Genomic DNA, 112,988 nt, shown 5'->3' with positions numbered 1-112,988 from the left:
GGCCGTGTTGTTGGTGGCCACGTCGGCCTCGTTGTTCGCCACGGCCAGCGCCGTGGCCTGGTGCGTGCCCACGATCTCGCTCAGGAAGCGCGTCTCCATCGCGATGTGGTTGGGCTGGAAGAACTGCAGCTGCGGCACGATGAAGCCCGACACCGACTGCCGCTCGCCGCGCGCGAGGCGCCAGCGCTCAGGCTCGGCGAGCAGGCTCTTCAAGCTGTTGAAGGGCGGGTTCCTGCGCGCCAGCAGCAGCGCCCGGTAGCCGGGCAGGCCGTCGTGGCGCACCACCTGCGCCACCACCTTCATGCGCCGCTGCGTCACCGCGTCGAGCGCCATCTTGCCGGACAGGAAGGCCATGTCGACCTGGTCGCTCTGGATCGCCTTCTCGAGCGCTTCGTACGAATGGACCGAGAGCACGCTCACCGGCCGCGCGATGGCGCGGCTCAGTTCGGCCAGGAGCGGATCCCAGTCGCTGCGCGATTCGAAGGCACCGCCGAGCGGCAGGATGCCGAAGCGCACCGGCGCGTCGGGCGACTGCGGTGGTTCGGCCCGGGCCTGCGACGGCAGCCCGGCGCAAAGAAGCGCAAGCCACAGCAGGAGCCACAGCGCCGCGGCGCGCCCGCGATGCGGCCAAAGGCGGCACGGAACGCCGGCAGCGCGCGGGCGGCGATGGGGGAAAGCCTGCATTTTGGAGCAGCAAGACATGGAGCCAGCGCGGGTCAGCGGGTCTAACATGGGCGAACGCGGACGCAATTAGATATCAAATACACAAAATACGACGCATTTTCGTGATGTTTTTCCTCATTTCCGCCCCGTCGCCGCGCTGTTCAAGTTGCGCTTTGAGCTGCCTCGCGCCATGAACTGGAACTTTCGCGTCCTGCGCGGCCTGGCGCGCCTCACCTTCGCGCAGCAGCTGATCCTGCTGGCGCTGGTGCCGGCGACCGCCGCCACCCTCGCGGCCATCGCGGTGCTGACGCGGCAGCACCTCGACAACCTCACCGAACTGATGCGTGCCAATGCGCAGACGGTGGCGCTGCAGGTCGCCACCGCGGCGCAGGCGCCGCTCGCGCGCATGGACCGCCGCATGCTGCAGCGCACGGCGCAGTCGGGCACCTACCAGCCGCATGTGCAGCAGGTGCAGATCTGGTCGGAGGACGGGGAGATCGTCGCCAACTCCGAGACCGTGGACCGCGCGCGCGACGAGGGACTGCAGGTGGTGGTGCCGATCGTGAGCGACAACGGGCAGCCCCACGGCAAGGTGATGGTCGAGATGAGCCTCGACGCGGTGCAGCAGGCGCGCCGGTCGGTGTGGCTCAACGTGGTGCTGGTGCTGGCCACCAGCCTTGTGGGCGTGGGCCTGGCAGGCTGGTGGGCCGCGCGCCGCATCAGCGAGCCGATCCGCGCACTCGGCAAGGCGGTCGACCGGCTGGGTGCGGGCGAGGCGGCGAGCGTGGCGATCGAAGGCACCTCGGAAGTGCGGCATCTGCAGCATGGCTTCAACCAGGCGGCGCGCGCGCTGGCCGAGAGCCACCGGCTGCTGCAGAGCCGCATCAGCGAGGCCACGGCCGAGCTCGCGCGCAAGAACCAGCAGCTGGAGGTCGCGAGCCAGGCCAAGACCCGCCTGCTGGCCGCTGCCAGCCACGACCTGCGCCAGCCGCTGCATGCGCTCACGCTGTTCTCCGACGGCCTCGCCAACGGCGAGACCGACCCCGTGCGGCTGCAGCGCATCGGCCACATCCGCGAATGCGTGGATTCGCTCGACCGGCTGTTCTCCGAGCTGCTCAACCTCTCGCAGCTCGATGCCGGCGTGCTGCAGCCGCAGTGGGCCGACTTCGCGCTCGACCAGCTGTTCGACGAGATCAGCCGCAACTTCCGCCCCGTGGCCGAACAGCAGGGCCTGCGCCTGGTGGTGCGCAAGACCGACCTCTGGGTGCGCTGCGACTACGTGATGCTCTCGCGCATCCTCAACAACCTGGTGTCGAACTCGCTGCGCCACACCCTCGAGGGCGGCGTGCTGGTCGGCGCCCGCGCGCGCGGCAAGGGCGTGCGCATCGACGTGGTCGATACCGGCGTCGGCATCGCGCAGCAGCACCAGGCGCGCGTCTTCGAGGAGTTCTACCAGGTGGAGTCGAACGGCCGCAACGCGCCGCGCGGCCAGCGCGGCATGGGCCTGGGCCTCGCCACCGTGCAGCGCCTGGCCGAGCTGCTCAACACGCGCGTCGAGCTCAGCTCGACGCCGCACAAGGGCACCTGCGTGCGCGTGCTCGTGCGCGCGGCCCCCGCCGCCCTGCCCGCGCCCGCCGCGGCCGCGCCGGCCCCGAGCGCCGCCGAGGACGAGGCCGGGCTCGACGGCCTGCGCATCCTCGTGATCGACGACGAGCGCACCATCCTCGAGGGCCTGTCGGTGGTGCTGACCCACTGGGGCGCCGAGGTCATGGCGGCCCAGACCCGCGCCGAGGCGCTGGCCCTCGCCGACCGGTGGGCCCAGCCGCCCGACGTGGTCGTGAGCGACCTGCTGCTGCAGGGCGGCGACAACGGCCTGGACGTGATCGCCGCGCTCGAACGCCACCCCCGCGGCATCGGCGCCGCCACCGCGCGCCTGCTGGTGACCGGCGAGACCAAGCCCGACCGCCTGCGCGAAGTGGCGAATGCGGGCATCGCGGTGCTCTACAAGCCGGTGTCGCCGCGGGTGCTCCGGCAGGCGATCCTGGCGCAGCGGGTGGTGGTGATGCGGGACGGGGGGGCGTAGCTACGCCATGGGACATAGGCCGATGCAGCACCGCTCGGTCCTCGGTGCTCAGTGCTTCGGCATGTAGGGGATGGCATCGCGCAAGGCGAAGATGCGCTTTTGCGCGAGTCCGGCGACCTCGGGCCGCCGGCCCTCGCCCCTCTGGAACAGGAGCCGCGTCGGAACACCGGCCGCCGCCGCCGCCGCCATATCGCTGACACGGTCTCCGACCATGACGGAGCGTTCCAGATCCAGCCCGAGCTCCCGCGCCGCCAGCAGGAACATCCCCGGCCGCGGCTTTCGCGATCCGCAGTCGCAGCGGTAGCGCCCGAGACCGAACTCGGGATGGTGCGGGCAGTGGTAGACGGCATCGATCCGCCCATAGTGTGCAGCGAACTGCGCCCGCATCCATGTCGACAGTTCGAGGAACTGCGCTTCGGTATAGAGGCCTCGCCCGATGCCGGCCTGGTTCGTGACCACCACCACCGCATACCCCGAGGAATTCGCGTGTCGCACGAGGTCGAAGACGCCGTCGATGAAGTGGAAGTCATCCGCCTTGTGAACGTACCCGTGGTCCTCGTTGATGACGCCGTCGCGATCCAGGAAGAGGGCCGGCAAGCGCTTCATGGGGACGCGAGTTCCTTCTGCGCTCTGCGGTAGTCCTCGGGAACGCCGATGTCGATGAACTGGCCGTTGCAGACGAACACCCGCATCGGGGGGCATCTGTCCGGGTCGGCAAGCACATCCCGCTCCAGGGAGAAGGGCCGATCGAGCTCGAAGGCATCGAACTGGCCGGCGTTGAAGACATAGCATCCCGCGTTGATGATGCCGGCGCCGGCGGCACTCTTTTCCGCGAACCCGGTCAATCGGCCGTCTGCCGCGAGCAGGCAGCCATACCGGCTCGCGTCGGCCACGGGCCGCGCGACGATCACCGGCTCTCGATGCATCTGCCAGAGCGTTTCGACGGCGGCGAGATCCAGGTCGAGGTAGGTATCGCCGTTGAAGACATGGACATGGTCGTCCTTGACCCGCGTCATGGCCCGTCGAATGGCACCGCCCGTCCCGAGCGGCCTGCTTTCGACGACGTGCTCCAGCGTCATGCCCGCGAAGCTGCTGCCGAAGTGATCGATGATCTGCTGCGCCTTGTAGCCCAGCGACAGCACCACCCTCGAAACACGCTGCTGCGCCAGGCGATGCAGCAACAAGCCCAGGAAAGGCTGGCCGCCCACGGGTGCCATGGGCTTGGGCAGATCCGGCACCTCGGCGCGCAGGCGCGTTCCCAGGCCGCCTGCGAGGACGATCGCCTCCATCAGCGTACGGCAGCGAACATGGCGTTCTCGACCAGCCCGCACAGGATGTGGCCCAGCACGAGGTGCCCTTCCTGGATCTTCGGCGTCTCCCCCGCGGGAACTTCGAGCAGGTGATCGCACAACAGCCTCATCGGCCCTCCCCGGCTGCCCGTCATGCCAATGCAGACCAGGCCGCGGCTGCGCGCCTCTTCGAAGGCCCTCAGCACATTGGGCGAAGCACCGGAGGTGGAGTACCCGATGAAGACGTCGCCGTTTTGACCCAGCGCCTGCACCTGCCGGGCAAACAGCTTCTCGTAGCCGTAGTCGTTGCCGATCGCCGTCAGGATGGAGGTGTCGGTCGTCAGCGCGATGGCTGACAAGCCCGGTCGATCGAAGGCGAAACGGCTCACGAACTCGCCTGCGATGTGTTGCGCGTCGGCGGCGCTGCCGCCGTTCCCCGCGATCAGGAGCTTGCGGCCGTTTCTGAGTGCCAAGGTGCATGCGGCGGCGGCCTCGGCGAGCGTGCGCTGCAGCTGCACGTCATTTCCCATTGCAGCCATGACGCGGCGGGCCTGATCGATCTGCGCAGTGATGTACTCGGTGGTCAGATCCTCCATGTTTGAGCTCCATTCTTCGTGAAATGACAGTTGCTGACCTGGCCATCGAAATTGTTCAAGGCGCGAATGACATCGAGGCGCCGCTCGTTGGGCGCGAAGAACAGCATGAAGCCGCCGCCGCCCGCACCGGACACCTTTCCGGCCAATGCGCCGGCACTCGTGGCCGTGGCGTAGATGCGGTCGATCTCGGGATTGCTCACGGTTCTGGCAGAGCGCTTCTTGTTCTCCCATCCGCTGCGCATGGACTCGACCAAACCTTCGAAGTCGCCACGCAGAAGGCAGTCCTTCATCGTCAGCGCCTCGCGCTTCAGGCCGTGCATCGCTTCGATCGCGTCGAGCTTTCCGGCACCGACGTTCGCGCTCTGGTCGGCGATGATCCGCGCCGACTCCCGGGAAACGCCGGTGAAGAACAACACCAGGGAAGCCTCCAGTTCGCAGATCACTGAACTGCGAATCCTCAACGGGTTGACGAGGGTTCTTTCGGCGGCGAAGAACTCCATGAAGTTGAAGCCTCCGAAGGTTGCGGAATACTGGTCCTGGCGCCCACCCTGCAGACCGCAGTCGACGCGTTCGATCTGGTAGGCCAGCTGCGCGATCATGTAGTCGTCGAAGGGCAGGTTCAGAAGCTCGACGAAGGCGCGGATCATGGCGACGACCAGCGTCGACGAGGAACCCAGCCCCGAGCCGATCGGCGCATCGCAGAACGTGCTCAGCTCAATTGCCAACGAAGCGCCGCCCAGATGGTTCTGCACGAAGTGGTTGTAGACGGCCTTGTGCAGATCGAGCCCCCCGTCCAGGGCGATGCGGGATGTCGGCCGCCATTTCTCCACCGCCTGCTTGTCGGTGGCCTCGAACTTGATCTGGCCATCGCGCGATTCGCGGATCACTGCATAGGCATAGCGGTCGATGGTGGCATTGAGCACGCAGCCACCATGCACGTCGCAATAGCTTGAAATATCGGTGCCTCCGCCGGCCAGTCCCAGCCGCAGTGGCGCCCTCGCGCGTATTGTCTTCAATGGTTCTCCCTGTCTTCTTGATCTTCATGGGCGGCATGGCTGCGCCCCTTTGCCGAAGCCGTGGCCGGCGTTGCGGCGATCTCGAGAGCGATGTCCTGCGGCAGCCCGCGCGCAGGACGCTCGCGTTCATCGCCGCGCGGTACCCGATCGAGGACGTCCCGCAGCACGGCCTGACTCGCGTCGAAGAAGCGTTGATAGGCTTCGCGGCTGCAAGTCTTCAGTCGCTCGAGCTCGCCGGGCGATGCGGCCAGCTTAAAAAGTGCCTCCACAAGTTCGTCGACGCTCGCAAGGCCGTGCAGCGGCTCGCTGGTCTCGATGCCCTTGCTTCCCCAGGCCGTGGTCAACAGCGGCATGCCGTACGCCATGGCCTGTACCGTCTTGACATTGATGCCCGTGCCCATGGTCACGGGCGACACCACGAGATCAGCCTTGGCATAGAACCCGCCGATGTCCTCGATGAATCCAGTCATTCGAATCCAGGATCTCTTGAACAGCTTTTGTTCTTGCAGCGGGAGCAGGGCAACGAGGTCCTTGACCTGGCCCGCAATCACCACCACGAACGGGCAAGACTTCCCCGCCAGCCGGCGATCCAGCGTCTGCAGGAAGTCACGCACGATGGCCAGATTGACCTGATTGGCACTGGCCACGATCACGACGCGCTCGAGTTTCTCGAAGCGTTTGTCGACAAAGTGCGGCGCCTCGAAATGAGGGACGACGACCGATGAGTTCCTCCCGGACACCGAATCGAAATAGTCCGCCTCTTCCCGACGTCGAGCCAGCACCACGTCGGCCCTTCGCAGATATGCACCTTCTTCTTCGGGCGTGCAGGAGAAGAACTCCAGCGGGAGGCCCTTCTGCCGCAGCATGTCGTACCGGTGACCCATCTTGTCGTGGGTATCGATGATTCTGAGAATGTAGGAAGGGATGTAGTCCAGCATCTTCGACTGGAAGACATAAGAGCAAAGCAGCACGTCGATGCCATAGCGTGCGCACAGCACGCGGATACGTTCGCCCAAGCCCTGCGCGTACCACCCATCGAACGGAATGGGCGCCCCGTTGGCGCCCAGGGCATGGGAGTTCGGCAGGACGTCGAGGGTGTCCCAGGCCTCCCGCATGGCGCGCTCCGCGTCGGCATCGAAGAGGCCGCTCCTCAGGACGACGAAATGCACCTTGTGGCCCATGGCCTGGAACTGCCGGGCGAATTGCTGGATCGTCGCTTGGTTGCCGTGATTGCTCGGGTGCGAAGGAAACGGGCTGAAGTAGAGAATGCGCAGGACCTTCGACTTTTTTCTGCGCTCGAGGATCACAGGCGGAATGGCCCGCTCGCCGTGGGCTGCGACCCGCTCCCATTCACTCCCCGGGGGAAGATGGTCACGGGCAAGCACGTGCTTCCATTTCTCTGCCATCAGGGCCTTGTTGTGGCGCTGCAGTTCTCCGCGCCCTTTGGCGTCGGCACCCTCATCGACATCTGCATAGCTCTGATGCTCCAGGTGCACGGCCTCCGACCTGGGCTGATAAACGACCTTGTGGCCCAGTGCGCGCGCCCGCATGGCCAGATCGGAGTCTTCGCAGTAGGCGATTTCGAAGCTTTCGTCGAACCCGCCCACTGCCCGCCAGAAAGAGGTGCGAACGATCAGGGATGCGCCGGTGACGTAGTCGGTTTCGCGTTGAAAATTGAACACGGCCTCGTCTCGCGCACCCCGTCGCCACCCATCTGCGGTGCGGAGCCATCGACCGATGCTCACGCCGCTCGCGTCCGACAACAGTCCACCCCCCGCTTCCTGCAGGCTGCCATCCTGGTTGAGCAGCTTGGAACCCGCGATGGCGATCGATGCATCGCTCTCCAAGGTGTCGTGAAGGCCATCCAACCACCCCGGAAGGACGACGGCATCGTTGTTGAGCAAGAGGATGTACTTGCCGCGCGCATGCGTTGCCGCATGGTTGCAGTTCTTGAGAAATCCGAGGTTGCGCGGCGTCCTGACGACCCGCAGGCCTGGAATGCGCGTCTCTGCGCTCCGGGTCTCGTCCGTCGAGCCGTCGTCGGCCACGATGACTTCGTAGCGGACACCGGTTCCTGCGCCGGCGCAGACGATCGAGGCGATGCAGGCCCGCGTCATCGCCCACTGGTTGAATGCGGGAACGATGATCGTGACGTCGACCGGCACATCCGCCGGCGGGGCGGGGACCACGACGGACTGCAGGTTCTCGCAATGCGCCTGCCACAGCGGAATCGGGAGCACCCTCGCATCGTTCAGCACACGCAGCAGCGCGCCCCGATTCGCGGCCTCTCCGAACCTCGCGCGCACGAGCTCCTGCCCGTGCACGGAAAGGCGGCGCCAGAGCGAACCGTCCTGATAGAGCGCGATGACTGCCTTCGCGAAGCCGGTCGCGTCCGAGGTCACCATGGCGTGCACGCCGTCTTCGATGCCCATGCCCTCGGCGGCGATCCTGGTGCAGACACAAGGAATGCCCGCGCCCAGCGTCATTGCCACCTTCCCCTTGATGCCGGCACCGTAGAGCAGCGGCGCCACGCCGACGCGGTAGCCGGACAAGACAGGCGCGAGGTCCGGCACAAAACCGATGACCTTCACGCCGGGAACCCGCTCGAGCGCGCTGATGCCGGGCGGCACATCGGCGCCGATGACGTGGAAGCAGGCCCCAGGCAGCGAAGCCCGAACGGCTGGCCAGACCTCGCGCACGAACCACTCCACCGCGGAAACGTTCGGCTTGTGACCGAAACCGCCAAGGAAGAAGACGTCTTTGCGCGCCTCATAGGGCGCTACCCGGGCCTCCACCGGCGCGTACAGCACCGGAAAAATCGAGATGGGTGTCTCATCGGAGAGCGCTTCGCGCAGGACCGGGACCTCGGCCGGGCTCACAACCACGACGTGGTCGCAGGCGTGCATGACCGCCAGTTCACGCCGCCGCGTCTCCTCGGCACGCGCCATCGCCCGCCGGTCCCCGAGCAGTTTCGCTTCACGCCGCTCGCGCAGGAAGTGGAGATCCGGCGCATGGAACAGCACGCGCGCTGTCGGCGCGGCGGTGCGAATCGCGCTCAACGCGCTTTCCGCCACATCGAACCGCGCGACGTAGAAGACGCCAAACTCGGCGCCATGGCGTTCGATGAAATGCCTCGTGCCTGAAAACCCGGATTCGCGGGTGACGACCTCCACACCGAGATCCCGCAGCACCGACTCATGCCGGGGAGCCGGCGCCATGTCGTTCGGCATGAAGACCACGCCGTACCCCAAGGCGACAAGGTCGCGGAGAACCCCCAGCATCGCCAACTCGCCCGCCGAGTTGTCTGCGCGAGGGATGCGGTAGTCCAGCACGAGTACGCGTCTCGCGCGCACACGGAAGGCGGGCGTGTCGACATCGACCGCAGCGTCGATTTGCTGTTTCCGCGGTGGCAGCTCGATCCCGATACCCCCCGGCACGGTGAGACGGACTGCGCCCGGAAGCTTTTTCAACCCGTCTTCACGAAGAAGGTGCCACGTGTCGCGGAAGGCGCGTTGGATGGTCCCCTTCGAGTGAAGCCGGAAGCCAAGCGAGAACGCAGCAAATACCGGCCATCTCACCCATTTCGATCGCGCCTGCAGCCGGGCGTGGATCTCGTGATGCGCCATCAGTATCGTGCTGACGAAGTTGGGCGTGCGCCGCCAGGACCGAAACACTGCGGCACCACCGCCACAGTGGATTGCCGCCGGGAGAAACAACAACGCGCCGAGTACGACACGAAACACAATTCCGGGCGGTGACCCGGCGGTGGCCTCAGTGGGCGTATCGCGAGACGGCGTTGGGCGCTCCGGGACGACGGGTTCGTCCTTCAGCCCCGACATATCACTTCCCGCCCGCCGACCGCATTGCTCGTCGCGGGGAGGAATGGCCTCTTTGCGCGGAAGTCCTGTTCGACCTCTCCACGACGGCGATATGTCAGCTCATCTTTCATTAAGAAAACCACCGCATGGCGGATGCAATTACTTTTGAAATTTCATAGCCAATTCAAAAGACAGAAAGAATTGGCCGAAAAGAGCGGAGTCTAAGCAAAAATCGGCCGCGCGACTTTTAATGTTTCAAATTAGATGCCGAATAAATTAATTTAACTTTTGTTGAATTCAAGCATTGGACGCAAACATCTTTGCATATTCGAATAGTGCGATGCCTTGATGGCGACTCGCAAATAAGAACCACAGTGAAAAGACCGGTAAAGACCGGGGACGGCGGCGTCCAACTCCGCTGACGCGCCAATGCCGGGCCTGGGGCGACAGTAGACCGTCGGACATAGGCCGCCTGGCCGCCGCGCAGCGGCATTCCGTCACACCCGCGCGCACCCGCGGCGCGCGACATAGCCCCTCCGCCTTATCGCGCGAAGCGGGGCCCTTCCGTACATTGGGACCACTGCCCTTGCTGCGGAAGCAGTCCCCATGTTTGTCGCCGTTCATCGCTTCATCTCGCTCCTTCGGAAACGGCTGCCGCGCCGCCGCTTCCGCCTCGCGCTCGCGCTCGCCGCGGCGCAGTTCGCCACGGGCGCCTTGGCCTCCGGGCTCACGGTGCTGATGGGCGACGAGCTCGCGGCGCACGCCGAATTCGTGCAGCACCTGCGCGCGGCGCAGGAACCCGGCGGACGCTTCGAGCTGGTGCGGCTGGCGCCGGGCGCGGCCGACGCGGCGCAGGCCGCTCCCGTCGCCGAGGCCGCCGGCGCCGAGCCCGAGCGGGCGGCGAACGCGGGCGTGCGCACGCGCAGCCTGCGCACCGCCGCCACCGCCGCGACGCCCGCCGACGGCATCTTCGTGACGATGGCGGTGGGCGAGCGCGCCGCGCGCGCCGCGCTCGAACGCCCGGGCCAGCAGCCGCTGGTGCTCGCGATGCTGAGCCGGCTCGACTACGAGAACCTGCGCGCGAGCAGCCCGGCGCTGCAGCGCGGCCAGCGGCGCGTGGGCGTGCTGCTGCGCGACCCGGCGATGGCCGACCAGCTCGCGCTCGTGGGTGCGGTGTTGCCGCAGAAGCAGCGCATCGGCGTGGTCGCCACGCCTGAATCGGAGCCGCTGGTGCGCGAGCTGCAGCGGGCGGCGCAGGGCACGCAGCCGCCGTGGGATCTGCAGGTGGAATACGCGCCCGACGCGCGCTCGCTCGCCGCTGCGCTGCGCGCGGTGGTGCCGCGCAGCGATGCGCTGATGGTGCTGCCGGACCTGATCGGCGACAGCCAGGCGGCCACGCTCTCGGTGCTGCGCGCCGGCGCGGGCGCGGGGCTGCCGGTGTTCGGCGCGAGCGAAGGCCTGGTGCGCTCGGGCGGGCTGGCGGCGGCGGTGTCGACGCCGGCCCAGCTGGCCCGCCAGGCGCAGTTGCTCGGCCAGAAGCTCGCCAGCAGCGGCAACGGCAGCAGCAGCAGCGGCACCGGCCCGCTCGTGGAGTCGGCCGCGCCGGCCACGGTGCGCGTCAACACCACCGTCGCGCGCGGGCTCGGGCTGCGCCTGCCGGAGGAGCGGGAACTGACCGAGCGGCTCACCGTCACGCGATGAGCCTTTCGTCCGGCCGTTCCGAAGAGGGCTCGCCGCCGCCCGCGCCGCCCTCTTCCGCGCCCGCGCTGCTGGTGCGCGGCAACCTGCAGCGCGACCTGTTCCGGCTCGGCGTGGTGCCGTGCGCCGCGGTCGCGCTGGCGCTCACCGGATGGTTCACCCACCACCGGCTGCAGACGCTCGAGGCTGCCTTCGACGCCGAGGGCCAGGCGGTGGCGCGCCAGGTGGCGGCGATGTCGGACCTGAGCCTCTACGCGGGCGACCTGCCGGCGCTGCAGAACGTCGCGAACGCGGCGCTGCGTGGCGGGCAGGTGATGCGGGTGGAGATCAGCAACAGCGCCGGCGTGTACGTGACGGCCGGTCCCAAGGCGACCCCGCTCGCGCAGCTGCGCATGTTCACCTCGCCGGTCACGCTGCGCGAGGCCTCGCGCGCCAGCGCCTTCGCGCCCGCGGGCTCCACGGCCGCGGGCGAGAAGCCGATCGGGCTGGTGCAGACCTTTCGCGACACCACGGCCTATGCGCGCGAGCGCAGCCGCTCGCTGCTGGCGGGCATCGGCATCGCGCTGGTGGCGCTGCTCGCGGCCTGGGCCTCGGTGCGCCACATGGCGCGCACGGTGGCGCGGCCGCTGCGCCGCGTGTCGCGCACGGTGGCCGCGCTCGAGGCCGGCCACTTCGAGGCGCGCTGCGGCGTGGTCGAGGGCGGCGCGCCGGAAAAGGCGCAGGCCGCGGCCGGCCCCGGCGGCACGCACGAGCTCGCGGTGCTCGCGCGCGACATCGACCGCCTGGCCGAGCGGCTGCAGCACAACCGGCAGGTGAGCGAAGAGCGGGTGCGCGAAGCCACCGCGGTGGCGCTGCAGCGCATGGCCGAAGCCGAGCAGGCGGCCCTGTCGCGCGCCCGCTTCCTGGCCGCCGCCAGCCACGACCTGCGCCAGCCGCTGCACGCCATGGGCCTCTTCATCGACGGCCTGCTGCCCGGCGCCAGCGCCGCGCAGCGGCCGGCGATGCTGCGGCTGCAGGAGAGCACCGAGTTCATGGGCGTGCTGCTCGACGACCTGCTCGAGATCTCGCGCCTCGATGCGCAGGTGCTGACGCCGGCGATCACCAAGGTGTCGCTCGCCGCGCTGTTCGACCAGCTCGATGCGCAGCATGCCGCGGTCGCGGCCGAGACCCGCGTGCGCCTGTGCTGGCGCGACCGCGGCCTGGCGGTGCGCAGCGATGCGGCGCTGCTGCAGCGCATCGTCGGCAACCTGGTGTCGAATGCGCTGCGCCATGCGCCGCCCGGCGGCACGGTGCTGGTGGTCGCGCGCCGCCGTCGGCGTGCTGAAGGCGACCAGGTGAGCATCGAGGTGCGCGACAACGGCGTCGGCATCGCGCCGATCCACCAGGGCCGCATCTTCGAGGAGTTCTACCAGGTCGCGAACACCGAGCGCGACCGCCGCCGCGGCTTCGGGCTCGGGCTCGCGATCTGCGCGCGCATCGCCGCGCTGCTCGGCACCCGCATCACCGTGCGGTCGGCGCTGCAGGCGGGCAGCACCTTCGCGCTCGCGCTGCCTGCGGCGCAGGCCACCGCTGCCCCCGCCGCGCCCGAGGAACCCGCGCCCGCGGCCGTGGCGCCGCTCGCGGGCCTGAACTGCATGGTGGTGGACGACGATCCCGCCATCCTCGACGGCAGCCGCGCGCTGCTGGAGCAATGGGGCTGCCGCGTCGAATGCCTCGCCACCGGCGCCGAGGCGATCGCACGGCTCGGCACCGGCGACCTGCGCTTCGACGCGGTGCTGTGCGACCTGCAGCTCGCGGGCGAGGGCGACGGCATGGACGTGATCGCCGCCGCGCGCCGGCTGCAGCCCGAGGCGCTCGCGGTGCTGGTCTCGGGCGCGACCGGCCCCGAGGTGCTGCAGCGGCTGCGCCGCGGCGGCGTGATGCTGTTGACCAAGCCGGTCGCGCCGGCCAAGCTGCGCGCGCTCCTGTCCACCCGCCGAGGAACGACGCCCCCCGAAGCGCCTTCGGCGCCTCCCCCCACTGGGGGGCGCACCCGGTGGCCCGGCGAAGCCGGTTCCACGGGTGCCCCGGGCTGAGGCCGTTGTGGCCGCGGCGCTGCGCAGATATCGTCTTTCCTCCCTTTACCGGCCTACGCATGCCCGACACCGACATCCTGAAGACCGTCCGCCCCTTCATCGCCACGCCGAGCCACAGCGGCACGATGACCAGCGACTACGTGCGCAGCCTGCTCGGCCTCGTCAATGCGGCATGGCAGCACGGCTTCGCGATGCAGGCGCGCTTCCTCGACGGCGACAGCCTGATCCCGCGCGCACGCAACCGGCTGGTGGCGGAGTTCATGGCCGACGCGCGCTGGACCCATCTGTTCTGGATCGACGCCGACATCGGCTTCGCGCCCGAGGACGCGCTGCGCCTGCTGCGCGCGGGCCGGCCGGTGGTGGCCGGCATCTATCCGCACAAGGACGACGGCTGGCCGCGCGCGGGCCTGGCCGCGCCGCTGCCCGCGGGCAGCACGCGCGAGGACTTCGAGGCGCGGCATGCGGTGTTCCCGGTCAACCTCGCCGAGCCCGGCCTGGCCGGGCGCGTGGAGCCCGACGGCTTTCTCGAAGTGCTCGATGCGCCCACGGGCTTCATGCTGATCGAGCGCGCGGTGTTCGAGCGGCTCGCCGCGGCCATGCCCGAACTGCGCTACACGCCCGACCGCATGGACGACCCGGTCGCGGCCGCATGGCCGCACCACCGCTTCTTCGACGTCTGGGCCGAGCCCGGCAACGGCCGCTATCTCAGCGAGGACTTCGCCTTCTGCCGCCGCTGGCAGTCGATCGGCGGCAAGGTGCACGTGGACACGCGCTCGCGCCTCACGCACACCGGCAGCCGCACCTACCGCGGCGACTTCGCACGCACGCTGGCCACGGGCGTGCCGCTGCCTTGAGCGCCGTCCCCGCGCACGAGCACGGCCGGCAGCGTGGCCATGTCGTAGCCGCGCGCCGGCGCCACGGGCGAGAGCCGCACTGCCGGCCCCTCGTCCGCGAGGTGGTCATAGCCTGCGGCCTGCAGCCGCGCCCCGGGATCGAGCGCACGGTAGCGCGCGCGGCGCGCGAGGCGGTCGGCGCGCCGCACCATGCGCAGGTGGTAGAGCCGGTAGTAGCTGCGGTACATCGCGCCATGGCGCGCCACCGCATCGGGAAACCACGGCCCGTGCAGCGCCGGCGCCTCGTCGAAGGCGATCTGCTGCGGCAGCCGGAACAGCGCCGCGCGCGTCCTGCGGCCCCAATCGCCGTCGTCGCGAAAGCGGTCGGGCGCATCCCAGAGCTCGCGGTACGAGAGCGAGAGGCAGGCCAGCCGGTCCTCCGGCAGGGTGTCGACGATCGCATGCAGATTCCGCAGGAACAGCGTCTCGAAGCGCTCGTCCGCATCGCAGGCCAGCACCCAGCCCGCGCCGTGGCGGCGCGCGCATTCGAGCAGCCGGAGGCGGTTGCCGGGCTCGTCCCAGCGGTGCGGCTCGGCCGGCGGGTTCGACAGCAGCTCGAGCAGCCCGGGCTCGCGCCGCAGGATCCCGGCCGTGCCGTCGGTGGAGCCGTCGTCGAGCGCGATGAAACCGTCCACGTGGTCGCGCAGGTGCGCGAGGCAGCCCTCGAGCCAGCCCGCCTCGTTGCGCACCTGCATCACGCAGACGATGCGCGGCCGCGCGGTGAGCCGCTGCGGCGCCTCGCGGCTGCAGAAGGGACAGAAGTACGGCGGCGCGGGCTCGTGGTGCAGCATGCGCGCGCAGACCTCGCACTGGCGCCGCGAGCCGACCGGGAACACCGGCGCGGCCACCAGCCAGTCAGGCACCGCGGCGTCGCCCCCGGGATCGACGGCGGCCGGCGCGTCGTCGCGCGCGAGACGGCCGAAGTCGCGGCCCCAGGCATCGGGGCCGCCCGCCGCATCGCGGTTCGCACGCGCGCTCGCGGGCGTGCAGCGGCGCCAGTCGTTGTCGGGATCGAAGCGCTCGCCGCCGTCGCGCGGCTCGAACGAGAGATGCAGCATCTGCAGCGCCGTGCAGGCCTGCAACTGCCAGCCCGCCATTTCCAGGCGCACGCGGAAGTCGTCGTCGTCGCCGCCCCAGAGGTCGAGGCTCTCGTCGTAGCCGCCCACGGCCTCGAAGGCCTCGCGCGCGCAGCACACCGAGCCGTAGAAGGTGCGCAGGTAGAGCGTCTCGGGCACCGCCGCCACGAAGGCCGCCGCCAGGCTGCCGCCCGCGGCATCGAGCGCTTCGAAGCGTGCGAAGCCCACGCGGCCGAGCGCGACGTGGCGCTCGCCCGCCATCGCCGCATGCAGCGCGACCGCGGGCGCGTCGCCCACGTAGGCCGACTCGGGCGAGTGCACGAAGACGAAGCGGCCCGCGGCATGGCGCACGCCGGCGTTGATCGCGCGGCAGGGCGGGCGCCAGTCGTGCGCGCGGTCGTTGACCAGCACCTTCCAGCGCACCCCGGCGAAGCGGTCGAGCAGGCGCTGCAGCGCCGCTTCCTCCGACGGCTCGTCGAGCGCGATCACCACCTCGATGCCGGGCCGCGCCCAGTACGGCGCATTGCGCGCGACCACGCGCTCGAACTCCGCAAGCTTGCGGTAGAACGGCATCACCACGCTGAGCCAGGGCCGCGTCATGCGCGCTGCCTCCGCGCAGGCGCCATGGCCGTGGCGCACGCGCGGCACCCGCATCTTCCTTCGATCGGCCCGAAAGGCATGGCGTCCTCATGAACGGTTGCTTCATCAATCTGCCGGCCAGCAGCGCGCGGCGCGAGGCCATGGCAGCGCAGTTGCAGGCACTGGGCCTCGGCGGCATCGCGCGCTTCGAAGCCATCGGCATCGAGGGCCTGCCGCACGGCGCGGCCCGCGTGAGCCCGCGCGAGCATGCCTGCTTCCTCTCGCACGCGGCGGCGATCGAATCGGCGCCCGGGGACGGCTTCTTCCTGGTGCTCGAGGACGACGCGCAGCTGAGCCGCGCCGCGCCCGCGCTGCTCGGTGACGAGGCCGCGCTCGCGCGCCTGGCGGGCTACGAGCTCGTGTTCCTCGAATGCCTGCCCTATGCCTCGGCGCCGGCGTTGCTCGCGCTGTGGCAGAGCCGCAAGAAGCACATGCCGCAGGGCGTGCTCGGCGGCATCGAGATCCTCGATGCGCGCGGCCTCTACAACTGGGGCGCGGCCGCCTACCTCGTCACGCCGCGCGGCCGGCGCACCCTGCCCGCGCTGCTGCGCGAGGCGCTGGCCGAAGGGCCGGCCTTCGCCTTCGACATGACGCTCAACCGGCTGATCGCCGCGGGGCGCCTGCAGGCCGCGGTGCTCGCGCCCTTTCTGGCCACGCCCGCAGCGGGCAGCGAGGCGACGAGCACGATCGACGACCGCGAGCGCGTGCCGGCCTACGACGCGCTCGGCGGCGCACTGCGGCGCATGTTCTTCGCGGGGCCGTTGGAGGGCCTCGAAGCCGGCGTGGCGGACTACCGCCATGCGCCGCTCACCGATGACGCACAGCTGCGGCTGCTCGCCGACCTGATGGCGCAGCTCTTCGTCATCACGGCACAGGCGCCGCGCTGAGCGCCTGTCCGCACCGCACGACACAGGCCACGCAAGCCGGCGAGCGCAGCGAAGTCTCCAGGGCACCCGAGGAACTGGCTTTGCCAGGCCTCTGGGTGCGCCCCCCTCCCGCCGAAGGCGAGAGAGGGGGGAGCCGCGAAGCGGCTTGGGGGGTGCTTCATCACTTCAGAAGTCTGAGCAGCCGTTTCGCCGCTCGGTGTTGACGCAGCTCAGCAGGTTGGGCCGCGAGCGCACGCGCGTCCACTCGCGCGCGAGCAGGTCGCCGTCCTGCGCCGCGCGGTCGCCCTCGAGCGCGCCGGTCGCGAGGCAGATCGGCGCCTGGCCGATGTTGCGGTCGTAGAGCCAGGTCGAGGGCTGCTCGCGCACCACGTCCACCGAGGGCCGCTCGAGCATGCCGAAGTCCACCCGCAGCGTGCCCGGCACCACCTCGATCGCATAGCCCGCGGCCGAGGCGAAGCTGCCGTTGATCGGATAGCTGCCCGGCGGGCTGCCCGGCAGCGCGGTGGTGGAGAGCATGCCGCTAAAGCCCCCGGGGCCGTCGCCGAGGATCAGCCCGTTGATGCTGTAGAGGAACAGCGGATTGGGCATCCACTGCCGGCGCGAGGCGTCGGCGATCACGATCCGCGCCACCGGCTGCTGCGCATAGATGAAGTGGTTGCCGTCCGCCGGCACCGTCACCGTGCACAGGCCGAAGTAGGCGCAGTGGTAGAGGTTGGGCAGCGTGCCCGTGCCCGCGAGGCCGCCGCGCGTCTCGCCGAGCCAGGTGTCGGCCCAGATGCGCCAGTTGCCGCCGCCGATCGCGAAAGTGCCGGCGTTCTGGAAGCGCGAGGCGGCCACGAGCTCGGTGCTTGCGGCGTTGATGTTGGTGGCCAGCGTGAGGTCGCCCGCGAGCGTGCGCACGAACACCGCGTTCGCGGCCATCGAGCCCACGCTGGCCACGGCCGGCTGGTTGCCCGCGGCATCGAAGCCGACGGCGGCCGGCGTGCCGATGGTGACCGCGTTCGCGTCGACGTAGCGGAAGCTGCCCGCCGCACCGCCGCCGACGACGGCGACGTCGTTGACCGCGTTGCCCAGGTCCACCGAGCCGCCCGTCGAGCGCGCGAGCAGGGTGCTCGCGCTGATCGCCCCCGCGGCCGATTGCGCGATGTTGCCCGCCGAGAGCAGCCCCAGCGCCGAGGCCGAGACCGCGCCGTTGAGCGCGATGTTGCCGCCCGCGTCGTTCTGCAGCGTGAGCGCGCCGGGCGTGGCGAGCGGCCCGGCCACCGTGATGTCGCCCGCATGCGTGCTGCTGCCGGCCACGATGGCCGGCGCCGACAGCCGCGCGAACTCGGCCGCCGAGACCGAGAAGCCGCCGCCGCCCGCGCCGCCGAGCACGATCGGCGCGGTCGTCGCATCGAAGGCCGCGAAGTTCGCGTCCATGCCGCCCGGCCGCAGGTCGAGGGTGTTGGCGGCGCTCACGGGCGCACCGATCACGATGGCGTCGGTGCTGCCATTGTTCACCGCCCGCAGCACCACGTTGCCGCTGCCTTGCACGCTCGGCAGCGCACCCGGCGCGCTGACCCCGCCGCCGGCCTGCATCGAGACGCCCGCGCCGCCGTTCTGCGAGGCGCCGGTGATCTCGATGTCGCCGCCGCCGGTGGTGGCGATGCGCGCGCCGTTCTCGAGCCGCACGCCGGTGTCGGCCGGGTTCGAATCGGTGTTGAAGTTGTAGCCGCGCAGCACGATGTCGCCGCTGCCGCTGGTGATCGTGCTGCCGCCGTTCACCAGCACGCCGTGCGCGCCGGCGAAGGTGGCCGAGGCCTGGCGCCGCGCCACGCCCTGCACCGTGATGTTGCCGCTGGTGGTCGAGAGCGCCGAGGTCGTGCGGCCGTCGGTCACGACCACGCCGCTGGTCCAGTCGGCCGAGCTGCCGCGGATGTCGATGCTGCCGGTGGACGCCGAGAGCTGCACGCCCGCGAGCCGCACGTTGCCGGCCGCGATCTGCAGGTTGCCGCCGGCGCCGGCGTCGCTCTGGCCCACGCGCGTGTCGATGCGGGTGTCCACCAGGGTGACGTAGCCGGTGGGCGCGCCCGGCTGGCCGGCGGACAGCGTCACCGCGCCGCCGTCGGTCTGCACCTGCGCGCCGTTCATGTTGATGCTGCCGCTGGTGGGGCTGCCGGTGCCGCGCGCCGTCATGGTGACGCTGCCGCCGTGCGTGTCGATGCTGCCGTTGTAGGTGATGAAGCCGCTGTTGCCCGAGGGCGTGCCGTCGGGGTTCACGCCGGCATCGAACACCACGTTGAGCGCGCCCGCGCCCGAGGAGCGGATCACCGTGTCGCTGCCGCCGCCGAAGATGCCGCCGCCCGAGGCCAGCTCGAAGGTGCGCGCGCCGGAGGCGCCGTCGTAGTCCACCAGCACGTCGTTGGCCAGCGAGATGCTGCCGTTGCCGGGTCCGCCGGTGCCGGTGGTGATCTTCACGTTGGCGCCGCCGTTGAGCGCGGCGTTGATGTCGCCGTCCTGGATCACCGAGTCGGCGAGCGGCACGAAGGGATTGGCCGGCAGCGAGCCCGAGGCCGTGCCGCTGACGATCGAGATGTTGAAGGGATCGATCAGCCAGCTGCCGGCCTGGCCCGCGCTGGCAGAGGTGTCGACGCGGATGCCGCGCAGATCGAGCGCCGAACCCGAGGTCTCGACGAAGCCGCCGTTGCCGCCGCCGGCGCCGGCGCGCGCCGAGAGGTTGCCGTGCGCGCGCAGGCTGTTGCCCGCGAGCAGCACGATGCTGCCGCCGTTGCCCGCGGCCGAGCTGTTGTCGGCGCGGATCGACAGGCTGTTCTCCATCGCGAGCATGCCGCCCGTGCCGTCGGCGGTGCGCACCGTGGCCTCGAGCCGCACACTGCCGCCGCCCGCGCTGCCGCTCGCGTCGGCCAGCGTGCCCGAATCGTCGGAGAAGCTGCCGCTGTAGATGTTGCGGCCGGTGACGCGCACCGACCCGCCCGCGCCGCTTCCGTTGGCCGCGTTCAGCAGCGCGTTCGACTGGCTGCCGCGCTGCAGCAGCACGTCGCCGTCGGCGCCGTCGACGATCACCTGCCCGCCCGCGGCACGCAGGCCTTCGCCCTCGCCGCTCGCGCGCACCCAGACCGCCGCGGGCGTGAGCCGCGCGTCGATGCCGGCCGGCGGCGGCTCCGGCACGCCGAGGCTGTCGAGCACCATGCCCGCGCTGCCCATGGTGCCGCGCACCGCCAGGCTGCGGCCCGTGCCGGCCGAGACCGCCGCGCCGTCGATCAGCACGCCGTGCGAGGCATTGATGGTGGCCGAGGCCGCCAGCGTGCGGAAGCTGGCGTCGTTCAGCAGCGCGTCGAGGTTGGCGCCGCGGCCCTCGATGGCCACGTTGCCGCCGGTGGCGATGTCGCTGTCGCGCACCGCCACGCCGCCGCCCGCCTGGTTGTAGTCGAAGGTGCCGACCGGATCGGTGCCCGCGGTCCAGCCGCGCGAGCTGCCGCGCAGCGTGATGTCGCCGCCGGTCGATGCGATGCGGCTGCGCGGGCCGGGCGTGCCGTCGTTGTCGCTCAGGCCCACCTCGACGCCGCGTGCCATCAGCCCGCCCACGCCGTCGATGCCGATGGCGCCGCTGCCGGTGACGAGCTCCGCGCTTCCGAGCAGCACGCCGGCGCTGGCCGAGAAGAAGGCGCTCGCCACCTGGGTCTGGCCCTGGCCGCGCAGGCTGATGCTGCCGCCACCGGCGCAGCTCGCGGCGCCGGGCGCGCAGGTGGAGATGCGGCTGTTGACGATCTCGACGCCCGCCACCGGCGTGCCGAAGCGCGGCGCATAGCCGATCGCGCGGCCGTTGGCGGCATCGCTCTGGCCGTAGAAGCGCACGTTGCCGCCATTGGTCTCGATGGTGGCGCCGTCGAGCCGGATCGGCGCGCCGATGCTGCTGCCGTCGGCCAGCGGCGCATCGCCCCCGCCGGGCACGGTGCCGTAGGCGTCGGCATTGAAATCGACGTGCAGCGCGCCCGCCTTCGACTGGATCGCCGAGCCCGGGCCCATGCCGATGCCGGTGGCCGAATCGACGCGCAGCGCGGCATCGCCGCCCTGGTCCTTCACGACCTGGCTACCGGCGGCGAAGAACACGCCATAGCGCTCGCGGCCGCCCTCGGCGTTGTCGCCGTTGCTCTGCAGCCGCACGTCGGTGTTGCGGCCCAGCGCGGCGCCGACCGCGCCCGCGTTGACCGGGCTCGCGGCGGTGCCCGCGGCATTGATGTAGCTGCCCGGGTCGTAGGCGGGTGCGTCGTTCGAGACCACCATCTGCTTGTCGGAACGCAGCTCCCAGCGCCCGTTGGCGCCGCCGCCTGCGCCGCCCGCGGCCGACACCGAGAGGTCGCTGCCGACCGCCACCGCGCTCGCGCCGGTGGCCACCAGCCCGCCCGCGCCGCTGCCCGAGCCGTTGGCCGAGAGCGTGCCCGAGAGGTGCAGGCCGAGCGAGGCCGTACCGGGCGCGCCGCCGGGCAGGCTCGCGGGGTCCGCGGCCTCGATGCGAATGGTGCCGCCTGCGGCGTTGCCCGCGCGGCCGTCGGCGCGCAGCGTGGCGTCGGGCGCGACGGCGAGGCCGGTGAGCGCCTTCACCTGCACGGTGCCGCCGCCCGTGTCGCCGCTGGCGTCGAGCGTGGCGCCCTCCACGCGCACGCGGCCCGCGGCGACATCGATGCGCCCGCCCGCGGCCGCGCTGCCGGTGGCATCGAGCGTGCCGCCCACGCGCACCTCGTTGCCCACCCCTGCGCCGAGCACGATCTCGCCGTTGCGCAGGCCGATGCTGCGCGCGCGCACGATGCCGCTCTGGTTCACCACCAGCTCGCCGACGGTGGTGGACTGGCCCACCATCACCACCCGGCCGCCGTCGGCCTGCAGCACGCCGCTGTTCGAGACGGCGGCGTTGGTGGCCATCGAGTCGGTGTTGATCGCGATGCTGGTGAGGCCGTCGCCCGCGAGGTCGAGCGTGATCCTGCGGCCCGAGGCGAGCGCGATCGCCTGGCCGTCGGCCGTGATGCTGCCCGCGTTGCCGACGTCCGCGCCCATCAGCACCACCGGTCCGCCGCTGGCCTGGATGGTGCCGAGGTTGCGCACGGTGGCGCCGTTGGCGTTGTCGCGCTCGAACACCAGGTTCGTGGCGCCTTCCATGAAGCTCTTGTCGCTGGTCGCGAGCGCGAGCGTGGAGGCCACGAGCCCGCCGACGTTGACCTGCGCCGTGCCGTTGAACATCACGCCGTTCGGGTTGATCAGGAACACGCGGCCGTTGGCATTGAGCTGGCCCGCGATGGTCGAGGTCTCGTTGCCGGTCACCCGGTTGAGCAGGATGCTCGCGGCGTTCGGCTGCTGGATGTTGACGGCGCCGCCCGCGCCGATCGAGAAGGTCGTCCAGTTGACGATGCCGCGCTGCGTGCTCTGCGTGAGGTTCATCACGCCGCCGTTCTGGCTCATCGCGACGCTGCCGCCGACCAGCGAGAAGCCGGTGGGCAGCACCTGCGCCATCGCGGGCGCGGCGCCGGCGCAGATCAGCGACAGCGCCACCGGCCGCAGCCGCAGGCGGCGCGCGGCCGCGCGAAGAAGAGGGGGAGAGGTGCGTGGCTTCATGATCAGAAGGCTTTCTGGACCTGGACGTAGAGCCGCGGATTGCGCCCGCCGCCGTCGGTCTGCGCGCGCGGCGTGCCGTCGCGCCAGGCCAGCGTCGCGTTGACCGAGAAATTGCCCGGGCGCGACCAGCTCAGGCCGAGGCCGAAGCCGCGCAGGCTGCGGGTGTTGTCGCCGTCGAAGGGCGTCGGGCGGCGCGCGATGCGGCCGCGCGCGGCGTCGTAGAAGACGAAGGGCGTGAACGCCTCGTCGAGCGACCAGCGCCATTCGACCGTACCGATCACGCCCTGGTCCACCAGCGCCTCGCCCGAGGGATAGGCGCGCACCGCGCGCGCGCCGCCGAGCGCGAGCTTCTCGGAGGCGTCGAGGTTCTTGCTGGCCCACTGGCCGCCGACCGAGAGGTACAGCGAATGGCGCGGCACGATGGCCTGCAGCCGCGAGACCTGGAAGCTCAGCTTGGTGAAGCCGCCCTCGGTGCCGCGCCCGCCGAAGCTCTGGTCGGCCTGCCGGCTCTCGGCATCGCGGATCGAAAGATCGCCGTGGTAGAGCGTGCCCGAGCTGGCCCAGTAGCCGCCGCCGAGCAGCTCGTCGCGCCGCTCCCAGGTCCAGCCGAGGCCGAAGCCCTGCACACGCTTGCGGGCCGTGAAGCCGACGCCGCGCAGCTCGTCGGTGAGATCCTTCACGTCGGCATTGAGGCGCAGGAACAGGTTCTGCTGGCGCTGGCGGATCAGCGGATAGTTGAGCGCGAAGTCGAGCACGTCGGCGCGGCCCTGCGCCTCGAGGTCGACGAACTGGCCGCCGAGCTCGTAGCTGACGCGTGCCAGCCCCACGCCGGCGCGCAGGCCGCTGGTGCCGATCGGCGCCTCGTAGGCGATGCGGCCGAACTGCAGCGCGTTGCTGTCGGACACCATGAGCCGCATGTCGAGGTTGTCGCCGATGCCGAAGGGGCTGAGCCAGCGCGCGGTGCCGCCGACGCGGAAGCGCCCCGACTCCTTGGTGCCGTGGTTGTCGGCCTCGGCCGAGAAGGCCCAGCGCGAGGCCGCCGCGACCTCGACCGAGAGATCGGTGGTGCCGGGTTGCGTGCCCTCCTGCAGCGCCGACGAGACCTTGAGGCCGGGCTGGTCCGACAGCAGCAGCATCGCGCGCTCGTAGGCCGGCGCATTGACCGCCTCGCCGGGCGCGAGCGGCGCGAGGAAGCCGCGCACGCGCGACTCGGCGATCGGCGCATCGGGCGCGACCACCACGTCCACGCGGCCGAGCCGGCCTTCGACGACGCTGATCTCGACGATGCCGCCCTGCACCGTCTGCACCGGCACCACCGCCTGCGCGAGGAAGTAGCCGCGCGCCTTGTAGCGCGCGGTGATGGCTTGCGCCAGGCCTTCGAGATCGCCGAGCGTGACGCTGCGGCCGATGTAGGGGCCGGTGATGGCCTGCAGCTCCTCGTTGCTCAGCGCCTTGACGCCGTTGAGCCGCAGGTCGTTGAGCACGAACGAGGCCTCGCCTGGCGCCGGGCGCGCCGGCAGGCTCTGCGGCGCGACGGCGCCGGTGGGCGCCTGGGCGAGCGGGCGGTCGCAACTGCCGCAGGGGTCGGCGGTGGGCAACAGCGTGGTGGCGCCCTCCTGCTGCGCATGCGCGCGACCGGGGGCGGCGAGCAGGGTGGCGCCGAACAGGGCCGCGGTGGCGAGGGCGATGGGGGTCGAGCGTGGGCAGGCGCGCATGTCAGGGCTCCACCGCGGGGTGTTGCTGTTGCTGTTGCTGTTGTTGCGTTGAGTGCTGCTGTTCGGGGCGTGTGCGCAGGGCACCGGGTGCGCCCCTCCGCGAATGTCCCCCGCCTTCGGCTCCTCCTTTATTTCGCTGCGGGGCGCACCCGGTACCCTGCGCACGATGGGCGCGGTGCGGGGGCGGGCGGTTCTTGCGCTGCGCTTCTCGATCGCGCCCTGACAGCAAGCAGAGGCAGCGACCGCACGGAGGCCGCCGTGCTCCCACCCCTGCCCTTCCCCGGGAGGGGAGGGAGAAATGCGCGCGAGGAGAACGAACGTGGTTCATGCCGGGCTCCCCACGGTGAGGCGCCAGTTGCCGATCAGGTTGAACGGCGCCCAGAAGAAGGGATGGGCCATCTTCGGGTCGCGCAGCACCGCGAGCTGGCCGGCCTGCACCGCCTTCTGCAGGTCGCGGCCCTTGGCGAGCTCGCCGTAGAGCGTGCCCATGAGCACCGCGGTGGCGTCGTCCGACACCGGCCAGAGCGAGGCGATCAGGCTCGAGCTGCCGGCCGAGAGGAAGGAGCGCGTGAAGCCCAGCACCTCGTCGCCCTGCGCGATGCGCCCCAGCCCCGACTCGCAGGCCGAGAGCGTGACCAGCGCCGTGCCGTCCATCGGCAGGCCGAGGATCTCGTGCGCCTCCAGGAAGTTCTGCCTGCCGCCCTCGTTCGCGAGCAGGATGCGCGAGTACAGCGGGTCGACCGCGTCGGCCTCGGCATGCGCGGCCACGTGCATCAGCGGCGAGCGCGCGGCCACCTCGCGGAACTGGGTCTTGGTGGCCGCCGGGCCCATGTACAGCGTGTTGCGCGGAAAGAGCTGCGCGAGCTGCTTCACCTCGGCCTCGGCGCCCGGCAGGTCGTACTTGTCCTCGATGCGCGGGTTGCCGAAGGCGGTGAGCGCCGCATTCACGCGCGGCGTGCGCTGCGCGAGCTGCACCGCGATGCTGATCGACGGCGCCACCGCCACCGGATGGGTCTCGATCACGTAGCGCCCGTCGAGGCGCAGCGCCTGGAACGGCAGGTAATGCAGCGGCCCGTGCGGCACCACCACCAGCCGCTGCCCGGGCGCGAGGCCGAGCGGACCGAGCAGCGCCGCGCCGAGCCGGTCGGCATTGGTGACGGCCGCGCGCCGGCCGCGCACGATGGAATTGCGGAACACCTCGACCAGTTCGGTCAGTTCCTCGCGGCGCACGGCCACGGTGCTGGCCTTGATCTCGGCCGGCCCCACCACCCACACCAGCAGCCGGTCGGGCAGGGAATGGAACTGCACCACGCGCTCGTCGGGCGCGAGCGCGCCCTGCAGCGTGGCGAGATCGACGGTGGTCGCCGCGCGCTCGCTGATCTTCGCGCGGCCGCGCACCGCGTCGAGCAGCGCGCGCGAGCGGCTGCGCTCGCTCACCTCGAAGGCCTGGCGCGCATCGCCCGCGTCGTTGTAGATGCCGACCGCGCGCTCGAACACCGTCTGCAGGTCGGAGAACAGGCCCATCTTGAATTCTTCGCTGCGGAACTTCGCGCGCACCTGGTCCACGCTGCCGAGCGCATGCGCCACCGCCTCGGCCGCGGCCTGCTCGCGGCCGAGCGCGAGCTCGCTGCGCGCCACGCCGTCCCAGGCCCAGAGGCGGTAGTACTCGGCGTCGGTGCCGGCCTGCCGTGCGGTGAGCGCGCGGTACAGGTCGCGCGCCTCGGCGGGCCGGTTCTCGGCCAGCAGCAGCCGGGCGCGCGTGCGGTCCAGCTGCGCGGCCAGCGGTGCGTCCTTCGGCGGCGGCATGGCGGCGAGCACCTGGCGTGCGCGCGCGGCGTCGCCCGCCTCGATCAGCGCGTTGACGAGCGAGGCCTGCACCAGCGGCGCATAGCGCGCCGAGCTGTTGGCCAGCGCCTCGTCGTAGCTGAGCACCGCGCCCGCATGGTCGCCGCGGCGCGTGCGCACGTCGCCGATCACCTTGTGCGCCGGGCCGACCACCAGCTTCGGATCGCGTGCCGGATGACGCAGCGCCTCGCGCGCGAACTGCTCGGCCTTGTCGAGCTGGCCCGAATAGCTGTAGACGATCGCGAGGTCGCGGTGCGCCATCGCGAGCAGGTTCGGATCGCGCGTGGCATTGGCGAGGTGCAGCGCCTTGCTCGCGGCGCGCACGCTCTGGCGGAATTCGCCGGCCTCGGCCAGCGCCACGGCCTGGCTGCAGTACTGGTAGCCCGAGAGCTTGACCGCGTCCTGGCCGTAGAGCACCGCGCCTTCGCTGGTCAGCGCGAGCAGGGTGTCGGTGTCCGCCAGCCGGGCCTGTTCCGCGCGGCTCGCGGCGGCCTCGGCGCTGGGCACGGCCTGCGCGAAGGCCGCGGCCCCGTGGCCGAGCAGCGCGAGCGCCAGGCCCGCGGCGCCGAGCGCGTGCACGAGCAGCCTTTCACCACGACGGGCCGAGCGACCCGATCCCGATCTCGAAAACCACGTCATTGGACCCCCGCGTGCGGCCCCTGCGCCCGCGGTCGCGGGATGCCGGCGCCGCCGAAGTGGGCACCGTTCAGGCCTTGTGGGGAAAGTCTAGGAGCGCCCTCGCGCGCCGCCTATTCGCAAGACGGTCTAGCGCGAAAGAACTAGCGCCCGCTCAGGCGGGCACGGCGTCGATGTTGGCGCGGTCCCAGTGGCGGTGCTTCGCGATCGCCGCGATGAAGGCCTGCGCGATCTGCGTCGCCTCGGTGGTGTCGCCGAGGTTGGTGACCGGCGTGGCCGCGATCACCACGCCCGCGGGCGCGCCGGCCTGCTGCGCGTTGGCCCCGATGCCGAGCGTGGACAGCAGCTGCACGCCCTCGCCCACGGTGCAGATCGCCTTGCAGTGCTTGTAGGCCTCGAGCACGAAGTGCACCGCATCGCCCGAGCCCGCGAGCGTGGAGACGCCCAGGCTGCCGCCGGGCACGAGCACCGCGTCGAACACCACCGAGGGCGCGTTGGCGAAGGTCATGTCCACGTCGATCTGCCGCTTCGAGGCGCTCGCGATGGTGCCCAGCCGCATGCCGACCACCTTGCACTGCGCGCCCGCCAGTTCCAGCGCATCGCGGATCGGCTTCAGCGAGGCCGAGTCGATGCCGTCGGCCGCGAGGATCGCGATGCGGCGCGTGCGCACCGTGCCGTCGCCGGTGTCGACCATGCGCAGCGCGGGCGATTCCTCGATCGGCAGCGTCATGCGGTGCTCGCGGAAGCCGGCACGGCCCGCGGCGGCCTTGGCGTCGGGCGCGCCGATGCCCAGCGGCTCGGCCACGCGGCGCGCGAGCTTCTCGTCGACGTGCGCGAGGTTGTCGACCATGCGCTGCCGGATCGCGGGCACGTCCACCTTCGAAAGCTCGAAGCGGAACGCCGCGACGATGTGCTCCTTCTCGGCCGCGCTCTGGCTGTTGAAGAACAGCCGCGCCTGCGTGAAGTGGTCGTCGAAGGTGGGGCTGCGCCGGCGCACCTTGGGCGACTCGATCTCCTCGGGATAGGACTGGAAGCCCACGCTGCCGCCGTCGACGCGGAACTCCTTGCCGTCGCCGAGCGAATTGGGTTCGTAGGCCACCTGGCCGCGCGCGATGGTCTGGCGGTGCATGCCGTCGCGCTGGAAGTTGTGGAACGGGCACACCGCCTTGTTGATCGGCAGCTCGTGGAAGTTTGCGCCGCCCAGGCGCGAGATCTGCGTGTCGGTGTACGAGAACAGCCGCCCCTGCAGCAGCGGGTCGTTGCTGAAGTCGATGCCCGGCACCACGTGGCCGGGGTGGAAGGCCACCTGCTCGGTCTCGGCGAAGAAGTTGTCGGGGTTGCGGTTGAGCACCAGCCGGCCGATGCGCTGCACCGGCACCATCTCCTCGGGAATCAGCTTGGTCGGATCGAGCAGGTCGAAGCCGAGCGTCTGCGCGCGGTCGGCCGGCACCAGCTGCACGCCGAGCTCCCACTCGGGGAAGTCGCCGTGCTCGATGGCTTCCCACAGGTCGCGGCGGTGGAAGTCGGGGTCCTTGCCGGCGATCTTCTGCGCCTCGTCCCAGGCCAGGCCGTGGATGCCGAGCTTCGGCTTCCAGTGGAACTTGACGAAATGGCTCTCGCCGCGCGCGTTGACGAAGCGGAAGGTGTGGACGCCGAAGCCTTCCATCATCCGGTAGCTGCGCGGGATCGCGCGGTCGCTCATGGCCCACATGAGCATGTGGGTGCTCTCGGGCATCAGCGAGACGAAGTCCCAGAAGGTGTCGTGCGCGCTCGCGGCCTGCGGCATCTCGTGGTGCGGCTCGGGCTTGAGCGCGTGGACCAGGTCGGGGAACTTCATCGCGTCCTGGATGAAGAACACCGGGATGTTGTTGCCCACGAGGTCGTAGTTGCCCTCGCGGGTGTAGAACTTGACGGCGAAGCCGCGCACGTCGCGCACGGTGTCGGCCGAGCCGCGCGAGCCGGCCACGGTGGAGAAGCGCACGAACACCGGCGTCTTCGCGTCCGGGTCCTGCAGGAAGTCGGCCGAGGTGAACTGCGACATCGACTTGTAGACCTGGAAGTAGCCGTGCGCCGCCGCGCCGCGCGCATGCACCGCGCGCTCGGGGATGCGCTCGTGGTCGAAGTGCGTGATCTTCTCGCGCAGGATGAAGTCTTCGAGCAGCGTGGGCCCGCGCAGTCCCGCCTTGAGCGAGTTGTGGTTGTCGGGGATCTGAAGACCCTGGTTGGTCGTCAGGTTGAGCGCGTGATCGGTCGCGAAGCCATCGAGTTGCTGCTGCTTGGCATTGCTGCCGTCCGTGGCCTTCGAGCGGCGTCCGGCGGCGGCCTTGTTCTGTGGCGTCATCGAGGATCTTTCATGGGAGGGTCAACTTCGTTGTCGAGAAACATGTCCAGCACGTTCACCACCGCGATCAGGCAGATGAACCCCGCCACGGCGGCGACCACCCAGAACAGGATTTCATCACCCCAAGCACCGGTGAGTGAATCGAACAGCGACGCTAAATCCATGATTCGCTCCAGCAGATCCAATGAGAAAAAACACGATGCTTGTGCCGCAGCCCGGGCAGACCGCGGGTGCGGCCGCAGGGCGATTGCGTGCGGTCACAAAGGTTAAGTTTTTCTCATCCTGTTACCCGTAGTGGCGGCGCGCCCGGCGATGTGGGAGAGCGCGCGAGCCCCGGGTAGGAGCGCACCGACAGCGTCCGGACTACGACGCTTCGGGCCGCGCGCTCCCCCGCCGCGGCAGATGCGCCCCGTAGCATCGGCCTGAACAATCCAACGAGGGACCCCAGATGCAGATCAGGATCGGCTTCGACATCGAGCTTGCCGTGACGGCCCCGACCGCGCTGGTCTACATGCTGCAGGTGCACCCCTCGCGGGCGGCCGACCTGCAGGCTGGCGAGCACATCACCATCAGCCCGCCGCTGCCCACCGACCACTACATGGACGGCTACGACAACCACTGCGCGCGGGTGCGCATTCCGGCCGGCGTGCCGAGCGTGCGCCTGCGCAACCATGCGGTGATCTTCGACCCGGGCTGGACCGACCCGGTCGACTACGGCGCGATCGAGCACACGCCCTCGGGGCTGCCCGTCGCCGCCCTGCCCTTCCTGCTGCCGAGCCGCTACTGCGAGGTCGACAGCGAACTGCAGGCCTTCGCCTGGGACAACTTCCTGCAGGTCACGCCGGGCTGGCACCGGGTGCAGGCGATCTGCGACTTCGTGCACCAGCACCTGCGCTTCGACTACCGCAGCGCGCGGCCCACGCGCACCGCGCTCGACGCCTTCCGCGAGCGCACGGGCGTGTGCCGCGACTTCGCGCACCTGGCGATCACGCTGTGCCGCTGCATGAACATCCCCGCGCGCTACGCCACCGGCTACCTCGGCGACATCGGCGTGCCGCCGATGCCGAATCCGATGGATTTCAGCGCCTGGTTCGAGGTCTACCTCGGCGACCGCTGGCACACCTTCGATGCGCGCCACAACATCCCACGCATCGGCCGCGTGCTGATCGCGCGCGGCCGCGACGCGGCCGACGTGGCGATCACGACGGTGTTCGGCGCCAACGAGCTGCGCCGCTTCGAGGTGACGACGGAGGAAGTGCCGGCGTAGCCGTGCCCCGAGGCGGCGGCGCCGTCTCAGGGCATGTAGCCGAGCATCGCCATCGCCTTGCGCAGGCCGGTGCGGCGCTGCTCCATCGCCTCCCACGGCGCATTGCCGACGGCGATGCGCTCGGCCGCGTTGGCGACGGTCCAGTGCGCGGGGCCCGAAAGGTCGGGCAGTTCCTCCCACGCCAGCGGCACCGAGATGCCCATGCCGGGCCGCGCGCGCGCCGACCAGGCGCAGGCGGTGGTGGCGCCGAAGCCGTTGCGCAGGTAGTCGGCGAATATCTTTCCGACACGGTTGCGCGGTCCGCTCTTGGCGACGAAACGCTCGGGCACGATGCGCGCGAGGTGCTCGACGATCGCGCGCGAGAAGCCCCGCACCTCGTCCCAGCCCAGGTCGCGCCTGAGCGGCACCACCACGTGCAGCCCCTTGCCGCCGCTGGTCTTGAGGAACGAGGGCAGGCCGAGCTCGTCGAGCAGCAGATGCACCAGCAGCGCCGCCTCCTGGATCTGCTGCCAGTCGACGCCCTCGCCGGGGTCGAGGTCGAAGGTCATGCGGTCGGGCTTGGCGATGGCGCGCGAGGTGGCGTTCCAGGTGTGCAGCTCGACGGTGTTGAACTGCGCGGCGCCGAGCAGCGCGCGCGGCGTGTCGATCTGCAGCAGCGGCTCGTGGCCCGGATCGAGCGCGGGGTCGAGCAGCTTGATGCCCGCGATCTCGCTGTGCTGCGCATGCTTCTGGAAGAACAGCTCGCCGCCCACGCCATCGGGCGCGCGCACCAGCGCCACCGGCCGGCCCTTGAGGTGCGGCAGGATCAGCGGCGCGACGCTTGCGTAGTAGGCCGCGAGATCGCCCTTGGTGAGGCCGCTCGCGGCATCGATCACGCGCTCCGCGTGGGTGACGCGCGGGAGCTTGACGTTGCTGCTCGCGGTCGCGGCGGCTGCGCGCTGCGGCTGGGGACGGCTTGCGCGCTCGCGGATCCGCGCGGCCTCGGGCGGCCAGGTCGTGGTGCCGCGGGCGGTCATTGGACGACCTTCGCCCTGGCGGGCTGCGGTGCGAGCCTCTTCGGGCGGCCGGGCGGCGCTCATGCCGCGCGGCGCCGGGCCGCGGCGGTCTTGGTGGTGGTGCCGGTGCGCTTGCGGGCGGCGCTGGCCGTGGTCTTGGCGGCGGTCTTGCCGTGCGCCTTGCCCTTGGTCTTGGCGCTGGCGCGAGGCTTCGATTTCGCGGGCGCGGCATCTTCGCCGTCGTCTTCGTCGTCGTCATCCTCGTCGGCGGCGCGGGACGCGGCCGACTGCTTGCCGCCTCCGCCGCCCTTGCGCAGGCTGCGCTGCAGCAGCTCGGTGAGGTCGATGATCTTGGCGCCGCGGTTCTCGATGGTCTGGCTTTCCTCGGGCTCGATCGGCGTCACGGTCTCGGTCTGGCCGGCGGCGACCTTGCGCTCCACCAGCCGCATGATCTCGTCCTTGAACTCGTCCTTGAAGCGGTCCGGGTCCCACTCGCCGCTCATGTCCTCGACCAGCTGCTCCGCCATCTTGAGTTCGCGCTCGGTGAGGCCGGCCTTCTTGGCGTTCTCCGAAGGCAGCGGCAGCTCGTCCCAGGGCCGGATGTCGGCGCCCCAGCGCAGCAGGTTCAGCACCAGCCCCGCGCCCACGGGCACCAGCGCGGCCAGGTGCTGCTTGGTCTGGATCACGACCCGCGCCACGCCGATGCGGCCGGTGCGCTGCAGCGTCTCGCGCAGCAGCGCATACACCTTGGTGCCGCGGTTGATCGGCGCCACGTAGTAGGGCCGCTCGAGGTAGACGAAGGGAATGCCGTTGGCGGGCACGAAGCTCTCGATCTCGATGGTCTGCGTGGTCTTGGGATACGCATCCTCGATCTCCTTCGGGCTCAGCACCACGTACTCGCCGTCCTCGTACTCGATGCCCTTGACGATGTTCTCGCGCGCGATCTCCTTGCCGGTCTTCTTGTTGATGCGCTTGTAGCCCACCGGGTCCATGGTGCGCTTGTCGAGCCAGTCGAAGTCGATCCCCTGGCTGGAGGTGGCGGAATACAGCGCGACCGGGATGTGGACGAGGCCGAAGCTGATCGCGCCCTTCCACAGGACGCGCGGCGCGGATGCTTTTTTCGAGACTGCCATGGACACACTCCTTCAGTCTGCGAACTTTGCGCGCCTGCGCCGCGCCGGGTGTAGGAGCGTGGCGGCGCGGCGCGTAGGTTCAGGCGGCGGCAGCCGGCGCCGGCCCGAGCACGCGCTCGCTGGGCCGGGCGAAGTAGAACCATTCGGCGCCCGGCAGCGCGAGCGGGTTGGGAAACACGATGAAGCCGTCGTCCGGCGCGCAGAGCAGCGTGCCGTCGTGGCGCATGCCGATGGGTTCGCCGCGCCGCACCGCATCGAAGGTCGCCCAGTCGCGCACGAAGCTGTCGTCCTCGTGCAGCCGGTCGGTCACGCTGGCGAGCCGGAGCAGCCGCGGCGGCGCCGGCGGCAGCGCCGCGAGCCCCTGTGGCAGCGGCGCCATGCCGAGCAGCGCGAGCGCGCGGCGGATCGCGCGCCAGGCGACCTCGGGCGCCTCGGGGTCCTGGTGCTGGCCGCATTCGAGCGTGACGCCGTAGCCGCCGCAGCTGCGGATGTACTCGTTGGTGCCGCGGCCGAAGTCGATGGCGTCCTCCGCCACCGCGCCGCCGGCGGCGCGCTGCGCGAGCCCGGCGGCGTAGATGTCGAGCCAGCCCTCCACCACGATCGGGGTGCCGAGGTGCAGCGCGAGCAGCCCCTCCTCCGCGGCGCGCGCGAAGGGCTCGAGCGAACCGGTGTTGTCGCGCGGCCCGATCATCGCGAAGGCCTCGCCGGCGCTCTGGAAGGAGTGCAGGTCGAGCAGCACGTCGTGCCGCTCGATGACCGGGCACAGCACGTTGGTCACGCGGCCTTCGTAGTCGGCGGGCGCCGCCTGGGGCTTGAACAGGCGGTTGAGGTTGCGCTCGCCCTCGCGCTGCAGGCGCCGGCGCGCGAGCGGATTGGCCACGGGCACGAGCGTGAGCTCGCCGCGCAGCAGCTGGAAGGCGCCGCCGTCGAGCTCGGCCAGCACGCGCTCGATGCCGGCGGTGCCGCAGGTCTCGTCGCCGTGCACGCCGCCGAGCACGAGCAGCCGCGGGCCGGGGTTCAGCGAAGCGAAGGCGTGGATGCGCAGGCTGTCGGTGGCCGTGGCGGCCAGGGGATCGGAGGACATCCGGGCGATTATTGCGGAGGGCTCCGGCCCACGCAAAGATGCTCCTGTATCGATAGCGCGATCCTCAGGCGCCTTGTGGCCCTGCGCGGTGCCTGCCCGCGGCGCGGCGGACCTACAGCGCCTGCCTCGGCTGTCCTACCGGGGCGCCGGGTGCGGCGGGGCACGCTGAGCGGTGCAACCTACGAACGCGTAGCAGTGAAGGAACCATGCCATGAGCAGCAGCAGCCAGCCCCCGTCGCCCAAGAAGGACCCCGCCACCCCGAACGACCCGCTGCGCGACGCGGGCGGCGGCGACACCAAGGTCGAGCAGGGCGGCGATTCGGCGCCGCGCCTGCCGCACGAGCGCGACCAGTCCGCCGACAGCCAGGAGGCGCAGGACGGACAGCATTCGCAGATGGGCCGCAAGGGCCACGACGACGTCGAGCGCGGCGTGGTCGACACCAGCCGCGGCGCCGAGACCGACCGGGTCTACAACGACAAGCTCCGGCGCTGAGCGCCGACCGCGCCGGCCACCCCGCTCAGCGCTGCGCCACGCCCGCGAGCTGCGCGCGCATCTGCGCGATCACCGCCGCGTAGTCCTTGGCATTGAAGATCGCGCTGCCGGCCACGAAGGTGTCGGCGCCCGCCGAGGCGACGCGCGCGATGTTGTCGGCCTTGATGCCGCCGTCCACTTCGAGCCGGATGTCGCGGCCGCTCTGCGTGATGCGCTCGCGCGCGAGCTCGATCTTGCGCAGCGCCGAGTCGATGAAGCTCTGGCCGCCGAAGCCCGGGTTCACGCTCATGATCAGGACCAGGTCGATGTCGTCGATCGCCCAGTCGAGCGCCTCCAGCCCCAGCCCCGGGTTGAACACCAGCCCCGGCTTGCAGCCCGCGGCGCGGATGGCCTGGATGCTTCGGTTCACGTGCGGCGAGGCGTCGGGATGGAAGCTGATGTAGTCGGCGCCCGCCTCGGCGAACGCGGCGGCGAGCGCATCGACGGGCTCGATCATCAGGTGCACGTCGATCGGCACCGGCGTGCCGTCGGCGGTCCTGGCATAGGGCCGCAGCGCCTTGCAGACCATCGGACCGAAGGTCAGGTTCGGCACGTAGTGGTTGTCCATGACGTCGAAGTGGATCCAGTCGGCGCCGGCAGCGATGACCCGGGTCAGTTCGTCGCCCAGGCGGGCGAAATCGGCGGAGAGGATGGAGGGGGCGATGCGGAACGGCGTGCTCATGGCGCCGATTGTCGCAGCCGCCGCCGGCCCCGGCCAGTTACCATCGCGCCCATGTCCCAGAGCCCCTTCAGTGTCCAGGTCGAGCCGCGCTACCTCGCGGACCAGTCCTCTCCCAAGGACAAGGTCTACACCTTCGCCTACACCGTCACGGTGACCAACGTGGGCCCGACGGGCGCGCAGCTCATCGCCCGCCACTGGCTCATCAACGACGCCTCGGGCCATGCGCAGGAAGTCAAGGGCCTCGGCGTGATCGGCCAGCAGCCGCTCCTGGCACCCGGCGAATCGTTCCGCTACACGAGCGGCTGCCGGCTGCAGGCGCCGAGCGGCACGATGCACGGCAGCTACCTGGTGGTGACCGAAGAGGGCGAACGCTTCGACGTGCCGATCCCGATGTTCGTGCTGGAGGCCGACATCGGCGGTGCGCCGGTCTCCCGGGTGCTGCACTAGCACGGCGCCGGCCGGATCTGGCCGCCGGCATGATCGCGGGCGGCACAGAAAACGCCCTTGTCCTGCACGGGCCTGTCGCTGCGATGCGTTACAAACCCGCATCGGCGCTTTTCCCGGCGCCGCTCGGGCGCGAGGGTGGGACGACTTCATGCGCACACGCATTCCGGGCCTGGCTTCCTCCGCTCCCGTGCGGACGCAGCCGGCCATCCGCTTTTTCCTATCTGAATGAATCTGACGAATTTCATCAACGAGATGCTGGGCTTCTGGTCCGAATGGCTGCGGCCGTCGGCCGGCCTGCCGACGGTGCTGTGGTCGCTGCTGCTGGCGGCCGCGGCCGTCTCGGGCCATGTGGTGCAGCGCTACCTCGGCTTTCCGAAGGTGGTGGGCTATTCGATGGTCGGCGCGGTGTTCGGCTTCGCCGGCTTCGAGGGCGCGATCTGGCCGCTGCGCGGCATCAGCCTGTTCCTGCTCGAGCTCGGCGCGGCCGTGGTGCTGTTCGAGGCCGGCGGCCGGCTGCCGCTGCGCTGGTTCCGCCACAACCCGATGGTGCTGGTGCAGAGCCTGCTCGAAGCCACGCTGACCTACTTCGGCGTGCTGTGGATGCTGCGGCTGCTGGGCCTGCCCGATCCGGTGGCGAACCCGATCGCGCTGATGGCCATCGTCGCCTCGCCCGCGGTGCTGAGCCGCGTGATCATGGACACCCGCGCCTCGGGCCCGGTGACCGAACGCGCGATGACGCTGGCCACGCTCAACACCTTCTACGCGCTCGCGCTCGGCTATGCGCAGGCCGGCCTGATCGAGCGCGCGCCGCAGACGCTGCTGCAGAAGCTCTATCCGGTGGCGGTGGTGCTCGGGCTCTCGTTCGTGATCGGCGGCATCCTCGCGCTGGCGCTGCGCATGGCGCTGCGCTTCATGAGCCCGACGAGCGAGAACACCTCGATCCTGCTGCTCGCGCTGATCGCGGCCGGCGCGGCGCTGACCGCGCATTTCGGCGGCTCGGCGCCGCTCGCGGCGCTGGTCGGCGGCGTGCTGCTCAAGACGCTCAATCCCAAGCCCTGGGCCTGGCAGCGGCAGCTCGGCACCGCCGCCTCGCTGCTCACGATGCTGATGTTCGTGCTGGTGTCCATGGTCGCGGCGCAGGCCGACTGGACGCTGCCCGTGGCGAGCGTGGTGCTGGCGGTGATCGGCATCCGGCTGTTCGCCAAGATCGCGGGCGTGGCGATCGCCAACCCCGGCAGCGGCGCGAGCTGGAACCAGGCCTTCTGGGTCGGCTGCGCGATGTCGCCGCTGTCGTCGATCGCGCTGCTGATCGCCTCGAACTTCACCACCGCCTCGCCGCTGCTCGGCACCATGATCACGCAGGTGGCGCTGCCCTCGATCCTGCTGATGGAAGTGCTCGGCGCGGTGCTCGCCACGGTGGCGATCCATGCCGTCGGCGAGAGCTCGGTGCCCTGGGCGCCGCAGGCCTTCAGCACCACGGAGGACACGCAGCGATGAGCGCGCCCATGCCCCTGAACGACGCCGCCGCGGCCGCGAACCCCGCGGACAGCGACGACTTCCGCACCGCCCCGCTGCCCGCGGACCCGGAAAGCCGCGTGGTGCAGCTCGAGCCCTTCAACCGCTCGGAGGCGCTGTCGCTCGGCGTGGAGCTCGAGCTGCAGCTCGTCAACACGCACGACTACGACCTCGCGCCCTATGCCGAGGACATGCTGCGCCTGATGGCGCAGACCCCGCTGCCCGGCAGCGTGGTGCCCGAGATGACCTCGAGCATGATCGAGATCTCGACCGACATCTGCCATTCGGCCGAGGACGTGATCCGCCAGCTCACGCCGATCCGCGAGGCGCTGATCCGCAATGCCGACAAGCTCAACATCGCGGTGGTCGGCGGCGGCACGCATGCGTTCCAGCAGTGGCACGAACGGCGCATCTACGACAAGCCGCGCTTTCGCGAGCTGTCGGAGCTCTACGGCTACCTGAGCAAGCAGTTCACCATCTTCGGCCAGCACGTGCACATCGGCTGCCCCGACGCCGATGCGGCGCTCCTGATGCTGCACCGCATGTCGCGCTACATCCCGCACTTCATCGCGCTGTCGGCCTCGTCGCCCTTCGTGCAGGGGCAGGACACGCAGTTCGATTCGGCGCGGCTCAACTCGGTGTTCGCCTTCCCGCTCTCGGGCCGCGCGCCCTTCACGCTGAGCTGGAAGGAGTTCGAGGCCTACTTCGAGCGCATGACCCGCACCGGCGTCGTGCGCAGCATGAAGGACTTCTACTGGGACATCCGGCCCAAGCCCGAGTTCGGCACCATCGAGATCCGCGTCTTCGACACGCCGCTCACCGTCGAGCGCGCCGCCGCGCTCGCGGGCTACGTGCAGTCGCTGGCCGCGTGGTTCCTGCAGGAGCAGCCCTTCGAGCCGACCGAGGACGACTACCTCGTCTACACCTACAACCGCTTCCAGGCCTGCCGCTTCGGCCTCGACGCGGTGTACGTCGACCCCGCCACCGGGCAGCACATGCCGCTGCGCGACCACATCCTCATGACCATGACCCAGCTCGAATGGCACAGCGAGGCGCTCAACGCCACGCGCGCGCTCGGCGAGCTGCGCACCAGCGTCGAGGCCAACCGCAACGACGCGCGCTGGCTGCGCGAGAAGCAGGGCAAGGAGCGGCTGCTCGCGGAGGTGGTGCGGCAGGCGGCGCTGCGGTTCCGCGGCGGATCGTAGAGTTTTTCCGCCCGCGCGAAATCCCGCTGGACGATTCGGGCACGCTGCCGCGTGCCATCCCTTATCCTTGAGGTATGGCAACCCAGGCACTCATCAACCCTGCGCTCTTGCGTTGGGCCCGAGACCGTGCGGGCTTGTCTCTCGAGGACGCCGCGCAAACTGCCAATGTCAAATCGGCGCAACTCGCCTCGTGGGAAGCCGGGGAAAGCCGCCCCACCTTTCGCCAGGCACAGCATCTGGCGCACGCACTTCACGCCCCGTTCGGATACCTGTTTCTTGATGCGCCGCCTCAAGAGACGCTCCCGCTTCCCGATCTGCGAACCGTGGCTGGTCGGCCCGCCGAGCCCCCGAGCCTCAACCTTCTCGACACTGTCCGCATCGCCTTGCAACGCCAGGCTTGGTATTTGGAGTATCGGCAAGATCATGAGTTGGACTCGCTTCCTTTCGTCGGCCGTTTCAACACCAGTGCACGGATCGAAGACGTAGCTGCAGATATCCGGCGAGAGCTGAAGGTTGACATCGAAACAGGACAGCGGACCTGGGAGGTTTACTTTCGAGATCTGGTCCAGGCTGCGGAACGCGCCGGGGTCCTGATCATGCGAAGCGGCGTCGTAGGGAACAACACGCGTCGAAAACTCGAAGTGAGCGAATTTAGAGGCTTCGCAATCAGCGATGCGCAAGCGCCGGTCGTCTTCATCAACTCGGCGGATGCTCCGGCAGCAAGGCTCTTCACCTTGCTGCACGAACTGGCACATATCTGGATCGGCAGCAGCGGTGTTTCCCATGTGTCGCCAGCCGATGCCCGTCATGAAGAAGTTTTCTGCAATGCTGTCGCGGGCGAGTTTCTGGCGCCTGAACACACTTTCCGAGCACACTGGCAATTGGCGCCGGAAGAGTTCGACAGCCGGATCGCGGAACTGGCCGCACGGTTCCACGTCAGTCGCTTCGTCATCATGCGGCGCGCACTGGACCTGGGTTTGATCGACCGAGCGATCTACAACGACCGCTACTTCGCCATGCTTGCTGCATTCCGGAATCAGGAGAATGCGGGAGGAAGCTTCTACCGCAACGCCGAGTTCAAGAACAGCGCGAGGTTCGCACAGGCGGTCGTGACAGAAGCCCTGAGCGGCCGCCTTCTTCTACGCGACGCGGGCCGATTGCTCGGCATACAGCCAGACAAGATTCGAAAGTTTGCTGAGCAGCTCGGGTCATGAGTTATCTGCTGGATTCCAACACCCTCATCGAGGCCAAGAACCGCTACTACCAGATGCGTTTCTGTCCCGGATACTGGACTTGGCTGACCCGGACGAAACGCGAGGGAAGGCTGGCCAGCGTCGAGAGCGTAAGTGCGGAACTTCGTCGGGGAAACGATGAGCTCGCGCAGTGGGTGAAGTCGCAGGCGGACCTCTTTCTGGCCGAGTCGGACGAAGCCACGCAAACAGCCTTCGCCGAAATTGCAGGACATCTCGCGGCGCAGACAACGAGCATGAAAGCTGGCGCGCTCGACGAGTTTCTGAGCGGTGCTGATCCCTGGTTGATCGCCAAGGCGCGTGTCACGGGCCATACCATCGTGACGCACGAGCGCCTGAATCTGCAGAACCGCAAAAAATTCCTGATTCCCAATGTCTGCCAGCACTATGGCGTCGCCTGGATCGATACCTTCGACCTGCTAGACCGTTTGGACGCAAGATTCATTCTCTCCGACTGAACAAGTCGCAAGCAATTTGCTCCCCGCTCAAGCCGCCCCGGCCTGCTGCGAGAACTGCCGCCGATACGCCGCCGGCGAGACCTTGAACGCCGAGGTGAAGTGCTTGCGCAGCGACACCGCCGAGCCGAAGCCCGCATCCGCGGCCACGCGCTCCACGGGCCGGTCGGTGGTCTCGAGCAGCCGCTGCGCGAGCGCGAGGCGCTGGTTCTGCAGCCACTGGCCGACCGTGGTGCCCGTGGCCTCGCGGAAGCGCCGCGTGAAGGTGCGCCGGCTCATCAGCGCGCGCCGGGCGAGCGCATCGAGTTCGTGCGCGCCCTGCAGGTGGCGGCCCAGCCATTCGAGCAGCGGTGCGAGCCGGTCGCCGTCGGCGGCGGCTGCGATGGGCTGCTCGATGTACTGCGCCTGCCCGCCCTGCCGGTGCGGCGCCACCACCATGCGGCGCGCCGCGCGGTTCGCGGCCTCGGCGCCGTGGCGCACGCGCAGCAGGTGCAGGCAGCAGTCGATGCCCGCGGCCGTGCCGGCCGAGGTGAGCACGTCGCCGTCGTCCACGTAGAGCACCTCGGGATGCAGCCGCACCTTCGGGTACTTGCGCGCGAACGTATCGGCGAGCTTCCAGTGCGTGCTCGCGGGCCGGCCGTCGAGCAGCCCGGCCTCGGCCAGCACGAAGGCGCCGAGGCACAGGCCCACCACGATCGCGCCGCGCCGGTGCGCGGCCTCGAGCGCGCGCAGCAGCGCGGGTGGCGCGGGCCGGCCGTCGTCGCGCCACGAGGGCACGATCACGATCTGCGCCTGGCGGATGGCCTCGAGGCCGTGCGGCACCGAGAGCGTGAAGCCCGCGTTGGTGGCGAGCGGCCCGGGCTCGAAGCCGCAGACGCGCAGGCGGAAGCGCGGCTCGCCGGTCTCGGTGCGGTCTTCGCCGAAGACCATGCAGGGCACGGACAGGTGGAAGGGGCTGATGCCGTCGAAGGCGACGACGGCGATGGTTTCCGGGGTGGTCGAGGCCATGGCCCGATCTTATCGACGAATGGCATCCGGGCCACTTTCTCGCGCGGCCGGCGGCCTCCAGAATCGGTGCCATCGCAACCCATCTTCAAGAGCCATACGCCATGAGCCAGACCGCACCGCGCCGCGCCCTCGTCGTCATCGACGTGCAGAACGAGTACTTCGAAGGCGGCGGCCTGCCGATCGAATACCCGCCCGTCGAGCAGTCGCTGCCCAACATCACCCGCGCCATGGATGCCGCGCGCGCCGCCGGCACGCCGGTGGTGGTGGTGCGCCACCATGCGCCCGCGGGCGCGCCGGTGTTCCAGGCCGATGCGCACAACGGCCAGCTGCATCCCGAAGTCGCGAAGCGGCCGCACGACCACCTGGTCACCAAGGCCTTCCCGAGCGTGTTCACCGGCACCGACTTCGGCGACTGGATCGCGGCGAACCGCATCGACACGCTGAGCGTGGTGGGCTACATGACGCACAACTGCGACGCCTCGACCGTGTTCGAGGCCATGCACCGCGGCCTGAAGGTGGAGTTCCTCTCGGACGCGAGCGGCGCCCTGCCCTACGCCAACGCCGCCGGCCGCGCGAGCGCCGAGGAGATCCACCGCGTCTTCAGCGTGGTGTTCCACAGCAACTTCGCGGCCGTGACGACCACCGGGGCCTGGATCGAAGCGCTGCAGGCCGGCACCGCGATCGAGAAGGACAACGTGGTCATGTCGAACCGGCGCGCGCGGGCCTGACCGGGCGTGCGCACGCGGGGCGCTATGCTCGCCCCATGGGTGAATTCGACCTGATCGCACGCTACTTCCACCGCCCCGCGAAGCGCTCGCCGCTCGGCGTGGGCGACGACTGCGCGCTGCTGGCGCCGGCACCGGGCATGCAGCTCGCGGTGTCGTCGGACATGCTGGTCGAGGGCCGGCATTTCCTCTCGACGGTCGATCCGGTACGGCTCGGCCACAAGGCGCTGGCGGTGAACCTCAGCGACCTGGCGGCCTGCGGCGCGAAGCCGCTGGCCTTCACGCTCGCGCTGGCACTGCCGGCGGTGGATGCGCCGTGGCTCGAGGGCTTCTCGCGCGGGCTGCTGGCGCTCGCGGACCAGCATGGCTGCGAGCTGGTGGGCGGCGACACCACGCGTGGGCCGCTCAACATCTGCATCACGGTGTTCGGCGAAGTGCCGGCCGGCGCGGCGCTGCTGCGCTCGGGCGCGCGCGCGGGCGACGACATCTGGGCCAGCGGCACGCTCGGCGATGCGCGGCTCGCGCTCGAGGTGTTCCGCGGCACGCTGGCGCTGCCGGCCGAGGCTTTCGAGGCGGCACGCACGCGCATGGAGCAGCCCACGCCGCGCGTCGCGCTGGGCCAGGCGCTGCGCGGCACGGCCTCGGCGGCGGTGGACGTGAGCGACGGCCTGGTGGGCGACCTGGGCCACATCCTCGCGGCCAGCCGGGTCGGCGCCACGCTCGACGCCGACGCGGCCGCGGGCCTGGTGGCCGCCGCCGGCACGCCGGGGCTGGACGCCGAGACGCTGCGCGGCTGCGCGCTCTCGGGCGGCGACGACTACGAGCTGGTGTTCACCGCGCCTGCCGCGGCGCGCGCCGCGGTCGAGCAGGCCGGCCGCGAGAGCGCCACGCGCGTCACGCGCATCGGCCGCATCGAGGCCGCGCCGGGGCTGCGCATCGTCGATGCCGCCGGCGCGCCGGTGGCGCAGCGCTTCGGCTCCTTCGACCACTTCGGCTGATCAGGACCCGCGCACCATCGCCTGCATCTTGGCCTGCGCGGCGTTGATCGCCTTCGACTGGCCGTTGAGCGCCTGCAGCATCCGGTCGAGCTCGGCCTGCACGGCCGGATCGGTGACGCGCAGCGTCGTCCCCGAGACCTGGATCTTGGCCTTGTTCTTCTCGATGTAGTCGCCGAGCGCGAGCGCGCCGTCGAACACGCCGTCGAGCGCGGGGAACACCTCCTTGAAGGTGGCGGCGGGCGCCGAGACGGTCTTCTCGTAGGCCTTGTCGTAGACCGCCTTGAGGTCGTCGGGCTGCTGCAGCCTGGCGCGCGCGCCGTCGGCCTTGGCGAGCTCCTGGTCGAGCGCGGTGCGCAGGCCGCCCAGGCCCTGCTTCGCGGCCTGGATGTCGTCGCGCCGCGCCGCCAGGTCGGCGACCGAGCGCAGCGCGCCCTTGGCCATGACCTGGGTCATCGGCTGGCTGACGGACTTGTTCATGCCCTCGTTGAAATCGGCGATCACCGCGTAGTGCTGCGCATAGTCGCCGAACGAGGCCTTTTCCTCGGCCGTGGGCGCGGGCACGCGCAGGCCCGGCTTGTCGAGCACGCGCGCCTGCAGGAAGCCGATGAAGGCGGCGCGCTGCGCGGGTTCCTTGCTGCCGCAGGCCGCGAGCAGCAGTCCGAAGACGAGGCAGGCGCAGAGCGCGCGGAAACGGCCGATTCGGGCGGAGGTGATGTGCATGGCGTGATGGCGCTCGCGCGCAAAAGACGAGGCGCCGAGCATACGGCGTGCGCCGGATGCGCGACACTCCGGGGCGATGCAAGCCGATCCCTCCGTTCTTCCTCCTTCCGCCTCCGCGCCGCCACGCCCCACCGCCGCCTTCCTGCGCGCGCACCCGGCGCACCTGATCGCCCTGGGCTTCGGCGCCGGGCTGCCGCGCATGGCGCCGGGCACCGTGGGCACGCTCTGGGCCTGGGCGGCCTTCGCGGTGATGCAGCTCTGGTTCTCGCCGGCCACCATCGGCTGGATCATCCTGGCCTCGCTGCCGCTCGGCTGGTGGGCCTGCAGCATCACGGCGCGCGACCTCGGCGTGACCGATCCGGGCTGCGTGGTCTGGGACGAGGTGGTGGCGTTCTGGCTCGTGCTGTGGCTCGTGACGCCGGCCGGGCTGCTCGCGCAGGCGGTGGCCTTCGGCCTGTTCCGCTTCTTCGACGCGGTCAAGCCCGGGCCGGTCGGCTGGGCCGATGCGCTCTACAAGACGCCGGCCGGCGCACCGGTGAACTGGTGGCGCGCGGGCTTCGGCATTCTTTTCGACGATCTGGTGGCGGCCTTCTGCACGCTGCTGGTGATTGCGCTCTGGCGCGCATGGTGAGCCCGATGCAACCGACGCTTCCTCCGCAGCCTTCCGCCGATGCCGACACGCCTGCGCTGGTCGCGGCGCTGGCCGAACTGCTGCTCGACAAAGGCTGGACCATGGCCACGGCCGAAAGCTGCACCGGCGGGCTGATCGCGGGCGCCTGCACCGAACTCGCGGGCTCCAGCGCCTGGTTCGACCGCGGCTTCGTCACCTACTCGAACGCGGCCAAGACCGAGATGCTGGGCGTGGATGCGGCGCTGATCGCGGCCCATGGCGCCGTCAGCGAACCCGTGGCGCGCGCGATGGCCGAGGGCGCCGCCGCGCGCTCGGGCGCGCGCGTGGCGGTGGCGGTGACGGGCGTGGCGGGCCCGACGGGCGGCAGCCCCGAGAAACCCGTCGGCACCGTGTGGTTCGGCTGGTCGGTCGACGGCCAGGTGCGCACCGAGCGCCGCCGCTTCGACGGCGACCGGGCCGCGGTGCGCGCGGCCACGGTGCAGTGCGCGCTGCAGGCGCTGGTGGTGCTGCTCGGCCAACCCGGCCGGACCTGAACCGGCCGCTCAGGCCCGCACGAAGGACTGCAGCGGCCGCCGCGGCGCGGGCGGCACGGGCGCCATCGGATAGCCGACGCGGCAGATCATCTGCAGCGTGGCACCCGCGCCGGCGCGGCGCGCATCGCATGCCGGCAGCGGGCCGCCGAGCAGCATGTCGTGCGCCGCCGCACGGTGCGGCGCCATCTCGGCAAATTCCTCCAGCGGCTGGCTCATCGGCTGCATGCCGAGCCCCAGGCCGGTGGCGTGCAGCTGCTGCCGCACGAAGGCGCGCCCGGCCTCGATCTGCTCGGTGCGGCTGTTGCCGCGCGTGCTGAGCCAGACGAAACCCATCGCCGTTGCGGCCTGTTCCTCGTGCATCCCCAGCATCTGCCTGAACCAGCCGCTGTCTTCGGGCGCCGGCGTGCTGCGGTCGAGCTGCCCGAGCGCCGCCGCCAGGCGCAGCGCCGGCTCGTTCACCGCCAGGCCGTCGCGGTGCGCGAGGATCTCCCGCGGCCCGATGCGCTGCTGCCGCAGGTTCTCGAGCCCGGTGCCCGGGGTGCTGATTTCCAGCCGCGCCGCCGCCATGCACAGCCGGCGCAGCGGCCGCACGCGCGCGGGATCGACCGTGCCGCCGGACTGCACCACCCCGTGCGCGGGAACCGCGGCGTCGAGCCCCTGCAGGACCTCGGACGAGACCGCGCGGCCGGTGTCGAAGCGCTGCCGCGGGGTGCGCCGGCGCAGCACGTGCGCGAACAGCGGATCGGGCGCGCCGCCGTCCGAAAGCCGCAGCCGTGCCACGGGCAGGTCGTGCCAGTGGCGCGGATCGCGGCCGGGCTCGCCCTGCGGCCAGAGCTGCACCACGGCGCGCAGGCCGTGCTGCGCCAGTGCCATCACCAGCAGCTCGATGAACGCGCCGTGGCCGATCAGCGCCTGGCGGCCGAACGGATCGCTCTCGAGATGCAGCCGTCCGCGGTCGCAGAAGAGCACGATCGCATCGGGTTCGCGCAGGTCTACCACCCAGGGCTGGGCGTTGTAGGCGGTCGGTGCCGTCACCGCATAGGCGATCGCACGGCGGCGCGGGTCGCGCTCGCCGCGGGGGCCCTGCCACGCCTCCAGCGCGGCGGCAGGCACCTCGTCGTTCAGCCACCAGGTCGCGAACGCCGTGGCTCCCGCCGCGACCACGATGCCACCTCCCAGAAGACGCACGAAATTCCGGCGTTCGCTCATGGCTCCATTCCTCGAATGCGCTGCCGCGGGGCGCCCGTCGCGGGGCCTCGCATGCGCTTCGCGGCGATTGAAGCAGCGGCGCGCGCGGCCGGCGCGCCACCCCTGTCGGTTGCGACAGGGGTCCTCCGGTCCGCTCAGGGATGCAGAAGGCCGAGCGCCAGCGCGCGTGCGCAGGTGGCCATGCGCCCCTGCGTGTCGAGCTTGCGGGCGGCGCCGTCGAGATGGAAGTAGACCGTGCGCTCGCTGATGTTCAGGATCTCGGAGATGTCCCAGGTCGACTTGCCGCTGGCCACCCAGTGCAGCACCTCGCGCTGCCGCGCGCTCAGGCGCGGCACGTGGCGATCGCCCTGCAGGCGGCGCACGGTCGAATGCAGGCAGGAAGCGAAGTAGTTCATCGGCCCGAGCGTGGAGCGCAGTTCGCGCAGATCCGCGGTCGCGTCGGTGGTGAGGGTCATGAAGGCCCAGTGGATGCCCGGCGTCCAGAGCGGAACCGTCAGGCCGGCCTTGAGGCCGTGCTCGCCGGCACTGCGCAGCAGCCCCTTCGCGCGCTGGCCGATGTCCATGCGCGTGTGGCTGACCTCCCCGAGCCAGCTCCACGCGGTGGCGGGCATGCCGGCGCGCACGTGCTGCACGCGCGCATCGGCCGCTTCGCCGGCGCTGCTGCGCAGCGACGCGTAACGCGTCCTGGCCCAGTCCTCGGGCAGGTCGTGGGAAGAAGAAGAGCGGATCGCCGCCCGCCGGTTCCGGCACCGGCGCAGGCCGTTTCAGCACGTAGGCGCAGTGGTTGAAGCCCATGGCCGCCATGGCGCTGCGGCTGATGCGCTCCACCTCGGCGAGCGTGCGCGCCGCCAGAACCGCCTCGATGAACTGCCAGTCGTTGAGCGCTTCCGCCATGATGTCGCCTCCGGGCGGGCCGCTGTCGGGACCCGCGTGTCGTGCACGGCGCGCGCGTCGGCCGCGCGCCGTCTATGATGCCGCGCCGCAGGGACGTTCCCGCGGCCGGCATCGTCCATCGTACAAAACAAGGAAGGGCCTCATGACAGCAGAAGCCAACGCCCGGACCATCGAGCGCTTCTACGACGCCTTCTCGCGGCTCGACGCCCGCACCATGGCCGCCTGCTACGCGGACGACGCGGCCTTCGACGACGAGGCCTTCTCGCTGCGCGGCCGCCGCCACGTGGGCGGCATGTGGCGCATGCTCTGCGACGCGACGCGCGCCAAGGGCGCCGACGTCTGGCAGCTGCGCTGGCGCGACGTGCAGGCCGACGAGACGAGCGGCCGGGCCCACTGGGACGCACACTACCGATTCAGCAGCACCGGCCGGCTGGTCGACAACAGCATCGACGCGCGCTTCGGCTTCACGCCCGAGGGGCTGATCGCCACCCACCGCGACAGCTTCGATTTCTGGCGCTGGTCGCGCCAGGCGCTCGGCGCGCCCGGGCTGTTCCTCGGCTGGACGCCGATGCTGCGCAACAAGGTCCGCGCCACCGCGGCCGCCAATCTCGCCACCTACCTCGCACGCGAACCATGACCGACAAGACCCCCCTCGCCATCGCCGACAACGCCGCCCAGCACCGCTACGAAGCCATGCTCGACGGCCAGCTCGCGGGCTACGCCGAATACAACCTGCTGACCGACGCGATCATGTTCACGCACACCGAGGTGCTGTCCGCCTTCGAGGGCAAGGGCGTGGGCTCGGGCCTCGCGCGGCATGTGCTCGACGACGCCCGCGCGCGCGGGCTGCACGTGATCCCGGTGTGCCAGTTCATCGCGGGCTACATCCGCAAGCACCGCGAGTACGCCGACCTCGTGCGGGCCGACATCCAGCGCGCCTTCAAGATCTGAAGCGGCCGGCCGCGGCTACTGGCCGTGGCACTTCTTGTATTTTTTTCCGCTGCCGCAGGGGCAGGGATCGTTGCGGCCGGGCTCTGCGTCCTTCCGCACCGACTGCACGCGCGGGCCCAGGCTCTTCCAGAGCTGGCGCAGGTCGTAGACGGCCCAGATCGCGGCGCCGAAGTCGTCGAGCCGCTGCTGGCTCACGCTCGGCGGGGCGTCGTCGCTGTACATCGAGAGCGTGGGCTTCGCCTTGTCGTCCTCGGTCAGCGCGACGATGTTGTCGAGCGCGTCGTCGAGCATCTGCGCGGCTTCCTTGTCGCGCGGCGCGGCCCATTCCTCGGGCCAGTTCTCGACCGCGTACATGAAGCCGAGCGCCCACACCTGGGCGAACGAGGGAATTTCCTCGCCCTCGACCTCTGCGCGCTCCTCCTCGGGCAGCGAGGCGATCGCGCCGCGGGTGTCGAGCACCTCGGGCTGCCAGCTGCGCTCGTCCTCGAGCGACTGCACGTCGGCGTCGAGGCCCTGCTCGATCTCGCGCCAGCGGCGCTTCCAGTTCCAGACGAACTCCATGTGCTGCGCGGGCACGAAGCCGTCGCCGAGCAGCACGGGCCAGTATTCGGCCGGCTCGATGGCGCGGCGGGTGCAGATCAGCGCGGCCATGAAGCCCTCGCAGAATTCCCACTGGGGGATTTCCTCGTCGTGCTCGCGCATGGCGTCGAGCGCCTGGTCGAGCGCATCGAAATCGTCGGGGCCGAGGGGCTGGAGGGCGGCGGTGGCGGGGGTCGGGGGGGTGTCGGGGGAAGTGGTCATGGCAAGTCCGGAGCAGCCCTCTATGATGCAGCAGGCCGGCCGCCTTCTCCTTCCCATGCCCACGATGACTCCTTTTCTTCCGACGCGCTACACCGCCTTCGCCCTGTGCGTGGCCGGCCTCGCGGCCAGCCTGGCCGCCGTGCTGCTGGCGCCGCACCTGTGGGGCGCCTGGCTCGGGCTGGTGGTCTTCGCGGTGCTCAGCGGCACCGGCGTGCACGACCTGCGGCAGACGCGCCACGCGATCCTGCGCAACTACCCGGTGATCGGCCACCTGCGCTTCCTGCTGGAGTTCATCCGGCCCGAGATGCGGCAGTACTTCATCGAGAGCGATTCCGAGGCCGCGCCGTTCTCGCGCGCCCAGCGCTCGCTGGTCTACCAGCGCGCCAAGGGCGAGCCCGACAACCGGCCCTTCGGCACGCAGCTCGACGTGACGGTTTCGGGCTACGAGTGGATCAACCACTCGATGCGGCCGACCCGGCTGGAGAACCACGATTTCCGCATCGTGATCGGCGGCACGCCGCATTCGGTGGAAGGCGGCACGGCGCACGCGGCGGCCGACCATCCCTGCACCCAGCCCTACAGCGCGAGCGTGTTCAACATTTCGGCCATGAGCTTCGGCGCGCTCTCGGCCAACGCCATCCTCGCGCTCAACCAGGGCGCGAAGATGGGCGGCTTCGCGCACGACACCGGCGAGGGCTCGATCTCGCAGCACCACCGCGTGCACGGCGGCGACCTGATCTGGGAGATCGGCTCGGGCTACTTCGGCTGCCGCAACGACGACGGCAGCTTCAACGCCGAGCGCTTCAGCGCGAACGCGCGCGATCCGCAGGTCAAGATGATCGAGATCAAGCTGAGCCAGGGCGCCAAGCCCGGCCACGGCGGGGTGCTGCCGGCGCCCAAGGTCACGCCCGAGATCGCCGCCGCGCGCGGCGTGCGCGTGGGCGTGGACTGCGTCTCGCCCGCGGCGCACAGCGCCTTCGGCACGCCGATCGAGATGATGCATTTCATCGCCCGGCTGCGCGAGCTCTCGGGCGGCAAGCCGGTGGGCTTCAAGTTCTGCCTCGGCCATCCGTGGGAGTGGTTCGCGATCGTCAAGGCGATGCAGGCGACCGGCATCACGCCCGACTTCATCGTGGTGGACGGCGCCGAGGGCGGCACGGGCGCCGCGCCGGTCGAGTTCAGCGACCACGTGGGCGCGCCGCTGCAGGAGGGCCTGCTGCTGGTGCACAACACGCTGATCGGCGTGAACCTGCGCCACCGCATCAAGCTCGGCTGCGCCGGCAAGGTGATCACGGCCTTCGACGTGGCGCGCATGATGGCGCTGGGCGCCGACTGGTGCAACGCGGCGCGCGGCTTCATGATGGCGCTGGGCTGCATCCAGGCGCAGACCTGCCACACCGGCCACTGCCCCACGGGCGTGACCACGCAGGACCCGGTGCGCCAGCAGGCGCTGGTGGTGCCCACCAAGGCCGACCGGGTGCGCAACTTCCACCGCAGCACGCTGCATGCGCTGCAGGAACTGGTGCAGGCCGCGGGCCTCGACCATCCGCAGCAGATCACCGCGCACCACATCGTGCGCCGCATCTCCGACACCGAGGTGCGGCTGCTGAGCAACCTCGTGATGCAGGTGCAGCCCGGCGCGCTGCTCGGCCCGCTCGACAAGCAGCACAACGTGTTCCGCACCTACTGGCCGCTCGCGAGCGCGGAGAGCTTCCAGCCGCTGACGCAGGCGCAGCAGGGCCTGGTGTCGAACATCGCACTGGCCGCATGAATCCCTTGCGACGCGGTTCGGCGCGGCTGCAGAGCGCGAAGGGGGTCGCATCGGCGCCGGCGCCGCTGGGCGGGCCGCAGCCCCCGGCGCCCGCGCCCGGCGACTATGCGGAATTCCTGCGCACCATGCTGCCGCGGCAGCAGAAGAACGTGGCGAGCCACCGCTTCGGCGGCGAGCGCGTGTGGCTCAAGAAGGCCGGCCCGCGCCACGGCAAGTGGGGCTACCGGGTGATGGCGGCGGTCGCGCGCATGGCACGGCTCGACATCATCAAGCCCGTGCCCAACCCGGGCGGCGAGGCGGCGATCGCGACCGAGGCGCGGCGCCTGCGCCAGCTCGCGGCCGCGGGCCTGCGCGTGCCGGCGGTGCTGGCGCAGCAGGCCGACGGGCTGCTGATCTCCGACCTCGGCGAGAGCGGCCGCGCGACCGTGGTGCTGCAGGAGCGGCTCGACCAGGCCGCGGCGGCCGGGCCGGCGGCGCTGCTCGCGGTCTGGCGCGAGGGCCTGGCCGCGATCGCCAAGGTGCACGCCTGCGGCCAGCACCTGAGCCAGGCCTTCGACCGCAACCTGGTGCAGTGCCCCGACGGCGTGATCGGCTACATCGACTTCGAGGACGACCCGTCGGAGGTCATGACGCTGGCCGAGTGCCAGGCGCGCGACTGGCTCAGCTTCCTGCATTCCACCGCGATGATGCTCGAGGCCGCCGCGCCCGAGGCCGCGGGCCAGCACTGGCATGCGGCGCTGGCCGAGGTCGACGAGGCCGTGCGCCGCCGCATCGCCGAGGCCGCGCGCCGCATGAAGTGGGCCCAGCGCCTGCCCGCGAGCCGCCGCTGGGGCCGCGACACCCAGCGCGTGCGCGCGGTGGCGCGGCTGCTCGGGCGCTGGTACGGCGCCGCCGTCTAGCCGATCGCCAGCACCGCCTGCACCACCACGCCCTGCGCGGCCAGGCGCTTGCGCATCGTGAGCACCGCCTGGTCCTTGCTCAGCAGCCGGGCGCGCCGTGCCACGGCCAGGTCGATGAAGACCTGGTCGTCGGGGTCCTTGCAGACGCAGGGCGCGCGCGGCGGTGTCTCGTCGAGCATCAGCACGCGGGCATCGAAGGCCGCGAGCACGGCCTGGGCCGCCATCTCGCGGCGCGCGAGCCGGGCCGCGATCAGCGGGTAGCCGAGCACCCGGGCGAGCTCGTCGCGCATCGCGCGCGTGGCGAGCCAGCGCAGCTCGCCCGCGGCCAGCGCGGCAGCGAGCGGCAGGCACTCGGGGTTGTCGAACACCAGAAGGTCGAGCGCGATGTTGGTGTCGATCACCACCGGGCCGCCCGCGCCCGCTGTTTCGGAATGTAGGAAGTCTTGCACGATGGAAGTACCCCGATCTTGCACCATGCGGCCTGCCGCCCCGCCGGCAAACGCGGTATGGTCTGGTTCCCGATGACCAAACACCTTCCGTTGCTGCTCGCCCTGACCGCCGGCTGGCCCGCCCATGCCGAATGGCTCACGCTGGGCGGCTCGGCCGGCGATGCGGGCAACAGCTACGTGCAGGTCGATCCGACCAGCGTGGTGGTGGACGGAACGAAGCGCCTCATGGCCGTGCGGCTCAGCCTGGCGGCGCCGCGCGTCACGCGCGACGGGATCAAGTTCCGTTCCTTCAGCGGCCAGGCGAGCATCGACTGCGAGGCGCGCAGCGCACGCTACGTGGGCGCGACCTATTTCGCACAGCCGAACTTCGTCGGCGAGCCGATCGCGGTCAAGGTCTTCGAGCCCGACGACGTGCGACCGATGAACTTCGACGGCGCGCCGGGCGATCTCGCGACCCGCACGGTGAACGCAGCCTGCGGCGTCACGGGGACCCGGTAGGCCGGGGCGCTACGCCGGCTTGCGCGCCGAGCCGGCCACCATGTCGAAGCGGAACAGCCGGCATTCGATCGGCCCGTTCCACATCGGCACGCGGCGCGATTCCTTGAGCCGCATGCGCTTCGGCAGCTTCAGCTCGGGCGTGAGCACCCAGGCGGTCCAGCCCGGGTAGTTCTTCTTCCAGTGCGAGGCGAGCTGCGCGAAGAACTCGCCGCCGTCGTCGCCGCCCTCGCCGGTCTGGGCCGCCTCGCGGGCGCCGGAGCGCGCCACGCCGCCGACCTCGATGCGCTCGCCGTACGGCGGGTTGAGCATGATCACGCCGCCGTCGGCCGGCGGCATGCGCTGCAGCGCGTCGCCGCCGCGGAACTCCACCGCCTGCGAGACGCCCGCGCGCTCGGCATTGCGCTCGGCGAAGTCGACCATGCGGTGCGAAACGTCGGAGCCGAAGATCGCCACCGCGTGCGGCCGCGCGGCCGCTTCGGCCTCGCTGCGGATCGCGTTCCAGACATGGGCCTGGAACGGCAGCAGCTTCTCGAAGCCGAAGCGCCGGAGCGACCCGGCCGGGATGCCGCGCGCGATCTGCGCCGCCTCGATGGCGATGGTGCCGCTGCCGCAGCAGGGGTCGTAGAGCGGCTGCGCGCTCACCTCGCCGGTCTCGGGGTTCCACCAGCCGCTGGCGGCCAGCATGGCGGCGGCGAGGGTTTCCTTCAGCGGCGCATCGCCCTTGTCCTGGCGCCAGCCGCGCTTGAAGAGCGGCTCGCCGCTGGTGTCGATGTAGAGCGTGCAGGTGTCGGTGGTCAGGTGCGCGAACACGCGGCAGTCGGGCCACTGGGTCTCGATGCTCGGGCGCACGCCGTTCGCCTTGGCGCGGAAGCGGTCGGCGATCGCGTCCTTGATGCGCAGGGTGGCGAAGTTCAGGCTCTGCAGCGGGCTGTGCTGCGCTGTGGTCTCGATCTTGAAGGTCTGCTTCGGCGTGAACCAGATCTCCCAGGCCACGCCGCCCGCGATGGCGTAGAGGTCGTTTTCGCTGCGGTAGGGCGCGTGGGCCAGTTCGATCAGCACGCGTTGCGCGAGCCGGCTGTGCAGGTTGAGCCGCAGCGCATCGCGCCATTCGGCGCGCACCCGCACGCCGCCGCGCAGCATCAGCAGGTCGTTGCCGGCGCGGCCGGTGATCGCATGGACTTCCGCGGCGAGGAATTCCTCGACGCCGGCGGCGCAAGGCAGGAAAAGGGAAAGATCGTTCACGGGAGGTTCGCCATCATCGGCCGGCAGGGGATTGCATTGTCGCAGCGCGCCCGGGGCTATGCTGCGCGCCATGAACGAGATCATGGTTCCCCTCCTGGGCATCGCGGGTGCGATGACCATCGGCGCGATGAGCCCCGGCCCGAGCTTCGTCATGGTGGCGCGCACCGCCGTCTCCTCCTCGCGCGGCGACGGCCTGGCCGCGGCGCTCGGCATGGGCGCGGGCGGCATCGTGTTCGCCATCGCGGCGCTGGTCGGGCTGCAGGCGGCCTTTCTCGCGGTGCCGGCGCTGTACCTGGCGGTGAAGCTCGCGGGCGGCGCCTACCTGGTGTACCTGGGCGTGCGCATCTGGCGCGGCGCGCGCGAACCGCTCTCGGTGCCGCAGCAGGCGGGGCCGGCCGGCACGCGCGGCCATGCGCGGCGCGCGTTCCTGCTCGGCATGGGCACGCAGATCAGCAACCCCAAGACCGCCGTGGTCTACGCGAGCATCTTCGCGGCGTTCCTGCCGCGCGAGGTGCCGCTCGCGCTGGCGCTCGCGGTACCGGTGGCGATCTTCTGCATCGAAACGGCCTGGTACGCCATCGTCGCGCTCGCGCTGTCGTCGGCGGCGCCGCGCGCCGCCTACCTGCGCTACAAGGCCTGGATCGACCGCGCGGCGGGCGGCGTGATGGTGCTGCTGGGCCTGAAGCTGCTGGCCTCGGGCGTGCGCGAAGGCTGAGCGGCGGCTACAGCGCCTTGCGCAGGTTGGCCGGCGCGATGCGCAGGGCCTCGCGGTACTTGGCCACGGTGCGCCGCGCGCATTCGATGCCCTGCTCCTTGAGCATCTCGGAGATCTGGCTGTCCGACAGCGGCTTCTTGACGCTCTCCGAACTCACGAACTGCTTGATCAGCGCGCGCACCGCGGTGCTCGAGGCGTTGCCGCCGGTCTCGGTGCCGAGCGCCGAGCCGAAGAAGTACTTGAGTTCGACGGTGCCGAAGGGCGTGGCCATGTACTTGGCGGTGGTCACGCGCGAGATGGTCGACTCGTGCAGGCCGAGCTCGTCGGCGATCTCGCGCAGCACCAGCGGCCGCATCGCGAGCTCGCCGTGCACGAAGAAGCTCTTCTGGCGTTCGACAATCGCATTCGACACGCGCAGGATGGTGTCGAAGCGCTGCTGGATGTTCTTGATGAACCAGCGCGCCTCCTGCAGCCGCTGCGAGAGCGCCTGGCTGCCCTCGCCCTTGTGCGACTTGAGCGCGCTGGCGTAGATGTCGTGCACGCGCAGGCGCGGCATCACCTCGGGGTTGAGCATGACGCGGAACTTGGCGTTGGTGCCGCGGCCGACCTTGGTGACGATGACATCGGGAATGACGATGTTGCGCTCGACGTCGACGAAGCGCCGGCCCGGCTTGGGTTCGAGCCGCGCAATCACCTGCAGCGCCGCGCGCACGAGTTCCTCGCTGCTGCGCGTGAGCGTGGCCAGGCGCTTGAAGTCGCGCCGCGCGAGCAGTTCGAGCGGCTGCTTGCAGATCGCGAGCGCGGTCTTGCGCACCAGCGCCTGTTCCTCGGTCTCGTCCTCGCTCGCCATCTGGCGCAGCTGGATGCTCAGGCACTCGCCGAGGTCGCGCGCGCCCACGCCCGCGGGCTCGAGGCTCTGCAGCAGGCCGAGCGCCACCTGGAAGTGGTGCACCAGTTCGTCGAACTGGTCGTTGTCGTCGCCCGCGAGGCCCGAAGCCAGCGCCGGCAGCGAATCCTCGAGGTAGCCGTCGTCGTTGAGCGATTCGATCAGGAAGCGCAGCGCGGCGCTGTCGTTCTCGTTGAGGCGCAGGCTCAGCGCCTGCCGGTGCAGGAAGGACTGCAGCGACTCCTGGCTGCGTGCGAGCTCGGTGGCGTCGGCGCGCTCGTCGTCGCCGAGGTTGTTCTGGCGCGCGGGCGCATCGCCGCCCCATTCGCTGTCGTCGGGCGCCATGTCGACGGTGCCGTCGCCTTCCCAGTCGGGCTCGTGCTCGGCGATGTCGGCAGCGGGGCCGTCGGTTTCGGCGGTGGTGGCGCTGGCGGTCTCCGTCGCCGCAGTGCTCGCCGCGGCCGGCGCGGCGGCGAACTCGCCCTCGGCCGCCTCGTCGCGCGGCACCGGCGTGTCGACCGCATCGAGCCCGAATTCCTCGCGCGCGGCTTCTTCCGCGGTGCGTTCGAGGAAAGGGTTCTCGTCGAGCATCTGCTCGACCTCCTGGCTCAGCTCGAGCGTGGAGAGCTGCAGCAGCCGGATCGACTGCTGCAGCTGCGGCGTCAGCGCCAGATGCTGCGAGACGCGAAGGGACAGCCCCTGCTTCATCCCGCCATTCCCCCGCAGGCTGCGCGCATGCCGGCAAGGCTTGCCTTGGACCCGAGCGACACGATCACATCCGGAAGTGCTCGCCGAGGTACACCCTGCGTACTTCGGCGTTGTCGACGATCTCCGATGGCGTGCCTTGTGCCAGCACATGCCCGTCGCTGATGATGAAGGCGTGATCGCAGATGCCCAGCGTCTCGCGCACGTTGTGGTCGGTGATGAGCACGCCGATGCCGCGTTCCTTGAGGAAGCTGATGATGCGCTGGATCTCGATGACGGCGATCGGGTCGATGCCGGCGAAGGGCTCGTCGAGCAGGATGAAGCGCGGCTGCGTGGCCAGTGCGCGCGCGATCTCGACCCGGCGGCGCTCGCCGCCCGAAAGCGCGAGCGCGGGCGAATCGCGCAGGTGGTCCACGCGCAGGTCGGCGAGCAGCGCGGCGAGGCGTTCCTCGATGCGCTGCCTGGTGAGCGGCGCGGGCTTGCCGTTCGGGCCGGGCTCGCGCTGGAGCTCGAGCACGGCGCGCACGTTCTCTTCGACCGTGAGCTTGCGGAAGATCGATGCTTCCTGCGGCAGGTAGCTCAGGCCCATGCGCGCACGGCGGTGGATCGGCATGTGGGCGATCGGCTCGCCGTCGATGTCGATCTCGCCGGCATCGGCGCGCACCAGGCCGACGATCATGTAGAACGAAGTGGTCTTGCCGGCGCCGTTGGGGCCGAGCAGGCCCACGACCTCGCCCTTCTGCACCTCGAGCGAGACGTCCTTCACGACCCTGCGGCTGCCGTAGCTCTTCTGCAGGCCGCGCACCACGAGGCGGCTGCCGGCCGCGCCGTCGGCGCTCGGGATGGCGGTGGCGGTGTCGGCTTGGGTCACTTGCGCCCTTCGCCGTCGAGGGTGGTGGACGAACGCAGACCGGCGCCCGGTGCGGGCTGCGGGGCCGCGGGCGCGGCGGGCTTGCCCGCGCCGGGGGCGGCGCCTGGGGTGGCCGACTTCGGCGTCAGGATGGTGCGCACGCGCCCGCCCGAGGAGGCGTTGACGGCGGTGTTCGGCGGCACGGTCGAGCCGTTGACGGTGTAGGTGTCGTTGCTCTGGTCGTAGACGATGAGCGCGCCCTGGCTCTCGTCGTTCGGCGTGGCGCCGAGCAGGCGGCGCATCACGGCGTTGCGGATGAACTTGACGTTGTCGGCGCGGCTGTCGTACTCGATGACCTCGGCCTCGCCCTCGATCCACTCGTCGGGCGCATTGCGCTTCTGCTTGTAGTAGGCGCGCTTGCCGGGCGCCGCCGTGACCACGCCGTACTGGTAGCCCTCGGCATCCTGGCGCACGTCGATGCGCGCGCCGCGGATGATGATCGTGCCCTTGGTGACCAGCACGTTGCCCGTGAACACGCTGGTCTGCTTGAGGTCGTCGTAGCGCATCGCGTCCGACTCGATGTTCATCGGCTTGCTGCGGTCGGCGGTTTCGGCCTGGACACCCGATCCGAGGCCGGCCAGCAGCAGCACGCCCGCGGCCAGCCGGCCGAGGCGACGAAGAAGGGGGGTGGTGGAGTGGGGGTAGGAGTGCGATGTCATAGAGGCACGAAACTTGCTCTGCATTGTATGCGCCGAAGGCGGCCGGCCCCGCACGCGCCGATGAAAAAGCCCGCTGTCGCGGGCCTTGACATTCCATTGGGAAACACCGCGGACCGGACCGTGGGGCCCGACCGCGGAGAAGGCGCGTCAGCCCTTCTTGGCTTCGCCGACCAGGTACTCGGTGACCTGGAGCGCCTTGGTCAGGTTGCCGGCGGTCTCGCCGTCCACGTACCAGCGGCCGGCCACGGCCAGCGCCGGAACGCCGGCCACCCGGTAGGCGTCCGTGAGCTGCGCCGCGCGCTTGGCCTTGCTCGCCACGCCGAAGGAGGTGAAGGTCTCCTTGAACTTGGCACCGTCGAGGCCGTTGGCGGTCGCCCAGGCGATGATGTTGGCGTCGCCGTTCACGTTCTGGCGCTGCTGGTGGATCGCGTTGAACACCTTGGGATGGAACTCGTCGACCTTGCCCATGGCCTCGAGCGTGTAGTAGAGGCGCTGCTTGGCCTCGACGTCGTTGCCCACGAAGGGCACGGGCACGCGGCGGAAGGCCACGTCCTTCGGCGCCGACTTGAGCCAGGCTTCGAGCTGCGGCTCGAAGGCGTTGCAATGCGGGCAGTTGTACGAGAAGAACTCGATCACCTCGACCTTGCCCGACGGCGCATCGACCGGCACGCGCTTGTCGAGCACGAGGTAGTCGGTGCCGGCCTTCGGCGCGCGCGCCTGGGCATGCGCCCCGGTGCCGGCCAGCGAAAGCAGACCGAGCGAAGAGGCGGCCAGCGAAAAGTCACGACGTTTCATGAAAGGGTTCTCCAGTTGTACGGCAGACTGAGCCGGCGCGCGGCGGGGAGTTCCCTGCCGGGTGGCGCGCCTGCGGCATGCGAAGGGCGGCGGCGGATGCGCCGCGGCGAAGCTTAAGGGGTGTTCGTGGCAGTCCGCTGTTTGCGGTTGTTCTAGCGCTGGACGCGCACCAGGGCCGATTCGAGCCCGCCGCTGTCGAGCCGTTCCTTCAGGCGATCGGCCTCGTCCTTCTTGTTGAAGGGACCCGCCCGAACCCGGTAGACCGTTCGGCCGGCCTGTTCGCGCTCGGTCACGCGGGCCTCCACGCCCATGAGCGAGAGCTTGGCGCGCTGGGCCTCGGCGTCGTCGTTGGTGCGGAAGGCGCCGGCCTGCACGAAGTACATGAAGGGGTCGGCCCCCGAAGCCGCGGCACTGTTGCCGCCGCTGCTGCTGGGCGCGGCCGAAGCGACCGTGGTGCTGTTGCTGCCGCCGGCACGCGCGCGGGCCAGGTCGCCGAGCGGATCGTTCGACGGCGGCAGCGCATTGGCTTCGGCCGGCACGGGGGCCGGGCGCGCGGGCTTCGGGGCGACGACCACCGGCACCGGCGGCGCGGGCGGCGGGGTGCCGGGGGCCACGGCGGTGGTGCTGCTCTCTCCGCCGGCCGGGGCCACAGGGCCGGTGGCCGCGGGGGGCTTGGGCTGCGCGCCCGACTTGCCCGCGAGCGGCGCGTTCGGGTCCCAGTCGCGGTTCTTGCGGGCTTCGGCCTCGTCCTGCTCGGCGCCGCCGCGCTGCGTCTTGGTCACGAACGGGATCGGCACCTTGGTGACGTAAACCGCGATGCCCAGCGCGACGCCCAGCCCGAGCACCAGGCCGATGATCAGCCCGATGACGATGTTGCCGCGTTGTCTGCTTGTCTTCTTCATGGTGGGGTTCACATCTTGCTCGGCGCACTGACGCCGAGAATCGCGAGGCCATTGTGCAGCACCTGCGCCGTCGCGGCGACCAGCGCGAGGCGCGCCAGCTTGACCTTCTCGTCGTCCACGAGGATGCGTTCCGCGTCGTAGTAGCTGTGGTAGCTGGCCGCGAGTTCGCGCAGGTAGAAGGTGACGTCGTGCGGCGCGAAATCCTTCGCCGCCGCCGTCAGCATGGCCGGGTACTTGGCGAGCTGCAGCATCAGCGCCTGGGCCGCCGGGCTCTCGAGCGGCGACAGGTCGACGCCGGCGAGCAGCGCGGTGTCGCCGCCCCAGCCCGCGAGCACCGAGCGGATGCGCGCATGGGCGTACTGCACGTAGTAGACCGGGTTGTCGTTGTTCTTGGCCACCGCGAGGTCGACGTCGAAGGTGTATTCGGTGTCGGGCTTGCGGCTCAGCAGGAAGAAGCGCACCGCGTCGGTGCTGGTCCATTCGATCAGGTCGCGCAGCGTGACGTAGCTGCCCGCGCGCTTGCTGATCTTGACCTCTTCGCCGCCCTTCATCACGCGCACCATGGTGTGCAGCACGTAGTCGGGGTAGCCCGCGGGAATGCCCACGCCCGCCGCCTGCAGGCCGGCGCGCACGCGCGCGATCGTGCCGTGGTGGTCGGTGCCCTGGATGTTGATGACCTTGTGGAAGCCGCGCTCCCACTTGGCGATGTGGTAGGCGACGTCGGGCACGAAGTAGGTGTACGTGCCGTCCTGCTTCTTCATCACGCGGTCCTTGTCGTCGCCGTACTCGGTCGACTTGAGCCACAGCGCGCCGTCCTGCTCGTAGGTCTTGCCCGCGGCGACCAGCTTGGCCACCGCCTGCTCGACCCGGCCGCTGGTGTAGAGGCTGGACTCGAGGTAGTACTGGTCGAAGCGCACGCGGAAGGCCTGCAGGTCCAGGTCCTGCTCGCGGCGCAGGTAGGCCACGGCGAACTCGCGGATCGCATCGAGGTCGTCGATGTCGCCGGTCGCGGTGACCTCGCGGTCCTCGCACTTCACGGTCTTCTTCGCCTTGAAGTCCTCGGCGATGTCGGCGATGTAGTCGCCGTTGTAGGCCGGCGCCTTCTCGCCGCTCGGCCATTCGGCGTCGCCGGGCTTGAAGCCGCGCGCACGCAGCTGCGTGCTGTTGGCCAGCGTCTGGATCTGCACGCCGGCATCGTTGTAGTAGTACTCGCGCCAGACGGTCTCGCCCTGCGAGGCGCGCAGGTTGCAGATCGCGTCGCCGAGCGCGGCCTGGCGGCCGTGGCCCACGTGCAGCGGCCCGGTCGGGTTGGCCGAGACGAACTCGACCAGCACCTTCTCGCCGTTGGCGGGCTGTTGGCCGAAGGCTTCGCCCGCGGCGAGCACCTCGCGCACGATCTGCTGCTTGGCAGCGGTCTTGAGGCGGATGTTGAGAAAACCGGGGCCGGCGATCTCGATCGCTTCGACCCACTGGCCGAACACGGGCGTGGCGAGCAGCGCGGCGCTGAGTTCCTCGGCCAGTTCGCGCGGCTTGCGGCCGAGGGGCTTGGCGAGCTGCATGGCAGCGGTGCAGGCGAAGTCGCCGTGGGCGGCCACCTTGGGCGACTCGAAGGCGGCCTTGGCGCCGGCGCCGGGCGAGAGTGATTCGAGCGTGTTCGCGAGCGCCGCGAGCAGCTCCTGTTTGACCAATAGCATCGCCGGATTTTACCGGGGGCAAACCCCAGGCCGGTTGACATTCGTCATCCGATTGCTTCCCGCCCCCGTTAGGATGGCGGGCCCCGGGAGGGGCGCCTGTCACAACCTACCTTGAAGGACGGATCCCATCATGAAGAAGCTCCTTTCGCTGGTCGTTTCCACCGCCGCCCTCGGCGCCTGCCTCTCCTTCGGCGCCGCCCACGCGCAGGACAAGGCGGCCACCGCGCCCGCCACGGCTGCGCCCACCGCCTCGGCCGCCGGCGCCGGCTGCGAAGCCAAGGCCGTGGACAAGAACGGCAAGGCGCTCGCCGGCGCCGCCAAGGCGAGCTTCGTGAAGAAGTGCGAGAAGGAAGCCAAGTCCGCCGCGGCCCCCGCCTGCGCAGCGAAGGCGGTCGACAAGAACGGCAAGGCGCTGGCCGGTGCCGCGAAAAACAGCTTCATGAAGAAGTGCGAGGCCGACGCAGCCAAGGGTTGACCACCCCCGTCCCTCGCTCACTGCGCGTAGCTCGACTCCCCCCTCCAGGGGGCAACACCAGCGGCCCGGCAAAGCCGGTTCCGCGGTGTTCCTGGCTGGCTCTGGCTGCAGCTACTTGCCGAAGCCGCGCGCGAGGAATACGGCCACGAGCGGGATCACCGCAATCAGGTGCGCCTGCACCATCACCAGCTTCCGCGTCTTGCGCACCTCGTCCTCGGCCGGCAGCGTGCCGCTGGCGCGCAGGGTCTTGCGCCAGCGCAGGTAGGTCAGCGTGGGAAAGATCGACAGCACGCCGACGACGATGAAGAGCCCGAGCTTCACGTGCAGCAGCGGATTGGTCCAGTACCAGGCCGTGCCCTTCACGCCCCACCAGGTGCGCGCGATGCCGGTGGCGAGCACCGTGATGGCCGCGATGCCGTAGATCATGTCGACGCGCGCAAGGCGCTCGACCACGGCGGCATTGAGCCACTGCATGCGGCACAGCGCCGCTTCGCTGGAGATGAAGACGACCATCGTGAGGATGGCCAGCAAGTGCAGATAGGCGAGGATGGCTTCGAGGGTCATCGTGGCTTTCGTTGCGTCGTGGTTGCGCGGGAGGGTTGCTTGCAAATGCGAACGGATTGTGCCGCCACCGCGGGCTCTCAGCCCCTTCCGCCCCAGAATTCCGGCCGGCCGTACTGCGCCTTGAGGAAATCCAGCCACAGCCGCACGCGCAGCGGCAGGTGCTTGGTGCCGGCGAAGACGGCATAGATGCCGTTGGGCGGCGCGGCGAACTCCTCGAGCAGCGGCACCAGCAGGCCGGCGTCGATCTCGGCCTCGACCTCCCAGGTGCTGCGCCAGGCGATGCCGTGGCCCGCGAGGCACCAGTCGTGCAGCACCTGGCCGTCGGAGCAGTCGAGCGGGCCCTCGGGCCGCAGGTAGATCAGTTCCTCGCTGCCGCCGCCGCCCTCGCCCGCGGCGCCGCGTTCCTCGTCGCGCCCCTCGCCCGTGCGCGGCACGCGAAACGCCCAGCCGCGCGTCTGCGAGGCGTCGCTCGAGAGCGTGAGGCAGGCGAAGCGCGAAAGCTCGTTCGGATGCCGCGGCATGCCGTGGCGCCGCACGAACTCGGGCGTGGCGACGCAGCGGCGCCGGTTGTCGGCAAGCCGCACGCTGACGAGCGAGGAGTCCGGCATGTCGCCCACGCGCACCGCGCAGTCGAAGCTCTCGCCGCGCACGTCCACCACGCGGTCGCTGAGGTTGAGCGAGATCGTCACCTCCGGGTGCAGCGCGTGGAAGCGCGGCACCAGCGGCGCGACGTGGCGGCGGCCGAAGCCGGCCGGCGCGGTGATGCGCAGGTGGCCCGCGGCCTTGACGCCGCCGGCGCTCACGCTGGCCTCGGCATTGGCGAATTCGGTCAGCAGGCGCTGGCAGTCCTCGAGGAAGGCGCTGCCTTCGTGCGTGAGCGTGATGCGGCGCGTGGTGCGCACCATGAGCTTGACGCCGAGCCGCGCCTCGAGCGCATCGAGCCGCCGGCCGATGATCGCGGGCGCCACGCCCTCGGCCTTGGCGGCCGCCGTGAGGCCGCCGCGCGTGGCGACCGAGACGAAGGATTCGAGCTGCTTCAGGCGGTCCATGGCGCCCGAACTATATCGCCCGGGTTTTCAGCCCCCGCCGGCCCGCCGCGCCTCGAAGGCCGCGATCTCGGCCTCGCCGTAGCCCACCTCGCGCAGCAGCTCGGCCGTGTGCTCGCCGATGTGCGGCGGCTGCAGCCGGATGCCGGGGCGCTCGCCGTCGAGCGTGAACGGCATCAGCGGCACCTTGGCCATGTGGCCGTCGTTCATGCGCACGGGCGCGAGGCCGCCGGTGGCGTTGAGGTGCGGGTCGTCGAACAGCGCCTGCGGCTTGGTGATCGGCGCGAAGGGCAGCTCGTTCTGCTCGAACACCGCGGCGAGTTCGGCGGCGCTGCGGCCGGCGAGGTGCGAACGCAGCAGCGGCATCATCCACTCGCGCGCGCGCACGCGGTCGTTGTTGCTCGCCAGGCGCGGGTCGGCCAGCATCTCCTGGAGGCCGAAGGCCTTGCAGAAGACGGCCCACTGCTTGTCGCTGACCACCGCGAGGAAGATCTGCTCGCCGTCCTTGACGGTGAACACGTCGTACACCGCCCAGGCCGAGATGCGGCTGGGCATCGGGTCGGCGGCCTTGCCCGTGGCGGCGAACTGCATCATGTGCTGCGCGACGAGGAACACGTTGTTCTCGAACAGCGCGGACTGCACCTCGCAGCCCTTGCCGGTGCGCTCGCGCTGGCGCAGCGCGGCCATCGCGCCGATGGCGCCGAACATGCCGCCCATGATGTCGTTCACGCTGGTGCCCGCGCGCAGCGGATCGCCGGCGCGCCCGGTCATGTAGGCCAGGCCGCCCATCATCTGCACCACCTCGTCGAGCGCGGTGCGGTGGTCGTAGGGGCCGGGCAGGAAGCCCTTGTGGCTCACGTAGATCAGGCGCGGGTTCAGCCGCGAGAGCGTGTCGTAGTCGAGCCCCAGCTTCTTCATCGTGCCGGGCTTGAAGTTCTCGCTCACGATGTCGGCCGTGGCGACGAGGCGCAGCGCGGCCTCCACGCCCTCTGGCGTCTTGAGGTCGAGCGCGATGCTCTTCTTGTTGCGGTTGAAGGCCGGGAAGAAGCCCGAGCCCGAGCCGAGCAGCCGCCGCGTGGCATCGCCCTCGAGCGGCTCGACCTTGATGACCTCGGCGCCCAGGTCGGCGAGCAGCAGGCCGCAGGTCGGGCCCATCACCATGTGGGTGAACTCGACCACGCGCACGCCGGCGTACGGCAGGGGAAAGGATTTTTCTTCAGTGGACATGGGGAACGCTTCGCTGGGCGACGAAGCCCTTGGGCAGGCCGGCCTCGGGCGTCATGCCGTAGACCGGTTCGCCGGGCAGGCCGGCCATGAGCGGCGCACGCGCCGCGATGAGTTGCTCGATGTCGATGCCGGTGGCGATGCCCATGGCCTCGAACATGAAGACGAGGTCTTCGGTGACCGCGTTGCCCGATGCGCCGGGCGCATAGGGGCAGCCGCCGAGGCCGCCGAGCGAGGCGTCGAAGGTGCGCACGCCCTCGTCCCAGGCCGCGAGGCAGTTGGCGATGCCGAGGCCGCGCGTGTTGTGCATGTGGGCCGCGCCGGCATGCGCGCCGAGCTCGGCGCGCAGGCGCCGGAAGAGCCGCCGCACCTGCGCGGGATTGGCGTAGCCCACGGTGTCCGACAGCCCCGCCTCCTGCGCGCCGGCCTCGACGCACTGGGCCGCGAGGCGGATCACGTCGTCCTCGGGCACCAGGCCCTGCAGGGTGCAGCCGAAGGCGGTGGAGATGCCGGCCTCGAGCCCGACGTGCGGCGCGATCTCGTCGCGCAGCGCGGCGATGGCGCGCACTTCCTCGACCATCTCGGTCGGCGTCTTGCGCACGTTGGCGAGCGAATGCGCCACGCTCGCCGAGACCGGCATCGTGAGCTTGTGCGCGCCGGCCTCGAGCGCCGCCTGCGCGCCCCTGCGGTTGGGCACCAGCGCCATCACCGTGAGGCCCGGCAGCGTGACCGCATGGCGCACCACCTCGGCGGCGTCGGCCATCTGCGGCAGCAGCTTCGCGGGCACGAAGGAGGCGACCTCGATCTCGCGCACGCCGGCCGCGTGCAGCGCATCGATCCAGCGCAGCTTGTCGGCGGTCGGCATGGTGGCCTTGACCGATTGGAGGCCGTCGCGGGGGCCGACCTCGCTGATGAGGACGTCGGGAGGGGGCATCGCCGTACCGGGAGAGAAAAGAAAAGAGGAGGACCGCTTGATCGTTCTGTCAGACAGAACTATACTCCGTGGAACAGAATTACACCGCCGATCCACTTCCGCTGTCAAGCCGACCCATGCCGCGCAAAGCCCAGACCGAATCGGTGTCCGACCGCCTTGCCGCGCCCGGCGGCGCCGCCGCGGTCGATCGGGCGCTGAGCCTTCTGTCGGCCTTCCAGCCCGGCGACGAGACGCTGTCGCTCGCGCAGTTCGCCGAACGCACCGCGCTCTACAAGAGCACCGCGCTGCGGCTTCTGGCCTCGCTCGAGCATGCGCGGCTGATCCGCCGGCAGGCGGACGGCCGCTATGCGCTCGGGCCCGAGATCGCGCGGCTGCACGGGCTCTATGCGGCGGCGCAGTCGCTCGACCGCATCGTGCTGCCGGTGCTGCGGTCGCTGGCCGCGACCACGGGCGAAAGCGCGGCCTACCACGTGCGGCAGCCGCAGGGCGAGGGCTGGGTGCGGCTGTGCCAGTTCCGCGTCGATTCGTCGCACCTCGTGCGCGACCACGTGCGCGCGGGCGACCTGCTGCCCAGCGACCGCGGCGCGGGCGCGCGCGTGCTGATCGCCTGGGGCCCCGAGGCCGAGCGGCCGCGCGCGGCCGAAGAGGACCGCCGGCTGTACGACGCGATCCGCGCACAGGGCTTCTGCGCGCTCGTCGGCGACCGCACGGCCGAGCTCGCGGGCATCTCGGCGCCGGTGTTCCATGCCGACGGCAGCTTGGCGGCGGCCCTCACGCTGACCATGCCGACGCACCGCTACGACGCGCGGCACATTGCGCCGGTGCTCGCGGCGGCAGGGGAGCTCACCGGGCTGGTTTGAGGACGCGGAAATCGGACTTCCGGACGCAGAGGGCGCGAAGGTTGCGCGAAGTACGCGAAAGAACAGCCGAAAAATGGGGGGCCGCGGCGGGGTGATTCGGCGCACGACACCGGCCACCCCGAGCCTTCAAAAACTGGTATTCCTTTCGCGTCCTCTGCGAAACCTTCGCGTCCTTCGCGTCCGGCAGTCCGCATTTCCTCCCTCTCAACGCCCGCAATCCCGAAGAAACCGTCCGATTACCCTCATTTTTGTCATCGATTAATCACGCTTTCGATCATTACTGCGCATCGGGGTATGGAATAAAGTGCAGGTTATGGATGGCCCCCACGCCATCGCCTCGATCTCATCCGCTTCCAAGGAGAAAAGAACATGACCGCCCGCACCACCGTCCACCGGCTCCAGGTGGCGACCGAACTCCACCGCTTCATCGAGGACCAAGTGCTGCCCGCCAGCGGCGTGGCCAGCGACGTGTTCTGGAAGGGCTTCGATGCCATCGTGGCCGAGCTCGCGCCGAAGAACCTCGCGCTGCTCGCCGAGCGCGAACGCCTGCAGGCCGAGCTCGACGCCTGGCACAAAAAGAATCCCGGCCCGATCGCCGACATGCCGGCCTACCGCGCCTTCCTCGAGAAGATCGGCTACCTGCTGCCGCAGCCCCAGGGCGTGAAGGCCACGACCGCCAACGTCGACGACGAACTCGCGCTGCAGGCCGGCCCGCAGCTCGTGGTGCCGATCCTCAACGCGCGCTATGCGCTCAACGCCGCCAATGCGCGCTGGGGCTCGCTGTACGACGCGCTCTACGGCACCGACGCCATTCCCGAATCCGGCGGCGCCGAGAAGGGCCAGGGCTACAACCCGGTGCGCGGCGCCAAGGTCATCGACTACGCGCGCAACGTGCTCGACCAGGCCGCGCCGCTCGTCAACGGCTCGCACAAGAACGCCACCGGCTACAGCGTGAAGGACGGCCAGCTCGTCGTGGCGCTGCAGAGCAGCAGCACCGCGCTGGCCGATCCGTCGCAGTTCGTCGGCTACCAGGGCGATGCGTCGGCGCCCTCCTCGGTGCTGCTCAAGCACAACGGCATCCATCTCGACATCCGCATCGACCGCTCGACCCCCATCGGCAAGAGCGACGCGGCCGGCGTCAGCGACGTGGTGCTCGAAGCCGCGCTCTCGACCATCCTCGACCTCGAGGACTCGGTGGCGGTGGTCGATGCGGCCGACAAGGTGACGGCTTATGCCAACTGGCTCGGCATCGTGCAGGGCACGTTGACCGAGCAGGTCGCCAAGGGCGGCAAGACCTTCACGCGCGGCCTCAACCCCGACCGCGAATACACCGGCGCCGACAGCAAGCCGCTCAAGCTGCACGGCCGCTCGCTCATGTTCCTGCGCAACGTGGGCCACCTGATGACCAATCCGGCCGTGCTCTACGAAGGCGGCAGCAAGGAAATCCCCGAAGGCATCCTCGATGCGGTGGTCACGACCACCATCGCGATGATCGACCTGAAGCGCAAGGGCAACTCGCGCACCGGCAGCATCTACATCGTCAAGCCGAAGATGCACGGCCCGGCCGAAGTGGCGTTCGCGAGCGAGCTGTTCGGCCGCGTCGAGCAATTGCTCGGCCTGCCTGCCAATACGGTGAAGCTCGGCATCATGGACGAGGAGCGCCGCACCAGCGTGAACCTCAAGGCCTGCATCGCCGAGGCCGCCGCGCGCGTGGCCTTCATCAACACCGGCTTCCTCGACCGTACCGGCGACGAGATGCACACCGCCATGCAGGGCGGCCCGATGATCCGCAAGGGCGACATGAAGTCCAGCGCCTGGATCGCCGCCTACGAGAAGAACAACGTGCTCGTGGGCCTCTCGTGCGGCCTGCGAGGCAAGGCGCAGATCGGCAAGGGCATGTGGGCCATGCCCGACCTGATGGCCGCGATGCTCGAGCAGAAGATCGCGCATCCCAAGGCCGGCGCCAACACCGCCTGGGTGCCTTCGCCCACGGCCGCCACGCTGCATGCGCTGCACTACCACCAGGTCAACGTGGCCGCGGTGCAGCAGGAACTCGAGAAGATCGATGCCGACGCCGAGCGCGACAACATCCTGAACGCGCTGCTGCAGGTGCCGATCGCCGCCGAGGCGAAGTGGAGCGAGGCCGAGCGCCAGCAGGAGCTCGACAACAACGTGCAGGGCATCCTCGGCTACGTGGTGCGCTGGATCGACCAGGGCGTGGGCTGCTCGAAGGTGCCCGACATCCACAACGTGGGCCTGATGGAAGACCGCGCCACGCTGCGCATCTCGAGCCAGCACATCGCCAACTGGCTGCTGCACGGCGTGGTCACGAAGGCGCAGGTCGACCAGACCTTCCAGCGCATGGCCAAGGTGGTGGACGAACAGAATGCCGGCGACGCGCTCTACCAGCCGATGGCCGGCCATTTCGACACCTCGGCCGCGTACAAAGCCGCGCAGGACCTGGTATTCAAGGGCATCGAGCAGCCGAGCGGCTACACCGAGCCGCTGCTGCACGCCTGGCGCCTGAAGGTCAAGGCCGCGGCCTGATCGCGCGACCCGCCTTCGCGAAACGCGGCGCCTCCGGGCGCCGTTTTTCATGGCCCTTTTCATGGCCCGTTAGGATGCGTGGCGCTTTCCGTTCCTTGCTCCCCTCCTCCCCATGACACTCTCTCCGGCCGCATCACGCCCGGCCACTTCGATGCTGATCGTGCTGGCCTCGGCTTTCGCGCTGAGCCAGGCCTTCCGCACCGTCGGCGCGATGATGGCCACGCCGCTCGCGCAGCACTTCGGGCTCGGCGCGCAGGCGCTCGGGCTCTGGGCCGGCACCTTCCACTTCATGTTCGGCGCGACGCAGCTCGCGATGGGCGTGTCGATCGACCTCTACGGCGTGCGGCGCACGGTGCTCACCGCCTTTCCGCTCGCGATCGCGGGCGCGGTGCTGTGCGCGCTGGCGCCGAGCTTCCATGCGCTGCTGCTCGGGCAGGCGATGATCGGCATCGGCTGCGCGCCGGCCTTCCTGGCCTGCACCGTGTTCATCGCGCGGCACTTCGAGGCTTCGCGCTTCACCGCGATGTCGGGGCTGGCGATGAGCATGTCGGGCCTCGGCATCCTCTTCACCGGCACGCCGCTCGCACTGCTGATCGAGGCCGCGAGCTGGCGCGCGGGCTATGCCTGCCTCGCGGGCTTCGCGCTGCTGTCGTGGGTCTTCGTGTTCTGGCGCGTGCACGAGCCGGCGCGCGCGGTGCCGGTGCCCGCGGCCGGGCGCCAGTCGCTCGGCAAGGCGGTGCGCGAGCTGCTGCCGCTCTTCGCGATGCCGCACACGCTCGGACTGCTGTGCTTCGCCTGCGTCTCTTACGCGGCCTTCATCACGCTGCGCGGACTGTGGCTCGGCCCGGTGCTGCACGACCGGCACGGGCTGTCGCTCGTGAACGCCGGCAACGTGGCGCTGGTGATGACCCTCGCGGGCATCGTGAGCCCCGTGCTCTTCGGTCGCCTCGATCCGGGCGATGCGCGGCGCGGGCGCTGGCTCATGGTCTGCGCGCTCGTCGCCGCCGCGATGTTCGCGCTGATGGCCTGCACGCATTCGCTCGCGCTCGACATCGGCCTGCCGATCGTCTATGGGCTGCTCTCGGGCTACTCGGTGCTGCAGTACTCGTACACGCGCGCGGCCTATCCGGCGGCGATGACGGGGCGCGCGCTCTCGCTGCTCAACATGGCGATCTTCCTCGGCGTGTCGCTGATGCAGTGGACCACCGGCGTGGCTGCCTCGTGGGCCGGCGCGCACGGCGTCGAGGCGTACCGCGCGGTGTTCCTCACGATCACGGCCATGCTGGTGGCGGGCAGCACGGCCTTCCGGCTGCTGCCGCGCTCGCACGGGAAAGCCGCGGCCCGCTAGGGTCGGCGGTCCCTCAGTCCTCCTTCAGCTCGCGCGCCGCCTTCTGCAGCGCGACCTTCTGCGCGCGCCGCTCGGCGCGATGGGTGCGCAGGTGGCGCCCTGCCCCCTGGCTCGATGCGCGGCGCGCCATCGCGGCCACGACCGGGTTGCGCGGGGCCTGCCCCGGCATCGAAAAATAGAACCGGCCCAGACGCTTGTCGTCGTCGCGGGCCTTGCGTTGAGCACTCATGTGCACACACTCCGAATCAAAAACAAAAAGGCCCCGGCAATGCTTGCGCGCGGGGCCCTTGTCGATTCGGCCGCGGCGGGATGCGTGGATGCACCTCCGGCCGGGGCGGTCGGTGTGCGTCAGGTGTTCAGGAGACGGTTCATGGAGCTGAGGTGTCGCACGGGAGGTCGATCGTCGCCGTGCGCGCGGATGGAAATAAAAACTGTCGCTGAAAAAAGAAGGGCGGATTGTGGCGAGGCCGCCTGCGACGCGCAAGGCCTGCGCGCAGGGCTGTGGCGCACAGGCGACGCGACGCGCTCAGGACGCGGCCGACCCTTCGCGCTCGCAACCCCCGCGCTCGAGCGCCGCATCGATCCAGCGCCGGTCGTCCTCGCCCGCGAGGATCGCGCGCATCTTCTTCTCCTCCTGCTGGTGCTTGGCGGTCGCGGCCCGGAACACGGCCTCCGTCTGCGCATGCGGCACGCAGAGCACGCCGTCGTCGTCGCCGAGCAGCAGGTCGCCCGGCTCGATCACCATGCCCTCGATGGCGATCGGCACGTTGATCTCGCCCGGCCCGTCCTTGTAGGGCCCGCGGTGGCTCACGCCGGCGGCGAACACCGGCAGTTCCTGCGCGCGGATCCATGCCAGGTCGCGCACCGCGCCCCAGAGCACCAGCCCGGCGATGCCGCGCACCTTGGCATGGCTGATCATGAGTTCGCCGATGAGCGAATTGCTCAGGTCGCCGCCGCCGTCGACCACCACCACGTCGCCCGGCTGCGCGAGGTCGAGCGCCTTGTGGATCATCAGGTTGTCGCCGGGCCGCGTCTTCACGGTGAGGGCCGCGCCCGCCATCGCGCCGCCCCGGTGCAGCGGGCGCAGGCGCGCGCCGCCGGCCGTCATGCGGTTCATCACGTCGCTCACGTTGGCCACGGGCAGTTCGCGAAAGCGCGCCACGGTGTCGGCGCTCACCGCGCGGCGGCGCTGCAGGATTCGGAATCCGATCATCGGAAATCTCCAGGAAGTGAAAAAGAAGAAAGAGAACTCAGGGGGCCGCCTCGGCCAGCGGCGCGGCACGGCGCCGGCGCGGCAGCATCACGCCGAGCAGCAGCAGGCCCGTCACCACGAGGAAGCCCAGGCTGATCGGCCGCGTGAAGAACACCGAGGCATCGCCCGCCGACAGCAGCAGCGCGCGGCGCAGGTTCTCTTCCATCAGCGGGCCGAGCACATAGCCGAGCACCAGCGGCGCCGGCGGGCAGTCGAGCCGGGCGAACACGTAGCCGAGCACGCCCACGCCCGCGCACAGGTACACGTCCATCGTGCTGCCGTTGACGGTGTAGTTGCCGAGCGCGCAGAACATGACGATTGCCGGAAAGAGCCAGCGGTACGGCACGCTGAGCAGCCGCACCCACAGGCCCACCAGCGGCAGGTTCAGCGCCACCAGCAGCGCGTTGCCGATGAACATGCTCGCGATCACGCCCCAGAACAGCTCGGGGTTGCGCGTCATCACCGTGGGGCCGGGCTGCACGCCGTTCATCACCATCGCACCGAGGATCAGCGCCATGGTGGCGCTGCCCGGAATGCCGAGCGTCAGCGTCGGGATGAACGCGGTCTGCGCCGCGGCGTTGTTGGCCGCCTCGGGCGCGGCCACGCCCTCGATGGCGCCCTGGCCGAGCCGCTCGGGATCGCGCGCGAGCTTCTTCTCGACCATGTAGGCGGCGAAGGTCGAGATCGTCGGCCCGGTGCCCGGCAGCACGCCGAAGAAGGCGCCCAGCGCGGTGCCGCGCAGCGAGGGCGCGAGCATGGCCTTGAACTCGGCGGCGCGCAGCCACATGCCGCCGAGCGGCGTGCGGAACACGGTGCGCGATTCGGGCTCGACGAGGTTCTTCATCACCTCGGCGATCGCGAAGAGGCCGACCGCCAGCACCGTGAAGCCGATGCCGTCGGCGAGCTCTGGCACGTCGAAGGTGTAGCGCTCCATGCCCGAATTGACGTCGGTGCCGACCAGGCCGATGAGCAGGCCCACCACCACCATCGCGATGGCCTTGAGCGTGTCGCCGCTCGAGAGCACGGTCGCCGAGACCAGGCCCATGACCATCAGCGAGAAGTAGTCCTCGGCGCCGAACTCGATGGCCCAGCCCGCGAGCGGCACGCCAAGCAGCGCGATCAGCAGCGTGCCGATGCACCCCGCGATGAACGAGGCCAGCGCCGCGGCGGCGAGCGCGGCGCCTGCGCGGCCCTGGCGCGCCATCTGGTAGCCGTCGAGGCAGGTGACGGCCGAGGAGGTCTCGCCCGGCAGGTTGACCAGGATGGCGGCGGTGGAGCCGCCGTATTGCGCGCCGTAGTAGATGCCCGCGAGCATGATCAGCGCCGACACCGGCGCGAGGCCGAAGGTCAGCGGCAGCAGCATCGAGATCGTGACCAGCGGGCCCACGCCCGGCAGCACGCCGATCAGCGTGCCCAGCAGCACGCCGACGAGGCAGTAGCCGAGGTTGTGCAGCGTCATCGCGACGCCGAAGCCCAGGCCCAGGTGTTCGAGGAATTCCATCGGCTAGAACCTCCAGGCGAAGAGCGCGTAGGGCAGCTTCAGCCCCCAGACGAAGATCGCGACCGCGCCCAGGCACAGCACCGCCGTGAGCAGCAACATCTCGAGCGGCCGGAACTCGCGGCCCGCGAGCGCGGCGATCGGCAGCAGCAGCGCGAGCGCGGGCACCAGGCCGATGCGCTCGATGCCGGCGCCGAAGGCCAGCATCGACACGGTGAGCAGCGCCAGCGCGCCCCAGGCCCAGCGGCCCTCGACCGGCTGCGCGCTGCGCAGGCCGCGCGCCAGCACGCCCGCGCCGAGCAGCATCAAAAGGCAGCCGAGCGTGCGCGGAAAGTAGCCCGGCCCCATCTCGGCGATGGTGCCGACCGGATAGCCGCGTGCCGCGAAGAAGGCGAAGGCCCCGATCGTGACGAAGAGCAGCCCCGCGAGCGCATCGCGGTTGGAAAGAAGGCGCGGCCTCATGTCGTGCTCCTGCAGGGTCGGGCGCGCGTCATGGCGCCACCGACAGGCCGGCGGCCTTGACCACCGAGGTCCACTTGGGCACATCGGACTTCACCAGCGCCGCGAACTCCTGCGCACTGCCGCCGAGCGCATCGGCGCCCGCCGCCTTGAGCTGCGCCTGCACCGCGGGCTGCTGCAGCAGCGCGTTGATGCGCGTGTTGAGCAGCTCGACCACCGCCGCCGGCGTGCCGGCCGGCGCGGCCACGCCCCACCAGGTGACGGCCTCGGCATCCTTCACGCCGAGTTCCTCGAGCGTGGGCACCTGGGCCAGGTCGCTGCTGCGCTTCTTCGCGAACACGGCCAGCGGGCGCAGCGTGCCTTCCTGGATGTGGGCCATGGCCGAGGGCACCGACGCGATGTAAACGTCGACGCGCCCGCCGAGCAGTTCGGGCAGCGCCTGCCCGGTGCCCTTGTACGGCACGTGCAGCAGCTTGATGCCCGCGCGCTGCTGGAACAGCTCGCCCGCGAGGTGCGAGCTGGTGCCCACGCCCGGCGTGGCGAGCCGCACCTTGCCCGGGTGCGCCTTGGCCTGCGCCATCAGGTCGGCCACCGAGGCGATCGGCGAGTCCTTGCGCACCACCATCACCTGCGGCGCCGAGGCCACCAGCGCCACGGGCGCGAAGTCGGCCACCGGGTCGTAGTTGCCCTTGCCGAGGATCGGGTTGATGACCATGTTGGCGTTCTGCGCCATCACGATCGAATAGCCGTCGGGCCGCGCCTTGGCCGCGAGGCTCAGGCCCACGCTGCCGCCGCTGCCGGCCTTGTTGTCGGGCACCACGGTCCAGCCGTTCTGCTTGCTGAGCTCGTTCGCGATCACGCGCGAGACGGTGTCGGTGCCGCCGCCCGGCGGGAAGGGCACGATCATGCGGATCGGCTGGTCGGGATAGCTGTCGGCCTGCGCGCCGCCCGCTGCGGCCAGGCCGAGCAGAAGGGAGGTCAGGACCTGCTTGACGATGTGCTTCATTGTTGTCTCCTTGATGTGAAAGGGCGGGCGCCCTCGGCGCCCGTGCGCCGCCTCAGTTCGTGGCCAGTTCCGCCACGCGCACCAGGTTGCGCGCGTCGGGTTCGCCGCCGTCGAGGATGTCGATCACCTGCTGCGCCGCCATCAGCGCCATCGCACGGCTCGCGCCGGCCGTGACGCCCGCGATGTGCGGCGTGGCGATCAGGTTGGGCGCACGCCACAGCGGGCTGTCGGCGGGCGGCGGCTCCTCGGCGAAGCTGTCGAGCCCGGCGCCGCCGAGCTGGCCGCCGTGCAGCGCCTCGCAGAGCGCCTCTTCGTCGATCAGCGGGCCGCGCGCGGTGTTGACCACGCAGGCGCCGCGCTTCATCGAGGCGATGCGGGTGCGGTCGAGCAGGTGGCGGGTCTCGCGCGTCAGCGGGCAGTGCAGGCTCACGATGTCGCATTCGCCGAGCAGCGCGTCGAGCGTGCGCTCGCATGCGGGGTCGAAGGCCCGGATCGCATCGCGCGCATGCGGGTCGTACACCCGCACCTGCATGCCGAGCGCGCGCGCCAGCGCCGCCGTCTGCTGGCCGATGGAACCGAAGCCCACGAGGCCGAGCACCGTGTCGCCGATGTCGCGGCCGATGAAGGTGGGCTTGGGCCATTCACCGCGCTTGACCGCCGCGTCGAGCCAGGGCAGTTCCTTCAGCAGCGCGAGCGAGAGCGTGATGGCGAGTTCGGCCACGGCGCGCGAGTTCGAGCCCATGCCGCGCACCACGGGGATGTTGCGCGCGGCAGCCGCATGCAGGTCGATGTTGTCGACGCCGACGCCGTGCTTGGCGATCACGCGCAGCCGCTGCGAGGCCTCGATCACGGCCTCGGTCACGCGGCCCTGGCGCACGATCAGCGCGTCGACCTGGAACTCGGCCACGCGCCGGGCCACCTGGTCGGGCGGCGCATAGGCGGGCGAGAAGATCACGTCCACGTCGTGGGCCTGCAGCAGTTCGACGGCCTCGCCGGCCAGGCGGTCGTGGGTCACGAGCACGCGGCGGCCGCGGCGAAAGGTAGGGATGTCCTCGGTCAATCGTTCCTCCCTGAGTCGGGTCGCCGACGTGGCGACGAGGCCCCGATGCTCCGCGTCCGTCATTGATTTGGGAACTGCAAGAATCGCAAATGTCTATGATCTTCAGTCATCAATGGAGGAGGTGGGCGCCATGAAGTACCCGGTCGACGGCCTGGAGGCCTTCATCGAAATCGTGGACCTGGGCAGCTTCAACAAGGCGGCGCAGAAGATGCACCTGACGCAGACCGCGCTGACGCGCCGCATCCAGCGGCTCGAGGCGCAGCTGGGCCTGCGGCTGCTCGACCGCACCACGCGCTCGGTGAGCCTGACCACGCTGGGCCGCGACTTCCTGCCCGAGGCGCGGCAGCTGCTGGAGGACGTGCACCGCAGCTTCGAGCGGCTGCGCAACATGTCGCGGCTGTCGGACGGCGACGTGGTGATCGCCTCGGTGCCCTCGCTGATGTTCGGCCGGCTGCCGCGCGTGCTGCACCGCTATGCGCTCGCCCATCCGGCCAACCGGGTCGAGGTGCTGGACCGCAACAGCACGCGCGTGCTCGAGGCGGTGCGGCAGCGCCATGCCGAGTTCGGGCTGCACGTGCACCTGCCGAACCAGCCCGAGCTGCACCACGAGGCGGTGTGCCGCGATCCCTTCGTGGCCTATTGCCGCGAGGACCATCCGCTGGCCGCGCGGCCCAGCGTGTCGTGGTCGGAGCTCGCGGCCTTCGACCTGATCACGCTCGGCGGCACCAGCGGCAACCGCCAGCGCATGGAGGCGCAGCTCGCGCTCGCGGGCATCGACATCCGCACGCGCTTCGTGGTCGAGTACTACTCCACCGCGCTGGGCCTCGCGAGCGAGGGCCTGGGGGTCGCGATCCTGGTGTCCTTCGGCGCGGAGGTGCGGCCGCCGCTGGTGCAGGTGCCGCTCGTGGGCCCGGTGATCGACCGGCCGCTGTCGCTGGTGCGCCGGCGCGGCGAAACGCTCACGCCGGCGGCGCAGGCGCTGTACCGGCAGATCCTCGCGGAGCTCTCGCCGCCGCGCGCGGCCTGAATCCAAGCGCCCGCGAAGCCCGTAAAGGAGGCGAGCGCATCGCGCCTCCGCGCCGTGCCGGTCCGCACGGCTGTCTTACCAGGAGCTTCCATGAAAAAACTCGTGATCGCAGTGGGCGTGTCGGTCCTGCTCGGTGCCTGCGCCGGCGGCATGGGCATGAGCGGCGGCAATGCCACGATGCAGAACCCGATGGTCGGCGGCGCGCCGATGTTCCCGACCAAGGACATCGTCGACAACGCGGTGAACTCGAAGGACCACACCACGCTGGTCGCCGCGGTCAAGGCCGCGGACCTGGTGGGGACGCTCAAGAGCCCCGGCCCGTTCACCGTGTTCGCGCCCACCAACACGGCCTTCGCCGCGCTGCCCGCGGGCACGGTCGACACGCTGCTCAAGCCCGAGAACAAGCCCACGCTGACCAAGGTGCTGACCTACCACGTGGTGCCCGGCAGGATGGACGGCACGGCGCTGGCGAAGGCCATCCAGGCGGGCGGCGGCAAGGCGATGCTGAAGACCGCGAGCGGCGACACGCTGACCGCGGCCATGAGCGGCGGCAAGGTGATGGTGACGGATGCGAAGGGCGGCACCGCGACCGTGACCATCGCGAACGTCTACCAGTCGAACGGCGTGATCCACGTGGTCGACAAGGTGCTGCTGCCGGGCTGATCGTCCGCCCGCCGCTCGGGGGGAGTCCGTTCAGCCGCGCTGCGCCGCCTCGGCCTCGTCGCGCAGCCATTGCGCGAAGTCCTGCGCGTCGCGGTTGGCCGCGGCACGGCGCGAGGCCTGCACGAAGTAGCCGCGCTGCGAGGCCGCGCCGTCGCCGAGCGGCGTGACGAGCCGGCCCTCGCGCAGCAGCTCGCGCAAGAGCGGCAGCCGGCCGATGACCACGCCCTGCCCCGCCACCGCGGCCGCCACGGCGTCGGCATATTGCGTGAAGCGCAGCGTGCTCTTCATGCGCAGGTCGTCGAGCCCCATCAGCTTGAGCCAGGGTGCCCAGTCGGCGGTGGGCGCCTCGCCGTGGTCGGGGTAGTCGACCGTCAGCAGCGTGAGCTTCGCGAGGTCGGGCAAGGTGCGCAGCGATCCGGCGAGCGCGGGCGCGCACATCGGCACCACGGTTTCCTCGAACAGCGCCGGGCCGGTGCCGCGGCTGATCGGCATCAGTCGCACGGCCAGGTCGATGCGGCTGCGCTCCAGGTCGAGCACTTCCAGCGTGGCCGACACGCGCACGTCCACTTGCGGATGCGCGCCCGTGAAGTGCGCGAGCCGCGGAATCAGCCAGAGCGAGGCGAAGCCCGGCGTGGTGGTGATCGCCACCTGGCGCGGCGCCGGCCCGGCGCGCACCCGCGCGGTGGCATCGCGAAGGCGCTCGAGGCTGTCGGTCACGGCGCGCTGCAGCACGCCGCCGGCCTCGGTGAGCGCGAGCGCGCGGTGCCGGCGCTCGAACAGCAGCACGCCGAGGCTGGCTTCGAGCTGCTGGATCTGGCGGCTCACGGCCGACTGCGTGAGGTGCAGCTCGCCCGCCGCGAGCGTGAAGCTCAGCCGCCGCGCGGCGGCCTCGAAGCTGCGCAGCAGCTCGAGCGGCGGGAGCTCGCCGGCGGAGGCTTTCGCATTCTCTGCATGCATGCAACGAGTTCCAAATGACCGCGTGTGTAAAGGCGAGCGGCTCACTATATTCATTCGCATGACGAATGCAATGGAGCTTGCCATGAGCCACCCGCCGAGCGCTTCTTCTTCCTTCCATCTGAGCCTGCCGCGGCGCGCCGTCTTCGCGGTGCCGGACGGCGCGGGCGTGGGCATCGAATGCCGCAGCGGCGCGGTCTGGGTCACGCTGGACCGCGACCTGCGCGACATCGTGCTCGCGCCGGGCGAGCGCTTCGAGGCCAGCGGGCACCGGCCCATGCTGGTGTCGGCGCTCGAGGCCTCGTGCATCGCGGTCTCGCACGCCCAGCCCGCGGCCATGCCGCTGGCCGCCGCACGGCGCCGCCCCTCGCCCTGGCGGCTGCCCGCGCTCGGGTTGTCCCCGGCTTGACCGCGGCGCCCGCGGCATCGAACCTCGATGCCATGGACCTTCCGGGCATCTGACGCCGCCGCCGTGACGGGCGGCTTTTTTGCGTCGGACCGCGGAAGGCGCCGTTCCGACAACCCCATCGAGAAGGACATCCCATGGCAGAGGCATACATCGTGGCCGCCGTGCGCACGGCCGGCGGCCGCCGCGGCGGCAGGCTCTCGGGCTGGCATCCGGCCGACCTGGCGGCGCAGGTGATCGACGCGCTGGTGGCGCGCAGCGGCATCGACCCCGCCGCGGTGGACGACGTGATCCTGGGCTGCGTGAGCCAGGTCGGCGAGCAGGCGAGCAACGTCGCGCGCAACGCGGTGCTGGCCTCGACGCTGCCCGAATCAGTGCCGGGCACCTCGGTCGATCGCCAGTGCGGCTCGTCGCAGCAGGCGCTGCATTTCGCCGCGCAGGCCGTGATGTCGGGCAGCATGGATGCGGTGATCGCGGGCGGCGTCGAGAGCATGACACGCGTGCCGATGTTCACGCCCAATGCGCTCGCGGCCAAGGCCGGCCTGGGCGGCTACATGAGCCCTGCGATGCAGAAGCGCTACCCCGGCGTGGAATTCAGCCAGTTCGCCGGCGCCGAGATGATCGCGCGCGACCATGGCATCGAGAAGGAGGCGCTCGACCGCTATGCGCTCGAAAGCCACCGGCGCGCGATCGCCGCCACGCGCTCCGGCGCCTTCGACGGCGAGATCCTTCCGATCCAGGTCCTGCAGGCCGACGGCACGCCGGGCGGCGAGCTGCACACGGTGGACGAGGGCATCCGCTTCGATGCCACGCTCGAAGGCATCGCGGCCGTCAAGCTGATCGCTGAGGGCGGCCGTTGCACCGCCGCCACCGCGAGCCAGATCTGCGACGGCGCGAGCGGCGTGCTGGTGGTCAACGAGCGCGGCCTGAAGGCGCTCGGCGTCGCACCGCTCGCGCGCGTCCACCACATGAGCGTGATGGGTCACGACCCCGTCGTGATGCTCGAGGCGCCGCTGCCCGCCACGCTGCGCGCGCTGAAGAAGGCCGGCATGCGCATCGACGAGATCGACCTCTACGAAGTGAACGAGGCCTTCGCGCCCGTGCCGCTCGCATGGCTGCAGGCGCTCGATGCCGACCCGGCGCGGCTCAACGTGAACGGCGGCGCGATCGCGCTCGGCCATCCGCTCGGCGCCTCGGGCACCAAGCTCATGACCACGCTGGTCCACGCGCTCGCGAAGCGCGGCAAGCGCTACGGCCTGCAGACCATGTGCGAAGGCGGCGGCATGGCCAACGTCACCATCGTCGAAAGGCTCTGACGATGGACGCGCAGCAGCCGCCCTTCGTTCTGCAGGCGCAGTCCGACGGCATCGCCACGCTCACGCTGAACCTGCCGGCCAAGCTCAACCCGATCGCGCGCGAACTGCAGCTCGAACTGCGCGATGCGCTCGACCGCATCCGCGACGATCGGACGGTGCGCGCCGTGGTCCTCACGGGCGCAGGCAAGGCCTTCTGCGTCGGCGCCGACCTGAGCGCGATGGCGCCCGGCGGTGGCGGCGAATCGCTTGGCGCGCAGACCGCCGGGTGGATGCAGTCGCTGAGCCATCCGCTGATCGAGGCGCTGCGCACGCTGCCGGTGCCGGTGGTGGCGGCGGTCAACGGCGCCGCGGCGGGCGCGGGCGTCGGACTGGCGCTCGCGGCCGACGTGACGATCGCGGCACGCAGCGCCTACTTCTACCTGCCCTTCCTGCCCAGGCTGGGCATCGTGCCGGACCTGGGCTGCACCTGGGCGATCCCGCGGCGCGCGGGCCGGGCGCGCGCGATGGGCATGGCGCTGCTCGACGAGCGCGTGAGCGCCGAACGCGCGGTGCAGTGGGGGCTGATCTGGGCGCTCGCCGACGACGACCAATTGCCCGCGGAGGCACATGCGATCGCGCAGCGCCTCGCGCGGCTGCCCGCGCACGCGGTCGCCGAGGCGCGCGCCGCCTTCGAGGCCTCGGAGCGCCACACGCTGGCCGAGCAGCTGCACTACGAGAGCGAACGCCAGCGCGAGCTGATCGACCGGCCCGCGTTCCGCGAAGGCGTGAACGCCTTCCTGCAGAAGCGCCCGCCGGTGTTCGAGCCCCGCTGACCGACGCGCCTGCGGCCAGGAAGGCAAGGCCTTCGGCCTGGCCGCGCGCCACTGGCGCCGTCCGGAAGGCTGCGGGAGAATGCCCGCATGCCACTTCCCAACGCCTTCTACGCCCAGTCGGGCGGCGTCACCTCGGTCATCAACGCATCGGCCTGCGGCGTGATCGAGACGGTGCGCAAACACCCGGACCGCATCGGCGCGCTCTATGCCGGGCGCAACGGCATCATCGGCGCGCTCACCGAGGACCTGATCGACACCGGCGCCGAACCGGCCGAGGCGATCGCCGCGCTGCGCAGCACGCCCGCGGGCGCCTTCGGCTCCTGCCGCTACAAGCTCAAGTCGCTCGAGAAGAACCGGCGCGAGTACGAGCGGCTCATCGAGGTGTTCAGGGCGCACGGCATCGGCTACTTCTTCTACAACGGCGGCGGCGACTCGGCCGACACCTGCTTCAAGGTGAGCCAGCTGTCGCAATCGCTCGGTTATCCGCTGCAGGCGATCCACGTGCCCAAGACCATCGACAACGACCTGCCGCTGACCGACTGCTGCCCGGGCTTCGGCTCGGTGGCCAAGTACGTGGCGGTCTCCACGCTCGAAGCCTCCTTCGACGTGCGCTCGATGGCCGCGACCTCGACCAAGGTGTTCGTGCTCGAGGTGATGGGCCGGCATGCGGGCTGGATCGCCGCGGCCGGCGGACTCGCGGCGGACCACGGCATTCCGGTGGTGGTGCTGTTCCCGGAGATCGAGTTCGACCGCGCGCGCTTTCTCGCGCGCGTGGATGAACTGGTGAAGCAGCACGGCTACTGCTCGGTGGTGGTCTCCGAGGGCTGCCACCATCCCGACGGAACCTTCCTTGCCGAGCAGGGCACGCGCGATGCCTTCGGCCATGCGCAGCTGGGCGGCGCGGCGCCGGTGGTGGCGCAGATGGTCAAGGAGGCGCTCGGCCACAAGTTCCACTGGGCGGTGGCCGACTACCTGCAGCGCGCCGCGCGGCACATCGCCTCGGCGACCGACGTGCGGCAGGCCTACGAGCTCGGGCAGCGCGCGGTCGAGCTGGCGCTGGAAGGCCGCAACGCGGTGATGCCCACGATCGAGCGCACGTCCGACACGCCCTATGCCTACACCCTCGGCAGCGCGCCGCTCGAATCGGTGGCGAACGTCGAGAAACCGATGCCGCGGGACTTCATCTCGGACGACGGCTTCGGCATCACCGAGAAATGCCGGCGCTACCTGCTGCCGCTGATCGAGGGCGAGGACTACCCGGCCTACCGCCACGGCCTGCCGGTCTACGCGACGCTGCGGAACGCGGCGGTGCCGAAGAAGCTGGCCGCCTTCGCGCTCGCATGACGATGCCCTCGACGGCCGCCGCCCCCGAAGCGATCGACGCCACGCGCTGCCCGCTGTGCGGCGCGCAGAACCGCTGCGCCGTGGAACTGGCGCGGGAGACCGGCGAGGCGCAGCCGCCCTGCTGGTGCATGTCGGCCGATTTCTCGCACGCGCCGCTCTCGGCGTTGCCCGCGGCCTCGCGCGGCAAGGCCTGCCTCTGCGCCCGCTGCGCCGCGGGCGCGCCGCCTCAGGACTGAGCAGGCGCCGGCGGGCAGGCCGGCGGCGCGGCCTCGGGCGGCTGCGGATCGCCGCGCGGCGCCACCGGCGCCGCCGCACGTTCGCGCTCTTCGGTGATCACGCAGTGGATGAACTGCAGCTTGCCCACCGCCACGCGCGGCAGCACGAAGGGATAGCCGTCGGGCTGCCCCATGCTGCGCGAGAGTTCGTTGAGCACGTTGGTCAGCAGCACCCAGCCGTTGAGGAACTCGAGGAAGCGCTCCGCACCCGGATGCTCGGGCCGCCAGAGGTCTTCCATCGTGAACAGGTCGCTCGCGAGCTCGACGTTGCTCGCGTCCACGCCGAAGCTCATCGCGGTGTCGGTGGTGTCGGCCATGTGCAGGTAGTGGGCCCAGGTCTCGGCCCAGTCCTCCCACGGATGCATGCTCGCGTAGCTGCTCACGAAGCGGGTGGCCCAGTCGGGCGGCGGCCCCTGGTCGTAGTGGCGCTGCAGCGCGGCGCCGTAGTCGGCGCGCTCGTCGCCGAAGAGCGCGCGAAAGTCTTCCAGCCACGGCGTGGGCTGCACCAGCAGGTCCCAGTAGTAGTGGCCGATCTCGTGGCGGAAATGTCCGAGCAGCGTGCGGTAGGGCTCGTGCATCTCGGCGCGGATGCGCTCGCGCACGGCGTCCTCGGCCTCTTCCGCGTTCAGCGTGATCACGCCGTGCTCGTGCCCGGTCATCACGTGCGGCCCGCCCGGCGTGTTGCTCAGGAAATCGAAGACCAGGCCGTGCGCGGGATCGGCATGGCGGCTCACCACCGGCAGTCCGAGCGCGAGCAGTTGCGAGATGAGCCGGCGCTTCGCATGCTCGAGCTTGCGCCAGAGTTCGCCGTTGCCTTCGATCGAAAGATCGGGAATGGTGCGCGTGACGCTGCAGGCCAGGCAGTAGCCGGGCGCGAGCCCCTCGGTGTTGAACGCGGGGTCGTCCACGCCCTCGCGCGGCACCGGCACCATCCAGTTGCAGCTCGCGGCGGTCAGGAAGTTCGCGCAGCGCTGGTAGGTGCGGCCGTCCGGGTCGCCGAACACCGTGAAGAGGTCGGGCGCGGCGGCGGCCGCTTCGCTCTCGGCCTCGGCCTCGCCGGCACCGTCCCCCGCGGCCTCGCGCGGCACCAGCGCGAGCGGCATCACGCCGAGGCGGTCGGTCACGTAGCCGAGCGGCGTGCGGCAGGCCAGGCACTGGCTGTTGCGCAGGAACACCGGCCGGCCGCACTGGCAGCGGTAGGCGCGGCTGACCGTCGGCGCGGCCATCTCGGTGGCGAGGCTCGGCGGCGCGGCCGCGGCACCGGGTGCGCCGGCGCGATCTTCTTGGGCAGGATCCATGGGTCTTTCCGAAGGTGCAGGCAGCAAGGGCCGCTGCATTGTGCGGCGCGCATGCGACCGCCCGGCCGCGCAAAGGCCGATATCCTTGTAGGACGACGGACCCGCATCGGCGACCACAAAGCCGGGGCCAGCGCCCATGACCACCACGCCCAACCCCGACCAGACCTCGCCGCCCGCCCCGCCTTCCATCGGCACCCTGCGCGAACGCTACGGTGCGCGCTACCGCTGGTACCTGCTGCTGTCGGTGATGGTGGGCGTGATGGCCTCGATCATGTCCTCGACCATCGTCAACGTGGCGATCCCGGGCATGAGCCACCACTTCGCGCTCGGCCAGGAGCGCGCGCAATGGGTGAGCTCGGGCTTCATGGTGGCGATGACGGTGTCGATGCTGACCACCCCGTGGCTGCTGTCGCGCTACGGCTACCGCCGCACCTACGTGGGCACGATGGTGCTGCTGCTCGCGGGCGGCATCGTGGGCGGGCTGGCCAACGATTTCTCGCTGGTGCTGCTCGCGCGCGTGGCCGAGGGGCTGGCGGCCGGCGTGGTGCAGCCGATCCCGGCCATCATCATCCTGCGCGCCTTCGAGCCGCACGAGCAGGGCCGCGCGAGCGGCATCTTCGGCATGGGCGTGGTGCTCGCGCCGGCCATCGGCCCGAGCATCGGCGGCGTGCTGGTCGACCTGTTCGGCTGGCGCTCGATCTTCTTCATGGTGGTGCCGTTCTGCCTCGCCTCGCTCTGGCTGGCCTACAAGTTCGTGCCGACCACCGCGCCCGGCGGCGTGGCGGCCGCGCGCGGCAGCGGCCTCGACTGGCGCGGGCTCGCGCTCGGCACCGTGGGCACGCTGTGCCTGCTGAACGGGCTGGTGGCGCTGCGCGGCGACTCGCCCCTCGAAGCGGCCGTGCTGCTCGCAGGCGCGGCGGCGGCCTTCGCGGCCTTCGTGTGGTGGCAGCGCCGCCATGCCGCATCGGGCGGCGCACCGCTGATGAACCTCGGCCTGTTCCAGTACCGGCAGTTCGCCATGGGCAGCATCGTCGCCTTCATCTACGGCACGGCGCTGTTCGGCTCGACCTACCTGCTGCCGGTGTACATGCAGGTCGGGCTGCACCTGTCGGCCTCGCACGTGGGCACCATCCTGCTGCCAGCGGGCATCGTGCTGGCCGTGACCATCGCGGGCGTGGGCCGGCTGGCCGACCGGCAGCCGACCTGGCTGCTGGTGAGCGTGGGCCTCGCGCTGCTCGCGGCCTCGTTCGCGCTGATGATGGTGCTGCGGCTCGACAGCGCACTGTGGCTGCTGGTGGCGTTCGCGATCATCGGGCGCATCGGGCTCGGCTTCATCCTGCCGTCGCTCAACCTCGGCTCGATGCGGCCGCTCGCCAAGCCGCTGATTCCGCAGGGCGCGAGCGCGATCAACTTCCTGCGCATGCTGGGCGGCGCGGCCGGCGTGAGCCTGTGCGCGATCGTACTCGAATGGCGGCTGGCCGCGCATGGCGATTCGCTCGCCAACCCCGCGAGCAGCCCGGCGCGGCTCGCGGCCTTCGACGAGGTGTTCGCAATGCTGGCCGGGCTCTGCGCACTCGCGATCTGCGCGGCATGGCAATTGCGCGAGAGGCCGGTGGAGCCCGAGCGCAAGAGCGGGTAAACCCCGGCCGGCGCGCGCCCGGCTTTCGGTTGCAATTGTTATCAGTTGTATCGATATTGAAACGGGTTCCATGCAGCGCAGAAGCTTCCTCGCCGCCTCGGCCGCGGCCGTGGCCGGGTTCGGCCATCTTTCCTCGTCGCTCGCCGCGGAAGGCGGCGTCTCCGACACCGAAATCGTCCTTGGCCACACCGGCATCCTGAGCGGCCCGCTGGGCGCACCGATCAAGGTGGTGATGGCCGGCGCGGGCCTGGCCTTCGACGCGCTCAATGCGCAGGGCGGCGTCGCGGGCCGCAAGCTGCGGCTGGTCTCGCTCGACGACGAGCTCTCGCCCGAGAAGGCGGTCGCCAACTACGAGAAGCTGCTCGCGGAGCACCGCGCCTTCGCCTTCTTCGGCTGCGTCGGCTCGGGCACGACGGCGGCGGCGGCCAAGGTGCTGGCGCAGAGCGGCGCGCCGCTGATGGCGGGCTACGCGGTCTCCGACACAGCGCGCGAGAAGGTCGCCGGCGCGGGCTACTTCGTGCGCGCCACCTTCGCGCGCGAGGCGCAGGCGCTGGTGCAGCATCTGACCACCATCGGCGTCTCGCGCATCGCCTCGGCCTGCCTCGACAACCCCGGCGGCGCCGAGGTCGCGCGGCTCGTCGAGGCCGCGCTCTCGTCGCACCAGCTCAAGCCGGTGGCGGCGGTGATGGTGAAGGGCGACGGCTCGACCAACGCCGCCATGGGCAAGGCGCTGGCCGACAGCAAGGCGCAGGCGGTGATCATGTACCTGGGCGGCGGCATCGGCGGCGAGGTGATGAAGAGCGCCTGGGATGCGGGCGGGCGCCAGATGTTCTACGGCATGTCGATCGTGCCCGGCGACGTGACGGCGAAGCTCGTCGGCGACAAGACCAGCGGCCTCGCGATCTCCCAGGTGGTGCCCTACCCCTGGAGCGAGGTCGACCCGGTGGCGCGCGACTACCGCCAGCTCGCCGAGCGCGCCAAGGTCGACGTCGGCTACCTGAGCTACGAAGGCTACGTGAACGCGCTGGTCGCCATCGAGGCGCTGCGCCGCACCGGCCGCGATCTCACGCGCGCGAAGCTGCATGCGACGCTCAGGACGATGAAGCTGCGCCTGGCCGGCATGGAGGTCGACTTCACCGGCGCGAGCAACACCGGCTCGCGCTTCATCGAGATGGTGCGGGTGACGAAAGAAGGCCGCTTCCTGCGGTGAGCGTGCCCGGCCGCGCGGCGCAAATCGCGGTCTAATCGTCCCCATGTGCCAACTGCTAGGGATGAACTGCAACACGCCGACCGACGTGACCTTCAGCTTCACGGGCTTCGCGCAGCGCGGCGGCCGCACCGACCACCATGCCGACGGCTGGGGCATCGCCTTCTTCGAGGACCGCGGCCTGCGCCACTTCGTCGACCACCTGCCGGCCTGCGACTCGCCCGTGGCCGAGCTGATCCGGCGCTACCCGATCCAGAGCCGCAACGTCATCGCCCACATCCGCAAGGCCACTCAGGGCGCCATCAACCTGCAGAACTGCCATCCCTTCGTGCGCGAGCTCTGGGGCCGCTACTGGGTGTTCGCGCACAACGGCGACCTGAAGGACTTCCGCCCGCGGCTGCACGGCAACTTCCATCCCGTGGGCAACACCGACAGCGAGCACGCCTTCTGCTGGCTGATGCAGGAACTCGCCAAGTCGCATGCGGGCGTGCCGAGCATCGACGAGCTCACGCTCACGCTGCGCGAACTCGCGCCGCAGCTCGCGCGCCACGGCACCTTCAACTTCATGCTGTCGAACGGGCAGGCGCTCTGGGCCCATGCCTCGACCCACCTCTGGTACGTGGAGCGGCGCCATCCCTTCGTGACCGCGCAGCTCGCCGACGAGGACCTGGCGATCGACTTCGCGCAGCACACCACGCCCAACGACCGGGTGGCGGTGGTGGTGACCGCGCCGCTCACGCGCAACGAGCAGTGGACGCCCTTCGCGCCCGGCGAACTCCACGTCTTCGTCGACGGCCAGCGCCTCGCTGCGAACTGAAGCGTTTCTTCTGACACTTTTTCGCAACAGTGCGAGAAAGTCGGCGGCGAACGGGTCCGGCCGCGCAACAATAATGGTTCTCATTTGCGCCCCGACCGAACCTTCTTCATGCCTGCCTCCTCCCTCTTCCCGCGCGCCAGCCTCCGTCCCACCGTCACCGCCGCCGCGCTGCTCGTGCTGCACGCACTGGCCGCCGCCCAGACCGCCACTCCGTCCGCCGCCGCGCCCGCGCAGCCGGTCGGCACGCTCAACACCATCAGCGTGGAGGCCAGCGCCGACGCCTCGGCCGAAGGCCTGAGCAAGCCCTTCGCCGGCGGCCAGGTGGCGCGCGGCGGCCGCGTCGGCATCCTGGGCAACCAGGACATGATGGCCACGCCGTTCTCGAGCACCAACTACACCAACGAGCTGATCCAGGACCAGCAGGCCAAGAGCGTGGCCGACGTGCTGCAGAACGACCCGTCGGTGCGCCAGGCGCGCGGCTTCGGCAACTTCCAGGAGCTGTACCTGGTGCGCGGCTTCCCGGTGTACTCGGACGACGTCGCCTACAACGGCCTCTACGGCATGCTGCCGCGCCAGTACATCGCCTCGGAGTTCTTCGAGCGCGTGGAAGTGTTCCGCGGCGCCAACACCTTCCTCAACGGCGCCGCGCCCGGCGGCAGCGGCATCGGCGGCGCGATCAACCTGCTGCCCAAGCGCGCGCCCAACGAGCCGCTCACGCGCGTGGGCTTCGGCGTGCAGACCGGCGGCCAGGGCTACGTGAACCTCGACCTCGCGCGCCGCTTCGGGCCCGACGACAGCCTGGGCGTGCGCGTCAACGGTGTGCGGCGCGAGGGCGGCACCGGCGTGTTCAAGGAAAGCCAGCAGCTCAGCGCCTTCGGCGTGGGCCTCGACTGGCGCAACCGCAACGTGCGGCTGTCGGCCGACTTCGGCTACCAGGACTACGACCTGAAGGACGGCCGCCCGAGCCTCACGCCGTCGTCGACCCTGCCGATCCCGCGCGCGCCCGACGCCGGAAGCAACTTCGCCCAGCCCTGGACCTACTCGAAGGAAAAGGACAAGTTCGCCACCTTCCGCGGCGAGGTCGACATCACCGACAACATCACGGCCTGGGCCGCCGGCGGCGTGCGCCGCAGCGACGAGGACAACGTGCTGTCGAACCCGACCTTGAGCGACGCCTTCGGCAACACCAGCAACACGCGCTTCAGCAACACCCGCAGGGACCGCATCGGCACCGCCGAGATCGGCGTGCGCGGCAACTTCACGACCGGCCCGGTGAAGCACACGGTGGTGGCCTCGGCCGCGACCTACAGCAACGATCGCGACAACGCCTACGCGATCTCGCGCGGCACGCTGCGCAACAACATCTACGCGCCGTTCGCGTCGCCGTACCCGGTGGCCAACAACTTCACCGGCAACACGCTCGAAGACCCGCGCCTGACCGACAAGATCGAGACCTCGAGCATCGCGGTCGCCGACACCATGGCCTTCCTCGACGACCGCCTGCTGGTCACGCTCGGCGCGCGGCGCCAGACCATCAAGCAGACCAGCTTCGCCTACAACACGATCAAGGAAACGAGCGCCTACGACAAGAGCAGGACCACGCCGGTGGCCGGCGTCGTGTTCAGGATCACGCCGACGGTGTCGGCCTACGCCAACTACATCGAAGCCCTGGTCAAGGGCAACGTGGCGCCCGGCACGGTGAACGGCCGTCCGGTCACCAACGCCGGCGAGGTGTTCGCGCCCTACCAGGCCAAGCAGAAGGAGATCGGCGTCAAGTACGACGGCGGCACGCTGGGCGCGAGCGCCGCGTTCTTCACCACCGACCAGCCGACCTACTACTACCAGGGCCAGACCTACGGCCTCTACGGCAAGCAGCGCAACCAGGGGCTGGAGTTCTCGGTCTTCGGCCAGCCGGCCAAGGGACTGCGGCTGCTCGGCGGCCTGACGCTGCTCGATGCCAAGCAGAAGAGCACGCAGGGCGGCGCGACCGACGGCCGCACCGCCATCGGCGTGGCCAAGCAGCAGGCCAACATCGGAGCGGAGTGGGACGTGCCGGGCGTGCGCAACCTGTCGCTCAACGCGCGCCTGCTCTACACCTCCAAGCAGTACGCCAACGCCGCCAACACGCAGGAGATCCCGGGCTGGACGCGCTTCGACCTCGGCGCTCGCTACCTGGTCGACCTCGGCAACGGCCGCGCCCTCACGCTGCGCGCGCGCATCGACAATCTGTTCAACAAGTCGTACTGGGCGTCGGTGGGCGGCACGCAGGGCTCGAACTACCTCGTTCTCGGCGCGCCGCGCACCTTCTCGGTGAGCGGCACCATCGACTTCTGATGCGGGCCTTCTGGACGGCCGTGCACCGCTTCGCGGGGCTTGCGGTCGCACTGTTCCTCATCGTCTCGGGGCTCACGGGCGCGGTCATCTCGTGGGACCACGAGATCGACGGCTGGCTCAACAGCGAGCTCTACGACACCACCGCGCGCGGCCCCTTCAAGGATCCGTTCGACCTGGCCGCCGCGGTGGAGGCCGACGATCCGCGCGCGCGGGTCGCCTACATGCCGCTCGGCTTCGAGGAAGGCCATGCGGCCGGCTACTTCGTGCAGCCGCGCACCGATCCCGCCACGGGCAAGCCCTACCGGCTCGGCTACAACCGCGTGTACGTCGATCCGGTGACGGCCGAGATCCGCGGCCGGCGCGACTCGACCGCGATCTCGCTCAGGCCCGAGACGCTGATGCCCTTCCTGCGCAAGCTGCACTACACGCTGCATGTCCCCGCGGTCTGGGGCACCGACCGGCTCGGCCACTGGATCATGGGCACGGTGGCGCTGGTGTGGCTGCTCGACAGCTTCGTCGCGCTCTACCTCACCACGCCGCGGCGCCAGCGCGCCGCGGCGCATCCGGCGCACCGCCCGGCAGGCCAGTGGTGGCAGCGCTGGAAGCCGGCCTGGGGCGTGCGCTGGGCCGCCGGCGGCTACAAGCTCAACTTCGACCTGCACCGCGCGGGCGGGCTCTGGCTGTGGGCGCTGATCATCCTCATCGCCTTCACCTCGTTCTCGCTGAACCTCTACAAGGAGGTGTTCCATCCGATGCTGTCGCTGGTATCGAAGACCACGCCGGGCCCCTCGACGCTGATGCCGCTCGCGCCGCTGGGCACGCGCATCGAGCCCGCGATCGGCTTCCGGCAGATCGTGGCCGAGGCCGAAGCCGAGGCGCGCCGCCGCGGCTGGGACACGCCGCTCGGCGGCGTGTTCTACAACCAGCGCGCCGGCTTCTACAACGTCTCGTTCTTCGACCATGCCACGCACGACAGCAGCGACGGCATGGGCCTGTCGAACCTCTACCTCGACGGCCGCGACGGCCGCCTGATCGGCAGCAACCGCCCCTGGCAAGGCACCGCGGCCGACGTGTTCGCGCAACTGCAGCTGCCGCTGCACGGCGGCCGCATCCTCGGCCTGCCGGGGCGCATCCTGATGTCGCTGATGGGGCTGGCGGTCGCGGGGCTGTCGATCACGGGCATCGTGATCTGGTGGCGCAAGCGGCGCGCGCGGCTCCTGCAGGCGCGGCGGCAGCGCGAGACCGAGCTGCAGGCGCTCGGCGTGCTCGCGCCGCGCTGAGGCGCTGGGCGGCGGCGCTCAGCGCGCCGCGGCCAGGTGCGCCTCGAGCGCATCGACGAACATCTTCGGCACGTCGAAGCCGGTCTGTTCGGTGATCTCCTGGAAGCAGGTCGGGCTGGTCACGTTGATCTCGGTCACCGAGTCGCCGATCACGTCGAGCCCGATCAGCAGCAGCCCGCGCGGCGCGAGCACGCGGCCGATCTGCTCGGCGATCTCTCGGTTGCGCGGCGTGAGCGGCTGCGCCACGCCCTTGCCGCCGGCGGCGAGGTTGCCGCGCACCTCGCTGCCCTGCGGGATGCGCGCGAGCACGAAGGGCGCGGGCTCGCCGGCGATGATGAGGATGCGCTTGTCGCCCTGCACGATCTCGGGCACGAAGCGCTGCACCATGATCGTCTCGGCGCCGTTCTTGTTGAGCGTCTCGACGATGGAGCCGAGGTTCAGCGCATCCTGCCTGACGCGGAAGATGCCCATGCCGCCCATGCCGTCGAGCGGCTTGAGGATGATGTCGCCGTGCTCGGCATGGAAGTCGCGCACCGCCTGCGCGCTGCGGGTGACCAGCGTGGGCGTGGTGAACTGCGGAAACTCCATGATCGCGAGCTTCTCGGGATGGTCGCGCAGCGCGCGCGGCTTGTTGACCACGCGCGCGCCCTCGCGCTCGGCCTGCTCGAGCAGGTGCGTGGCGTAGATGTACTCGGCGTCGAAGGGCGGGTCCTTGCGCATCAGCACCGCGTCAAAGTCGGCCAGCGCTTTCGATTCGCGGATGTCCTCGCGGTACCACGCCTTGCTGTCGCCGGTGAGCGTGATCTGCTGCACCGTGGCCGTGACCCGGCCGCCCGAGACCCACTGCATGTCCTGCGGCAGGCAGGCCGCGATGCGCCAGCCGCGGCGCTGCGCCTCGCGCATCATCGAGAAGGTGGTGTCCTTGTAGATCTTGAAGTGGTCGAGCGGATCGGCCACGAAGAGGATGTTTTTCATCAGGGAGTCTTTCGGGCGCCCGGGGAGGCCGCCATGTTGCTGCTGCTGGTGTCCGGGGCGATGTTGCCGGAAGCGGCGAAGTCCTTGCCGGCGGAGGCCTTTGCGGGGCGGCGTCCCAGCCGCTGCACCGCGAGCGCCACGGCGCCGGCCACCACGCCCCAGAAGGCCGACCCCACGCCGAGCAGCGTGACGCCCGAGAGCGTGACCAGGAAGGTGATCAGCGCCGCCTCGCGGTGCGATTCCTCGCGCACCGCGGCCGCGAGCCCGCTGCCGATGGTGCCGAGCAGCGCCAGGCCCGCGATGGCCGCGACCAGCTCCTTGGGAAAGGCGGTGAGTAGCCCCGTGACCGCCGCGCCGAAGAGGCCGATCACCACGTAGATCGCGCCGCAGCTCACGGCCGCGGTGTAGCGCCGCGCCGGGTCTTCGTGCGCTTCGCGGCCCATGCAGATGGCCGCGGTGATCGCGCTCAGGTTCAGCGCAAAGGCGCCGAAGGGCGCGAGCACCAGCGTGGCGAGCCCGCTGAGCGTGATGAGCCGGCTGACCGGCAGCTCGCCGTAGCCCGCGGCGCGGATCGCCGCCACGCCCGGCAGGTTCTGCGAGGCCATGGTGACCACGAAGAGCGGCAGCGCGAGACTGACGACCGCCTGCCAGCTGAAGACCGGCATCGTGAACACCGGCCAGGTGAGCGTGAAATGCACCCGCGACCACGCCAGCTCGCCACGCGCCGCCACGAAGACGATCGCCACCAGCAGCGTCAGCGGCACCGCATAGCGCGGCAGCATGCGCTTTCCGAGCAGGTAGGTGCCGAGCATCAGCAACACCAGCGGCAGCGCGGTCTGCGCGGCGGTGAAGGCCGCGAGGCCGAAGCGCGCGAGCACGCCCGCGAGCAGCGCCGAAGCGATCGCCATCGGGATGCGGTTCATCACGCGCTCGAACCAGCCCGTGGCGCCCGCCAGCACGATCAGCAACGCGCAGACGATGAAGGCGCCCACCGCCTCGCCCATGCCGTGGCCCACGCCGGCCACCGCGAGCACCGCCGCGCCCGGCGTGCTCCAGGCGATCATCACGGGCTTCTTCCACCACAGCGAGGGCAGCGCCGAAGCCAGGCCCATGCCAATGCCCAGCGCCCACATCCACGAGGCCGCGACCTCCGGCGTGGCGCCGAAGGCCTGCGCGGCCTGGAACACGATCGCCACCGAGCTCGTGAAGCCCACGAGCACCGCGACGAAGCCCGCGGTGAAGGCCGAGAGGCTGAGGTCCTTGAAAAACGACATCGCGCGATTGTGCCGGGAGGCCGCCGCCGGCGCTCCCGGGCTCCGCGCGCCGCAGCTCAGCCGCCCAGGTAGGCGCGCGCCAGCGCGCCGTCGGCCGCGATCTCGGCCGCGCCGCCCTCGGCCACGATGCGCCCGCCCTCGATCACGTAGGCACGGTCGCCGAGCGCCAGCGCGAGCGCGGCCATCTGGTCGACCAGCAGCACCGTCAGGCCTTCGGCGCGCAGCGCGGCCAGCGCCTCGAACAGCTCGGCGATGACCTTCGGCGCCAGCCCGAGCGAAGGCTCGTCGAGCAGCAGCACGCGCGGCTTCGACATCAGCCCGCGCGCGATCGCGAGCATCTGCTGCTCGCCGCCCGAGAGCAGGCCCGCGCGCTGGTGCAGCCTCTCGCGCAGCCGCGGGAAGCGGTCGAGCATCGCCTCGGTGCGCGCATCGATGTCGCGGCCGTCGAGGAAGGCGCCGAGCCGGATGTTGTCGCGCACGCTGAGTTCGGGGAACACCTGCCGCCCCTCGGGCACCAGCACCAGCCCGCGCGCCACGATGCGCTCGGCCGCGAGGCCCGCGAGCTCGGCGCCGTCGAGGTGGATGCCGCCCTGCACCGGCCGGTGCAGGCCTGCGAGCGCGCGCATCAGCGTGGACTTGCCGGCGCCGTTGGCGCCGAGCAGCGCCACCAGTTCGCCGCGCCGCACGCGCAGGTCGATGCCGTGCAGCACCGGCTCGGCGCCGTAGCCCGCGACCAGGCCGCCGACGCCGAGCAGCTCGGGCGCGTCGGCCGCGAGCGGCCTGCGCGCCGCGGCCGCGGGCAGGGCCTCGGCCGCCATGTCCTCTCCGAGGTAGGCCCTGCGCACGGCCGGATCGGCCTGGATCGCCGCCACGTCGCCCACCGCGAGCCGCCGGCCCGCATCGAGCACCACGATGTGATCCGAGATGCCCATCACGAGCTCCATGTCGTGCTCGACCAGCAGCACGCCGATGCCCGCGGCGGCGATGCGCCGCAGCAGCTGCGCGAGCCGCGCCTTGTCCTCGCGCGAGAGGCCGGCCGCGGGCTCGTCGAGCAGCAGCGCCTGCGGCGCGGTGGCGAGCGCGCGCGCGATCTCGACCAGCCGCCGGTCCACGTGGGGCAGGTCGGCCGCGGGCGTGTGCGCCGGCCCCGCATAGCCGCAGAAGGCGAGCAGCCGCCGCGCCTCGGCGCGCGCGCTGTCCGAGCGGAAGCGCCGCGCGCCGAGCAGCGGCCCGAGCCGGCCGCGGCCGAGCGCGAGCGCCACGTTGTCCTCCACGCTCAGGCTGCCGAAGAGCTGCGAGGTCTGGTAGGTGCGCGCCACGCCGGCGCGCGCGATGCGGAAGGCGCGCCGGCCCTGCAGCGCCGTTTCGCCGAGCCGGAAGCCGCCGCCCGTGGGCCGATAGAAGCCGCTCAGCATGTTCAGCACCGTGGTCTTGCCGGCGCCGTTGGGGCCGATCAGGCTGGTGATGCCGCCGGCCTGCGTGGCGAAGCCCAGGCCGTCCACGGCGCGCACGCCGCCGAACTGCATCGACAGGCCCTCGGTGCGGATCGGCGCGCCCGGCGCGCGCGGCGCCAGCGCGGCCTCGGCTTCGGCCACGGGCGGCCGGTCCGGCGGCGCCGCGGCGAAGCGCCGCGCCACTCGGCGCCAGAGCCCGGCCGCGCCCTCGGGCGCGACCCACAGCACGACGAGCAGCAGCAGGCCGAAGACCAGCAGCCGGTATTCCTCGAAGCGCGAGAGCAGCTCCGGCAGCAGCCCGACCACGAGCGCGCCCGCCAGCGGCCCTGCGACCGAGCCCGCGCCGCCGACCATCACCACCAGCACGAACAGGATCGACTGGCCGAAGCCGAAGGTGTGCGGCGTCACCATGCCCGACAGCGGCGCGAACAGGCCGCCCGCCGCGCCCGCGCAGAGCGCCGACAGCGCGAAGGCCACGGTCCTGATGCGCAGCGGGTCGAGGCCGATCGATTCGGCCGCGGTCTCGCTGTCGCGCACCGCGCGCATCGCCGCGCCCCAGCCGCCGCGCGACAGCAGCGCGAAGGCCGCGAGCGCCGCGCCGGCCGTGAGCACCGCGAGCATCGCCGCCGCGCGCTCGCCGCGCGCGAAGCCGCCGAGCGCCGGTCCGGCGATGCCCATGATGCCGTTCTGCCCGCCCGTGAGATCGCGCGCCTCGACGATCGCATGCTCGACGATGAAGCCGAAGGCGATGGTGATCATCGCGAGGTACGGTCCCTTCGCGCGCAGCGCCGGCAGCGCGAGCAGCGCGCCGGCCGCGCCCGCGATCAACGCGCCCGCGGGCCATGCGAGCCAGAAGCTCCAGCCGGCCTGGCCGGTGAGGATCGCCACCGCGTAGGCGCCGATGGCGTAGAAGCCGACGTGGCCGAAGGACATCTGCCCCGTGAGCCCGAGCAGCACGTTGAGGCCGATGCCCACGATCGCGAGCAGCGCGACGTTGGCGAGCACGAAGACGTAGTAGCCGTTGACGCTGGCCGCGAGCGCCACGCCCGCGCCCATCGCGGCCACGAGCGCGACCACTGCGGGCCAGCGCAGGCCGGGTGTGGTTCCGGGTTGCATGCCGCTCATACCTTCTTCACCGCCGCGCGGCCGAACAGCCCCTGCGGCCGCAGCGCGAGCACCGCGATCACGAGGCCGAAGCTCAGGATCTGCGTGTAGCCCGACCCCAGCGCGGCGGTGATCAGCGCCTCGGCCAGGCCGAACAGCAGGCCCGCACCCATCACGCCCCAGGCGCTCGTGATGCCGCCGAGGATCGCGACCGCGAAGGCCTTGAGCCCGAACAGCGTGCCCATGTCGGCCTGCACGTTGTAGAGCGGCGCGATCAGCACGCCGGCCACGCCCGCGAGCACCGCCGACAGCGCGAAGGCCGCGGCCACCGCGCGCCGGATCGGAATGCCCATGAGCCGCACGGCCGCCGGGTTCTGCACCACCGCGAGCATGGCCGTGCCCCAGCGCGTGCGGCGCGCCACCCCGTGCAGCGCCGCCGCGAGCGCGAGGCCCGCGAGCGGGATCAGCAACTGCAGCGGATACACGCCCAGGCCCACGCCGCCCACCTGCAGCGGCGTCACCGCGAGCGGCGACGGCAGGCTGCGCGGTTCCTTGCCGAAGGTGAACATCACGAGGTTGTCGACCACCATGCCGAGCGCGACCGTCGCCATCAGCCAGGCCTCGGAACCGCGGCTCGCGAAGGGCCGCACGGCCGCGAACTCGACCAGCAGGCCGTAGGCGCCGCACAGCGCGAGCGCGAGCAGCACCGCGAGCGGCACCGGCCAGCCCAGCGCCTGCGCGAACCAGAAGGTGAAGACCGCACCGAGCATCATCGCGCTGCCCTGCGCGAAGTTCACGGTGCCCGAGACGGCATAGGTGACGTGGAAGCCGAGGGCGATCAGCCCGTACATGCTCCCGAGCCCCAGCCCGCTGATCCAGGCCGACAGCAGCATCACTTGGCCGCGGCCATGCCCACGGGCAGGATGCGGTTGTCGATGAACTGCGCCCAGACGTAGTCGTTCGCCGTCACGGCGTCGTGCACGCCGGGCGAGAAGGGCTTGTCGTAGGTCTTGATCAGGCCCTCGTACCTGCCGATCCTGTAGAAGCCCTGGCGCACCGCGTCGCCGTCGGTCGAGCCCGCGGCCGCGATCGCGAGCGCGGCCAGCTGCATGCCGTCGTAGGCGTTGGCCACGCCGACCGCGGGCGTGATGTCGTCCGGGCCCTTGATCGCCGGGTACCTGGCCTTGAGCGCGGCGATCACCTTCTCGCCCACGGGCGACTGCCTGCCGAAGAAGCTGTAGGTCTGCACGAAGTGCACGTTGCGCGCCGACGGCCCGGCGAGTTCGGTGAAGCGCCCGCCCGCCGGTCCCCAGTGGGAGACGACCGGCACCTGCCAGCCCATGCGGTCGAGCGACTTGACCACCTGCGCCGACGGCCCGACGTTGCCCACCATGAACAGCGCGTCGGCGCCCGCGGCCTTCAGGCGCGTGAGCTGCGGCACCACGTCGACGTCGCTGGCCTCGAACTTCTCCACGCCCACGGCCTTGAGCCCCTTGGCCGCGAGCGCGGCATGCAGGCCCTTCTCGTTCGATTCGCCCCAGGGGTTGTTGACCAGGATCATCCCGAGCTTGCCCGCCTTGAAGGTCTTCTGCGCATGGTCGAGCATGGCCACGTTGACGATCTCGTCGACCGCCGAGACGCGGAACGCGAAGTTGGGGTTGGCGCCGTTCTTCGTGATCGGCGTGCCCGCGGCCCAGGGGCCCATGAACGGCGTCTTCTCCTGGTTGGCGATGGGCACGATCGCCATCGACACCGGCGTGTCGAGGCCGCCGAACAGCACCGCCACCTTCTCCTTGAAGATCAGCTCGCGCGCGGCCACCACGCCCTTGGCGGGATTGGCCTCGTCGTCGCGGCGCACGAGTTCGAGCTTGCGCCCGCCGAGCAGGCCGCCCTTGGCGTTGATCTCGTCGATCGCCACCGTGAGGCCGCGCGTGATCGCCTCGCCGGCCAGCGCCGACTGGCCCGAGAGCGCAGTCACGAGGCCGATCCTGATCGGCTCGGCGGCGATGGCCGTGCCGGCGGCGAGCCAGCTGGCGGCGGCAGCGGCCAGGCAGAGCGCACGGCGGCGCATGCGTGGAAGAAGAAGGGCGTTGCGGGGCATGGCGGACTCCTGGACAGGGAAGGACAACAACAGGTCGGCACCCGGGCGGTGCGTCGGTGATCCGCCGAAGCGGCTCGCCGGGCCTGGACGCAAGCGCCATGCCAGGTCGACAATTCTTCGCACGAATTGTCGACAATTCATAGATAGATGCGTGGACAATTCGGCACGGGAATTGCTGCAGCCCCGCATGTCCGCCGCCATGCACCGTCATGGCCCACACGATGGAGAACCACATGGAAACGCCCGCCACGACCGCCACGCCCGCGATCACCGACCCCGCCGCGGTGGTCGACGAATTCCTGCGCCTGGTGATGATTCCCGACCCGGCTTCGGCCTCGCGCTACACCGCGCCCGGCATTCGGATCCGCTTCACCGGCAACCGCCCGATGCAGGCGCCCGGCGACACCTCGGCCTTCAATGCGAAGCGCTATGCCTGGGTCAAGAAGAAGATCGAACGCACCGAAGTGGTGGCGGGCGGCACGCCCGAGGAGACGGTGGTCTACAGCCTGGGCACGCTCTACGGCGCCTGGCCCGACGGCACCGCCTTCGAAGGCAACCGCTACGTCGACCGCTACGTGGTGCGCCACGGCCTGATCGTGCAGATGGACGTGTGGAACGACAGCGCCGAATGGCTGCTCGTGCGCGCCGGCCTCGCGGTGCTGTGAGGCCGCAGGCATGACGGCGCGCTGGCCCGAACTGCTGCCCTCGCACGGCCGCTTCGACTACCGGCCGATCACGCGCCGGCCCGACCACGCCTGGCCCAACGGCGCGCGGCTCGCGGTCTACCTGGGCTTCAACATCGAGCACTTCGCCTTCGGCGACGGGCTCGGCGCCTGCATCGGCCCGGCCTCGCCGCAGCCCGACGTGCTGAACCACGGCTGGCGCGAGTACGGCAACCGCGTGGGCGCGTGGCGCTGCCTGGAACTGTTCGACGCGCTCGGGCTGCCCACGGGCGCGCTGGTCAACACCGCGCTCTACGACCACTGCCCGGAACTGGTGCAGGCGGTGGTGGCGCGCGGCGACGAGCTGATCGGCCACGGCCACAGCAACGCCGAGCGCCAGGGCGCGCTCGACGAGGCGCACGAGCGCGCGCTGCTGGTGCGCTGCCGCGAGCGCATGCTGCGCGAGAGCGGCCGGGCGCCGGCGGGCTGGCTCTCGCCGTGGATCTCGGAGAGCCCCGTCACGCCCGACCTGCTGGCCGAGACCGGCTACGGCTACACGCTCAACTGGTGCCACGACGACCAGCCGGTACGCATGCGCACGCGCGGCGGCACGCCGATCTGGTCGGTGCCCTATCCGCAGGAGCTCAACGACATCCCGATGATCGTGGGCCGGCTGATGGACGCGAAGGACTTCGCCGCGATGGTGGTCGACAACTTCGACGAGATGCGCGAGCAGTCGCGCGCGCAGCCGCTGGTGATGGGCCTCGCGCTGCATCCGTACATCGTGGGGCAGCCCTACCGGCTGCGGCACCTGCGCGGCGCGCTCGCGCACCTCGCGCGCGCGCGCGACCGCGGCGAGATCTGGTTCACCACGCCGGGCGCGATCGCCGCGCACATGCAGCAGCTCGCGGCCGAGCGGCCCGGCGCGTTCGACTGAAGCGCGCTCGATAATCGCCGCCTCGATCCGCTCGCTCCGCCATGGCCCGCTCCCGCACCTCGCCCCCCGCTTCCGCTCCGTCCCGACCCGCCGCCGAGAACGCCGCCGGCAGCGCGGACGAGGACATCGAGGCGCGCATCTACCGCTCGGTGTTCGAGGGCGTGACGCACCAGCGCCTCGCGCCCGGCACCAAGCTGCCCGAGGCCTCGCTGTGCGAGCTGTTCGGCGTGAGCCGCGCGCTCGTGCGCAAGGTGTTGCAGCGGCTCGCGCACGACCACATCGTGGAGCTGCGGCCGAACCGCGGCGCGATCGTCGCCATGCCCTCGCCCGAGGAGACGCGGCAGATCTTCGAGGCGAGGCGCGCGCTCGAGGCCGCGCTGGTGCGCATGGCGGTGCGCAACGCCACCCGCGCCGAGATCGCCGAACTGCGCCGGCACCTGAAGGCAGAGCATGCGGCGATGCACCGCTACACCCAGCCCGAGTGGGCGCGGCTCGCGAGTTCGTTCCACCTGCGCGTGGCGCGGCTCGCGCGCAACCCGATCCTCGAGCGCTACCTCACCGAGCTGATGTCGCGCTGCTCGCTGATCGTGGCGCTCTACGAGCCGCCCGGCAACGCCTCGTGCGAGCACGACGAGCATGCCGAACTGGTCGATGCGATCGCGCGCGGCGATGCCGACGAGGCCGTGCGGCTCATGGAGGAGCACCTGCTGGTGCTCGAGCGCAACATCGCGCTCGACCGGCCGGCTTCGCAGCGCAGCCTGGGGCAGATGCTGGGGCTGGGTTGAAAGCCCACAGCCGGACGCGAAGGACGCGAAGGTTTCGCGAAGGGCGCGAAAGAACAGCCAGGACAAATGGAGGGGGCCGCGCTTTGCCAGCGTAGCGCCCCGAAGCCGCTTCCGGGACGCTGCGGCCGCGCGACGACGATACCCTTCAGGTATTCCTTTCGCGTCCTTCGCGAAACCTTCGCGCCCTCTGCGTACGGCTGTCCGATCCCGATCCCTCCCTCAGATCTCGATCTTCGAGCCCAGCTCCACCACCGCATTGTTCGGCAGCCCCAGGAACGCCGCCGCGCCGCTCGCGTTGTGGTGCATCTGCGCGAACAGCTTCTCGCGCCAGGGCGCCATGCCGCTGCCGAGCGTGGGAATCACCACGTCGCGCGAGAGGAAGTAGCTGGTCGCCATCGGTTCGAGCTGGCAGCCGCGCAGGCGCGCGTTGTCGAGTGCGCGCGGCAGGTCGACGTCGTTCTTGAAGCCGTAGTGCACGATGACCTGCCAGCAGTGGTGGCCGAGCGCCTCGATCTCGATGCGCTTGTCCATCGGGATCCAGGGCACCTCGTGGTTGCGCACGGTGACGAACAGGTTCTGCTCGTGCAGCACCTTGTTGTGCTTGAGGTTGTGCAGCAGCGCGTTGGGCACCACGCCGGGCTCGGCCGTGAGGAACACCGCGGTGCCATCGACGCGCGCGGGCGGGCTCTCGAACACCGAGTCGAGGAACTCCTGCAGCGCGATCGCATCGGCGCGCTGCACCTCGCCCATGAGGCGGCGGCCTTCCTTCCAGGTGATCATCAGCATGAACACCGCGCCGCCGATCACCAGCGGGAACCAGCCGCCCTCGAAGAGCTTGAGCAGGTTCGAGGCGAAGAACAGGAAGTCGACCACGAAGAACACCGCGGTCGACGCGATGCACAGCGCGAGCGGCAGCTTCCACGCATAGCGGATCACGAAGAAGGTCAGCACCGTGGTGATCAGCATGTCGGTGGTCACGGCGATGCCGTAGGCCGCGGCCAGGCTGCTCGACGAGCGGAACATCACGACCGCGAGCACGATGGCCGCGAACAGGCCCCAGTTGACGATGGGGATGTAGATCTGCCCCGCGGTGCGCACGCTGGTGTGCTCGATGTTGAGGCGCGGCAGGTAGCCGAGCTGGATCACCTGGCGCGTGACGCTGAAGGCGCCGGTGATCAGCGCCTGCGAGGCGATCACGGTGGCAGACGTGGCCAGCAGCACCAGCGGGATCAGCGCCCACTCGGGCGCCATCATGAAGAAGGGGTTCTTCACCGCCTCGGGGTTCTCGAGCAGCAGCGCGCCCTGGCCGAAGTAGTTGAGCGTGAGCGCGGGCATCACCACCGTGAACCAGGCCACGCGGATCGGCCGCTTGCCGAAGTGGCCGAGGTCGGCGTAGAGCGCCTCGGCGCCGGTCACGCAGAGCACCGTGGCGCCCAGCAGGATGAAGCTGGTGCCGGGGTTGTCCCAGATGAACTTGAGCGCGAACCAGGGGCTGATCGCCTTGAGGATCTCGGGATGCTGGACGATCTGCGTCACGCCGAGCACCGCGATCGCGATGAACCAGGTCAGCGTGATCGGCCCGAAGAACCTGCCGATGCCGGCCGTGCCGCGCTTCTGCACCACGAACAGGCCGAACAGCACCACCAGCGTGATCGGCAGCACGTAGTGCTTGAAGTGCGGCGACACCACCTCGAGGCCCTCGACGGCGGACAGCACCGAGATGGCGGGCGTGATGACGCCGTCGCCGTAGAACAGCGAGGTGCCGAAGATGCCGACCAGCAGCAGCACGTTGCGCAGCCGCGGCTTGTCGGCGACCGCGCGCGAGGCCAGCGCGAGCATCGCGACCAGGCCGCCCTCGCCCTCGTTGTCGGCGCGCAGCACCAGCACCACGTACTTGATGGAGACGATGACGGTGAGCGTCCAGAAGAACATCGAAAGGATGCCGTAGACGTTCTCGACGGTGAAGGGCACATGGCCCTGGCCGAACACTTCCTTGACGGCATACAGCACGCTGGTGCCGATGTCGCCGTAGACGACACCGATGGCGCCGATGATCAGAGCGGCGGCGGAAGAGGCTTTGGGAGGAGACACGAAGTCGATGGAAAAAGGACGAACGGCGCGGATGTAACCGGAAGTCACACGCGCGGAGCTGCTGCCATGGCGGCTCTCCGGCCGCCGCAAGCATCCTCCCCGCCCTTTTGTTTCCTTTGCTGTGGGGTCGCTATTTTGCCGCCGACGGCCGCCCGCGCAAACCGGCGGGCGAAATCATTCGTAGATTTCGGCGTCGGGGTCGGTGGCTTCCATCTCGTAGCTGGCCGCGACCATGGCCAGCCGGCCCACCACGCCGTACATGTAGAAGCGGTTCGGCGCGCTCGCGCCGGGCTTCGCGCCGGGCTGCGGCAGGTGCGTGCTGTCGGAGAAGGCCAGCGGCACGAAGCTCGCGCCGGGCAGCTTGAGGTTCTCGTCGGGATTGCGCTCGGCATGCACGCGGTAGAAGCCGCCGACCACGTAGCGGTCCATCATGTAGACCACCGGCTCGGCCACGCCGTTGTGCACGCGCTCGTTGGTGAGCACGCCTTCCTGCACGATCAGCTCGCCGGGGCCGCGCAGCGCCCGCGCCGCCGCCCCTGCACGGGTGCTGGCCGCAGCCGCACGCGGCTTGCCGCTGCCGACGAGGCCCTCGACCTCCCGGGCATCGCGCACGGTGATCACGCCCGGGCCGTCGCCGCCCATGTGGCCCTTGACGACCACGAAGGGCTTCTCGTTGATGCCGTATTCCTTGTACTTGCGGCGCACCTTGGTGAGCACCGCGTCCACGTGGCTGGTGAGCACGTCGATGCCGCGGCCCTCGGCGAGGTCCACGCCCTCGGCGCGCGCATAGATCGGGTTGATCAGCCAGGGGTCGATGCCGAGCAGCTTGCCGAAGCGCTTCGACAGCTCCTCGTAGCTGTGCAGGTGGTTGCTCTTGCGCCGCACCGACCAGCCGGCATGCAGCGGCGGCAGCAGGTACTGCTCGTGCAGGTCCTCGAGGATGCCCGGCGTGCCCGCCGACAGCTCGTTGTTGAGCAGGATCGTGCAGGGATCGAAGTTCTTCAGGCCCAGGCGGCGCTTGGTGCGCACCACGGGCTCGAGGCACACGGTCTCGCCGTTGGGCAGTTCGATCTTCTTGGGCGACTTGATGGCCGGGTCGATCGAGCCGACGCGCACGTTGAGTCCCGCCATGTGGAAGATGCGCACCAGCTGCGCCACGTTGGCGAGGTAGAAGGTGTTGTTCTTCGCGTGGTTCTCGGGAACGACGAGCAGGTTGCGCGCCTCCGGACAGATCTTCTCGATCGCCGCCTGGGCCGCCTGCACCGCGAGCGGCAGCATTTCCTTGGTGAGGTTGTTCCAGCCGCCCGGGAACAGGTTGGTGTCGACCGGCGCGAGCTTGAAGCCGGCGTTGCGGATGTCCACCGCGCTGTAGAACGGCGGCGTGTGCTCCATCCATTCGAGGCGGAACCAGCGCTCGATGGCGGGGGTCGAGTCGAGCACCCGCTGTTCCAGTTCGTTGATCGGGCCGGTCAGGGCGGTGACGAGATGCGGAACCATGCGGGCGGCCTTGTTGGTTTTGTACTGGAGAGGTGGAGCAGAATTGTAGGATTTGGGGGTGGCCGCCCCGATGACAAGAGCCGGAAAAGGCGCGGCGGCCGAGAGCAGCCCCGGCCGGCGCGTCAGCTTCTGATCTCGCCCTGCCCGAGCACCACGTACTTGAGCGAGGTCAGCCCCTCGATGCCCACGGGGCCGCGCGCATGGAACTTGTCGGTGCTGATGCCGATCTCGGCGCCTAGCCCGAACTCGAACCCGTCCGCGAAGCGTGTGCTCGCATTGACCATGACGCTCGCCGAGTCGACCTCGCGCAGGAAGCGCTGCGCATGCACGTGGTCGCGCGTGACGATCGCGTCGGTGTGGTGGCTGGAGTAGCGGTTGATGTGCGCGATGGCCTCGTCCACGCCCTCGACCACCTTGATGCTGATGACCGCCGCGAGGTATTCCTCGGACCAGTCGGACTCGACCGCGTCGACGATCTTCGCGCCGGCCGCCGCGAGCGCCTCGTCGGCGCGCAGGATGCGGGCGGCCGCCGGGTCGCAGCGCATCTCCACGCCCTTGGCTGCGAAGATGGCGCCGATGCGCGGCAGGAAGTCCTCGGCCACCGCGGCCGAGACCAGCAGGCCTTCGGCGGCGTTGCAGGGGCTGTACTTCTGGGTCTTGGCGTTGTCGACGATGCGCAGCGCCATCTCGAACTCGGCCGTGTCGTCCACGTAGACATGGCAGTTGCCGTCGAGGTGCTTGATGACCGGCACCTTGGCCTCGCGGCTGATGCGCTCGATCAGGCCCTTGCCGCCGCGCGGGATGATCACGTCCACGTACTCGGGCATGGCGATCAGCTGGCCGACGGCTTCGCGGTCGGTGGTCTGCACCAGCTGCACCGCATCCACCGGCAGGCCGGCCTCGGCGAGCGCCTCGGCCACCAGCAGCGCCAGCGCCTTGTTCGACTCGATGGCTTCCGAGCCGCCGCGCAGGATGGCCGCGTTGCCGCTCTTGATCGCGAGGCTGGCGGCCTCGATGGTCACGTTGGGCCGGCTCTCGTAGATCATGCCGAAGACGCCGATCGGCACCCGCATCTGGCCCACGCGGATGCCGCTGGGCTGCTGCTTCATGCCGATGATCTCGCCGATCACGTCGGCCATGCCGGCCAGCTGCTCGCAGCCGAGCGCCACCGTCTCGACGACCTTGGGCGTGAGCTTGAGCCGGTCGACCATGGGCGCCGGCAAACCGGCCGCGGTGGCACGCTCGAGGTCCTGCCGGTTGGCCGCTGCCAGCGCCGGGCCGGCCTCGCGCAGGCGCTTGGCCAGGGCCTTCAATGCTCTGTTTTTTGTAGCTGCATCCGCACGCGCCATGAGGAAGGCGGCGGTCTTGGCCTGCAGCCCGAGGGTCTGCATGTGTTCGCTGACGTTGAACGCGTTCATAGCCGTCCATTTTCCCACGCGACGCCGGCAGGCGGTGCGGCAGGCCTATTGCGGGGTACGCCGGGGCACGGGCGCGGACAGCCGAACGCAGAACAAAGACAAAAGCCACGCAGAAGTCGCAGAAGAATCCGGAAAGAATTCTTCCGGTCTTCCTTCTGCGACTTCTGCGAAACCTTCGCGGCCTCTGCGTTCGGCTGTCCGGTTCCCTCTCAGGCCCGGCAGGCGCGGCAGGCGCGGCACAGCATCAGTGCCAGCCGCTGCAGCGCCTGCCAGCCGCTCGCGGGCCAGTCGGGCTGCTTGAGGCCCTTGACGATGCCGTCCACCACGTGCGCCGAGCGCAGCAGGCGCGCGAGCATGCGGTCGTCGAGGCGGGGCAGCACGCGCTCGAAGGCTCTTTCCTTCGGGCCCCAGATGCGGTTCTCGCGCAGCGCCATCGGCAGCGGGCGGCCCGCGGCCATCGCGTCCTTCACGCGCTTGAGGGCGCGGATGTCCTCGGCCAGCGTGTAGTGCACCAGCACCTCGGCCTCGCCCTCGGCCTGCAGGCCGTCGAGCATGCGCGCCACCCGCTGCGGGTTGCCGCCGAGCACGGCTTCGGAGAGCTTGAAGACGTCGTAGCGCGCCACGTTGTTGACCGCGGCCTCGACCTGCTCCCAGCTCAGCTCGCCCGCGGGATAGAGCAGCGCGAGCTTCTGGATCTCCTGGTGCGCGGCGAGCAGGTTGCCCTCCACGCGGTCGGCGAAGAACTGCAGCGTGCGCTGCCCTTCGTCGCCCGGCAGCACGCGCTGGCCCTGCAGGCCCAGGCGCTGCGCGATCCACTGCGGCAGCGCGGCCCGCTCGACGGGATCGACCTGGATGCTCACGCCGTTGTTCTCGAGCGCCGAGAACCAGGCGCCGGTGCGCGTGGCCTTGTCCAGCCGCGGCAGCATCACGAGCGTGAGCGTGCTGTCGTTGCCCTGTGCCGATTCGGCCAGCTGCTGCAGCGCGGTGCTGCCGTCCTTGCCGGGCTTGCCCGAGGGAATGCGGATCTCGACGATCTGCTTGTCGGCGAAGAGCGAGAGCGAACCGCCGGCGGCGAGCACCGCGCTCCAGTCGAAATGCGCGCCCGCCACGGTGTACGAGCTGCGCTCGGTGTAGCCCTGCGCGCGCGCCGCGGCGCGGATGGCGTCGGCCGCCTCCTGCGCGAGCAGCGGCTCGTCGCCGTGGATCGTGTAGAGGGGCTTCAGGCCCTTCTGCAGATGGGCGCCGAGTTGCGCGCTGGCGAGCTGCATCGTCGGAAGCGCCTCAGAGTTCCTTGACCGCCGCGAGGCGGCGCATGATCTGCTGCGCGAGGTCGGCCTGCATGTCGCGGTACAGCAGTTCGGCCTCGCCTTCCTTCGCGAGCGCGTTGGTTTCGTTGAAGCTCAGGTCGCGCGTCTGCGAGACCTCGGTTGCCGCCAGCAGCGACTTGCCGCCCGGCGTGCGCAGCGCGAAGCGCACGCGCAACTGCAGCTGCAGCTCGCGCAGCGCGCCGGCCGAATTGGTCGAGATCACGATGCGGTCGCGGTTCTCGCCGAGGATCTCGAGGATCGCGTCGGCGGTCTGCGCGTCCGCCGCGGGCACCAGCGTCACCGTGCCGGCCGCGCGCATCTCGCGCCGCAGGCGGTTGATGAGTTCCGAGTTGCCCGACACCGAGAGCGTCTTGAACGCGAACACCGGCGCTTTGCGCAGCTCGAAGCCGCAGCCGGCCAGGGCGAGGCTCGCGCCCGCCGCGGCGAGGCCGAGAAGAAGGCCGCGGCGCGGCAGCGAGGCAGTGCGATGGTTCATGCTTCTTTCTTTGTGCTTGCTGACCGGCCGGCCTGTCAGATGACGACGTTCACCAGGCGCCCGGGCACCACGATGACGCGCTTGGCCGGCGCGCCCTCGGCGAACTTGACGAAGTCGTCGCAGGCGAGCGCGAGCTTCTCGATCTCGTCCTTGGAGGCCTCGGCCGGCACCAGCAGCTTGCCGCGCAGCTTGCCGTTGACCTGCAGCATGAGCTCGACCTCGTCCTGCGCGAGCGCGCCCACGTCCACCACCGGCCAGGGCGCGTCGAGCAGGTCGCCCAGCGCCTTGTCGTAGCCGAGGCTCTGCCACAGCTGGTGCGTGATGTGCGGCGTGGCCGGGTACAGGCAGCGCAGCAGGATGCCGAAGCCCTCGCGCAGCGCCGCGGCGTCGCCCGCGCTGCCGTCGGGCTTGAAGCCTTCTAGCGCGTTCAGCAGCTTCATCGCGCCCGAGACCACGGTGTTGTACTGCATGCGCTGGTAGTCGTAGTCGATCTGGCGCAGCACGGTGTGCACCTCGCGGCGCAGCGCCTGCGCGGCCTTGCCGAACGACTGGCCGGCGATCTCCACCGGCTGCGCGTCGGCCTGCGCCACGCCGAAGTTCCAGACCCGGCGCAGGAAGCGGAAGCTGCCCTCGACCGCGGCGTCGTTCCATTCGAGCGTGGCTTCGGGCGGCGCGGTGAACATGGTGTACAGGCGCGCGGTGTCGGCGCCGTACTTCTCGATCAGGTCCTGCGGGTCGACGCCGTTGCGTTCGCTCTTGCCCATCTTGCCGACGCCGCCGTATTCGACCTTCGTGCCGTCGGCGGTGGTGCCGCCAACGATGCGGCCCTGGGCGTCGAGCACGGGCGTGACCTCGGAGGGCGGGAAGTAGTCCTTGCCGCCCTTCTCGTTGCGCGCGTAGAAGATGTGGTTGAGCACCATGCCCTGCGTCAGCAGCTTGCTGAAGGGCTCGTCGGCTTTCACCAGGCCGAGGTCGCGCATCACCTTGGTCCAGAAGCGCGCATAGAGCAGGTGCAGGATCGCGTGCTCGATGCCGCCGATGTACTGGTCCATCGGCATCCAGTAGTCGGCGCCGCCGGCCACCATCGCCTCGTCGTTCTTCGGGTCGCAGTAGCGCATGAAGTACCACGAGCTGTCGACGAAGGTGTCCATGGTGTCGGTCTCGCGCCGCGCGGGCTTGCCGCAGACCGGGCACACCACGCCGGCATGGAAGCCTTCGTGCTTGGCGAGCGGATTGCCCGAGCCGTCGGGCACGCAGTCGGTGGGCAGCACCACCGGCAGGTCCTTCTCGGGCACGGGCACCGCGCCGTGTTCCTCGCAATGGATGATCGGGATCGGCGTGCCCCAGTAGCGCTGGCGGCTCACGCCCCAGTCGCGCAGGCGCCAGGTGGTCTGCATCTCGCCCAGGCCCTTCTGGCCGAGCGCATGCGCCACCGCGGCCACGGCCTCCTTGTGGCTCATGCCGCTGAAATTGTCGGAGTTGATGGTCACGCCGCGCTGCTTGTCGGCGTACCAGTCCTGCCACTTGTGATAGTCGAAGTGCGGCTCGTCGTCGACCAGCACCACCTGGATGATCTCGATGCCGTACTTGTTGGCGAAGGCGAAGTCGCGCTCGTCGTGCGCGGGCACGCCCATCACGGCGCCGTCGCCGTAGCTCATGAGCACGTAGTTGCCGACCCAGACCGGGATCTGCTCCTCGGTGATCGGATGCGTCACCGTGAGGCCCGTGGGCACGCCCTTCTTCTCCTGCGTGGCGAGCTCGGCCTCGGTGGTGCCGCCGCTCTTGCATTCCTCGATGAAGGCCGCGACCTTGGGGTCGAGGGTGGCGGCGTGCATCGCGAGCGGATGCTCGGGCGCGACGGCGCAGAAGGTCACGCCCATGATGGTGTCGGCGCGCGTGGTGAACACGTACATGCGGCCGTCCTGGATCAGCCGGCCGTTCGCGTCATGGATGTCGTGGGTGAAGGCGAAGCGCACGCCCTCGCTCTTGCCGATCCAGTTCTCCTGCATCAGCTTGACGCGCTCGGGCCAGCCCGGCAGCTTGTGCTGGGTGTGCTCGAGCAGTTCCTCGGCGTAGTCGCTGATCTTGAGGTAGTAGCCCGGGATCTCGCGGCGCTCGACCGTGGCGCCGGTGCGCCAGCCCTTGCCGTCGATCACCTGCTCGTTGGCGAGCACGGTCTGGTCCACCGGGTCCCAGTTGACGACCTGGGTCTTGCGGTAGGCAATGCCCTTCTCGAGCATCTTCAGGAACAGCCACTGGTTCCACTTGTAGTAGCTCGGGTCGCAGGTCGCGACCTCGCGGCTCCAGTCGATCGCGAGCCCCATGGCCTGGAGCTGCCCCTTCATGTAGGCGATGTTCTCGTAGGTCCACTTGGCCGGCGGCACGCCGTTCTTGAGCGCCGCGTTCTCGGCCGGCAGGCCGAAGGCGTCCCAGCCCATGGGCATCAGCACGTTGTAGCCGCTCATGCGCAGGTAGCGCGTGAGCATGTCGTTGATCGTGTAGTTGCGCACGTGGCCCATGTGCAGCTTGCCGCTGGGGTACGGCAGCATCGAGCAGGCGTAGTACTTCTTGCGGCTCGCGTCCTCGGTGACGCGGTAGGCATCGGCGGCGCTCCATTGCGCCTGGGCAGCGGACTCGACGTCGCTGGGTTTGTAGCTGGGGTTCATGACGGTTCGGCAGGAGCCCGGCGCGGGGCGCGCCGGGGAAGGCGGATTATCGCGCCGGACAAGACCCGACCCCGGGTTGTGCGCACTTCGTCGCACTTCGTGCCGCGCGCGCCTTCCCCCTCGCCGGTGTTTCGCGAAGAATGCAGGCCAGCCCGTGACCTGACGCGGACCCACAACACACCATGACACTGCGCCTGAAACACCTCGCCCTGGCCTTCGCGGCCGCCGCCGGCCTCGCCGCCACTCCCCTCCAGGCCCAGCAGAACGACAAGCCGCTGCGCATCGTCGTGCCCTTCGCCACCGGCGGCGCGCAGGACGTGATCGCGCGCTACCTGGGCGCCAAGCTCACGGAGCGGACGGGCCAGCCGGTCGTGATCGACAACCGGGCCGGCGCGGGCGGCATCGTGGCCGCCGACGCGGTGGCCAAGGCAAGCGACGGCGCCACGGTGCTGCTGGCCACCGGCGGCGCGGTCACCATCGCCCCGCACCTGCAGGCCAGGCTCCCCTACGACCCGGCGCACGACCTGGTGCCGGTGGCCCTGGTGGCCGACACGCCGATGACGCTGTCGGTGCGCGCCGAAAGCCCCTACAAGACGGTGGCCGACGTGCTGCGCGATGCCAAGGCCCGGCCCGGCCAGGTCAGCTACGCCTCGACCGGCAACGGCACCGTCTCGCACCTGACCGGCGCGCTGCTGGCCCAGGCCGGCGGCGTGGACCTGCTGCACGTGCCCTACCGCGGCGCCGCCCCGGCGCTGACGGACCTGCTGGGCGGGCAGGTGGCGACCATCGTGACCAGCGCGGCCTCCATCGAACCGATGGTCGCCAGCGGCAAGGCCCGCGTGCTCGGCACCTTCTCGCGGACCGCGCTGCCCGGCATCGGCGCGGCCCCGACCATCGGCGAGGCCGCGGGCCTGCCGGCGATGGAAGTGCCGGTCTGGGTCGGCGTGATGGCGCCGGCACGCATGCCGGCCGCGGGCATCGAAAAGCTGTCGGCGGCGCTGGTCGAGGTGTGCAAGCTGCCGGAGACGAAGCAGCGCTTCGCCCAGCTGGGCGCGGTCAACACCTGCGGCGGCGCGGCGGCGCTCGGCAAGGTGGTGGCGGAAGACAGCCAGCGCTGGGCCAGGGTCATCAAGCAGGGTGGAATCAAGGTTGAATAACACGGCCCGGACCTCGCGCCGCGTGGGCATCGCGGGCGCGGGCGCGATCGCGCTGGCCAGCGCGGCCTGGCTGCGGCGGGCGGGCCATGGCGTCACCCTGTGGTCGCCGCGCGGCCCGGGCGCGGACGCCCTGCGCACGCAGGCGCTGGAGGCCGGCGGCATCGAAACGTTCTCGGTGCGGGTCGAGGTCGCCCGCGACGCGGCCGAACTCTGCGCCGCTGCCGACGTGCTGCTGCTCGCCCTGCCCGTCAACGGCCACCGGCGCACGATGGATGCGCTGCTGCCCTTCCTGCGCGACGGGCAGACGGTGATCGTGAGCTCGATGGCCTCGCTGTCCTCGCTTTACCTGCACGAAGCCGCGGTGCGCGCGGGCCGGCGGGTCACGGTGGCGAGCTTCGGCACGACGGTGCTGACCGCGCGGCGCGAATCCGCCACCCAGGTCCGGGTGATGACGCGGCGCCAGGCGATCGGCGTCTCCGCCCTGCCCGGCGCCCACGTGGACGAAGCCGTCGCGCTGTGCACCGAACTTTTCGGCGAAGGCTTCTTCGCGCAGGGCAGTGCGCTCGCCAGTGCGCTGGCCAACGTCAATCCGCAGTCGCACGGGCCGCTCGCGGTGTTCAACTGGACCCGCATCGAACGGGGCGAGCCCTGGGCGCAGTACCACTGCATGACGCCGGGCGTGGCGCGCGCGATCGAGGCGCTCGATGCCGAACGCCGGGCCGTGGCCGCCGCCTTCGGCATCGCGCTCGGCCCCATCGAGGCGCACTTCGCGCGCTCCTTCGGCACCACCTCGGAAAAGCTCGCCGACATCGCCGCCGAGCTGCACGCCCAGCGCGGCGGCCCGCCCGGCCCCACGCGCACCGACACCCGCTTCGTGAGCGAGGACATGCCCTACGGCCTGGCCTTCGTCGAGGCGCTGGGCGCCATCGCCGGGGTGCCCACGCCCGCGACACGCACCGTGCTGGACGCGGCCTCGCTGGTCAACGGCATCGACTACCGCCGCGAGAACGACCTCGTCGAACCGCTGGGCCTGGCGCGCGAAACGGTCGCCGGACTGCTCGCGCGCCTATGAGGCCTCGGCCTCCGGGAACACCGGCTCGCCGAGGTTGAGCATCAGCCGGTTGGCCCAGGCGAAGATCGCCACCGAATGGATCAGGTCGAGGATCTCGAGCTCGCCCAGCCCTGCGGCCCGGAGCTTGCGCACGTCCTCGGCCGACACCTCGTCGGGCTGCACGCCCAGCCGGATCGAGAACGCGACGATGGCCTTCTCGCGCGCCGTGGTGCCCGCGCCCTCGGGCGCCTCGAACACCTGCGAGATCACGTCGTTGCGCTTGGCCAGCTGCTCGAAGCGCTGCGCATGCACCGAGGCGCAGTACACGCAGCCGTTGACGCGCGACTCCACCGTGGCGCCCAGCTCGCGCTCGGCGCGCGGCATGCCGCCCGGCGCGAACATGATCGCGTTGAAGGCGATGGAGCGCTGCAGCAGGATCTCGGGCTGGTGCGCCAGCACCAGGAAATACGGCGAACTGCGCGCCTGCGGGCTCATCGCGTCCAGCGCCGCCAGCTGCTCGGGCGTGGCGGCGTCGACGTTCACCGTGTCGAGCCAGGGCTTCCACTGGAGCACTTCGTTGGTGAAGCCCTGGATGCGGATCGGCGCGGCCACTGGAGTACCTTCGCCTGCGGCTGCGGTGCGAGCCCCTTCGGGCGGCCGGGCGGGGCTCATGCCTGCACCTCCGCGGCGGCGGCCAGCGCCTTCAGCCCGGCGGCGACGCGGACCTGGTAGGAGAGGAAGGCGATCAGCTGGCTCATGGCCACGATGGCGGGCGTCGACAGGCCGCTCGCGGCCAGCGCCTGCACCGCCGCCCGGTCGCCCTCGATGGGGCGCTCGATCAGCTTGGTGGTGAAGGCGAGCATGGCCTGCAGCCGCGCGTCGGCCACGCCGTGGCCGGCATCCACGGCCGCGACCACGGCCTCGTCCGCGCCTTCGGCCATGAGCCGCTCGCGGTAATGCGCCGCCAGGCTGCCGGCCTTCGAGACGCGGCAGGCATGCAGCGCGACCAGCAGCCGCTCCTTCACCGTGAGGACCTCGACGGCCGGCGAGAACATCGCGTCGTAGCTGCCCTGGGTCGCGGCGACGACCTTGTCGCGCTGGCGGCGCAGCGCCCAGACGGGCTGGTCGGGCGCGAGCGGCACCACCGCATCGATCACGTCGGAAAGGGGTGTGCTTGTCATGGTGGTCTCAGTCGGTGCTTCGGTTTCTTTCGTGCGGCGGCGGCGCGGGCGTCCATTCGTCGCCGAACAGCTCGGGCTCGGCGAACGCCTGCAGGTTGGCCCAGTGGTGCTCGAAATCCTCGCGGTAGAACAGGCTCGCGATGCCGCCGGCCAGCCGCTTCGCACCGTCGCTGATGGCTGGAATGTCGCCCGACACGGTGCCGTGCGACAGCGCCGCGGGATAGCAGAAGCAGTGGATGCGCCCGAGCCCCGCGCATTCGCCGGGCACCCGTTCCCTGAACTCGAAGGCGGGTCCGAGGTCGGGCGAGTCGGCGAGCTCCTGGTCCTCGTCGCCGGGGGCGGGCACGAAGCGGTCCTTCCAGGTGCGCACGTGGGGCGCGATCGCGGCGAACTCGGGGCGGCTCGCCCAGTCGACCTTGAAGCCGGTCGAGACGATCAGGAAGTCGAACGCGAAATCGCCCTTGGGCGTGGTCACGCGCATGCCCTCGCCCTGCGGTTCGACCGACAGGACCGGGCAGCCGAAGTTGAAGAAGGCATTGGGATGGCGCGACACCCGCAGCGTGCTGCCGTGCGGCGGCGGCACGTTCAGCACGTTGATGTAGTGCCGGATGCGCCACTTGAGCTCGTCCGGCAGGTCGTAGTGCCCCTGCGTGAGCCCGGGCACGCCCGCGCCCTTGCCCTTGTTGACGCGCGGCAGGTCGGTGCGGCGGATCAGCAGCTCGACGCTGTGCGCGCCGGCCTCCAGCGCGGTGGCCGCGCTGTCCATGGCCGAGGAGCCGGCGCCGATCACGCCCACGCGCAGGCCCTGGAGCCGGCCGTAGTCCATCTCGTCGGAGGAGTGCGCCCATTTCGAGCGCGGCAGGGCGCCGACGAAGGCGGGCACCGCCGGCCCGCCCAGCCCGTCGCGCCCGGTGGCGAGCACGACGCGGCGCGCCAGCACGCTGTGCTCGCCGGCGGGCGTGCGCAGGGCCAGCCGCACGCCCGTGGCGTCGGGCAGCGGCTCGATGGCGGTCACGGCCGTGTCGTTGCGCACGTCCACGCCCATCACGCGCCGGTACCAGACCAGGTAGTCCATCCATTGAAGGCGCGGGATCTTGTCCATCGCGGTCCAGGCCGCCAGCCCGAACTGGGCCTCGAACCAGGCGCGGAA

The 112,988-nt window shown here is 70.7% G+C and carries 97 protein-coding genes and 1 pseudogene (2 of these 98 only partly in view); 43 read left to right on the top strand and 55 right to left on the bottom strand.

Translation table 11 applies throughout. The annotated features are described in order from the left end of the window. A protein-coding gene (gene phnD / locus M2165_RS12265) for a phosphate/phosphite/phosphonate ABC transporter substrate-binding protein (protein WP_280817526.1) crosses the window boundary here: on the bottom strand, positions 1–603 show its 5' portion. 399 nt of this gene lie to the left of the window's left edge; the window shows 603 of its 1,002 coding nt (coding positions 1–603); the start codon lies at positions 601–603; its stop codon lies beyond the left edge, outside the window. Positions 604–853: 250 nt separating this feature from the next. Here phnD and M2165_RS12260 point away from each other — a divergent pair, with 250 nt between their 5' ends. Then, positions 854–2,746 (top strand): hybrid sensor histidine kinase/response regulator, encoded by a 1,893-nt coding sequence (locus tag M2165_RS12260; protein ID WP_280814901.1) that lies wholly within the window; start codon positions 854–856, stop codon positions 2,744–2,746. Between the two features lie 48 nt (positions 2,747–2,794). On the opposite strand, the gene gmhB is transcribed toward M2165_RS12260, so the two are convergent. The 5 genes from gmhB to M2165_RS12235 are packed head-to-tail and all read right to left on the bottom strand — an operon-like array spanning position 2,795 to position 9,486. Next, the gene (gmhB, locus tag M2165_RS12255) at positions 2,795–3,352 is read right to left on the bottom strand and encodes a D-glycero-beta-D-manno-heptose 1,7-bisphosphate 7-phosphatase (protein ID WP_280814900.1); all 558 of its coding nucleotides are present in this window, start codon (positions 3,350–3,352) and stop codon (positions 2,795–2,797) included. Beyond that, entirely contained in the window at positions 3,349–4,035 is a 687-nt protein-coding gene (locus M2165_RS12250) for a nucleotidyltransferase family protein (RefSeq protein ID WP_280814899.1), read from the bottom strand. The genes gmhB and M2165_RS12250 overlap by 4 nt, the downstream gene beginning before the upstream one ends. Continuing rightward, entirely contained in the window at positions 4,035–4,631 is a 597-nt protein-coding gene (locus M2165_RS12245) for a D-sedoheptulose 7-phosphate isomerase (protein ID WP_280814898.1), read from the bottom strand. Before M2165_RS12245 ends, M2165_RS12250 begins: the two co-directional genes overlap by 1 nt. After that, on the bottom strand, positions 4,619–5,647 hold the full coding sequence (locus M2165_RS12240) for a dehydrogenase (protein ID WP_280814897.1): 1,029 nt from the start codon (positions 5,645–5,647) through the stop codon (positions 4,619–4,621). The genes M2165_RS12245 and M2165_RS12240 overlap by 13 nt, the downstream gene beginning before the upstream one ends. After that, complete coding sequence (locus tag M2165_RS12235; RefSeq protein ID WP_280814896.1) at positions 5,644–9,486, bottom strand: glycosyltransferase; 3,843 nt, start codon at positions 9,484–9,486, stop codon at positions 5,644–5,646. Before M2165_RS12235 ends, M2165_RS12240 begins: the two co-directional genes overlap by 4 nt. Positions 9,487–10,071: 585 nt before the next feature. Here M2165_RS12235 and M2165_RS12230 point away from each other — a divergent pair. The 3 genes from M2165_RS12230 to M2165_RS12220 are packed head-to-tail and all read left to right on the top strand — an operon-like array spanning position 10,072 to position 14,092. After that, positions 10,072–11,166 carry an ABC transporter substrate binding protein gene (locus M2165_RS12230; protein WP_280814895.1) on the top strand — a complete coding sequence of 365 codons (1,095 nt, stop codon included), beginning with the start codon at positions 10,072–10,074 and terminating at the stop codon, positions 11,164–11,166. Beyond that, entirely contained in the window at positions 11,163–13,238 is a 2,076-nt protein-coding gene (locus tag M2165_RS12225) for an ATP-binding protein (RefSeq protein WP_280814894.1), read from the top strand. Before M2165_RS12230 ends, M2165_RS12225 begins: the two co-directional genes overlap by 4 nt. A gap of 59 nt (positions 13,239–13,297) precedes the next feature. Further along, a complete protein-coding gene (locus M2165_RS12220; protein WP_280814893.1) occupies positions 13,298–14,092 on the top strand; it encodes a hypothetical protein in 795 nt (264 codons plus the stop codon). Here the strand turns inward: M2165_RS12220 and M2165_RS12215 are convergent. Then, on the bottom strand, positions 14,041–15,807 hold the full coding sequence (locus tag M2165_RS12215; RefSeq protein WP_280814892.1) for a glycosyltransferase family 2 protein: 1,767 nt from the start codon (positions 15,805–15,807) through the stop codon (positions 14,041–14,043). The genes M2165_RS12220 and M2165_RS12215 overlap by 52 nt on opposite strands. Positions 15,808–15,896: 89 nt before the next feature. Between M2165_RS12215 and M2165_RS12210 the strand changes: the two genes are divergently transcribed. Next, positions 15,897–16,733 carry a hypothetical protein gene (locus M2165_RS12210; RefSeq protein ID WP_280814891.1) on the top strand — a complete coding sequence of 279 codons (837 nt, stop codon included), beginning with the start codon at positions 15,897–15,899 and terminating at the stop codon, positions 16,731–16,733. 165 nt (positions 16,734–16,898) lie between these two features. Here the strand turns inward: M2165_RS12210 and M2165_RS12205 are convergent, their stop codons facing one another. The 5 genes from M2165_RS12205 to M2165_RS12185 form a co-directional block, all read right to left on the bottom strand. Next, complete coding sequence (locus tag M2165_RS12205; RefSeq protein WP_280814890.1) at positions 16,899–22,340, bottom strand: filamentous hemagglutinin N-terminal domain-containing protein; 5,442 nt, start codon at positions 22,338–22,340, stop codon at positions 16,899–16,901. Between the two features lie 2 nt (positions 22,341–22,342). After that, entirely contained in the window at positions 22,343–24,055 is a 1,713-nt protein-coding gene (locus M2165_RS12200) for a ShlB/FhaC/HecB family hemolysin secretion/activation protein (protein ID WP_280814889.1), read from the bottom strand. A gap of 324 nt (positions 24,056–24,379) precedes the next feature. After that, the gene (locus tag M2165_RS12195) at positions 24,380–26,479 is read right to left on the bottom strand and encodes a CHAT domain-containing tetratricopeptide repeat protein (RefSeq protein WP_280814888.1); all 2,100 of its coding nucleotides are present in this window, start codon (positions 26,477–26,479) and stop codon (positions 24,380–24,382) included. Between the two features lie 211 nt (positions 26,480–26,690). Next, entirely contained in the window at positions 26,691–28,877 is a 2,187-nt protein-coding gene (gene katE, locus M2165_RS12190; protein WP_280814887.1) for a catalase HPII, read from the bottom strand. Continuing rightward, positions 28,874–29,062 (bottom strand): hypothetical protein, encoded by a 189-nt coding sequence (locus M2165_RS12185; RefSeq protein WP_280814886.1) that lies wholly within the window; start codon positions 29,060–29,062, stop codon positions 28,874–28,876. Before M2165_RS12185 ends, katE begins: the two co-directional genes overlap by 4 nt. 263 nt (positions 29,063–29,325) lie before the next feature. On the opposite strand from M2165_RS12185, the gene M2165_RS12180 reads away from it, so the two are divergent. Beyond that, positions 29,326–30,144 carry a transglutaminase family protein gene (locus tag M2165_RS12180; protein ID WP_280814885.1) on the top strand — a complete coding sequence of 273 codons (819 nt, stop codon included), beginning with the start codon at positions 29,326–29,328 and terminating at the stop codon, positions 30,142–30,144. A 26-nt stretch (positions 30,145–30,170) separates the two neighbouring features. Here the strand turns inward: M2165_RS12180 and ligD are convergent. From ligD to M2165_RS12165, 3 genes and pseudogenes are all read right to left on the bottom strand, one after another. Next, positions 30,171–31,040 (bottom strand): annotated as a pseudogene (gene ligD, locus M2165_RS12175) (non-homologous end-joining DNA ligase); the annotation flags it as partial. Between the two features lie 179 nt (positions 31,041–31,219). Beyond that, the gene (locus tag M2165_RS12170) at positions 31,220–32,272 is read right to left on the bottom strand and encodes a Ku protein (protein ID WP_280814884.1); all 1,053 of its coding nucleotides are present in this window, start codon (positions 32,270–32,272) and stop codon (positions 31,220–31,222) included. Positions 32,273–32,351: 79 nt separating this feature from the next. Further along, positions 32,352–33,356 (bottom strand): succinylglutamate desuccinylase/aspartoacylase family protein, encoded by a 1,005-nt coding sequence (locus tag M2165_RS12165; protein ID WP_280814883.1) that lies wholly within the window; start codon positions 33,354–33,356, stop codon positions 32,352–32,354. Positions 33,357–33,567: 211 nt separating this feature from the next. Here M2165_RS12165 and M2165_RS12160 point away from each other — a divergent pair, with 211 nt between their 5' ends. After that, positions 33,568–33,849 (top strand): hypothetical protein, encoded by a 282-nt coding sequence (locus M2165_RS12160; RefSeq protein WP_280814882.1) that lies wholly within the window; start codon positions 33,568–33,570, stop codon positions 33,847–33,849. Positions 33,850–33,874: 25 nt separating this feature from the next. On the opposite strand, the gene rpe is transcribed toward M2165_RS12160, so the two are convergent. Next, positions 33,875–34,570 carry a ribulose-phosphate 3-epimerase gene (gene rpe / locus M2165_RS12155; protein ID WP_280814881.1) on the bottom strand — a complete coding sequence of 232 codons (696 nt, stop codon included), beginning with the start codon at positions 34,568–34,570 and terminating at the stop codon, positions 33,875–33,877. A gap of 51 nt (positions 34,571–34,621) precedes the next feature. On the opposite strand from rpe, the gene apaG reads away from it, so the two are divergent. The 5 genes from apaG (at position 34,622) to M2165_RS12130 (ending at position 39,445) form a co-directional block, all read left to right on the top strand. Then, positions 34,622–35,017 (top strand): Co2+/Mg2+ efflux protein ApaG, encoded by a 396-nt coding sequence (apaG, locus tag M2165_RS12150; protein WP_280814880.1) that lies wholly within the window; start codon positions 34,622–34,624, stop codon positions 35,015–35,017. A gap of 225 nt (positions 35,018–35,242) precedes the next feature. Continuing rightward, complete coding sequence (locus tag M2165_RS12145; RefSeq protein ID WP_280814879.1) at positions 35,243–36,514, top strand: cation:proton antiporter; 1,272 nt, start codon at positions 35,243–35,245, stop codon at positions 36,512–36,514. Between the two features lie 101 nt (positions 36,515–36,615). Beyond that, positions 36,616–37,737: a YbdK family carboxylate-amine ligase gene (locus tag M2165_RS12140; RefSeq protein ID WP_280817525.1), complete on the top strand. Its 1,122-nt coding sequence runs from the start codon at positions 36,616–36,618 to the stop codon at positions 37,735–37,737. Between the two features lie 74 nt (positions 37,738–37,811). Further along, positions 37,812–38,951 carry an XRE family transcriptional regulator gene (locus M2165_RS12135; protein WP_280814878.1) on the top strand — a complete coding sequence of 380 codons (1,140 nt, stop codon included), beginning with the start codon at positions 37,812–37,814 and terminating at the stop codon, positions 38,949–38,951. Further along, positions 38,948–39,445 (top strand): DUF4411 family protein, encoded by a 498-nt coding sequence (locus M2165_RS12130; RefSeq protein ID WP_280814877.1) that lies wholly within the window; start codon positions 38,948–38,950, stop codon positions 39,443–39,445. The genes M2165_RS12135 and M2165_RS12130 overlap by 4 nt, the downstream gene beginning before the upstream one ends. A 27-nt stretch (positions 39,446–39,472) precedes the next feature. On the opposite strand, the gene M2165_RS12125 is transcribed toward M2165_RS12130, so the two are convergent. Beyond that, positions 39,473–40,450 carry a helix-turn-helix domain-containing protein gene (locus M2165_RS12125; protein WP_280814876.1) on the bottom strand — a complete coding sequence of 326 codons (978 nt, stop codon included), beginning with the start codon at positions 40,448–40,450 and terminating at the stop codon, positions 39,473–39,475. A 101-nt stretch (positions 40,451–40,551) separates the two neighbouring features. Here M2165_RS12125 and M2165_RS12120 point away from each other — a divergent pair, with 101 nt between their 5' ends. Both M2165_RS12120 and thiL read left to right on the top strand, forming a co-directional pair. Then, on the top strand, positions 40,552–41,178 hold the full coding sequence (locus M2165_RS12120; RefSeq protein WP_280814875.1) for a cysteine hydrolase family protein: 627 nt from the start codon (positions 40,552–40,554) through the stop codon (positions 41,176–41,178). A 35-nt stretch (positions 41,179–41,213) separates the two neighbouring features. Continuing rightward, entirely contained in the window at positions 41,214–42,173 is a 960-nt protein-coding gene (gene thiL / locus M2165_RS12115) for a thiamine-phosphate kinase (protein WP_280814874.1), read from the top strand. Here thiL and M2165_RS12110 read toward each other — a convergent pair whose 3' ends face one another. Next, positions 42,174–42,893, bottom strand: coding sequence for a DUF3053 domain-containing protein (locus tag M2165_RS12110; RefSeq protein WP_280814873.1), 720 nt, complete (start codon positions 42,891–42,893; stop codon positions 42,174–42,176). Positions 42,894–42,969: 76 nt separating this feature from the next. Between M2165_RS12110 and M2165_RS12105 the strand changes: the two genes are divergently transcribed. Beyond that, positions 42,970–43,524 carry a phosphatidylglycerophosphatase A gene (locus M2165_RS12105; protein WP_280814872.1) on the top strand — a complete coding sequence of 185 codons (555 nt, stop codon included), beginning with the start codon at positions 42,970–42,972 and terminating at the stop codon, positions 43,522–43,524. A gap of 5 nt (positions 43,525–43,529) precedes the next feature. Beyond that, the gene (locus M2165_RS12100; protein ID WP_280814871.1) at positions 43,530–44,057 is read left to right on the top strand and encodes a CinA family protein; all 528 of its coding nucleotides are present in this window, start codon (positions 43,530–43,532) and stop codon (positions 44,055–44,057) included. Between the two features lie 9 nt (positions 44,058–44,066). Here the strand turns inward: M2165_RS12100 and M2165_RS12095 are convergent, their stop codons facing one another. Both M2165_RS12095 and M2165_RS12090 read right to left on the bottom strand, forming a co-directional pair. Continuing rightward, on the bottom strand, positions 44,067–45,266 hold the full coding sequence (locus M2165_RS12095; RefSeq protein WP_280814870.1) for a twin-arginine translocation pathway signal protein: 1,200 nt from the start codon (positions 45,264–45,266) through the stop codon (positions 44,067–44,069). A gap of 134 nt (positions 45,267–45,400) precedes the next feature. Further along, positions 45,401–45,898, bottom strand: coding sequence for a LuxR family transcriptional regulator (locus M2165_RS12090; RefSeq protein WP_280814869.1), 498 nt, complete (start codon positions 45,896–45,898; stop codon positions 45,401–45,403). Between the two features lie 404 nt (positions 45,899–46,302). Between M2165_RS12090 and M2165_RS12085 the strand changes: the two genes are divergently transcribed. Both M2165_RS12085 and M2165_RS12080 read left to right on the top strand, forming a co-directional pair. Continuing rightward, entirely contained in the window at positions 46,303–46,797 is a 495-nt protein-coding gene (locus tag M2165_RS12085) for a nuclear transport factor 2 family protein (protein WP_280814868.1), read from the top strand. Next, positions 46,794–47,111, top strand: coding sequence for a GNAT family N-acetyltransferase (locus M2165_RS12080; protein ID WP_280814867.1), 318 nt, complete (start codon positions 46,794–46,796; stop codon positions 47,109–47,111). Before M2165_RS12085 ends, M2165_RS12080 begins: the two co-directional genes overlap by 4 nt. A 15-nt stretch (positions 47,112–47,126) precedes the next feature. On the opposite strand, the gene M2165_RS12075 is transcribed toward M2165_RS12080, so the two are convergent. Further along, positions 47,127–47,912, bottom strand: coding sequence for a YecA family protein (locus M2165_RS12075; RefSeq protein ID WP_280814866.1), 786 nt, complete (start codon positions 47,910–47,912; stop codon positions 47,127–47,129). Between the two features lie 55 nt (positions 47,913–47,967). On the opposite strand from M2165_RS12075, the gene M2165_RS12070 reads away from it, so the two are divergent. Further along, positions 47,968–49,683, top strand: a complete 1,716-nt coding sequence (locus tag M2165_RS12070; RefSeq protein WP_280814865.1) for an FMN-binding glutamate synthase family protein — start codon at positions 47,968–47,970, stop codon at positions 49,681–49,683. Then, positions 49,680–50,582, top strand: coding sequence for a hypothetical protein (locus M2165_RS12065; protein ID WP_280814864.1), 903 nt, complete (start codon positions 49,680–49,682; stop codon positions 50,580–50,582). Before M2165_RS12070 ends, M2165_RS12065 begins: the two co-directional genes overlap by 4 nt. Here M2165_RS12065 and M2165_RS12060 read toward each other — a convergent pair. Continuing rightward, on the bottom strand, positions 50,579–51,031 hold the full coding sequence (locus M2165_RS12060; RefSeq protein WP_280814863.1) for a putative toxin-antitoxin system toxin component, PIN family: 453 nt from the start codon (positions 51,029–51,031) through the stop codon (positions 50,579–50,581). The two genes, M2165_RS12065 and M2165_RS12060, sit on opposite strands and share 4 nt — an antisense overlap. A gap of 72 nt (positions 51,032–51,103) precedes the next feature. Here M2165_RS12060 and M2165_RS12055 point away from each other — a divergent pair, with 72 nt between their 5' ends. Continuing rightward, on the top strand, positions 51,104–51,529 hold the full coding sequence (locus M2165_RS12055; RefSeq protein ID WP_280814862.1) for a surface-adhesin E family protein: 426 nt from the start codon (positions 51,104–51,106) through the stop codon (positions 51,527–51,529). Between the two features lie 9 nt (positions 51,530–51,538). On the opposite strand, the gene M2165_RS12050 is transcribed toward M2165_RS12055, so the two are convergent. Next, positions 51,539–52,771, bottom strand: a complete 1,233-nt coding sequence (locus M2165_RS12050; RefSeq protein ID WP_280814861.1) for a THUMP domain-containing protein — start codon at positions 52,769–52,771, stop codon at positions 51,539–51,541. A 70-nt stretch (positions 52,772–52,841) separates the two neighbouring features. Between M2165_RS12050 and M2165_RS12045 the strand changes: the two genes are divergently transcribed. Beyond that, a complete protein-coding gene (locus M2165_RS12045) occupies positions 52,842–53,486 on the top strand; it encodes a LysE family translocator (protein ID WP_280814860.1) in 645 nt (214 codons plus the stop codon). A 7-nt stretch (positions 53,487–53,493) separates the two neighbouring features. On the opposite strand, the gene M2165_RS12040 is transcribed toward M2165_RS12045, so the two are convergent. The 6 genes from M2165_RS12040 to argS form a co-directional block, all read right to left on the bottom strand. Next, on the bottom strand, positions 53,494–55,080 hold the full coding sequence (locus tag M2165_RS12040) for an RNA polymerase factor sigma-54 (protein ID WP_280814859.1): 1,587 nt from the start codon (positions 55,078–55,080) through the stop codon (positions 53,494–53,496). Positions 55,081–55,144: 64 nt separating this feature from the next. Next, the gene (lptB, locus tag M2165_RS12035) at positions 55,145–55,921 is read right to left on the bottom strand and encodes an LPS export ABC transporter ATP-binding protein (protein WP_280817524.1); all 777 of its coding nucleotides are present in this window, start codon (positions 55,919–55,921) and stop codon (positions 55,145–55,147) included. A gap of 23 nt (positions 55,922–55,944) precedes the next feature. Continuing rightward, positions 55,945–56,646 carry a lipopolysaccharide transport periplasmic protein LptA gene (lptA, locus tag M2165_RS12030; protein ID WP_280814858.1) on the bottom strand — a complete coding sequence of 234 codons (702 nt, stop codon included), beginning with the start codon at positions 56,644–56,646 and terminating at the stop codon, positions 55,945–55,947. A gap of 147 nt (positions 56,647–56,793) precedes the next feature. Continuing rightward, positions 56,794–57,441, bottom strand: a complete 648-nt coding sequence (locus tag M2165_RS12025; protein ID WP_280814857.1) for a thiol:disulfide interchange protein DsbA/DsbL — start codon at positions 57,439–57,441, stop codon at positions 56,794–56,796. 152 nt (positions 57,442–57,593) lie between these two features. Further along, positions 57,594–58,343 (bottom strand): SPOR domain-containing protein, encoded by a 750-nt coding sequence (locus tag M2165_RS12020; RefSeq protein ID WP_280814856.1) that lies wholly within the window; start codon positions 58,341–58,343, stop codon positions 57,594–57,596. Between the two features lie 8 nt (positions 58,344–58,351). Next, positions 58,352–60,037 (bottom strand): arginine--tRNA ligase, encoded by a 1,686-nt coding sequence (gene argS, locus M2165_RS12015; protein WP_280814855.1) that lies wholly within the window; start codon positions 60,035–60,037, stop codon positions 58,352–58,354. 130 nt (positions 60,038–60,167) lie between these two features. On the opposite strand from argS, the gene M2165_RS12010 reads away from it, so the two are divergent. Next, complete coding sequence (locus M2165_RS12010; RefSeq protein WP_280814854.1) at positions 60,168–60,512, top strand: hypothetical protein; 345 nt, start codon at positions 60,168–60,170, stop codon at positions 60,510–60,512. A gap of 111 nt (positions 60,513–60,623) precedes the next feature. On the opposite strand, the gene M2165_RS12005 is transcribed toward M2165_RS12010, so the two are convergent. The 4 genes from M2165_RS12005 to M2165_RS11990 form a co-directional block, all read right to left on the bottom strand. Then, positions 60,624–61,076, bottom strand: coding sequence for a DUF2214 family protein (locus tag M2165_RS12005; protein ID WP_280814853.1), 453 nt, complete (start codon positions 61,074–61,076; stop codon positions 60,624–60,626). Between the two features lie 77 nt (positions 61,077–61,153). Beyond that, positions 61,154–62,125 (bottom strand): LysR family transcriptional regulator, encoded by a 972-nt coding sequence (locus M2165_RS12000; protein WP_280814852.1) that lies wholly within the window; start codon positions 62,123–62,125, stop codon positions 61,154–61,156. Between the two features lie 27 nt (positions 62,126–62,152). After that, entirely contained in the window at positions 62,153–63,349 is a 1,197-nt protein-coding gene (locus M2165_RS11995; RefSeq protein WP_280814851.1) for a CoA transferase, read from the bottom strand. Next, positions 63,339–64,280 carry a hydroxymethylglutaryl-CoA lyase gene (locus tag M2165_RS11990; protein WP_280814850.1) on the bottom strand — a complete coding sequence of 314 codons (942 nt, stop codon included), beginning with the start codon at positions 64,278–64,280 and terminating at the stop codon, positions 63,339–63,341. Before M2165_RS11990 ends, M2165_RS11995 begins: the two co-directional genes overlap by 11 nt. A gap of 116 nt (positions 64,281–64,396) precedes the next feature. Here M2165_RS11990 and M2165_RS11985 point away from each other — a divergent pair, with 116 nt between their 5' ends. From M2165_RS11985 to M2165_RS11975, 3 genes are all read left to right on the top strand, one after another. Further along, positions 64,397–65,140 carry a helix-turn-helix domain-containing protein gene (locus M2165_RS11985; protein WP_280814849.1) on the top strand — a complete coding sequence of 248 codons (744 nt, stop codon included), beginning with the start codon at positions 64,397–64,399 and terminating at the stop codon, positions 65,138–65,140. Between the two features lie 369 nt (positions 65,141–65,509). Next, on the top strand, positions 65,510–67,687 hold the full coding sequence (locus tag M2165_RS11980) for a malate synthase G (RefSeq protein WP_280814848.1): 2,178 nt from the start codon (positions 65,510–65,512) through the stop codon (positions 67,685–67,687). A gap of 112 nt (positions 67,688–67,799) precedes the next feature. Next, positions 67,800–69,035 carry an MFS transporter gene (locus tag M2165_RS11975; protein WP_280814847.1) on the top strand — a complete coding sequence of 412 codons (1,236 nt, stop codon included), beginning with the start codon at positions 67,800–67,802 and terminating at the stop codon, positions 69,033–69,035. Positions 69,036–69,048: 13 nt separating this feature from the next. Here the strand turns inward: M2165_RS11975 and M2165_RS11970 are convergent, their stop codons facing one another. The 6 genes from M2165_RS11970 to M2165_RS11945 all read right to left on the bottom strand — a co-directional run bounded on the left by M2165_RS11970 (position 69,049) and on the right by M2165_RS11945 (position 74,310). Then, positions 69,049–69,264 carry a hypothetical protein gene (locus M2165_RS11970; protein ID WP_280814846.1) on the bottom strand — a complete coding sequence of 72 codons (216 nt, stop codon included), beginning with the start codon at positions 69,262–69,264 and terminating at the stop codon, positions 69,049–69,051. Positions 69,265–69,561: 297 nt separating this feature from the next. Continuing rightward, positions 69,562–70,248: an RraA family protein gene (locus M2165_RS11965; protein WP_280814845.1), complete on the bottom strand. Its 687-nt coding sequence runs from the start codon at positions 70,246–70,248 to the stop codon at positions 69,562–69,564. Positions 70,249–70,285: 37 nt separating this feature from the next. Then, the gene (locus tag M2165_RS11960) at positions 70,286–71,788 is read right to left on the bottom strand and encodes a tripartite tricarboxylate transporter permease (protein ID WP_280814844.1); all 1,503 of its coding nucleotides are present in this window, start codon (positions 71,786–71,788) and stop codon (positions 70,286–70,288) included. 3 nt (positions 71,789–71,791) lie between these two features. Beyond that, the gene (locus M2165_RS11955) at positions 71,792–72,247 is read right to left on the bottom strand and encodes a tripartite tricarboxylate transporter TctB family protein (protein WP_280814843.1); all 456 of its coding nucleotides are present in this window, start codon (positions 72,245–72,247) and stop codon (positions 71,792–71,794) included. Positions 72,248–72,275: 28 nt separating this feature from the next. Further along, positions 72,276–73,250, bottom strand: coding sequence for a tripartite tricarboxylate transporter substrate binding protein (locus M2165_RS11950; RefSeq protein WP_280814842.1), 975 nt, complete (start codon positions 73,248–73,250; stop codon positions 72,276–72,278). Positions 73,251–73,302: 52 nt separating this feature from the next. Further along, the gene (locus M2165_RS11945) at positions 73,303–74,310 is read right to left on the bottom strand and encodes a hydroxyacid dehydrogenase (protein WP_280814841.1); all 1,008 of its coding nucleotides are present in this window, start codon (positions 74,308–74,310) and stop codon (positions 73,303–73,305) included. A 130-nt stretch (positions 74,311–74,440) separates the two neighbouring features. Here M2165_RS11945 and M2165_RS11940 point away from each other — a divergent pair, with 130 nt between their 5' ends. After that, positions 74,441–75,337, top strand: a complete 897-nt coding sequence (locus tag M2165_RS11940) for a LysR family transcriptional regulator (protein WP_280814840.1) — start codon at positions 74,441–74,443, stop codon at positions 75,335–75,337. Positions 75,338–75,487: 150 nt separating this feature from the next. Next, positions 75,488–76,000, top strand: coding sequence for a fasciclin domain-containing protein (locus M2165_RS11935; RefSeq protein ID WP_280817523.1), 513 nt, complete (start codon positions 75,488–75,490; stop codon positions 75,998–76,000). Positions 76,001–76,030: 30 nt separating this feature from the next. On the opposite strand, the gene M2165_RS11930 is transcribed toward M2165_RS11935, so the two are convergent. After that, positions 76,031–76,957 carry a LysR substrate-binding domain-containing protein gene (locus M2165_RS11930; RefSeq protein WP_280814839.1) on the bottom strand — a complete coding sequence of 309 codons (927 nt, stop codon included), beginning with the start codon at positions 76,955–76,957 and terminating at the stop codon, positions 76,031–76,033. A gap of 82 nt (positions 76,958–77,039) precedes the next feature. Between M2165_RS11930 and M2165_RS11925 the strand changes: the two genes are divergently transcribed. The 5 genes from M2165_RS11925 to M2165_RS11905 all read left to right on the top strand — a co-directional run bounded on the left by M2165_RS11925 (position 77,040) and on the right by M2165_RS11905 (position 81,068). Continuing rightward, positions 77,040–77,363 (top strand): DUF2917 domain-containing protein, encoded by a 324-nt coding sequence (locus M2165_RS11925; protein WP_280814838.1) that lies wholly within the window; start codon positions 77,040–77,042, stop codon positions 77,361–77,363. Positions 77,364–77,497: 134 nt separating this feature from the next. Then, positions 77,498–78,676: an acetyl-CoA C-acetyltransferase gene (locus M2165_RS11920; protein WP_280814837.1), complete on the top strand. Its 1,179-nt coding sequence runs from the start codon at positions 77,498–77,500 to the stop codon at positions 78,674–78,676. Between the two features lie 2 nt (positions 78,677–78,678). After that, the gene (locus M2165_RS11915) at positions 78,679–79,488 is read left to right on the top strand and encodes an enoyl-CoA hydratase-related protein (RefSeq protein ID WP_280814836.1); all 810 of its coding nucleotides are present in this window, start codon (positions 78,679–78,681) and stop codon (positions 79,486–79,488) included. A gap of 87 nt (positions 79,489–79,575) precedes the next feature. Next, positions 79,576–80,832: a 6-phosphofructokinase gene (locus tag M2165_RS11910; RefSeq protein WP_280814835.1), complete on the top strand. Its 1,257-nt coding sequence runs from the start codon at positions 79,576–79,578 to the stop codon at positions 80,830–80,832. 2 nt (positions 80,833–80,834) lie between these two features. After that, complete coding sequence (locus tag M2165_RS11905; protein ID WP_280817522.1) at positions 80,835–81,068, top strand: cysteine-rich CWC family protein; 234 nt, start codon at positions 80,835–80,837, stop codon at positions 81,066–81,068. On the opposite strand, the gene M2165_RS11900 is transcribed toward M2165_RS11905, so the two are convergent. After that, complete coding sequence (locus tag M2165_RS11900; RefSeq protein WP_280814834.1) at positions 81,059–82,405, bottom strand: putative zinc-binding metallopeptidase; 1,347 nt, start codon at positions 82,403–82,405, stop codon at positions 81,059–81,061. The genes M2165_RS11905 and M2165_RS11900 overlap by 10 nt on opposite strands. Positions 82,406–82,541: 136 nt before the next feature. Here M2165_RS11900 and M2165_RS11895 point away from each other — a divergent pair, with 136 nt between their 5' ends. From M2165_RS11895 to M2165_RS11875, 5 genes are all read left to right on the top strand, one after another. Beyond that, positions 82,542–84,044, top strand: coding sequence for an MFS transporter (locus M2165_RS11895; RefSeq protein WP_280814833.1), 1,503 nt, complete (start codon positions 82,542–82,544; stop codon positions 84,042–84,044). A 70-nt stretch (positions 84,045–84,114) separates the two neighbouring features. Further along, the gene (locus M2165_RS11890; RefSeq protein WP_280814832.1) at positions 84,115–85,254 is read left to right on the top strand and encodes an ABC transporter substrate-binding protein; all 1,140 of its coding nucleotides are present in this window, start codon (positions 84,115–84,117) and stop codon (positions 85,252–85,254) included. Between the two features lie 43 nt (positions 85,255–85,297). Then, complete coding sequence (locus M2165_RS11885; RefSeq protein WP_280814831.1) at positions 85,298–86,068, top strand: class II glutamine amidotransferase; 771 nt, start codon at positions 85,298–85,300, stop codon at positions 86,066–86,068. Positions 86,069–86,176: 108 nt separating this feature from the next. Next, complete coding sequence (locus M2165_RS11880; RefSeq protein WP_280814830.1) at positions 86,177–88,402, top strand: TonB-dependent siderophore receptor; 2,226 nt, start codon at positions 86,177–86,179, stop codon at positions 88,400–88,402. Then, entirely contained in the window at positions 88,402–89,682 is a 1,281-nt protein-coding gene (locus tag M2165_RS11875; RefSeq protein WP_280814829.1) for a PepSY-associated TM helix domain-containing protein, read from the top strand. The genes M2165_RS11880 and M2165_RS11875 overlap by 1 nt, the downstream gene beginning before the upstream one ends. An 18-nt stretch (positions 89,683–89,700) precedes the next feature. Here M2165_RS11875 and gshB read toward each other — a convergent pair whose 3' ends face one another. From gshB to M2165_RS11850, 5 genes are read right to left on the bottom strand one after another with little or no spacing between them, the layout of a single operon-like run. After that, entirely contained in the window at positions 89,701–90,657 is a 957-nt protein-coding gene (gene gshB, locus M2165_RS11870) for a glutathione synthase (protein ID WP_280814828.1), read from the bottom strand. Beyond that, the gene (locus M2165_RS11865) at positions 90,657–91,931 is read right to left on the bottom strand and encodes a benzoate/H(+) symporter BenE family transporter (protein ID WP_280814827.1); all 1,275 of its coding nucleotides are present in this window, start codon (positions 91,929–91,931) and stop codon (positions 90,657–90,659) included. The genes gshB and M2165_RS11865 overlap by 1 nt, the downstream gene beginning before the upstream one ends. 56 nt (positions 91,932–91,987) lie before the next feature. Next, a complete protein-coding gene (locus tag M2165_RS11860; protein WP_280814826.1) occupies positions 91,988–94,501 on the bottom strand; it encodes a branched-chain amino acid ABC transporter ATP-binding protein/permease in 2,514 nt (837 codons plus the stop codon). A 5-nt stretch (positions 94,502–94,506) separates the two neighbouring features. Continuing rightward, positions 94,507–95,385: a branched-chain amino acid ABC transporter permease gene (locus M2165_RS11855; protein WP_280814825.1), complete on the bottom strand. Its 879-nt coding sequence runs from the start codon at positions 95,383–95,385 to the stop codon at positions 94,507–94,509. Beyond that, positions 95,382–96,560 carry an ABC transporter substrate-binding protein gene (locus M2165_RS11850; RefSeq protein WP_280817521.1) on the bottom strand — a complete coding sequence of 393 codons (1,179 nt, stop codon included), beginning with the start codon at positions 96,558–96,560 and terminating at the stop codon, positions 95,382–95,384. The genes M2165_RS11855 and M2165_RS11850 overlap by 4 nt, the downstream gene beginning before the upstream one ends. Positions 96,561–96,823: 263 nt before the next feature. Here M2165_RS11850 and M2165_RS11845 point away from each other — a divergent pair, with 263 nt between their 5' ends. Genes M2165_RS11845 through M2165_RS11835 form a run of 3 tightly spaced genes read left to right on the top strand, consistent with a single transcriptional unit; the run spans position 96,824 to position 98,974 of the window. After that, positions 96,824–97,255 carry a nuclear transport factor 2 family protein gene (locus M2165_RS11845; protein ID WP_280814824.1) on the top strand — a complete coding sequence of 144 codons (432 nt, stop codon included), beginning with the start codon at positions 96,824–96,826 and terminating at the stop codon, positions 97,253–97,255. 10 nt (positions 97,256–97,265) lie between these two features. Continuing rightward, positions 97,266–98,189 (top strand): polysaccharide deacetylase family protein, encoded by a 924-nt coding sequence (locus M2165_RS11840; protein WP_280814823.1) that lies wholly within the window; start codon positions 97,266–97,268, stop codon positions 98,187–98,189. A gap of 41 nt (positions 98,190–98,230) precedes the next feature. Beyond that, on the top strand, positions 98,231–98,974 hold the full coding sequence (locus tag M2165_RS11835) for a GntR family transcriptional regulator (protein ID WP_280814822.1): 744 nt from the start codon (positions 98,231–98,233) through the stop codon (positions 98,972–98,974). Positions 98,975–99,193: 219 nt separating this feature from the next. On the opposite strand, the gene M2165_RS11830 is transcribed toward M2165_RS11835, so the two are convergent. The 6 genes from M2165_RS11830 to leuS all read right to left on the bottom strand — a co-directional run bounded on the left by M2165_RS11830 (position 99,194) and on the right by leuS (position 108,449). Beyond that, a complete protein-coding gene (locus tag M2165_RS11830) occupies positions 99,194–101,065 on the bottom strand; it encodes a potassium transporter Kup (protein ID WP_280814821.1) in 1,872 nt (623 codons plus the stop codon). Between the two features lie 174 nt (positions 101,066–101,239). Continuing rightward, positions 101,240–102,562, bottom strand: coding sequence for a glutamate--cysteine ligase (gshA, locus tag M2165_RS11825; protein ID WP_280814820.1), 1,323 nt, complete (start codon positions 102,560–102,562; stop codon positions 101,240–101,242). 122 nt (positions 102,563–102,684) lie between these two features. Then, positions 102,685–103,980 carry a glutamate-5-semialdehyde dehydrogenase gene (locus M2165_RS11820; protein WP_280814819.1) on the bottom strand — a complete coding sequence of 432 codons (1,296 nt, stop codon included), beginning with the start codon at positions 103,978–103,980 and terminating at the stop codon, positions 102,685–102,687. Positions 103,981–104,189: 209 nt separating this feature from the next. Next, positions 104,190–105,248 carry a DNA polymerase III subunit delta gene (holA, locus tag M2165_RS11815; RefSeq protein WP_280814818.1) on the bottom strand — a complete coding sequence of 353 codons (1,059 nt, stop codon included), beginning with the start codon at positions 105,246–105,248 and terminating at the stop codon, positions 104,190–104,192. A gap of 13 nt (positions 105,249–105,261) precedes the next feature. Continuing rightward, a complete protein-coding gene (gene lptE, locus M2165_RS11810; protein ID WP_280814817.1) occupies positions 105,262–105,783 on the bottom strand; it encodes an LPS assembly lipoprotein LptE in 522 nt (173 codons plus the stop codon). Positions 105,784–105,818: 35 nt separating this feature from the next. Continuing rightward, positions 105,819–108,449 carry a leucine--tRNA ligase gene (gene leuS, locus M2165_RS11805; protein WP_280814816.1) on the bottom strand — a complete coding sequence of 877 codons (2,631 nt, stop codon included), beginning with the start codon at positions 108,447–108,449 and terminating at the stop codon, positions 105,819–105,821. 182 nt (positions 108,450–108,631) lie between these two features. Between leuS and M2165_RS11800 the strand changes: the two genes are divergently transcribed. Both M2165_RS11800 and M2165_RS11795 read left to right on the top strand, forming a co-directional pair. Beyond that, the gene (locus M2165_RS11800; RefSeq protein ID WP_280814815.1) at positions 108,632–109,606 is read left to right on the top strand and encodes a tripartite tricarboxylate transporter substrate binding protein; all 975 of its coding nucleotides are present in this window, start codon (positions 108,632–108,634) and stop codon (positions 109,604–109,606) included. Then, entirely contained in the window at positions 109,599–110,678 is a 1,080-nt protein-coding gene (locus M2165_RS11795; RefSeq protein ID WP_280814814.1) for an NAD/NADP octopine/nopaline dehydrogenase family protein, read from the top strand. Before M2165_RS11800 ends, M2165_RS11795 begins: the two co-directional genes overlap by 8 nt. Here M2165_RS11795 and M2165_RS11790 read toward each other — a convergent pair. The 3 genes in view from M2165_RS11790 to M2165_RS11780 are tightly spaced (at most 56 nt apart) and all read right to left on the bottom strand, a layout consistent with a single transcriptional unit that may run on beyond the window. Then, positions 110,673–111,269 carry a peroxidase-related enzyme gene (locus M2165_RS11790; protein ID WP_280817520.1) on the bottom strand — a complete coding sequence of 199 codons (597 nt, stop codon included), beginning with the start codon at positions 111,267–111,269 and terminating at the stop codon, positions 110,673–110,675. The genes M2165_RS11795 and M2165_RS11790 overlap by 6 nt on opposite strands. A 56-nt stretch (positions 111,270–111,325) precedes the next feature. Then, positions 111,326–111,838 carry a CMD domain protein gene (locus M2165_RS11785; protein WP_280814813.1) on the bottom strand — a complete coding sequence of 171 codons (513 nt, stop codon included), beginning with the start codon at positions 111,836–111,838 and terminating at the stop codon, positions 111,326–111,328. Positions 111,839–111,845: 7 nt separating this feature from the next. Then, positions 111,846–112,988, bottom strand: the 3' portion of a protein-coding gene (locus tag M2165_RS11780) for an NAD(P)/FAD-dependent oxidoreductase (RefSeq protein ID WP_280814812.1). It continues 339 nt past the right edge of the window; only the last 1,143 of its 1,482 coding nucleotides appear in the window; the start codon falls outside the window, past its right edge; it ends in the stop codon at positions 111,846–111,848.

The sequence above is a fragment of the Variovorax sp. TBS-050B genome, assembly GCF_029893635.1.
GTDB lineage: Bacteria > Pseudomonadota > Gammaproteobacteria > Burkholderiales > Burkholderiaceae_C > Variovorax.
This window is presented reverse-complemented; position numbering and strand designations above follow the sequence as displayed.

Excerpts from the sequence above, each read along its gene's own strand:
- M2165_RS12260 (WP_280814901.1), top strand. The coding sequence starts at position 854 with ATGAACTGGAACTTTCGCGTCCTGCGCGGCCTGGCGCGCCTCACCTTC.
- gmhB (WP_280814900.1), bottom strand. The coding sequence starts at position 3,352 with ATGAAGCGCTTGCCGGCCCTCTTCCTGGATCGCGACGGCGTCATCAAC.
- M2165_RS12250 (WP_280814899.1), bottom strand. The coding sequence starts at position 4,035 with ATGGAGGCGATCGTCCTCGCAGGCGGCCTGGGAACGCGCCTGCGCGCC.
- M2165_RS12245 (WP_280814898.1), bottom strand. The coding sequence starts at position 4,631 with ATGGAGGATCTGACCACCGAGTACATCACTGCGCAGATCGATCAGGCC.
- M2165_RS12235 (WP_280814896.1), bottom strand. The coding sequence starts at position 9,486 with ATGTCGGGGCTGAAGGACGAACCCGTCGTCCCGGAGCGCCCAACGCCG.
- M2165_RS12230 (WP_280814895.1), top strand. The coding sequence starts at position 10,072 with ATGTTTGTCGCCGTTCATCGCTTCATCTCGCTCCTTCGGAAACGGCTG.
- M2165_RS12225 (WP_280814894.1), top strand. The coding sequence starts at position 11,163 with ATGAGCCTTTCGTCCGGCCGTTCCGAAGAGGGCTCGCCGCCGCCCGCG.
- M2165_RS12220 (WP_280814893.1), top strand. The coding sequence starts at position 13,298 with ATGCCCGACACCGACATCCTGAAGACCGTCCGCCCCTTCATCGCCACG.
- M2165_RS12215 (WP_280814892.1), bottom strand. The coding sequence starts at position 15,807 with ATGACGCGGCCCTGGCTCAGCGTGGTGATGCCGTTCTACCGCAAGCTT.
- M2165_RS12210 (WP_280814891.1), top strand. The coding sequence starts at position 15,897 with ATGAACGGTTGCTTCATCAATCTGCCGGCCAGCAGCGCGCGGCGCGAG.
- M2165_RS12205 (WP_280814890.1), bottom strand. The coding sequence starts at position 22,340 with ATGAAGCCACGCACCTCTCCCCCTCTTCTTCGCGCGGCCGCGCGCCGC.
- M2165_RS12200 (WP_280814889.1), bottom strand. The coding sequence starts at position 24,055 with ATGCGCGCCTGCCCACGCTCGACCCCCATCGCCCTCGCCACCGCGGCC.
- katE (WP_280814887.1), bottom strand. The coding sequence starts at position 28,877 with ATGACGCCACAGAACAAGGCCGCCGCCGGACGCCGCTCGAAGGCCACG.
- M2165_RS12180 (WP_280814885.1), top strand. The coding sequence starts at position 29,326 with ATGCAGATCAGGATCGGCTTCGACATCGAGCTTGCCGTGACGGCCCCG.
- M2165_RS12170 (WP_280814884.1), bottom strand. The coding sequence starts at position 32,272 with ATGGCAGTCTCGAAAAAAGCATCCGCGCCGCGCGTCCTGTGGAAGGGC.
- M2165_RS12165 (WP_280814883.1), bottom strand. The coding sequence starts at position 33,356 with ATGTCCTCCGATCCCCTGGCCGCCACGGCCACCGACAGCCTGCGCATC.
- M2165_RS12160 (WP_280814882.1), top strand. The coding sequence starts at position 33,568 with ATGAGCAGCAGCAGCCAGCCCCCGTCGCCCAAGAAGGACCCCGCCACC.
- rpe (WP_280814881.1), bottom strand. The coding sequence starts at position 34,570 with ATGAGCACGCCGTTCCGCATCGCCCCCTCCATCCTCTCCGCCGATTTC.
- apaG (WP_280814880.1), top strand. The coding sequence starts at position 34,622 with ATGTCCCAGAGCCCCTTCAGTGTCCAGGTCGAGCCGCGCTACCTCGCG.
- M2165_RS12145 (WP_280814879.1), top strand. The coding sequence starts at position 35,243 with ATGAATCTGACGAATTTCATCAACGAGATGCTGGGCTTCTGGTCCGAA.
- M2165_RS12135 (WP_280814878.1), top strand. The coding sequence starts at position 37,812 with ATGGCAACCCAGGCACTCATCAACCCTGCGCTCTTGCGTTGGGCCCGA.
- M2165_RS12130 (WP_280814877.1), top strand. The coding sequence starts at position 38,948 with ATGAGTTATCTGCTGGATTCCAACACCCTCATCGAGGCCAAGAACCGC.
- M2165_RS12125 (WP_280814876.1), bottom strand. The coding sequence starts at position 40,450 with ATGGCCTCGACCACCCCGGAAACCATCGCCGTCGTCGCCTTCGACGGC.
- M2165_RS12120 (WP_280814875.1), top strand. The coding sequence starts at position 40,552 with ATGAGCCAGACCGCACCGCGCCGCGCCCTCGTCGTCATCGACGTGCAG.
- thiL (WP_280814874.1), top strand. The coding sequence starts at position 41,214 with ATGGGTGAATTCGACCTGATCGCACGCTACTTCCACCGCCCCGCGAAG.
- M2165_RS12110 (WP_280814873.1), bottom strand. The coding sequence starts at position 42,893 with ATGCACATCACCTCCGCCCGAATCGGCCGTTTCCGCGCGCTCTGCGCC.
- M2165_RS12105 (WP_280814872.1), top strand. The coding sequence starts at position 42,970 with ATGCAAGCCGATCCCTCCGTTCTTCCTCCTTCCGCCTCCGCGCCGCCA.
- M2165_RS12100 (WP_280814871.1), top strand. The coding sequence starts at position 43,530 with ATGCAACCGACGCTTCCTCCGCAGCCTTCCGCCGATGCCGACACGCCT.
- M2165_RS12095 (WP_280814870.1), bottom strand. The coding sequence starts at position 45,266 with ATGAGCGAACGCCGGAATTTCGTGCGTCTTCTGGGAGGTGGCATCGTG.
- M2165_RS12085 (WP_280814868.1), top strand. The coding sequence starts at position 46,303 with ATGACAGCAGAAGCCAACGCCCGGACCATCGAGCGCTTCTACGACGCC.
- M2165_RS12080 (WP_280814867.1), top strand. The coding sequence starts at position 46,794 with ATGACCGACAAGACCCCCCTCGCCATCGCCGACAACGCCGCCCAGCAC.
- M2165_RS12075 (WP_280814866.1), bottom strand. The coding sequence starts at position 47,912 with ATGACCACTTCCCCCGACACCCCCCCGACCCCCGCCACCGCCGCCCTC.
- M2165_RS12070 (WP_280814865.1), top strand. The coding sequence starts at position 47,968 with ATGCCCACGATGACTCCTTTTCTTCCGACGCGCTACACCGCCTTCGCC.
- M2165_RS12065 (WP_280814864.1), top strand. The coding sequence starts at position 49,680 with ATGAATCCCTTGCGACGCGGTTCGGCGCGGCTGCAGAGCGCGAAGGGG.
- M2165_RS12055 (WP_280814862.1), top strand. The coding sequence starts at position 51,104 with ATGACCAAACACCTTCCGTTGCTGCTCGCCCTGACCGCCGGCTGGCCC.
- M2165_RS12045 (WP_280814860.1), top strand. The coding sequence starts at position 52,842 with ATGAACGAGATCATGGTTCCCCTCCTGGGCATCGCGGGTGCGATGACC.
- M2165_RS12040 (WP_280814859.1), bottom strand. The coding sequence starts at position 55,080 with ATGAAGCAGGGGCTGTCCCTTCGCGTCTCGCAGCATCTGGCGCTGACG.
- lptA (WP_280814858.1), bottom strand. The coding sequence starts at position 56,646 with ATGACATCGCACTCCTACCCCCACTCCACCACCCCCCTTCTTCGTCGC.
- M2165_RS12025 (WP_280814857.1), bottom strand. The coding sequence starts at position 57,441 with ATGAAACGTCGTGACTTTTCGCTGGCCGCCTCTTCGCTCGGTCTGCTT.
- M2165_RS12020 (WP_280814856.1), bottom strand. The coding sequence starts at position 58,343 with ATGAAGAAGACAAGCAGACAACGCGGCAACATCGTCATCGGGCTGATC.
- argS (WP_280814855.1), bottom strand. The coding sequence starts at position 60,037 with ATGCTATTGGTCAAACAGGAGCTGCTCGCGGCGCTCGCGAACACGCTC.
- M2165_RS12010 (WP_280814854.1), top strand. The coding sequence starts at position 60,168 with ATGAAGAAGCTCCTTTCGCTGGTCGTTTCCACCGCCGCCCTCGGCGCC.
- M2165_RS12005 (WP_280814853.1), bottom strand. The coding sequence starts at position 61,076 with ATGACCCTCGAAGCCATCCTCGCCTATCTGCACTTGCTGGCCATCCTC.
- M2165_RS12000 (WP_280814852.1), bottom strand. The coding sequence starts at position 62,125 with ATGGACCGCCTGAAGCAGCTCGAATCCTTCGTCTCGGTCGCCACGCGC.
- M2165_RS11995 (WP_280814851.1), bottom strand. The coding sequence starts at position 63,349 with ATGTCCACTGAAGAAAAATCCTTTCCCCTGCCGTACGCCGGCGTGCGC.
- M2165_RS11990 (WP_280814850.1), bottom strand. The coding sequence starts at position 64,280 with ATGCCCCCTCCCGACGTCCTCATCAGCGAGGTCGGCCCCCGCGACGGC.
- M2165_RS11985 (WP_280814849.1), top strand. The coding sequence starts at position 64,397 with ATGCCGCGCAAAGCCCAGACCGAATCGGTGTCCGACCGCCTTGCCGCG.
- M2165_RS11980 (WP_280814848.1), top strand. The coding sequence starts at position 65,510 with ATGACCGCCCGCACCACCGTCCACCGGCTCCAGGTGGCGACCGAACTC.
- M2165_RS11975 (WP_280814847.1), top strand. The coding sequence starts at position 67,800 with ATGACACTCTCTCCGGCCGCATCACGCCCGGCCACTTCGATGCTGATC.
- M2165_RS11970 (WP_280814846.1), bottom strand. The coding sequence starts at position 69,264 with ATGAGTGCTCAACGCAAGGCCCGCGACGACGACAAGCGTCTGGGCCGG.
- M2165_RS11965 (WP_280814845.1), bottom strand. The coding sequence starts at position 70,248 with ATGATCGGATTCCGAATCCTGCAGCGCCGCCGCGCGGTGAGCGCCGAC.
- M2165_RS11960 (WP_280814844.1), bottom strand. The coding sequence starts at position 71,788 with ATGGAATTCCTCGAACACCTGGGCCTGGGCTTCGGCGTCGCGATGACG.
- M2165_RS11955 (WP_280814843.1), bottom strand. The coding sequence starts at position 72,247 with ATGAGGCCGCGCCTTCTTTCCAACCGCGATGCGCTCGCGGGGCTGCTC.
- M2165_RS11950 (WP_280814842.1), bottom strand. The coding sequence starts at position 73,250 with ATGAAGCACATCGTCAAGCAGGTCCTGACCTCCCTTCTGCTCGGCCTG.
- M2165_RS11940 (WP_280814840.1), top strand. The coding sequence starts at position 74,441 with ATGAAGTACCCGGTCGACGGCCTGGAGGCCTTCATCGAAATCGTGGAC.
- M2165_RS11935 (WP_280817523.1), top strand. The coding sequence starts at position 75,488 with ATGGGCATGAGCGGCGGCAATGCCACGATGCAGAACCCGATGGTCGGC.
- M2165_RS11930 (WP_280814839.1), bottom strand. The coding sequence starts at position 76,957 with ATGCATGCAGAGAATGCGAAAGCCTCCGCCGGCGAGCTCCCGCCGCTC.
- M2165_RS11925 (WP_280814838.1), top strand. The coding sequence starts at position 77,040 with ATGAGCCACCCGCCGAGCGCTTCTTCTTCCTTCCATCTGAGCCTGCCG.
- M2165_RS11920 (WP_280814837.1), top strand. The coding sequence starts at position 77,498 with ATGGCAGAGGCATACATCGTGGCCGCCGTGCGCACGGCCGGCGGCCGC.
- M2165_RS11915 (WP_280814836.1), top strand. The coding sequence starts at position 78,679 with ATGGACGCGCAGCAGCCGCCCTTCGTTCTGCAGGCGCAGTCCGACGGC.
- M2165_RS11910 (WP_280814835.1), top strand. The coding sequence starts at position 79,576 with ATGCCACTTCCCAACGCCTTCTACGCCCAGTCGGGCGGCGTCACCTCG.
- M2165_RS11905 (WP_280817522.1), top strand. The coding sequence starts at position 80,835 with ATGCCCTCGACGGCCGCCGCCCCCGAAGCGATCGACGCCACGCGCTGC.
- M2165_RS11900 (WP_280814834.1), bottom strand. The coding sequence starts at position 82,405 with ATGGATCCTGCCCAAGAAGATCGCGCCGGCGCACCCGGTGCCGCGGCC.
- M2165_RS11895 (WP_280814833.1), top strand. The coding sequence starts at position 82,542 with ATGACCACCACGCCCAACCCCGACCAGACCTCGCCGCCCGCCCCGCCT.
- M2165_RS11890 (WP_280814832.1), top strand. The coding sequence starts at position 84,115 with ATGCAGCGCAGAAGCTTCCTCGCCGCCTCGGCCGCGGCCGTGGCCGGG.
- M2165_RS11885 (WP_280814831.1), top strand. The coding sequence starts at position 85,298 with ATGTGCCAACTGCTAGGGATGAACTGCAACACGCCGACCGACGTGACC.
- M2165_RS11880 (WP_280814830.1), top strand. The coding sequence starts at position 86,177 with ATGCCTGCCTCCTCCCTCTTCCCGCGCGCCAGCCTCCGTCCCACCGTC.
- M2165_RS11875 (WP_280814829.1), top strand. The coding sequence starts at position 88,402 with ATGCGGGCCTTCTGGACGGCCGTGCACCGCTTCGCGGGGCTTGCGGTC.
- gshB (WP_280814828.1), bottom strand. The coding sequence starts at position 90,657 with ATGAAAAACATCCTCTTCGTGGCCGATCCGCTCGACCACTTCAAGATC.
- M2165_RS11865 (WP_280814827.1), bottom strand. The coding sequence starts at position 91,931 with ATGTCGTTTTTCAAGGACCTCAGCCTCTCGGCCTTCACCGCGGGCTTC.
- M2165_RS11860 (WP_280814826.1), bottom strand. The coding sequence starts at position 94,501 with ATGCAACCCGGAACCACACCCGGCCTGCGCTGGCCCGCAGTGGTCGCG.
- M2165_RS11850 (WP_280817521.1), bottom strand. The coding sequence starts at position 96,560 with ATGCGCCGCCGTGCGCTCTGCCTGGCCGCTGCCGCCGCCAGCTGGCTC.
- M2165_RS11845 (WP_280814824.1), top strand. The coding sequence starts at position 96,824 with ATGGAAACGCCCGCCACGACCGCCACGCCCGCGATCACCGACCCCGCC.
- M2165_RS11840 (WP_280814823.1), top strand. The coding sequence starts at position 97,266 with ATGACGGCGCGCTGGCCCGAACTGCTGCCCTCGCACGGCCGCTTCGAC.
- M2165_RS11835 (WP_280814822.1), top strand. The coding sequence starts at position 98,231 with ATGGCCCGCTCCCGCACCTCGCCCCCCGCTTCCGCTCCGTCCCGACCC.
- gshA (WP_280814820.1), bottom strand. The coding sequence starts at position 102,562 with ATGGTTCCGCATCTCGTCACCGCCCTGACCGGCCCGATCAACGAACTG.
- M2165_RS11820 (WP_280814819.1), bottom strand. The coding sequence starts at position 103,980 with ATGAACGCGTTCAACGTCAGCGAACACATGCAGACCCTCGGGCTGCAG.
- holA (WP_280814818.1), bottom strand. The coding sequence starts at position 105,248 with ATGCAGCTCGCCAGCGCGCAACTCGGCGCCCATCTGCAGAAGGGCCTG.
- lptE (WP_280814817.1), bottom strand. The coding sequence starts at position 105,783 with ATGAACCATCGCACTGCCTCGCTGCCGCGCCGCGGCCTTCTTCTCGGC.
- leuS (WP_280814816.1), bottom strand. The coding sequence starts at position 108,449 with ATGAACCCCAGCTACAAACCCAGCGACGTCGAGTCCGCTGCCCAGGCG.
- M2165_RS11800 (WP_280814815.1), top strand. The coding sequence starts at position 108,632 with ATGACACTGCGCCTGAAACACCTCGCCCTGGCCTTCGCGGCCGCCGCC.
- M2165_RS11785 (WP_280814813.1), bottom strand. The coding sequence starts at position 111,838 with ATGACAAGCACACCCCTTTCCGACGTGATCGATGCGGTGGTGCCGCTC.